At 64.9% G+C, this 113,764-nt stretch carries 104 protein-coding genes, 1 pseudogene and 1 riboswitch (1 of these 106 cut by a window edge); of the genes and pseudogenes, 66 read left to right on the top strand and 39 right to left on the bottom strand.

Annotated features, from left to right (window positions below; translation table 11 throughout):
- Nucleotides 1-133: 133 nt before the first annotated feature.
- The 8 genes from GGD61_RS11730 to gltX form a co-directional block, all read right to left on the bottom strand.
- Complete coding sequence (locus tag GGD61_RS11730) at nt 134-901, bottom strand: SDR family NAD(P)-dependent oxidoreductase (protein ID WP_092257182.1); 768 nt, start codon at nt 899-901, stop codon at nt 134-136.
- Nucleotides 898-2,007 (bottom strand): ABC transporter ATP-binding protein, encoded by a 1,110-nt coding sequence (locus tag GGD61_RS11735; protein WP_018320219.1) that lies wholly within the window; start codon nt 2,005-2,007, stop codon nt 898-900. The genes GGD61_RS11730 and GGD61_RS11735 overlap by 4 nt, the downstream gene beginning before the upstream one ends.
- 10 nt (nt 2,008-2,017) lie before the next feature.
- A complete protein-coding gene (locus GGD61_RS11740) occupies nt 2,018-2,875 on the bottom strand; it encodes a carbohydrate ABC transporter permease (RefSeq protein ID WP_177237139.1) in 858 nt (285 codons plus the stop codon).
- Nucleotides 2,868-3,716 carry a carbohydrate ABC transporter permease gene (locus tag GGD61_RS11745; protein ID WP_085964149.1) on the bottom strand — a complete coding sequence of 283 codons (849 nt, stop codon included), beginning with the start codon at nt 3,714-3,716 and terminating at the stop codon, nt 2,868-2,870. The genes GGD61_RS11740 and GGD61_RS11745 overlap by 8 nt, the downstream gene beginning before the upstream one ends.
- Before the next feature lie 71 nt (nt 3,717-3,787).
- On the bottom strand, nt 3,788-5,074 hold the full coding sequence (locus tag GGD61_RS11750) for an ABC transporter substrate-binding protein (protein WP_183230736.1): 1,287 nt from the start codon (nt 5,072-5,074) through the stop codon (nt 3,788-3,790).
- A 57-nt stretch (nt 5,075-5,131) separates the two neighbouring features.
- The gene (locus GGD61_RS11755; RefSeq protein WP_177237159.1) at nt 5,132-6,310 is read right to left on the bottom strand and encodes an ROK family transcriptional regulator; all 1,179 of its coding nucleotides are present in this window, start codon (nt 6,308-6,310) and stop codon (nt 5,132-5,134) included.
- Nucleotides 6,311-6,571: 261 nt separating this feature from the next.
- Entirely contained in the window at nt 6,572-7,876 is a 1,305-nt protein-coding gene (gltA, locus tag GGD61_RS11760; protein WP_018320224.1) for a citrate synthase, read from the bottom strand.
- Between the two features lie 147 nt (nt 7,877-8,023).
- Nucleotides 8,024-9,451: a glutamate--tRNA ligase gene (gene gltX, locus GGD61_RS11765; protein WP_092257170.1), complete on the bottom strand. Its 1,428-nt coding sequence runs from the start codon at nt 9,449-9,451 to the stop codon at nt 8,024-8,026.
- Nucleotides 9,452-9,618: 167 nt separating this feature from the next.
- Between gltX and GGD61_RS11770 the strand changes: the two genes are divergently transcribed.
- The 3 genes from GGD61_RS11770 (at nt 9,619) to GGD61_RS11780 (ending at nt 12,223) form a co-directional block, all read left to right on the top strand.
- A complete protein-coding gene (locus GGD61_RS11770) occupies nt 9,619-11,295 on the top strand; it encodes a glutamine--tRNA ligase/YqeY domain fusion protein (protein WP_092257167.1) in 1,677 nt (558 codons plus the stop codon).
- A gap of 7 nt (nt 11,296-11,302) precedes the next feature.
- Entirely contained in the window at nt 11,303-11,689 is a 387-nt protein-coding gene (locus tag GGD61_RS11775; RefSeq protein WP_092257165.1) for a nuclear transport factor 2 family protein, read from the top strand.
- Between the two features lie 171 nt (nt 11,690-11,860).
- A complete protein-coding gene (locus GGD61_RS11780; protein WP_018320230.1) occupies nt 11,861-12,223 on the top strand; it encodes an SPW repeat protein in 363 nt (120 codons plus the stop codon).
- 135 nt (nt 12,224-12,358) lie between these two features.
- Here GGD61_RS11780 and GGD61_RS11785 read toward each other — a convergent pair whose 3' ends face one another.
- Nucleotides 12,359-13,681, bottom strand: coding sequence for an MFS transporter (locus tag GGD61_RS11785; RefSeq protein WP_018320231.1), 1,323 nt, complete (start codon nt 13,679-13,681; stop codon nt 12,359-12,361).
- A 387-nt stretch (nt 13,682-14,068) separates the two neighbouring features.
- On the opposite strand from GGD61_RS11785, the gene GGD61_RS11790 reads away from it, so the two are divergent.
- Both GGD61_RS11790 and GGD61_RS11795 read left to right on the top strand, forming a co-directional pair.
- Nucleotides 14,069-14,302: a DUF2171 domain-containing protein gene (locus tag GGD61_RS11790; protein WP_024341296.1), complete on the top strand. Its 234-nt coding sequence runs from the start codon at nt 14,069-14,071 to the stop codon at nt 14,300-14,302.
- Nucleotides 14,303-14,397: 95 nt separating this feature from the next.
- Nucleotides 14,398-16,674 (top strand): ComEC/Rec2 family competence protein, encoded by a 2,277-nt coding sequence (locus GGD61_RS11795; protein ID WP_183230737.1) that lies wholly within the window; start codon nt 14,398-14,400, stop codon nt 16,672-16,674.
- Nucleotides 16,675-16,683: 9 nt separating this feature from the next.
- On the opposite strand, the gene GGD61_RS11800 is transcribed toward GGD61_RS11795, so the two are convergent.
- The 7 genes from GGD61_RS11800 to GGD61_RS11830 form a co-directional block, all read right to left on the bottom strand.
- Nucleotides 16,684-17,625 (bottom strand): GAF domain-containing protein, encoded by a 942-nt coding sequence (locus GGD61_RS11800; RefSeq protein WP_092257003.1) that lies wholly within the window; start codon nt 17,623-17,625, stop codon nt 16,684-16,686.
- Between the two features lie 218 nt (nt 17,626-17,843).
- Nucleotides 17,844-18,278 (bottom strand): hypothetical protein, encoded by a 435-nt coding sequence (locus tag GGD61_RS11805; protein ID WP_018320255.1) that lies wholly within the window; start codon nt 18,276-18,278, stop codon nt 17,844-17,846.
- Nucleotides 18,279-18,810: 532 nt separating this feature from the next.
- A complete protein-coding gene (gene lexA, locus GGD61_RS11810) occupies nt 18,811-19,512 on the bottom strand; it encodes a transcriptional repressor LexA (protein ID WP_026202323.1) in 702 nt (233 codons plus the stop codon).
- A gap of 175 nt (nt 19,513-19,687) precedes the next feature.
- Nucleotides 19,688-20,899, bottom strand: coding sequence for a gephyrin-like molybdotransferase Glp (glp, locus tag GGD61_RS11815; RefSeq protein WP_183230738.1), 1,212 nt, complete (start codon nt 20,897-20,899; stop codon nt 19,688-19,690).
- 228 nt (nt 20,900-21,127) lie between these two features.
- The gene (locus GGD61_RS11820) at nt 21,128-21,334 is read right to left on the bottom strand and encodes a hypothetical protein (protein WP_049814976.1); all 207 of its coding nucleotides are present in this window, start codon (nt 21,332-21,334) and stop codon (nt 21,128-21,130) included.
- Between the two features lie 169 nt (nt 21,335-21,503).
- Nucleotides 21,504-22,133 carry an HAD family phosphatase gene (locus GGD61_RS11825; protein WP_177237125.1) on the bottom strand — a complete coding sequence of 210 codons (630 nt, stop codon included), beginning with the start codon at nt 22,131-22,133 and terminating at the stop codon, nt 21,504-21,506.
- Nucleotides 22,134-22,141: 8 nt separating this feature from the next.
- Nucleotides 22,142-23,275, bottom strand: coding sequence for an alpha-hydroxy acid oxidase (locus GGD61_RS11830; RefSeq protein ID WP_092256994.1), 1,134 nt, complete (start codon nt 23,273-23,275; stop codon nt 22,142-22,144).
- Between the two features lie 354 nt (nt 23,276-23,629).
- On the opposite strand from GGD61_RS11830, the gene GGD61_RS11835 reads away from it, so the two are divergent.
- Entirely contained in the window at nt 23,630-24,967 is a 1,338-nt protein-coding gene (locus tag GGD61_RS11835) for a S41 family peptidase (protein WP_018320263.1), read from the top strand.
- A 91-nt stretch (nt 24,968-25,058) separates the two neighbouring features.
- Here GGD61_RS11835 and GGD61_RS11840 read toward each other — a convergent pair whose 3' ends face one another.
- Nucleotides 25,059-27,791, bottom strand: a complete 2,733-nt coding sequence (locus GGD61_RS11840; RefSeq protein WP_092256990.1) for an EAL domain-containing protein — start codon at nt 27,789-27,791, stop codon at nt 25,059-25,061.
- Between the two features lie 329 nt (nt 27,792-28,120).
- On the opposite strand from GGD61_RS11840, the gene GGD61_RS11845 reads away from it, so the two are divergent.
- Complete coding sequence (locus GGD61_RS11845; protein WP_092256988.1) at nt 28,121-28,285, top strand: Flp family type IVb pilin; 165 nt, start codon at nt 28,121-28,123, stop codon at nt 28,283-28,285.
- On the opposite strand, the gene GGD61_RS11850 is transcribed toward GGD61_RS11845, so the two are convergent.
- Nucleotides 28,266-29,522 carry an MFS transporter gene (locus tag GGD61_RS11850; RefSeq protein WP_092256987.1) on the bottom strand — a complete coding sequence of 419 codons (1,257 nt, stop codon included), beginning with the start codon at nt 29,520-29,522 and terminating at the stop codon, nt 28,266-28,268. The genes GGD61_RS11845 and GGD61_RS11850 overlap by 20 nt on opposite strands.
- On the bottom strand, nt 29,519-30,934 hold the full coding sequence (locus tag GGD61_RS11855) for an amidase (RefSeq protein WP_092257732.1): 1,416 nt from the start codon (nt 30,932-30,934) through the stop codon (nt 29,519-29,521). The genes GGD61_RS11850 and GGD61_RS11855 overlap by 4 nt, the downstream gene beginning before the upstream one ends.
- Before the next feature lie 139 nt (nt 30,935-31,073).
- On the opposite strand from GGD61_RS11855, the gene GGD61_RS11860 reads away from it, so the two are divergent.
- The gene (locus tag GGD61_RS11860) at nt 31,074-31,667 is read left to right on the top strand and encodes a CGNR zinc finger domain-containing protein (protein ID WP_092256985.1); all 594 of its coding nucleotides are present in this window, start codon (nt 31,074-31,076) and stop codon (nt 31,665-31,667) included.
- A gap of 14 nt (nt 31,668-31,681) precedes the next feature.
- On the opposite strand, the gene moaC is transcribed toward GGD61_RS11860, so the two are convergent.
- The 4 genes from moaC to GGD61_RS11880 are packed head-to-tail and all read right to left on the bottom strand — an operon-like array spanning nt 31,682 to nt 35,939.
- The gene (gene moaC, locus GGD61_RS11865; protein WP_018320268.1) at nt 31,682-32,182 is read right to left on the bottom strand and encodes a cyclic pyranopterin monophosphate synthase MoaC; all 501 of its coding nucleotides are present in this window, start codon (nt 32,180-32,182) and stop codon (nt 31,682-31,684) included.
- A gap of 1 nt (nt 32,183) precedes the next feature.
- Nucleotides 32,184-33,005, bottom strand: coding sequence for an indole-3-glycerol phosphate synthase TrpC (trpC, locus tag GGD61_RS11870; RefSeq protein WP_092256983.1), 822 nt, complete (start codon nt 33,003-33,005; stop codon nt 32,184-32,186).
- Between the two features lies 1 nt (nt 33,006).
- Nucleotides 33,007-34,026: an anthranilate phosphoribosyltransferase gene (gene trpD, locus GGD61_RS11875; protein ID WP_092256981.1), complete on the bottom strand. Its 1,020-nt coding sequence runs from the start codon at nt 34,024-34,026 to the stop codon at nt 33,007-33,009.
- 14 nt (nt 34,027-34,040) lie between these two features.
- Entirely contained in the window at nt 34,041-35,939 is a 1,899-nt protein-coding gene (locus GGD61_RS11880; protein ID WP_092256979.1) for a SurA N-terminal domain-containing protein, read from the bottom strand.
- 223 nt (nt 35,940-36,162) lie between these two features.
- Here GGD61_RS11880 and tpiA point away from each other — a divergent pair, with 223 nt between their 5' ends.
- The 6 genes from tpiA to GGD61_RS11910 all read left to right on the top strand — a co-directional run bounded on the left by tpiA (nt 36,163) and on the right by GGD61_RS11910 (nt 41,827).
- Nucleotides 36,163-36,918: a triose-phosphate isomerase gene (gene tpiA / locus GGD61_RS11885; RefSeq protein WP_018320273.1), complete on the top strand. Its 756-nt coding sequence runs from the start codon at nt 36,163-36,165 to the stop codon at nt 36,916-36,918.
- 141 nt (nt 36,919-37,059) lie between these two features.
- Nucleotides 37,060-37,446 (top strand): preprotein translocase subunit SecG, encoded by a 387-nt coding sequence (secG, locus tag GGD61_RS11890; protein WP_018320274.1) that lies wholly within the window; start codon nt 37,060-37,062, stop codon nt 37,444-37,446.
- 166 nt (nt 37,447-37,612) lie between these two features.
- Nucleotides 37,613-39,244, top strand: a complete 1,632-nt coding sequence (locus GGD61_RS11895; RefSeq protein WP_018320275.1) for a CTP synthase — start codon at nt 37,613-37,615, stop codon at nt 39,242-39,244.
- A gap of 79 nt (nt 39,245-39,323) precedes the next feature.
- A complete protein-coding gene (locus tag GGD61_RS11900; protein ID WP_018320276.1) occupies nt 39,324-39,650 on the top strand; it encodes an NIPSNAP family protein in 327 nt (108 codons plus the stop codon).
- Between the two features lie 123 nt (nt 39,651-39,773).
- Nucleotides 39,774-40,622: a 3-deoxy-8-phosphooctulonate synthase gene (gene kdsA / locus GGD61_RS11905; RefSeq protein ID WP_092256977.1), complete on the top strand. Its 849-nt coding sequence runs from the start codon at nt 39,774-39,776 to the stop codon at nt 40,620-40,622.
- Complete coding sequence (locus GGD61_RS11910) at nt 40,622-41,827, top strand: MFS transporter (protein ID WP_092256975.1); 1,206 nt, start codon at nt 40,622-40,624, stop codon at nt 41,825-41,827. Before kdsA ends, GGD61_RS11910 begins: the two co-directional genes overlap by 1 nt.
- 2 nt (nt 41,828-41,829) lie before the next feature.
- On the opposite strand, the gene queF is transcribed toward GGD61_RS11910, so the two are convergent.
- Nucleotides 41,830-42,282, bottom strand: a complete 453-nt coding sequence (gene queF / locus GGD61_RS11915; RefSeq protein ID WP_177237123.1) for a preQ(1) synthase — start codon at nt 42,280-42,282, stop codon at nt 41,830-41,832.
- 51 nt (nt 42,283-42,333) lie between these two features.
- Nucleotides 42,334-43,311: a lyase gene (locus GGD61_RS11920; RefSeq protein ID WP_092256971.1), complete on the bottom strand. Its 978-nt coding sequence runs from the start codon at nt 43,309-43,311 to the stop codon at nt 42,334-42,336.
- A gap of 175 nt (nt 43,312-43,486) precedes the next feature.
- On the opposite strand from GGD61_RS11920, the gene eno reads away from it, so the two are divergent.
- From eno to GGD61_RS12000, 16 genes are all read left to right on the top strand, one after another.
- Complete coding sequence (eno, locus tag GGD61_RS11925) at nt 43,487-44,770, top strand: phosphopyruvate hydratase (protein WP_092256969.1); 1,284 nt, start codon at nt 43,487-43,489, stop codon at nt 44,768-44,770.
- Nucleotides 44,771-44,814: 44 nt separating this feature from the next.
- Entirely contained in the window at nt 44,815-45,948 is a 1,134-nt protein-coding gene (locus GGD61_RS11930) for a zinc-binding dehydrogenase (protein WP_092256967.1), read from the top strand.
- Between the two features lie 120 nt (nt 45,949-46,068).
- Nucleotides 46,069-47,067: an MBL fold metallo-hydrolase gene (locus GGD61_RS11935; RefSeq protein ID WP_092256965.1), complete on the top strand. Its 999-nt coding sequence runs from the start codon at nt 46,069-46,071 to the stop codon at nt 47,065-47,067.
- A 291-nt stretch (nt 47,068-47,358) separates the two neighbouring features.
- Nucleotides 47,359-47,910: an NADPH-dependent FMN reductase gene (locus GGD61_RS11940; protein WP_018320285.1), complete on the top strand. Its 552-nt coding sequence runs from the start codon at nt 47,359-47,361 to the stop codon at nt 47,908-47,910.
- A gap of 192 nt (nt 47,911-48,102) precedes the next feature.
- Nucleotides 48,103-48,420 (top strand): septum formation initiator family protein, encoded by a 318-nt coding sequence (locus GGD61_RS11945; RefSeq protein WP_018320286.1) that lies wholly within the window; start codon nt 48,103-48,105, stop codon nt 48,418-48,420.
- 217 nt (nt 48,421-48,637) lie between these two features.
- Nucleotides 48,638-49,597 (top strand): GAF domain-containing protein, encoded by a 960-nt coding sequence (locus tag GGD61_RS11950; protein WP_177237122.1) that lies wholly within the window; start codon nt 48,638-48,640, stop codon nt 49,595-49,597.
- Nucleotides 49,598-49,942: 345 nt separating this feature from the next.
- Nucleotides 49,943-51,460: an aldehyde dehydrogenase gene (gene adh, locus GGD61_RS11955; RefSeq protein WP_018320288.1), complete on the top strand. Its 1,518-nt coding sequence runs from the start codon at nt 49,943-49,945 to the stop codon at nt 51,458-51,460.
- A 268-nt stretch (nt 51,461-51,728) separates the two neighbouring features.
- On the top strand, nt 51,729-52,751 hold the full coding sequence (gene pdhA / locus GGD61_RS11960) for a pyruvate dehydrogenase (acetyl-transferring) E1 component subunit alpha (RefSeq protein WP_092256959.1): 1,023 nt from the start codon (nt 51,729-51,731) through the stop codon (nt 52,749-52,751).
- 29 nt (nt 52,752-52,780) lie between these two features.
- Entirely contained in the window at nt 52,781-54,166 is a 1,386-nt protein-coding gene (locus GGD61_RS11965; protein WP_018320290.1) for a pyruvate dehydrogenase complex E1 component subunit beta, read from the top strand.
- A 3-nt stretch (nt 54,167-54,169) separates the two neighbouring features.
- Complete coding sequence (locus tag GGD61_RS11970; protein WP_018320291.1) at nt 54,170-54,472, top strand: DUF5076 domain-containing protein; 303 nt, start codon at nt 54,170-54,172, stop codon at nt 54,470-54,472.
- A gap of 2 nt (nt 54,473-54,474) precedes the next feature.
- Entirely contained in the window at nt 54,475-54,927 is a 453-nt protein-coding gene (locus GGD61_RS11975; protein ID WP_092256957.1) for a nucleoside deaminase, read from the top strand.
- A 62-nt stretch (nt 54,928-54,989) separates the two neighbouring features.
- A complete protein-coding gene (locus GGD61_RS11980; protein WP_092256954.1) occupies nt 54,990-56,339 on the top strand; it encodes a pyruvate dehydrogenase complex dihydrolipoamide acetyltransferase in 1,350 nt (449 codons plus the stop codon).
- A gap of 22 nt (nt 56,340-56,361) precedes the next feature.
- Complete coding sequence (locus GGD61_RS11985) at nt 56,362-56,595, top strand: hypothetical protein (protein WP_018320294.1); 234 nt, start codon at nt 56,362-56,364, stop codon at nt 56,593-56,595.
- 17 nt (nt 56,596-56,612) lie between these two features.
- Nucleotides 56,613-58,034: a dihydrolipoyl dehydrogenase gene (gene lpdA, locus GGD61_RS11990; protein WP_092256951.1), complete on the top strand. Its 1,422-nt coding sequence runs from the start codon at nt 56,613-56,615 to the stop codon at nt 58,032-58,034.
- A 201-nt stretch (nt 58,035-58,235) separates the two neighbouring features.
- Nucleotides 58,236-59,477: a threonine synthase gene (locus GGD61_RS11995; RefSeq protein WP_092256948.1), complete on the top strand. Its 1,242-nt coding sequence runs from the start codon at nt 58,236-58,238 to the stop codon at nt 59,475-59,477.
- Between the two features lie 181 nt (nt 59,478-59,658).
- Complete coding sequence (locus tag GGD61_RS12000; RefSeq protein WP_092257729.1) at nt 59,659-60,630, top strand: tripartite tricarboxylate transporter substrate binding protein BugD; 972 nt, start codon at nt 59,659-59,661, stop codon at nt 60,628-60,630.
- Nucleotides 60,631-60,684: 54 nt separating this feature from the next.
- Here the strand turns inward: GGD61_RS12000 and GGD61_RS12005 are convergent, their stop codons facing one another.
- The 3 genes from GGD61_RS12005 to GGD61_RS12015 form a co-directional block, all read right to left on the bottom strand.
- Nucleotides 60,685-61,071, bottom strand: coding sequence for a response regulator transcription factor (locus tag GGD61_RS12005; RefSeq protein WP_092256944.1), 387 nt, complete (start codon nt 61,069-61,071; stop codon nt 60,685-60,687).
- A gap of 87 nt (nt 61,072-61,158) precedes the next feature.
- Nucleotides 61,159-61,824, bottom strand: coding sequence for a response regulator transcription factor (locus tag GGD61_RS12010; protein ID WP_092256941.1), 666 nt, complete (start codon nt 61,822-61,824; stop codon nt 61,159-61,161).
- On the bottom strand, nt 61,821-64,244 hold the full coding sequence (locus GGD61_RS12015; protein ID WP_092256938.1) for a PAS domain S-box protein: 2,424 nt from the start codon (nt 64,242-64,244) through the stop codon (nt 61,821-61,823). The genes GGD61_RS12010 and GGD61_RS12015 overlap by 4 nt, the downstream gene beginning before the upstream one ends.
- Nucleotides 64,245-64,981: 737 nt before the next feature.
- Between GGD61_RS12015 and GGD61_RS12020 the strand changes: the two genes are divergently transcribed.
- The 3 genes from GGD61_RS12020 to GGD61_RS12030 are packed head-to-tail and all read left to right on the top strand — an operon-like array spanning nt 64,982 to nt 65,891.
- Nucleotides 64,982-65,353, top strand: coding sequence for a hypothetical protein (locus tag GGD61_RS12020; protein WP_246785923.1), 372 nt, complete (start codon nt 64,982-64,984; stop codon nt 65,351-65,353).
- Nucleotides 65,350-65,538 (top strand): hypothetical protein, encoded by a 189-nt coding sequence (locus GGD61_RS12025; protein WP_177237119.1) that lies wholly within the window; start codon nt 65,350-65,352, stop codon nt 65,536-65,538. Before GGD61_RS12020 ends, GGD61_RS12025 begins: the two co-directional genes overlap by 4 nt.
- A gap of 53 nt (nt 65,539-65,591) precedes the next feature.
- A complete protein-coding gene (locus GGD61_RS12030; protein WP_244550661.1) occupies nt 65,592-65,891 on the top strand; it encodes a hypothetical protein in 300 nt (99 codons plus the stop codon).
- Between the two features lie 79 nt (nt 65,892-65,970).
- On the opposite strand, the gene GGD61_RS12035 is transcribed toward GGD61_RS12030, so the two are convergent.
- A complete protein-coding gene (locus GGD61_RS12035) occupies nt 65,971-68,157 on the bottom strand; it encodes a transglycosylase SLT domain-containing protein (RefSeq protein WP_092256930.1) in 2,187 nt (728 codons plus the stop codon).
- Nucleotides 68,158-68,480: 323 nt separating this feature from the next.
- On the opposite strand from GGD61_RS12035, the gene GGD61_RS12040 reads away from it, so the two are divergent.
- The 8 genes from GGD61_RS12040 to GGD61_RS12075 all read left to right on the top strand — a co-directional run bounded on the left by GGD61_RS12040 (nt 68,481) and on the right by GGD61_RS12075 (nt 78,540).
- Nucleotides 68,481-70,217: an adenylate/guanylate cyclase domain-containing protein gene (locus GGD61_RS12040; protein WP_177237121.1), complete on the top strand. Its 1,737-nt coding sequence runs from the start codon at nt 68,481-68,483 to the stop codon at nt 70,215-70,217.
- Between the two features lie 124 nt (nt 70,218-70,341).
- Complete coding sequence (locus tag GGD61_RS12045) at nt 70,342-70,518, top strand: hypothetical protein (protein ID WP_018320305.1); 177 nt, start codon at nt 70,342-70,344, stop codon at nt 70,516-70,518.
- A gap of 138 nt (nt 70,519-70,656) precedes the next feature.
- Nucleotides 70,657-70,866, top strand: coding sequence for a hypothetical protein (locus tag GGD61_RS12050; protein ID WP_018320306.1), 210 nt, complete (start codon nt 70,657-70,659; stop codon nt 70,864-70,866).
- 111 nt (nt 70,867-70,977) lie between these two features.
- Nucleotides 70,978-71,229 (top strand): hypothetical protein, encoded by a 252-nt coding sequence (locus tag GGD61_RS12055; protein WP_245323774.1) that lies wholly within the window; start codon nt 70,978-70,980, stop codon nt 71,227-71,229.
- 43 nt (nt 71,230-71,272) lie between these two features.
- A riboswitch (cobalamin riboswitch) is annotated at nt 71,273-71,488 on the top strand.
- 113 nt (nt 71,489-71,601) lie between these two features.
- On the top strand, nt 71,602-73,839 hold the full coding sequence (locus GGD61_RS12060) for a TonB-dependent receptor domain-containing protein (protein WP_092256927.1): 2,238 nt from the start codon (nt 71,602-71,604) through the stop codon (nt 73,837-73,839).
- 53 nt (nt 73,840-73,892) lie between these two features.
- Nucleotides 73,893-74,474: a hypothetical protein gene (locus GGD61_RS12065; RefSeq protein WP_183230739.1), complete on the top strand. Its 582-nt coding sequence runs from the start codon at nt 73,893-73,895 to the stop codon at nt 74,472-74,474.
- 1,527 nt (nt 74,475-76,001) lie between these two features.
- Nucleotides 76,002-77,723, top strand: coding sequence for a dihydroxy-acid dehydratase (gene ilvD, locus GGD61_RS12070; RefSeq protein ID WP_092257810.1), 1,722 nt, complete (start codon nt 76,002-76,004; stop codon nt 77,721-77,723).
- Entirely contained in the window at nt 77,710-78,540 is an 831-nt protein-coding gene (locus GGD61_RS12075) for a tetratricopeptide repeat protein (RefSeq protein ID WP_026201921.1), read from the top strand. The genes ilvD and GGD61_RS12075 overlap by 14 nt, the downstream gene beginning before the upstream one ends.
- A 61-nt stretch (nt 78,541-78,601) precedes the next feature.
- Here GGD61_RS12075 and xth read toward each other — a convergent pair whose 3' ends face one another.
- Nucleotides 78,602-79,399, bottom strand: a complete 798-nt coding sequence (gene xth / locus GGD61_RS12080) for an exodeoxyribonuclease III (protein WP_018317865.1) — start codon at nt 79,397-79,399, stop codon at nt 78,602-78,604.
- A 134-nt stretch (nt 79,400-79,533) separates the two neighbouring features.
- Here xth and GGD61_RS12085 point away from each other — a divergent pair.
- Nucleotides 79,534-81,864: pseudogene (locus GGD61_RS12085) on the top strand (ATP-binding protein).
- Between the two features lie 85 nt (nt 81,865-81,949).
- Nucleotides 81,950-83,056, top strand: coding sequence for a dienelactone hydrolase family protein (locus GGD61_RS12090; protein WP_183230740.1), 1,107 nt, complete (start codon nt 81,950-81,952; stop codon nt 83,054-83,056).
- A 76-nt stretch (nt 83,057-83,132) separates the two neighbouring features.
- Here the strand turns inward: GGD61_RS12090 and erpA are convergent, their stop codons facing one another.
- Nucleotides 83,133-83,462, bottom strand: a complete 330-nt coding sequence (erpA, locus tag GGD61_RS12095; RefSeq protein WP_183230741.1) for an iron-sulfur cluster insertion protein ErpA — start codon at nt 83,460-83,462, stop codon at nt 83,133-83,135.
- A 135-nt stretch (nt 83,463-83,597) separates the two neighbouring features.
- On the opposite strand from erpA, the gene GGD61_RS12100 reads away from it, so the two are divergent.
- The 12 genes from GGD61_RS12100 to surE all read left to right on the top strand — a co-directional run bounded on the left by GGD61_RS12100 (nt 83,598) and on the right by surE (nt 95,735).
- Nucleotides 83,598-84,794 (top strand): deoxyguanosinetriphosphate triphosphohydrolase, encoded by a 1,197-nt coding sequence (locus GGD61_RS12100; RefSeq protein ID WP_049814859.1) that lies wholly within the window; start codon nt 83,598-83,600, stop codon nt 84,792-84,794.
- Between the two features lie 9 nt (nt 84,795-84,803).
- Nucleotides 84,804-86,594 carry an arginine--tRNA ligase gene (gene argS, locus GGD61_RS12105; protein WP_183230742.1) on the top strand — a complete coding sequence of 597 codons (1,791 nt, stop codon included), beginning with the start codon at nt 84,804-84,806 and terminating at the stop codon, nt 86,592-86,594.
- Nucleotides 86,595-86,735: 141 nt separating this feature from the next.
- Complete coding sequence (locus tag GGD61_RS12110; protein ID WP_183230743.1) at nt 86,736-88,319, top strand: SPOR domain-containing protein; 1,584 nt, start codon at nt 86,736-86,738, stop codon at nt 88,317-88,319.
- A 46-nt stretch (nt 88,320-88,365) separates the two neighbouring features.
- Nucleotides 88,366-89,394 (top strand): beta-N-acetylhexosaminidase, encoded by a 1,029-nt coding sequence (gene nagZ / locus GGD61_RS12115; RefSeq protein WP_183230744.1) that lies wholly within the window; start codon nt 88,366-88,368, stop codon nt 89,392-89,394.
- Nucleotides 89,391-90,230, top strand: a complete 840-nt coding sequence (locus tag GGD61_RS12120) for a ScpA family protein (RefSeq protein WP_018317872.1) — start codon at nt 89,391-89,393, stop codon at nt 90,228-90,230. Before nagZ ends, GGD61_RS12120 begins: the two co-directional genes overlap by 4 nt.
- 21 nt (nt 90,231-90,251) lie before the next feature.
- On the top strand, nt 90,252-91,016 hold the full coding sequence (scpB, locus tag GGD61_RS12125) for an SMC-Scp complex subunit ScpB (protein WP_177237162.1): 765 nt from the start codon (nt 90,252-90,254) through the stop codon (nt 91,014-91,016).
- Between the two features lie 167 nt (nt 91,017-91,183).
- Entirely contained in the window at nt 91,184-91,417 is a 234-nt protein-coding gene (locus GGD61_RS12130; protein ID WP_018317874.1) for a twin-arginine translocase TatA/TatE family subunit, read from the top strand.
- A gap of 90 nt (nt 91,418-91,507) precedes the next feature.
- A complete protein-coding gene (tatB, locus tag GGD61_RS12135) occupies nt 91,508-92,002 on the top strand; it encodes a Sec-independent protein translocase protein TatB (protein WP_018317875.1) in 495 nt (164 codons plus the stop codon).
- Nucleotides 91,999-92,817, top strand: a complete 819-nt coding sequence (tatC, locus tag GGD61_RS12140) for a twin-arginine translocase subunit TatC (RefSeq protein ID WP_018317876.1) — start codon at nt 91,999-92,001, stop codon at nt 92,815-92,817. Before tatB ends, tatC begins: the two co-directional genes overlap by 4 nt.
- A 211-nt stretch (nt 92,818-93,028) precedes the next feature.
- The gene (gene serS / locus GGD61_RS12145) at nt 93,029-94,360 is read left to right on the top strand and encodes a serine--tRNA ligase (protein WP_179736574.1); all 1,332 of its coding nucleotides are present in this window, start codon (nt 93,029-93,031) and stop codon (nt 94,358-94,360) included.
- Between the two features lie 149 nt (nt 94,361-94,509).
- Nucleotides 94,510-94,872 carry a hypothetical protein gene (locus GGD61_RS12150; protein ID WP_092257836.1) on the top strand — a complete coding sequence of 121 codons (363 nt, stop codon included), beginning with the start codon at nt 94,510-94,512 and terminating at the stop codon, nt 94,870-94,872.
- A 95-nt stretch (nt 94,873-94,967) separates the two neighbouring features.
- The gene (gene surE / locus GGD61_RS12155) at nt 94,968-95,735 is read left to right on the top strand and encodes a 5'/3'-nucleotidase SurE (protein ID WP_018317879.1); all 768 of its coding nucleotides are present in this window, start codon (nt 94,968-94,970) and stop codon (nt 95,733-95,735) included.
- A gap of 3 nt (nt 95,736-95,738) precedes the next feature.
- Here surE and GGD61_RS12160 read toward each other — a convergent pair whose 3' ends face one another.
- Nucleotides 95,739-96,110: a response regulator gene (locus GGD61_RS12160; RefSeq protein ID WP_008547195.1), complete on the bottom strand. Its 372-nt coding sequence runs from the start codon at nt 96,108-96,110 to the stop codon at nt 95,739-95,741.
- 228 nt (nt 96,111-96,338) lie between these two features.
- Here GGD61_RS12160 and GGD61_RS12165 point away from each other — a divergent pair, with 228 nt between their 5' ends.
- Complete coding sequence (locus tag GGD61_RS12165; RefSeq protein ID WP_018317880.1) at nt 96,339-96,989, top strand: protein-L-isoaspartate(D-aspartate) O-methyltransferase; 651 nt, start codon at nt 96,339-96,341, stop codon at nt 96,987-96,989.
- Between the two features lie 109 nt (nt 96,990-97,098).
- Nucleotides 97,099-98,499 (top strand): LysM peptidoglycan-binding domain-containing M23 family metallopeptidase, encoded by a 1,401-nt coding sequence (locus GGD61_RS12170; RefSeq protein WP_092257839.1) that lies wholly within the window; start codon nt 97,099-97,101, stop codon nt 98,497-98,499.
- A gap of 177 nt (nt 98,500-98,676) precedes the next feature.
- On the opposite strand, the gene GGD61_RS12175 is transcribed toward GGD61_RS12170, so the two are convergent.
- Nucleotides 98,677-99,669: an ATP-binding protein gene (locus GGD61_RS12175; protein ID WP_092258585.1), complete on the bottom strand. Its 993-nt coding sequence runs from the start codon at nt 99,667-99,669 to the stop codon at nt 98,677-98,679.
- 182 nt (nt 99,670-99,851) lie between these two features.
- On the opposite strand from GGD61_RS12175, the gene yajC reads away from it, so the two are divergent.
- From yajC to GGD61_RS12205, 6 genes are read left to right on the top strand one after another with little or no spacing between them, the layout of a single operon-like run.
- A complete protein-coding gene (gene yajC, locus GGD61_RS12180) occupies nt 99,852-100,217 on the top strand; it encodes a preprotein translocase subunit YajC (protein ID WP_092257842.1) in 366 nt (121 codons plus the stop codon).
- A gap of 45 nt (nt 100,218-100,262) precedes the next feature.
- Nucleotides 100,263-101,867: a protein translocase subunit SecD gene (gene secD, locus GGD61_RS12185; protein ID WP_092257844.1), complete on the top strand. Its 1,605-nt coding sequence runs from the start codon at nt 100,263-100,265 to the stop codon at nt 101,865-101,867.
- A 10-nt stretch (nt 101,868-101,877) separates the two neighbouring features.
- The gene (secF, locus tag GGD61_RS12190; protein ID WP_018317884.1) at nt 101,878-102,897 is read left to right on the top strand and encodes a protein translocase subunit SecF; all 1,020 of its coding nucleotides are present in this window, start codon (nt 101,878-101,880) and stop codon (nt 102,895-102,897) included.
- Nucleotides 102,898-102,957: 60 nt separating this feature from the next.
- The gene (locus tag GGD61_RS12195; protein ID WP_018317885.1) at nt 102,958-103,341 is read left to right on the top strand and encodes an Mth938-like domain-containing protein; all 384 of its coding nucleotides are present in this window, start codon (nt 102,958-102,960) and stop codon (nt 103,339-103,341) included.
- Nucleotides 103,342-103,348: 7 nt separating this feature from the next.
- Nucleotides 103,349-104,212 (top strand): phytoene/squalene synthase family protein, encoded by an 864-nt coding sequence (locus GGD61_RS12200; protein WP_092257847.1) that lies wholly within the window; start codon nt 103,349-103,351, stop codon nt 104,210-104,212.
- A 45-nt stretch (nt 104,213-104,257) separates the two neighbouring features.
- Nucleotides 104,258-105,502 carry a threonine ammonia-lyase gene (locus GGD61_RS12205; RefSeq protein ID WP_092257850.1) on the top strand — a complete coding sequence of 415 codons (1,245 nt, stop codon included), beginning with the start codon at nt 104,258-104,260 and terminating at the stop codon, nt 105,500-105,502.
- A 30-nt stretch (nt 105,503-105,532) separates the two neighbouring features.
- On the opposite strand, the gene GGD61_RS12210 is transcribed toward GGD61_RS12205, so the two are convergent.
- Nucleotides 105,533-107,086, bottom strand: a complete 1,554-nt coding sequence (locus tag GGD61_RS12210) for a winged helix-turn-helix domain-containing protein (RefSeq protein ID WP_177237198.1) — start codon at nt 107,084-107,086, stop codon at nt 105,533-105,535.
- Nucleotides 107,087-107,213: 127 nt separating this feature from the next.
- Between GGD61_RS12210 and GGD61_RS12215 the strand changes: the two genes are divergently transcribed.
- Entirely contained in the window at nt 107,214-107,675 is a 462-nt protein-coding gene (locus GGD61_RS12215) for a cupin domain-containing protein (protein WP_092258588.1), read from the top strand.
- 61 nt (nt 107,676-107,736) lie between these two features.
- Here GGD61_RS12215 and GGD61_RS12220 read toward each other — a convergent pair whose 3' ends face one another.
- Entirely contained in the window at nt 107,737-108,933 is a 1,197-nt protein-coding gene (locus tag GGD61_RS12220) for an aminotransferase class V-fold PLP-dependent enzyme (protein ID WP_244550678.1), read from the bottom strand.
- A gap of 119 nt (nt 108,934-109,052) precedes the next feature.
- Between GGD61_RS12220 and GGD61_RS12225 the strand changes: the two genes are divergently transcribed.
- Entirely contained in the window at nt 109,053-109,526 is a 474-nt protein-coding gene (locus GGD61_RS12225) for a VOC family protein (protein ID WP_018317891.1), read from the top strand.
- A gap of 12 nt (nt 109,527-109,538) precedes the next feature.
- Here the strand turns inward: GGD61_RS12225 and GGD61_RS12230 are convergent, their stop codons facing one another.
- The 4 genes from GGD61_RS12230 to GGD61_RS12245 form a co-directional block, all read right to left on the bottom strand.
- Nucleotides 109,539-110,093 (bottom strand): CAP domain-containing protein, encoded by a 555-nt coding sequence (locus GGD61_RS12230; protein ID WP_183230841.1) that lies wholly within the window; start codon nt 110,091-110,093, stop codon nt 109,539-109,541.
- Nucleotides 110,094-110,186: 93 nt separating this feature from the next.
- Nucleotides 110,187-111,281, bottom strand: a complete 1,095-nt coding sequence (locus GGD61_RS12235; RefSeq protein ID WP_183230745.1) for a serine/threonine protein kinase — start codon at nt 111,279-111,281, stop codon at nt 110,187-110,189.
- Between the two features lie 7 nt (nt 111,282-111,288).
- Nucleotides 111,289-112,716, bottom strand: a complete 1,428-nt coding sequence (gene trmFO / locus GGD61_RS12240) for a methylenetetrahydrofolate--tRNA-(uracil(54)-C(5))-methyltransferase (FADH(2)-oxidizing) TrmFO (protein WP_092257859.1) — start codon at nt 112,714-112,716, stop codon at nt 111,289-111,291.
- A gap of 129 nt (nt 112,717-112,845) precedes the next feature.
- Nucleotides 112,846-112,998, bottom strand: coding sequence for a DUF1127 domain-containing protein (locus GGD61_RS12245; protein WP_007590701.1), 153 nt, complete (start codon nt 112,996-112,998; stop codon nt 112,846-112,848).
- 530 nt (nt 112,999-113,528) lie between these two features.
- On the opposite strand from GGD61_RS12245, the gene GGD61_RS12250 reads away from it, so the two are divergent.
- Nucleotides 113,529-113,764, top strand: the 5' portion of a protein-coding gene (locus GGD61_RS12250; protein WP_246785924.1) for a hypothetical protein. The gene runs 157 nt beyond the window's last position; 236 of the gene's 393 nt are visible here — the first part of the coding sequence; its start codon is at nt 113,529-113,531; its stop codon lies off the right edge, out of view.

Here is a 113,764-nt window from a genome sequence, read left to right on the forward strand (position 1 = left end):
CCTGCGCCAGGAAGCTCCTCATTTACGCCAATACTGTCGTACAGCGCGGCACGCCATGGATCGAAAAAGAAGCCTAGCTCTTAATGGTTGCTACGAGACCGTGAACGTTGCGCCATTGTGGCCGGATCAAGTTCTACGCAAGTCCTGCATCCACCCGAAAACACTGGCTGGTGATGCGCTGGCTTTCGTCGGAGGCGAGGAACAGCGCCATATTGGCGACGTCCTCGGGCGTCACTGCGTCTGGTACGGCCTGCCGCGAGCGCATCTCGACGATGACCTGCTCGTCCGGATACCACAGCCGGCGCTGGCGCTCGGTGATCACCATGCCCGGTGCAATCGCATTGACGCGGATGCGGTCGGGGCCGACCAGCCGGGCGAGCGAGTTGGTGAAACCGACGATCGCCGCCTTTGCCCCGGCGTAGACCGGCAGCCCCGGCGCCCCGCGCATCCAGGCGATCGAGGACATGTTGATGATCGAGCCGCCGCCGCGCGCCTGCATCTGCGGCACCACCGCTTGCGCGGCAAAGAAGACGTGCTTGAGATTAACGCCGATCATCCAGTCGAACTCTGCCGGCGTCACTTCGGCCAGCACCTGGCGTTGATCATTAGCGGCGTTGTTGACGAGCACTGCGGCATCCCCGAGCGATCGCTGCACCTGTGCCATGCCGGCGCGCAAGGCCTCGATGTCCAGGAGGTCGCATGGCAAGAACAAGGGCGCGGTTTCGGACGCAGCGCTCACCTCCGCGACCAGCGCCCCGCCGGCTTCTTCATCCACATCGAGGAACGCAACGCGCGCCCCCTGCGCCACGAAGGCGCGCACGAAGGCGGCCCCGATGCCGCTGGCGCCGCCGGTGATCAGTACGACGCGGTCCGCAAGTCCGGCATAGCTCGTCTTTGTCATGCGATCAGTCGCTCCGTCTCGGGGTCGAACAGGCAAATGCGGCGCGTATCGAGCGCAAAGGGGGCCGCCGTCCCCGGCGGGGGGCGTATGTCCGGCGTGATGCGCGCCAGCGCGGACTCGCCGCCGAGCCGCAGCAGCACGATGGTTTCGGCGCCGGTGGGCTCGACCATCTCCACCGGCGCGTGGACGACGATGGGTGCACCGCCGGAGAACACGCGGTTGCCCTCCGCGATGCATTCCGGCCTGATCCCGAACACCACCTCGCGGCCGAGATAAGGTGCTGCGGCATCGTATCCCTGCAGACGAAGGCGAACTTCGTCCGGCCGCCCCGCGCCAATCACGACCACAGGACCACCGGCGTCAGCCTCGAGCCGCGCCGGCATGGTGTTCATCGGCGGCGAGCCCATGAAGCGTGCGACGAACAGATTGGCGGGATAGCGGTACACGGTATCGGGATCGGCAAACTGCTGCACCACGCCGCGATGCATCACGGCGATCCGGGTCGCCATCGTCATCGCCTCGATCTGGTCGTGGGTGACGTAGATGATGGTCGCGCCGATGCGCTGGTGCAGCCGCTTGATCTCCATCCGCATCTCGACGCGCAGTTTTGCGTCGAGATTGGACAGCGGCTCGTCGAACAGGAAGAGCAGGGGATCGCGCACCAGCGCACGGCCCATCGCCACCCGCTGACGCTGGCCGCCGGAGAGCTGCGATGGCTTGCGGCCGAGCAGTGCCTCGATCTGGAGCAGTTTCGCGACATTCGCGACCGCAGCGTCTTGCTCCGCTTTGGGTACGTGACGGCATTCCATGCCGAAGGTGATGTTCTGGCGTACCGTCATCGACGGGTAGAGCGCATAGGACTGGAACACCATGGCGATGTCCCGATCCTTGGGCGGGACGTCATTGACCACGCGTCCGCCGATCTCGACGGTCCCTGCGCTCGGATGATCGAGCCCGGCGACGATGTTGAGCAGCGTAGACTTGCCGCAGCCGGATGGCCCGACCAGCACCGTGAACTCGCCGCTTTCGATGTCGAGATCGACGCCCTTCAGCACCTCCAGATTGGCGTAGCGCTTCGACAGGGTTCGAATGCTCAGTGCTGCCATGACAACTCCATCATTTCACGGCCCCGGCAGTCAGGCCGCGGACGAAGTATTTGCCGCCGAGGAGATAGATCAACAGCGTCGGGAGCGCCGCGATGATCACCGCGGCGCTCTGCACGCCGTGCTGCGGGATGTCTGCGACTGCAGCGGACAGCGCGATGAGAGCGGCGGTGACAGGCTGCTGCTGGCCGCTCGTGAACGTCACGCCATAGAGGAACTCGTTCCAGATATGCGTGAACTGCCAGATTACGGTGACGATCAGGATCGGCGGCGAGAGCGGCAGGATGATGCGCCAGAAGATGCGGAAGAACCCGGCGCCGTCGATGCGCGCGGCCCTGATCAATTCATGGGGGATGGCGACATAATAATTGCGGCAGAACAGCGTGGTGAAGGAGAGCCCCTGGATCGTGTGAATCAGCACGAGGCCCGCCAGCGTGTTGATGAGACCGATGTCGCGCAGCACGATGGTCCAGGGCAGCAGGCGCATCTGCTGGGGAAGGAACAGGCCGAGGGTCACGATGCCGTAGATCCAGGTGTCGCCGCGAAAACGCCAGAGCGACACGGCGTAGCCGGCGACGGCACCGAGCATGGTCGAGAAGATCGTCGCAGGAATCGTGACGAGGGCGGAGTTCAGCATGTACGGCCGGATGCCGGCGCAGGTCTCGGCGACGCAGAAGCCGCTCCAGGCAGCCAGGTAGTTGCTCCAGGCCCAGTGCTGCGGCCAGCCGATCATCGAGCCCTGCGCGATTTCCTCGTTGCTGCGGAGCGAGTTCAGCACTACAACAGCCAATGGCGCGAGCCATGCCGCAGCGATCAGCAGGACGATGAGGTAGATCAAGATCCGGCTTGGTGCGAAGGTCCGCTCACGCATGGGCGGCCCGCCGTCGCTGAACATATCGCCACGCCGCATACGGCAGCAGCACCGCGAGAAGAATGAGCAGCATGAGAACCGCCGCCGCCGCGCCCCGGCCGAGCAGGCTGCGCTGGAACATCAGGTCGTAGACGACGAGTGCCGGCAGCTGGGTCGCGATTCCCGGCCCGCCATTGGTGAGCGCGCGGACGAGGTCGAACGTCGAAATCGCGAACTGCAACTGGATCACGACGACGGTGATGGTGATCGGCCAAAGCGACGGCAGAATGATGCGCCGGTAAATTCGGATCGGTCCCGCGCCGTCGATCTGCGCGGCCTTGATGATGTCGGTGTCGACGGAGCGAAGGCCGGCAAGGAACAGCGCCATGGCGAAGCCCGAGGATTGCCAGATCGCGGCGATCACGATGGTCCAGATCGCCATGTCGCGGTCGATCAGCCAGTCGAACTTGAAGGAGGTCCAGCCGAGGTCGTGGACGAGCTTCTGGATTCCAAGGCCAGGATTGAGCAGCCAGCTCCAGACCGTGCCGGTGACCACGAACGACACCGCAAGGGGATAGAGGAAGATGGATCGCAGCAGGTTCTCGCCGCGAATGCGCTGATCCAGCAGGATCGCAAGAGCGAGGCCGGTCACCAAGCTCAGCAGCACGAAAGCGCTGCCAAAAAGCAGCAGATTGTCGAAGGCGATCTGCCAATTCCGCGACGCCGCGACCGCCGAGTAGTTGCGCAGCCCCACCCAGCCCGAGACGGGGATCAGCGTCGATGGCGTGAACGAGATCCAGATCGTCCACAGCGAGAACGAGACGAGGTGCGCGGCGGACAGCAGCAGCGGCACCCAGATCATCAGATATTCGGGCAGCCGGCGCACCCATTCGGGAAGCGCCGGCCGGCCCGGTCTTATCGCGGCGGCATTGGTCAACGCGCGCCCTCGACGGCCTCGGCGAGGCGGGTGGCCGCCTGCTCGGGCTTGATCGTCTTGTTCTTCACGTACTCCGTGATCACGTCGATCATCGCCGCGGTCATCCCGTTCTCCTGCGCCATGTTGTGCGCAAGGCTCAGGACCGCCTGGTTGCTGGCGATGGCGTCCTTCAGGGCTGCCGCGGTCCGCCGTTGACCGTCCGACCAGCCTTCGCCGGACAAATCGACGTCGGTGCGCACGGGGATCGATCCCGTGATCTGCGAATACATGGTCTGGATCGCCGGATCCATGACGAGCTGGGCCATCAGGGTCTGGCCGGCCTGCAGGTCGGGCTCCTTGCGCTGCCAGAAGATGAAGGCATCGGCGTTCAACAGGAACACCGGCTTGCTATTGTCGCTCGGACCTGGCGCGATCATGAAGTCCTCGAACTTGAAGCCGGCATTGCGCAACACGCCCTGCGCCCAGCCGCCCATGATCATCATGCCCATGTCGCCGTCGATAAAGCGCTTGAGGTTGGTCGAGAAGTGCTGGGCGCCGACATTGGGGTCCATCCAGTCGGCGATCTTTCGCACCTGCGCGAACGCAGCCTTGATCTCGGGGCCCTCCAGGGCTTTCTTCTCGAGATTCATGATGGCGGCGCGGTATGCGAGGGGACTAATGCCGGCCAGGGCGGCCTCGAATTTTTGCCCGTCGTCGGGGCGGGTGCCGCCGTTGGCGACGGGATAGGGGACGCCGCCCCCTTTCATCTTGTCGGCGAGGTCGTTGAAGTCAGCCCAGGTGACGGGGACCTTGTCGGCCTTGGCCTTGTCCATCGCGCGTTTGGAGAGAAACAGCATGTTGGTGCTGTAGATCTGCAACGGCAGTGCGATCCATTTGCCGCCCGGCTTGTGCAATTTCGCAAGGTCCGGCGCGACAACTTTCTCATAGCCGGCGGCCGCGACCACGGCGTCGAGATCGACAGTCGGGGCAATCTTCGACCAGGCTGCGATCTCGGGACCCTTGAGCTGCGAGCAGGCCGGCGGATCGCCGGCCATGATCTGAGCGCGCAGCTTGTTCATCATCTCGGTGGTGAAACCGGGGACGGGCGAGTGCTGCCAGACGCCGCCTTTCTCCTCGAACTTCTTGCCGAGCGCGGTGATGGCCGCCCCGTCGCTGCCCGCGGACCATTGTGAGATCGCGGTCAGGCGCGGCTTGACCGCGCCTTGCGCGCGGGCAAAGGCGGGCAGTGCGAGCGCGGCAGCGGATCCAGCGAGCAGACGGCGCCTTGTTGTCGTGATCGGCATGGCAGTTCCTCCCGGTGTGAACTCTCTTGCGCGCGAGCCGCGCAGCTTCAGGCCATCTCAGGCGGCCTCCGTCGACGCGGCCGGCATGCCGCCGCGGCAGGCGAGGCAGAACGCGGCGAAGGACAGCGCGGCCCTGGGATCATTGCCGTTCGACGGCGGCACGAAAGCCAGCGACACCTGCGCATGCTTGCGGCCGCCGAGCAGGCAGGCATCGACGCCCTCGACCAGCGCTTTCCGATCGCCTTCCGCAAGGAGCGAAGGCCAGCCGGAGATGGCGACGCCGTGGCAGGGCTTGACGTTCAGCGTGTTGCCGATCGCGAGCCCAAGGCGATACAGGCGATGCCGCAGCTCCTGGCGCACGCGCGAGGAGATCGGGATCGCAGTCACCCAATCGCTGCCGAGCTGGAGCAACTCCGGCTCGGGCACGCCGAGAAGCTCGGCCAGCGCCGGAAGCGAGGTATAAGCCTCGACACAGCCGAGGTGGCCGCAGCGACAGCGCGGTCCGCCTTCGCCAAACACCATGTGACCGAGCTCGATCGGCTGGAGCGCGTCGGTCTCGGCGGGATCATCCATCCAGGCGCCCGCAACGCCATGGCTGACAAACACGAACAGGTGCGTGTCATTGAACGGATAGTTTTCCGTGCGACAGCGATGGAATGTGGCGTGCGCCACGACCGAATTGGTGAATTCGACGGGCACGTCGGCGAACGTCTCGCCGAACATGTCGCTGATGCGCCCGACGTCACAGGGAATGATGGGATTACCCGCGGCGCTGAGCCGGCCGAGGCCCGGAATGGAGACGCCGACCTGCGAAAGGACGACGTGGCGGCGCCGCGTCCAGTCGCGCAACAATGTCATCGCTTCGCGAAAGACCCGGCCGACGGTCTCGACGGTCGGCGTCTTCGGCAGCGGTACGCGCTCGGTGTAGTGCAGCTCGCCCGACAGGCCGCCGACGCCGACGCTGAGGTGCTGAGCGGTCAGCTCGAAGGCTGCGAGGGCGACCGCTCCATCCAGCGACACGAGGCCAGTCGGGCCGCCGACGTAAGGGGCAGGGCGCCGTACTTCCTCGATCAGGCCTTCGGCTTTCAGGTCAAGCAGGATGCGCGACAGGCTCGCTTCGGACAGGCGCACGGCCTTGGCCAGCGGCGGGCGAAACGAGCCGCCCGACTGGAGCAGATGGGTCAAAATGGCAGCGCGCGTCTGCCGCCGACTTCTCGGCTGCTCCGGCATTTCCATCCCTGTCGTCATTCTTACTTAGTGTAAGAATTTGCGCGCGGAGCGCTCTGACTGTCAAGGCGTTTGCAGCCGTAAGCGTGGACTTGTTGTTGTGCGCGGCAGCAAGAGTGTCACGGCCCGATTGGTCTCGTAGGGTGGGCAATGCGAAGCGTGCCCACGACTTCGTATCTGTTGCGCTTTGCCCACCTACGGCACCGCCCCAAAACAAAAACGGCGCCATCCTGCGATGGCGCCGCTTCGAAAGCCGTATCGGCTTGGAGCTTACTTGCGATCCTTGATCGCGACGTAGTCGCGGCGGGTGACGCCGGTGTAGAGCTGGCGCGGGCGGCCGATCTTCTGCTGCGGGTCCTCGATCATCTCGCTCCACTGGCTGATCCAGCCCACGGTGCGGGCGACCGCGAACAGCACGGTGAACATCGAGACCGGGAAGCCCATCGCCTTCAGTGTGATGCCCGAATAGAAGTCGACGTTCGGGTAGAGCTTGCGGTCGATGAAGTACTGGTCGCTGAGCGCGATCTTCTCGAGCTCGAGCGCCACCTTCAGCATCGGATCGTCGCCATGGCCGGTCTCCTTGAGCACGGCGTGACACATCTTCTGCATGATCTTGGCGCGCGGATCGTAGTTCTTGTAGACGCGATGACCGAAGCCCATCAGGCGCACTTCGGAGTTCTTGTCCTTCACCTTGGCGATGAATTCGGGAATCTTGTCCACGGAGCCGATCTCGGCGAGCATCGCGAGGGCTGCTTCGTTGGCGCCGCCATGCGCCGGCCCCCACAGGCACGCGATGCCGGCGGCGATGCAGGCGAACGGGTTGGCGCCGGACGAGCCGGCGATGCGCACCGTCGAGGTCGAGGCGTTCTGCTCGTGGTCGGCGTGCAGGATGAAGATCTTGTCCAGCGCGTCAGCCAGCACTGGGTTGATCTTGTAGTCCTCGCACGGCACGGCGAAGCACATGTGCAGGAAGTTCTCGGCGAACTTGAGCGAGTTCTTCGGGTACACGAAGGGCTGGCCGACCGTGTACTTGTAGGCCATCGCCGCCAGGGTCGGGATCTTGGCGATCATGCGCATGGAAGCGATCATGCGCTGCTTCGGATCGTTGATGTCGGTGGAGTCGTGATAGAACGCGGCGAGCGCGCCGACCGCAGCCACCATGATCGCCATTGGATGGGCGTCGCGACGGAAGCCTTGGAAGAAACGGGCCATCTGCTCGTGCACCATCGTGTGATGGGTCACGCGGTCGTCGAAATCCTTTTTCTGCGCGGCGGTCGGCAGATCCCCAAACAGCAGGAGATAGCAGGTCTCGAGGAAGTCACCGTTCTCGGCGAGCTGCTCGATCGGGTAGCCGCGGTATTCCAGCACGCCCGCGTCGCCGTCGATATAGGTGATCTTGGACTGGCAGCTCGCGGTGGAGGTGAAGCCGGGATCGTAGGTGAACAGGCCGGACTGACCGTAGAGCTTGCCGATATCGATGACATCAGGCCCGACGCTGCCGCTGTGGATCGGGAGATCGTAGTTCTTGTTTCCGACCGTCAGCGTAGCGGTCTTATTGCTCGGTTTTGCGTCCATCGTAGGTCCCCGATGAAATGTGAAGCGGGCCGGAGCCGGAGGCCCCCTTTGCGAGATGATGGGGCAGGCCGGATGTTCCAGAAGGTACGGGGGAGATGGGTATATTATTGCTGTGTGCGCTGCAAGATCGCCGCACGCATGCTCGACTTACGTCGTAGACTGATCTTTAAGCCGGCCGAGGCTTTCCTGGCGTCCCAGGACGTCCAAAACCTCAAATATACCAGGCGACGTCGTCCGTCCGGTCAGCGCGGCCCGCAAGGGTTGGGCGACCGCGCCGAGCTTGAGACTATTTTCCTCGGCAAAAGCGCGCAGCGCAGCTTCGGTGGTGGCGCCGCTCCACGTCTCGACTTTCTCCAGCGCGGAATGAAGCTGGCCGATCAGCTTGCGGTTCTCTGGCGTCAGCAGCGCTTGCGCCTTGGGATCGAGCTCCAGCGGCCGGTCGGCGAAGATGAAATAAGCGCTGTCGATCAGCTCGATCAGCGTCTTGGCGCGCTCCTTCAGGGCCGGCATGGCCTTGAGAAGCTGGGCGCGCGTAGTGTCGTTTAACTTGGCCTTGAGCTCGTCGCGTGCGGGCACGAGATGGTCGAGCACGTCCTCGAACATCTTCACGAGTGATTGATCGTCGGCGTGGCGGATGTAGTGGCCGTTGAGGTTTTCCAGCTTGGCGAAATCGAAGCGGGCGGCGGCACGGCCGACGCTGGCGAGGTCGAACGCCGCGATCATCTCCTCGGTCGAGAAGATCTCCTGGTCGCCATGGCTCCAGCCGAGCCGGACGAGGTAATTGCGTAGCGCGGCCGGCAAATATCCCATGGCGCGGTAGGCATCGACGCCGAGCGCGCCGTGGCGCTTGGAGAGCTTCGAGCCGTCCGGGCCGTGGATCAGCGGAATGTGGGACATGCTCGGCAGAGCCCATCCCATCGCATCGTAGATCTGCTTCTGGCGCGCGGCGTTGATCAGATGATCGTCGCCGCGGATCACATGGGTGACGCCCATGTCGTGGTCGTCGACCACCACAGCGAGCATGTAGGTCGGGTTGCCATCGCCGCGCAAAAGCACGAGGTCGTCGAGGTTCTCGTTCTGCCAGACGACGCGGCCCTGGACCTGGTCCTCGATCACGGTCTCGCCGGTCTGCGGCGCGCGCAGGCGGATCGTCGGCTTGACGTCGGACGGGGCTGTCGCGGGATCGCGGTCGCGCCACATCCCGTCATAGAGGCGGGTGCGCCCTTCCGCGCGCGCCTTCTCGCGCATGGCGGCGAGTTCCTCGGCGGTGGCGTAGCAGCGATAGGCCTTGCCGTCGGCGAGCAGCTGCTCGGCGACCTCGCGGTGGCGCGCGGCGCGGCTGAACTGGTAGATGACCTCGCCGTCCCAGCCGAGCTCCAGCCATTTCAGACCGTCGAGAATGGCGCCGATCGCAGCCTCCGTGGAACGCTCCCTGTCGGTGTCCTCGATCCGGAGCAGCATCTTGCCGCCGTGCTTCTTCGCGTACAGCCAGTTGAACAGCGCGGTGCGGGCACCCCCGATGTGGAGGAAGCCGGTCGGCGAGGGAGCGAAGCGCGTGACGACGGAATCGGTCATTCTTGGCAGGGCCTATGCTTTGGAGGCGGTGGTGTATAGCAGGAACGGGACATAAACAAAGCCCGCTGGCGGACCTGCCAGGCCCTGCTTGGTGCCTTGCTTAAGCTCTTGGCTCAGCCTCCCGAATTTGGCAGAAGAACCGCTGATTTCCCGACAGGATCTTCGTAATGACAGAACCGGTGGCAGCTGAGGTTGGGCGCGATTTCATTCGTGACATCATCCAGGCCGACCTCGATCAGGGCAAATACAGGGAGATCGTGACCCGGTTCCCGCCGGAGCCGAACGGCTATTTGCATATCGGCCATGCCAAGTCGATCGCGCTCAATTTCGGCATCGCCCAGGAGTTTCCGGGCCGCTGCCATCTGCGTTTCGACGACACCAACCCGGTCAAGGAAGAGCAGGAATATATCGATTCCATCCAGGCCGACGTGCGCTGGCTCGGCTTCGACTGGGGCAAGAACCTGTTCTTTGCCTCGGACTATTTCGAGCGCCTGTACGAATGGGCGGAGCAGCTGATCCGCGACGGGCTCGCCTATGTCGACGACCAGACCCAGGAGGAGATCCGCCTCGCGCGCGGCACGCTGACCGAGCCCGGCAAGAATTCGCCGTTCCGCGACCGCAGTGTGGACGAAAACCTCGACCTGTTCCGCCGCATGAAGGCCGGTGAATTCCCGAACGGCACGCGGGTGCTGCGGGCCAAGATCGACATGGCCGCGGGCAACATCAATCTGCGCGATCCGGTGCTGTACCGTATCCTGCATGCGCATCATCCGCGCACCGGCACCAAGTGGCACATCTATCCGAGCTACGATTACGCCCACGGCCAGTCGGACGCCATTGAAGGCATCACGCATTCGATCTGCACGCTGGAGTTCGAGGACCACCGGCCGCTCTACGACTGGTTCATCGAAAAACTGCCGGTGCCGTCGCAGCCGCACCAGTATGAATTCGCGCGGCTCAACCTGACCTATACGCTGCTGTCCAAGCGCGTGCTGACCCAGCTCGTCCGCGACGGCCATGTCGCAGGCTGGGACGATCCGCGCATGCCGACCATGGCGGGGATGCGCCGCCGCGGCGTGCCGCCGGCCGCGCTGCGTGAATTCGTCAAGCGCATCGGCGTTGCCAAGGCCAACAGCGTGGTCGACGTCGGCATGCTCGAGTTCTGCATCCGCGAGGAGCTGAACCGCACGTCGCAGCGACGCATGGGCGTGCTGCGCCCGCTCAAGGTGGTGATCGAGAACTATCCGGAAGGGCAGACCGAGGAGCTCGAGGCGATCAACCATCCGGACGATCCCTCGGCGGGCACGCGGAAAATCACGTTCGGCCGCGAGCTCTATATCGAGCAGGACGACTTCATGGAGAATCCGCCGAAGAAGTTCTTCCGCCTGTCGCCGGGCAACGAGGTGCGGCTGCGCTACGCCTATTTCGTCAAGTGCACGGGCGTGATCAAGAACGATAAGGGCGAGGTGGTGGAGCTGCGCTGCACCTACGATCCCGCGACCAAGGGCGGCAACGCGCCCGACGGCCGCAAGGTCAAGGCGACGATGCACTGGCTGCCGGCGGCGAATTCGGTGCCCGCGGAGATCCGCATCTACAACCAGCTGTTCGCCAATCCGAGCCCGGACGCCTCGAATTTCGCAGCGGATCTCAATCCGCAGTCGCTGGAGATCCTCGCGGACGCGCGGATCGAGGCATCGGTCGCACAGAGCAATTCGACCGAGCCGATGCAGTTCGAGCGCCAGGGCTATTTCGTGCGCGACAAGGACTCGACGCCCGGCAAGCCGGTTTTCTCACGCACCATCGGCCTGCGCGACACGTTCGCGAAGGAAGTCGCGAAAGGTTGAGGCGCACATGAGCAGCGAAGCCGACGCCATCGTTTCCGCCATCATCGCGAAATGGTGCGCCGGCTTCGCGACTCTCGATGCGGCCGCGCTGTCATCGCTCTATTCGAAGAGCGCGTTCTTCTTCGGCTCCAACCCAAGACTCTATCGGGGCAGGGACGGCGTTGCCGATTATTTCAACGGCCTGCCGCGCTGGCGCAAGCCAAGCGCTGTGTTTTCCGATGTGAACGCAGCGCAGGCCGGCCCTGATCTGATCAACATGGCCGCGACCATCACGTTCGATCTCGCGGGCGAGCGGGACGATCTCATCGTCAAGATGAGCTGGGTGATCGTCCGCGAGGACGGCGGTTGGAAGATCGTCAATCACCACGCCTCGTCGCGGACATCGCTGATCTAGCGGCAGCGGAACGTCCTGCGTCCTGACGCAAGGCGGTTGCTGGGGCCCTTTCCAGCGACATACGTGTCAGGATTGGCGCCCCGGATCAGCGCAGCGGCAACATAACGCAGGTTGGATGGATGCATTTTCATCGGTGCGCCCCATCTAATTGGAAGAGGGGAGGTGAGCATTATGCGCATCCAACATTGGCAAGATGCTGCCAGCCTGTTGGTCGGCGTATGGCTGGTCCTGTCGTCCTTCATCCTGGGCTTGTCCGGAGCGGCTGTCTGGATCACCATCGCGCTCGGGCTCGGCGTCGTGCTCTTTGCCGTAGAAGCGTTTGTCATCCCGTCATATCTGGAAGAGTGGGGAGAAATGCTGCTGGGTCTGGCTCTTGTGCTGGCGCCTTGGACCATTGGCTATGAGTCAGCGTCAGCCACGGTGAGCAGCGTATTGTCGGGCATATTGGTGATCTTGCTCGGCGGCTGGGAACTGATGACCGATCGTGACTTCACCGCCTGGTGGCACGATCGCTGGCATCATCCAGCCGGCTGACAAGAGCGGTTAGCCGAACTTCGCCGACCTCTATCCAATGACGGTCGGAGAGGGGGGATTTGGCTCCGGCATTCCGAAGGAAATGTGCGGTGCAGGGCCTCGCGGTCCTGCACCAGGTCATCCCATCACAAGCCATCACAATGCGGCTCTGGGCTCGATCGGTTGCCAGATGCTGATCTTGCGCGTCTCCGGCATCAGGAAGACAGCGAGCACGAAGCATACCGCGGGGACCACGATCGGGTAGATCAGTGCGTAGCCGATGCTGCCGGTCGCGGCGAATGCCGCCGAGGTGATGAACGGCACCAATCCGCCACCCCAGCCGTTGCCGATGTGGTACGGCACGGAGACCGATGTGTACCTGATCCTGGCGGGGAAGAATTCTGCCAGAAATGCGCCGACCGGGCCGTACACCATCCCGACGTAGCAAACGAGGATGAAGATGATGAAGATAGCGGTCGGATAGTTGATGTTTCCGGGCTGCGTGACCGATCCCAGCCACAGATACAGCGGATAGTACGTGATCGCGGCGAGCAGCATGCCTCCGAGGATCACCGGCTTGCGGCCGATCTGATCCGACAGCCAGCCAAAGAAAATCAGGCTCGGCGTTGCAATGAGCAATGCTGCTCCCACGATGTAGGCCGAGGTCAGCGGGTCCACCTTGGAGACCTGCTGCAGAAAGTATAGCGCCCAGAATTGACCACTGTACCAGACCACGCCCTGTCCGATCAGGACCACGATGGCGATCCCGATGTATTTGATGTTCGAACTGAGGAAGGCCTCCTTCCACGGATTCCTCGTCATCTGTCCGCGGGCTTTGATCTCCTGGAAGATCGGCGTCTCCTGGAGCTGGAGGCGAATATAAATCGCGATGGCCACCAGCAGGAAGGACACCAGGAACGGAATGCGCCACGCCCATTCATCGAAGGCCTGATTGCCGGCATAGGTTCGGGTCAGGATGATGACTGCCAGCGATACCACGATCCCGAGAGTCGGAGAGGTCTGTAGCCAGCCGGTGTAGTAGCCGCGCTTGTCGTCAGGCACATGCTCGGCAACATAGGTGATGGCGCCACCATATTCGCCGCCCAGGCACAGCCCCTGGATCATGCGCAAGCCGAAGAGAAGGATCGCAGCCGTCAGCCCGATCGACTGGTAGGTTGGGATCAATCCGATCGCTCCCGTGCCCAGTCCCATTCCGCTGAGCGTGACGAGAAACGTATATTTGCGGCCGACCCGGTCACCCATCCATCCGAACAGGAATGCTCCCACCGGACGGATCAGAAATCCTGCCGTGAACAGCGCGATCGTGCTGAGCAGGGCGGCGATGGGGTGCGACTGCTCAAAGAACTTGACCGATAGAACTGCGGCCAGGCTGCCAAAGATATAGAAATCATACCATTCGATGATGTTTCCTACCGACGCAGCGATGATCACGCGGCGAAAATCGCTCGGTACCTGCATGTGCGCCTCCTATGGTTTCAAAACGCCTCCTCGCTTGATTCAGCGTCGATCTTCTCGCGGAGAGCGTGATGCGCGGCGTTGCAGGCGCCAATTCAAAGAGTTGCGTCGGCAACGTCTGACCTCAGGCGCGTTTGGCGCCACCTGAGAAGAGCTCCGGCGGTCTTAGAGCCGCGAGCCACCACTGCCTGCCCGTCTGTCAGGGAGGCGGGGAACCGTAGTGTAATCCCACCACGGGCTGCCAACTTATGAGACTTTCGGCTCAATCGATCTGACACGGGGCGTTTTTGCGACAGAGATCGCAAGGACTCGAATTGTCCGCGACGTCTGGTAATCAGCGAACGGAAAGGCGTCTCAGGCGTTGTGAGGGAGCCGGAAAAGGAACCCACCATGCAGAACATCGCAGAGCATATGGAAGTCATCGGCGCCGACGGCGTCCACGTCGGCACGGTCGATCGCGTCGAAGGCAATCGCATCAAGTTGACCAAGAAGGACAGCGGTGAGGGTAGCCACAAGGGCCATCATCATTTCATCGACAAGGGTCTCGTTGCCGATGTCGAGGGTAACAAGGTGCGGCTCTCTGCCAAGGCGTCGGTCGCCGTGACCATGGAAGAGGAAAAGTAGGGGCGCCTTCTTGCGTTCCCGATCTGTACCGCTATTCGCGCGGTCGCACGTTCCGGTAGCCTCTGTGCCAGTCGCGTCGCGTTAGGTGCAGGGATATGGCGGAGCCGGGCCGGCCAATACGCTCCCAGGGAGTTGCCGGGACGTGGCCGGTCGGCCGTGCTGCACCGGCTGGCGGCTTTGCCCCCGCGGGCTTTGGAGCCTGGCCGGCAATCGTCGAGACGCTGCGTGAATGGGCCCGCGCCGAGGCCGGCGCGGGGCGACTGTTGCCGTGGGTGCCGGTCGCCTTTGGCGGCGGTATCGCCCTTTATTTTGCCGCCGATCATGAGCCAGTGCTGTGGGTCGTTGCCGCGACGGCGATCGCGCTCACGTTTGGCGCGATCCTGTTGCGGCGGAGCCGGCTCTTTGCGCCTGCGATCATGATTGCGGCGGTCGCTTCCGGCTTTGCCGTGGCGACCTGGAAGACGGCGCGCATCGCCCATCCCGTGCTGGCCAAGCCGCTCTATTCGGTGTCGCTGTCGGGTTTCGTCGAGGCCCGCGATATCCGCGAGCGCACCGATCGTTTCGTGCTGCGCGTCACCGCGATGGAGGCGCAGCGCAGCGAGGTCAAGCTGGAACGGGTCCGCCTGTCGGTGCGCAAGGGCACTGCGCCCGAGGTCGGTAGCTTCGTGCAGCTCAAGGCGCGGCTGATGCCGCCGCTCTCGCCGGTGCGCCCCGGCAGCTACGATTTCTCGCGCGACATGTTCTTTCAGGGCATCGGCGCTTCCGGCTTCGTGATGGGCGCGATCACGGCTTCAATCCCGCCCGATGCCGGTGGCCTGCGGCTGCGCTATGCCGCCTTCATGCAAGGCCTGCGCGATACGATCGATGCGCGCATCCGGGCCACGCTCGAGGGCGATAACCGCGCGATCGCGACAGCGCTACTCACCGGGCGGCGCGATGCGATTTCCACGCCGGTCAACGACGCGATGTTCATCTCGGGGCTCGGGCACGTGCTCTCGATCTCCGGCTATCACATGGCGGTCGTCGCCGGCGTGGTCTTCTTCGCGGTGCGCGCATTGCTGGCCTTGATCCCGGGACTTGCGGCCGGCTTTGCCATCAAGAAATGGTCGGCGGCCGCAGCGCTGGTCGCGGCTGCGTTTTATCTGCTGCTGTCGGGCGCGGAGGTCGCGACGCAGAGATCGTTCTTCATGACGGCGGTGGTGCTGATCGCAGTGATGGTCGATCGCCGCGCCATCACCTTCCGCACGCTCGCAGTGGCGGCACTGATCGTGCTCGCAGTCGCACCGGAGGCGCTGGTGCATCCGAGTTTTCAGATGTCGTTCGCCGCGACGCTCGGACTTGTTGCGCTGGTGCAGATCGGCATGCCGAACCTGTTTGCGTCCCCCGATCATTCGGCGACAGCGCGGATCGCGCTGTGGGGCGGCCGCGAGATCGCGATGCTGTTCCTGGCCTCGCTGATCGCAGGGCTTGCGACCACGCCCTACGCCGCCTTCCACTTCCACCGCGTCACGCCCTACGGCGTGCTCGCCAACCTCGGCGCGATGCCGGTGGTCTCTGCGCTGGTAATGCCGGCGGGGCTGTTGGGCCTGCTCGCAGCGCCGTTCGGGCTCGACGGCGTGTTCTGGTGGCTGATGGGGATCGGGATCGACTGGATGGTCGCGGTCTCGCGCTGGGTGGCGGCACTGCCGGGCGCGGTCGGCCGCATCCCGGCCTTCGGCATCGCGCCGCTGATCGCAGCGAGCCTGGGGGTCATCGTGATGGGCCTGTTGCGCACGCCCCTGCGCTGGGGCGGTGCCGTGGTGCTGCTGGTTTCCATCGGCTGGGGGCTTTCGGTGCGGCAGCCCGATATCCTGATCGCCGGGGACGGCGCGAGCGTCGCGGTGCGGGGCGCGGACGGGCGTTTGCATCTGATCAGGGCAGGCAAGGACAATTTCCTGCTGAAGGAGTGGTTGTCTGCCGACGCCGATCCGCGCGATGCCGGCAGTAGCGCGCTGGCGAGCGGCATATCGTGCGACGAGTCCGGCTGCGTGACACCGCTCGCCGACGGACGGCTGGTCGCGCTGGCCTCGCGCATCGACGCGTTGGCGGAGGATTGCAGCCGCGCCGCGCTGGTGGTGACGTCGCGGCCCGCGCCGCCGGATTGTGCCGCGATGGTGGTGGATCGGCAGCGCCTCGCTCGCCAGGGCGCGCTGGCATTGACGCAGCGCGGCGACGGCTTTTCGGTTCAGGCGGTGAGGGCGAGCGGCACGAACCGCCCGTGGTCACCGGCTGGTGTCGGCGAAGGTGATTTCGACGGCAGCCTTGTGCCGAAGGCGGCTCCCCGCAGCCGCGACGCAACGCCATCGGAGACCGACTTGCAGGCCGACGATTGACGCGATCGATTACAGATACCAGGCCAGCACGGCCTCGAGCCTTGCGTTGCCGATGACTGGCAGGGCCACCATCCGGTTCAGCCCGGCTGCGCAGGCCTCGGACCCGGCGATCGAGCCGTCATGGGTGAGATCGTCGTTGAGCGCGGGCATGCCGGTGGCCCAGGCGCCGCCGATGCTGCCTTCGCCTCGGGCGATGGATTTGTCCGCATAGCGTGCGGCAAGGTCGGTCTGCGCGCTGCAATCGCCGGCGCGAAAGACCAGTGCCGAACGGGCCTCGTTCGGGACCCAGATCTCGAAGCGTCGCGCAATCGGCGTTGCCTGCGCCGAGACGAATGTCAAAACCCAGGTCTGGTCGGTGCCGGTTCGGTAGGGTACGCCGACCCCCAGATTGATCCCGACCTTGGCGGCGTCCTCCCAGCGCAGGAAGCTCTTGGCGTCGTGCAGGTCCTTGATGATCAGCGGCAGGCCCGCCTTCCAGGTGCGTCCGAGCAGGCCGAAGCCGCGAGGAAACCTGGTGTGGCGGGAGTTGAATTCGAACATGTCCGCCGCGCCGTAATAGCCGTCGACGAGGCCCATCTCGTGGGAGAGATCAGGATCGTTGTGCCAGAGCTCGATCGCGCCGACATGCGCCTCGTCGTCGCCGCAGAACAGCACCATCACGGCTTGCAGGAATTCGCCTGCAAACAGCGGCACCGCCACGCCGCAGGTGAGGCCGGCCGCGACGGCCTGATCGGTTCGCTTGAAATAGGAGTTGGCGAATTTCGTGAGGATGACGGGATGGCCGCAGGCCCAGGCCTTGCCTGGAAGCCCCTCGTCATATCCGAAGTGCAGCTCTTCGCTGACGGCCTTGAACGCGGACAGCCCTTCATCGTAGAGGCCGCCGCCGAATTCCAGCCGCATGCGCGTCCGGTCAGGCACCCAGAGTTCAACGACGCGAATGAAGGTTTTCATCGAGCGTGTCCGCCGCCTCAAACCACGACAGCATCGGTCATTTGGCTGCGGAGCGGACGTTCAAAATTCAGGCAGCACGGCTCAAACTTCGTGCGGCGACGAGGCGAGGCGGCGGCGCTCGCCGATCGAATTTCATGAAACAAAAACCCACCGGGCTCGCCGGCCTCGGCCGGCGACGGCATTTCAATCCTTGCCCTCGGCCTATCGGGCGGAGGGCGTCAGCCGATCGGCAGTCGTGTGACCGTCGGGCGACTGTCGGCGATGATCTGCGGCTTGTGCTCGCGCTCGCCGATCGGCTGGGTCACCGGCAGTTGCAGCACGGTTGCGCGCTGGCCTTCGACCAGTTGCGTCACCAGCACGGATTTGCCGTCCGGGAATTCGATCGCGTCATGATGGCGATCGGGAATGTGCGGATCGATCTTGCCGAACTTGCCGACGCGGGAGTTGACGGTGCGCGTCCAGATCCAGCGGTTGTCGTAACGGACGTCGTCGGCGAAGGCGAGCTCCGTCCCCGGCAGCAGGCAGACCGCGACGGAGAGATCGGCTTCGGAGGCGAAGCCGCGCGTCGAGGTGCCGCGGAATGTTGTCGTAACGATCGTCTCGCCGACTTCTGCGGGGCGCGTCGCGACGGCATGCAGGCTGTAGTCACACATCGGGTGCTCCTCAATGCAGAGATAGCGACCCGCACCTCTTTCGGAGGCGCAGGCCCCTACCAGAGTGGAAGCACGTGACGGTCTGCTCGGTTGTAGGCAAATCTGCGGCTGGGATCCGCGAGCCCCGATCACATTATCTTTTCCATCTTTTCCGAATTTGTTAGGAACAAAGTCGGCTTCCGTGCATTTGGCAGCCGCGTCTCGACAACCGCGCCTGTCAACGACCGGCGGAGTGATGCGCTTGCGCAGCAACGGCTTGCGATGCTGATGTTGCGATCAGCGTTGCTGCGGTTGCACTCAAACGAGCTGCGCATTTGGGCCGTCCCCCTCGAACTCGAAAGGCCGCGAAGCGATGTTGCGTCGCGCGGCCTGCCGAGGATGTCGCGCAAGGAGGAGGGGCCGGACAATCTGTGCGATACCAGAAAGACTATCCAGCCGGAGCGGACCGTTATCCGCTCCAATCTCTGATCGGCGAGGCCGATCGAAGGCGCGCGCGAGGCGCTAAAGACTTCGGTATCGAGTACTTCCGGTATCAGTACTTGCGGTAAAGCCCGATCAGCTTGCCCTGAATCTTCACGCGGTTCGGCGGCAGGATGCGCACCTCATAAGCGGCATTGGCGGGCTCCAGCGCGATCGAGGCGCCGCGGCGGCGGAAGCGCTTGAGCGTGGCTTCCTCGTCGTCGATCAGTGCCACCACGATGTCGCCGGTATCGGCGCTCTCGTTGCGCTGGATCAGCGCCATGTCGCCGTCGAGGATGCCGGCCTCGACCATGGAATCACCGCGCACTTCGAGCGCGTAATGCTCGCCGGAGCCGAGCATGTCGGGCGGCACGCTGATCGTGTGGCTGCGGGTCTGCAAAGCCTCGATCGGAGTACCGGCCGCGATGCGGCCCATCACGGGCACCGCAACGGGTCGCTCGCCCTCGTCCGCGGACGGGCTGGAGCTCGCGCGTAGCTTGCCGAGATTGCCCTCGATGACGCTTGGCGTGAAGCCGCGTCGGTTGCCGGCGGCAGCCTGGAGCTCCGGCAGCTTGATCACTTCGATGGCCCGGGCGCGGTTGGGCAGGCGGCGGATGAAGCCGCGCTCCTCGAGCGCGGTGATCAGGCGGTGGATACCTGACTTCGAGCGTAGGTCGAGCGCATCCTTCATCTCGTCGAAGGACGGCGGCACGCCGCTTTCCTTCAAGCGCTCGCTGATGAACCGCAGAAGCTCGTATTGTTTGCGCGTTAACATCTCGAACAAAGTCCCCCGGTTGATGTCGTTCGATTCCGAGACGATGAGTTCAGCGATAAGCCGCTACATCTCGAAACAAATCATGAACGGACACTATATGTTCGATATGTGTTCCGCAACTGCTTAATTTACCGTGAACAGAACGAAACTCACGGAATGCGTGTGGCGGCGCAGTTCAGACGGGGAGCCGCAGCACCTCGCAGGGGCTGTCGGCCTCGGCCTTCGGCGCAAACGGTGCGCGCACGAGAAGTACCTGTGCTGCAGCAAGATTCGCAAGCAGAGAGGAGTCCTGATGGCTGACGGGAAGGGCAACGAGCGTGCCGTCGTCGCGCATTTCCAGGCGCGCGCGCAGATAATCCTCGCGCTGGTCGTTGGCGCCGAGATCGCGGCCCAGCACGACGCGCTCGCGATGATGATGAATCACCGAACGGCCTGACAGCGCGCGAATCAGCGGCAACATGAACAGGAAGGCGCAGACGTAGGACGACACGGGATTGCCGGGCAGGCCGATGACGCCCATTGCCCCTAACCGTCCGTGCATCATCGGCTTGCCGGGCCGCATCGCGATCTTCCAGAACGCCATCGCGATGCCTTCGTCCTTGAGCGCCTGCTGGACCAGATCGTGGTCGCCGACCGATGCGCCTCCGGTCGTGACCAGGATGTCGGCGCCGCTTTCGCGCGCGCGGCGGACGCCGGCGGTGGTGGCCTCCAGCGTATCGGCGGCGACACCGAGGTCGATGGTCTCGGCGCCTTCGCTGCGGGCGAGCGCGTGCAGGGCATAGCCGTTGGAATAGACGATCTGGCCGTGCCCGGGCGTTGAGCCCGGCATCACCAGTTCGTCGCCGGTGGCGAGAATCGCGACCTTCGGACGGCGGCAAACGGCGAGCTGCGGGTGGTTCATTCCGGCGGCGAGGGCGAGATCGCGCTCCGTCAGACGGGTTCCCTTGCGCAGGAGAACGTCGCCCTCGCGGAAATCGACGCCGGCGGGGCGGATGTGCCGACCCACGATCGCGGCTTCCTTGATCGTTATGTGCTTGCCTTCGGCGATCGTGTCCTCCTGGATCACGACCGCATCCGCGCCGTCCGGAACGACGCCGCCGGTGAAGATTCGCACGGCTTCGCCGGCGCCGACCTTTCCCGTGAACGGACGGCCCGCTGCGACCTCACCGATCATGGTCAGCCTGGAATCGATTGTTGCCGCGTCGGCTGCACGCACGGCATAGCCGTCCATCGCCGACATCGCCTGGGGCGGCTGGGTGCGCCGCGCAGCGACGTCCTGCGCGAGCACGCGATGGTAGGCTTCGTCGAGTGAAACCATCTCTGGGGGCAGCGGCTCTGCACCCGCCAGCACCGCAGCAAGGGCGTCGGAAACCGGCATCAAGGCCACGGGCGAAACTCCTGCTCGGCACGTTCGGATGAAATGTTCCGACAGTCTTCTAGCCGAGCGCGGGGGCAGAGGCAAAATGGCGGAGCGGGCAGGATTTATCCTGCCGCTTCCGGCCCAGAATGGAAGGCAGGCTCAGGCTTGGCGTGGCATGATCCAGAGAACGAGACCGATCGGCAGGAGGGTGGCCATGGCGAGGACGAGAATGACGAGCGCCACAGCCAGCATCGCTCAACTCCCGCTCGGCCGGTCCGGCCCGGCGTCCAGCGCGACGTCGGGAGCCTTCGGCCCTTGATCCTTGTCGGGCAGCGGATCGGCCTGGGATTTCAGGTCGGCGGCCTTGCTGATCAGCTTGGCGGAAAGGTCAGAATCCGAGGTGGTTCTTGCGAATTCAAGCAGGAGAGAGGCTTGCTTGGTGAGATAGGTTTTGCCCAGCACGTGCATAAGTCCGGTGTAGAAGTCCCAACGGACTCAAGAGTCCGTAAGGGGCCATTCCGTTCCCGGAACTCCGTACAAAAATGCACAAAGCGCTCTGGTTCCTCATTTTGGGCAAAATTGGTTCCGGAAGACTTGGGCGACGTTGGCGTCTCCCGCTGCGCGGAGATCGTCAGATGCCCAATGCCTTCAAGGCGTTCCCGACGTCGCGCGGCGACGTCACATGCACCGCTGTCAGCCCGCGCGACCGCGCGCCTTCAACATTCTCGGCGAGATCGTCGAAGAAAACGATACGTCTTGCGGGCACGCCGATGGCGGCGACGACATGGTCGAAGGCTTCCGCATCCGGTTTGCGCAGGCCGATGCTGGACGACAGATATAGCGCGCGGAAATGGCCGAGCAGTTCGCAGTATTCCTTCGAGAAATAGTCGACATGCGGCCGGTTGGTGTTGGAGAAGGCGTAGAGCGGCATCTGCTTCGCCGCGCGCGGCAGCAGCTCGGCGATGTCAGGCATCTCGCCGGCGAAGATCGCGTTCCAGCCTTCCAGGAACTGGGCGTCCGAAATGCCGATGCCGAGCGAAGCACGCAGCGAGGCGAAATAGTCCTCGTCGCTGATCCTGCCGACCTCGTGCAGCCGGTAAGCCTCGTCACGCACATAGCGCGCGACGATGGCCTCGGGCTGGCAGCCGGCATGTCCCGCCCAGCAGGCGATCGCCTTGGAGAAGTCGATGTCGAGCACCACGCGCCCGAGATCGAACAGCAGCGCATCCGCGCTGCCGGGAGAAAGCGAGTTCACTTGCATCCTTTCACTCAGTATCGATAGGGATCGTGGTCGAATAGCGGGAATGCGCTGAAGACGCTCGGCGCGTTGGTGGCGGTCGCCGGATGCAGGCAGGATTTGTCGACCTCGGCAAATGACGTGGCGCCCAAAAGGCCGAGGCAGCGCAGCACTTCGTCCTCCAGCAGCTCCAGCATCCGCGCGACGCCGGCCTCGCCAGCCGCCGCCAGCGCCCAGCATTGCAGCCGGCCGATCCCGACCATGTCCGCGCCCGCCGCGATCGCCTTGACGATGTCGGTGCCGCGACAGACACCGCCATCGACCATGATCTTGGCGCGGCCCTTCACGGCCTCGACGATCTCGGGCAGCACATGCATGGCGCCGCGGCCGTGGTCGAGCTGGCGGCCGCCATGGTTGGAGACGTAGATCCATTCGACGCCATGATCGACCGCGATCAGGGCGTCCTCGGCGGTGGCGATGCCCTTCAGGATCAGCGGAATCCTGAACTTGTCCTTGATCATCTTCACGGTCCGCCACTCAAGGCCCTTCTGGAAATCGCCGCCGGTGGCACGCAGGCGGCTTTCGCGAACGTAGCGCTTGGCGATGTCACGCTCACGACGGCTGTAATGGGCGGTATCGACGGTCAGGCAGAAGGCGGCATAGGCGCTCTTCTCGGCCCGGCTGACGACATCGGCGACAAAGGCGTCGTCGCCGCGGACATAGAGCTGATAGAGCCGCAGCGCATCGGGTGCGGCTTCGGCGGTCTGCTCCAGGCCGGGCTCGGACACCGAGCTCAGCATGTGCGCTGCACCGAAGGTGCCGGCAGCGCGCGCGACGCTCGCCGCGCCATCCGGATCGAAGATCTCGAGCGCACCGACGGGGGCGAGCACCACCGGCAGGCGCATCCTGCGGCCGAACTGCTGAACCGAGCCGTCGACCTTGCGGACGTCGCGCAGCACGCGCGGGCGGAAGGCGATCTCGTCCAGCGCCATGCGGTTGCGGCGCATCGTGGTTTCGGTCTCGGCGGCGCCCACGATGTAGTCCCAGGCGTTCTGGTTGAGGTTGGCCCGCGCTTTCCGAATGAATTCGTGCAGGTTCTGGAACGGCTCGTTGCTGGCGCCGAGCTCGACGTTCCGTTCCGGCCGGATCCGGGGTGCTTCGTTCATTGTTATCCTCCCGAGAATTTGAAGCCTTGTGTCATCGCCTAACCCGTCCAGCGCTCCAAAACCATCCTAAAATGGCATGGCTGCGCGGCGTGGACGGGCGCACCGATCGCCCCTTTAGGTACCTTTGGGGGCGGGCCAGTCCTGCAACGTTGCCAAAAGTTTAGGTCCGAACGAAGCGATTTCTGCGGTGTACCGGTCGGCGGTGCGTCCCGGCCTTGAAGAAACCAGAATGGTATTGTGAGAAGTGGACTGGATCGCCAATTGCATGGCGCCTCCCAAGTCTGCTTCCCAAGTCTCGAGAGACGAGCCCAAGCAAGCTCAAGCGAACCGCCAAGCAAAAAGGCAAGCCCATCCATGCGGAAAACCCTGCTGTTCCCTCTGGGCGCGCTCACCGGAGCGTGTCTCACCCTTCTGGTCGCCAGCCCGCACGGTGGTGTATGGGCGGCACGGGCGGCAGCGAGCGCGGACAATGCCTATTCCCAGCTCAACCTGTTCGGCACGGTGTTCGAGCGCGTCAAGGCGAGCTATGTCGAGAAGCCCGACAACGCCAAGATGATCGAAGGCGCGATCACGGGCATGGTGACCTCGCTCGACCCGCATTCGCGCTACATGAACGCTAAGGCCTGGACCGAGATGCAGGAGACCACCTCCGGCGAGTTCGGCGGCCTCGGCATCGAGGTCACGATGGAAGACGGCCTCGTCAAGGTCGTTTCGCCGATCGACGATACGCCCGCCTCGAAGGCAGGCCTGATGTCCGGCGACCTCATCAGCAAGATCGACGGCGAGGCCGTGCAGGGCATGACGCTCGAGCAGGCCGTCAACAAGATGAAGGGCCCGGTCGATACCAAGACCAAGCTCACCATCGTGCGCAAGGGCGCGGACGCGCCGCTCGACGTCGCGATCACGCGCGAGATCATCCATGTGCGCCCGGTGCGCTTCCACGTGGAGAACGGCGACATCGGTTATATCCGCGTCACCTCGTTCAACGAGCAGACCACCGACGGCCTGAAGAAGGCGATCGCCGCGATCTCCAAGCAGGTGCCGCAGGAGAAGCTCACCGGCTACGTGATGGACCTGCGCAACAATCCGGGTGGACTGCTCGACCAGGCCGTGTCGGTGTCGAGCGCCTTCCTCCAGCGCGGCGAGGTCGTCTCGACCCGCGGCCGCAGTCCGGAAGAGACCCAGCGCTTCACTGCGCATGGCGGCGACCTCACCAAGGGCAAGCCGCTGGTGGTTCTGGTCAATGGCGGCTCGGCCTCGGCTTCCGAAATCGTGGCCGGCGCGCTGCACGACCACAAGCGCGCGACCATCATCGGCACGCGCTCGTTCGGCAAGGGGTCGGTGCAGACGGTCATTCCGCTCGGTGCCGGCAATGGCGCGCTGGCGCTGACCACGGCGCGCTACTACACCCCGTCGGGCCGCTCGATCCAGGCCCAGGGCATCGCTCCCGACATAGAGATCCTGCAGGACGTGCCGCCGGAGCTGAAGGGCCGCATGGACACCATGGCGGAGTCCCAGATGCGCGGGCATCTCTCAGCCGGCGAGGGCGGCGAGCAGACCGGATCGCAGTCCTACGTTCCGCCGAAGGAGGAGGACGACAAGGCCCTGCATGCCGCGTACGACTTCCTGCACGGCGTGAGCGCGAATGCAGTAGCCGCAAAGCCCGCGTCGAAGGCGGCGGTGCCGAACTAGGCTTACGACGTCGAGACATCGATATCGCCCGGGAGTGGACGACCGCTCCCGGGCGATTTCGTTTGGGACCTTAGCGGTGTCTGCAGCGGACCTAACTCGCCTCGCGGCGGCGGGCTTTCGCGCCGCCGCGCTGGGCGAGCCGGCTGCGATGCAGCGCGAACAGCTCCAGCACCTTGTCGGCGGGCTTCGCGGCGCTGAACAGATAGCCTTGCATCTCGGAACAGCCGAGCGCGCGGAGCAGACGCTGCTGCTCCTCGGTCTCGACGCCCTCGGCCGTGGTGGTCATGCGGCGCGCGGCCGCGAGATTGACGACGGCCTGGACGATGCTGGCCGAGCCGTCGGGGCCGGCGATGTCGTCGACGAAGCAGCGGTCGATCTTGATCTTGTCGAACGGGAAACGGTGCAAATAGCTCAGCGACGAGTAGCCGGTGCCGAAATCGTCGAGCGCGATGCGCACGCCGATGGCGCGCAGCTGATGCAGGATCGCCAGCGCCGTGTCGTCGTCGCGGATCAGCACCGCCTCGGTGATCTCGAGCTCGAGCCGGCTCGCCGGCAGGTTGGAAGCAGCGAGCGCCGCCATGATCTTCAGTGCCAGCGTGCCGCTCTTGAACTGCACCGGCGAGACGTTGACGGCGAGGCGGATATCGTCGGGCCAGTTCGCAGCGTCCCGGCAGGCGGTCGCCAGCACCCATTCGCCGATCTCGTTGATCAGGCCGGTATCTTCGGCGATCGGGATGAACTCTGCCGGCGAGACCATGCCGCGCGCGGGATGGCGCCAGCGCACCAACGCCTCGCAGCCGGTGATGCGATCGTCCTTCAGGCTGAGGCAGGGCTGGTAATAGACCTCGAGGCCGCCGTCGCGCCCCCCTTGGGCGATGGCGTGGCGCAGGTCGCTCTCGAGCTGCCGGCGCTCGCGGACCTTGGCATCCATCTCCGGCTCGAAGAAGCGATAGGTGCGGCGTCCGGCGGACTTGGCGGCGTACATCGCCATGTCCGCGTTCTTGAGGACCTGGTCGAGCGCCGTGCCGTGTTCCGGCGCGAGCGCAATGCCAATGCTGGCGTCGGTGGTGAGATGGTGGCCCATGCAGTCGAACGGCGCGCGGATGGCGGCGAAGACCCGTGCGACGAGCTCGTTGACCTGGTCGAGCGATGCCACCGCGCTCTGGACGATGGCGAACTCGTCGCCGCCGAGCCGCGCCACGAAATCCGCCGGGCCGGCACAGCGGCGCAGGCTTGCGGCAATCGATTTCAGCAGCTCGTCGCCGACGAGATGGCCGAGCGCGTCGTTGACGCCCTTGAACTCGTCGATGTCGATGTAATGCACCGCGATCTGTTCGTCGTTGCCGACCGCGGCCAGCTCTTCGCGCAGATGCTCGTGGAACATGGTGCGGTTCGGCAGGTCGGTCAGCGCGTCGTAATGGGCGAGGTGGGTGATGCGCTCCTCGATCCGGCGGCGCTCGGTGATGTCCTCATGGGTTGCCACCCAGCCACCGTCCGTGAGCGGCTCGTTGAGGATGTGGATCGAGCGGCCGTCGGAGGTGTCGACCACCATGGAATTGCGCGTATGGACGCCCTTCAGCACGCGCACGACATAGTCGTTGACGTCGCCCGTGAACGAGCCGGTCGCCTTGCGATGGGCGATGATGTCGTGGAAGCTCGAGCCGGGCTTCACGATCTCGGCCGACAATCCGTACATTTCGAGATAGCGCTGGTTGCAGACCACCAGCCGCTGCTCGGCGTCGAACAGCAAGAGTCCCTGCGTCATGTTGTTGACGGCGCGATCGAGCCGCTGCTTTTCCAGCGTCAGCCGTTCCCGCGAGAGGCGGTGCTGCTCCAGCAGCTTGCGCACGATCGCGATCAGCAAGCCTGCGATGGCGAGTGCGGAAGAGGCGGCGATCGAGATCAGCATGCCGATCTGCTCGCGCCAGTCCGTCAGGGCGGAGGCGCGCGTCGTGGTGGCCATCATCAGGATCGGGAAATGGGGCAACGCGCGCGAGGAGATCAGCCGGTCTTCTCCGTCCACCGGGCTCGTGAAACGGCCGGCGAAGTGATCGAGGTCGAAAACCCTCTGATGCTGCACCGGACCAGACTTGAAATTCCGCCCCATCAATTCGCTGGAGTGGGGATAGCGGGCGAGCAGCGTCCCGTCGCGATGCAGCATCGAGATCGTCGCACCCTCACCGAGCGCGACGGATGCGAAGAATTTCTCGAAATTGGCGGGCTCGATGCCGCGTCCAACGGTGCCAAGGAACTCGCCGTTCGGCCCGACGATCTTGCGCACGATCAGGACGGTCCAGGCGCCGGAGATGCGACTGTGCAGCGGCTCGATCAGGACATCCGGCGAATTGGGATCATCCTTGAAGGTGCGAAAATAGGCGCGATCGGCAACGCTCACCTTCGGAGCCGGCCATGCCGACGACGAATTGATCAGATTGCCTTCGGCATCGATGATGTTGACGCCCCCGATGTAGGGCAGCGCCTCGATCTTCGAGCGCAGCATCCGGTGGATGTCCTGGCCCGAAAGGCGCTTGCGATAGTCCTCGACGGTCGTGATTCCGGTCGTGCGGACGTGGTCGACGAAATCCTTCTGGATGACCGCGAAGTCCTGCAATTGCTGATCGAAATGATGGGTGAGCAGCAGCACGGTGTTTTCCAGCTCGCGGCTGGAGTTGCGCAGCGCCCGCTCGCGGAAATTCTGCGCCATCAGGACAGAGCCGACGGCGATGGCCGCGATCAGCAGCGTGCCGCCCACGACCAGCCAGCGGATCGGTCCGCTGCGCACGAAGGCCTGGTCAAAGAGGCGGCTGCCGAATCTCGTCATCATGCTGGATCGTTGCCGTGCACACGTCAGGATCAATTCTTGGCCCCAAAAACATCCGTTGGTTTACGGGAACGGTGTGGAGGCGAAGTTAGGAAGCGCGGTTAACGCTGTGTGAACGGCCGCGCGCAAATGCAACCGAGGTCCGCGATTACAGCGGGCAGGAATTGCCGAAGGCATTGGAGGGCGCCGGTCAATTCCTGCCGGCCACGCCACAATCAACCACGCCCTAACCATCTAACGTGTTGGGGAGCCTCAAATCGGCGTTGGCACGTGATTTGCGACATGCCTGCTGACGACGACATGCCTGCTGACGACACAGAGAGGACGCAACGATGAAAAACACCCTGAAGAACTTCCTCGCCGACGAGCGTGGGGCAACCGCGATCGAGTACGGCCTGATCGCGGCCGGAATCGCGCTGGCCATCATCACCGTCGTGAACGGCATGGGCTCCAAGCTCAACAGCAAATTCACTGCGATCAGCTCTTCACTGCGCTGATCGCGTGGGCTCCGCTGCGTGCCAGTATCGCCACCACGATCAGTGCCGCGACGATGTTCGCGGCGGCACCGACCAGGATCGGCATCGTATAGCTGTGGTTGACGTCGTAGGCGAAGCCGGCTGCACTCGGGCCAATCAGCGTGCCGAACGCCACGCTGGTGTAGAGAATGCCGATGATTCCGCTGACATTGCGTCCGCCAAAATAGTCCATGACCACAGAGGGAAGCACCGCGACCCAGCCGCCGTAGAACGCGCCGTAGACGAAGGCAAAAGCGGCGAGGGTCCAGACCTCAGCGGCAATGGCCCAGATCGCCATCGCGAGCGCCATTCCGGTCAGGACCATGATCAGCGAGCGGTCGCGGCCCATCCGGTCGGCGAGTGCGCCGAGAAAGAAGCGGCCTGCGGTGCTGCCGGCCCCGATCACGCCGAGCAGCAGCACTGCAGAGGATGCCGCGACCCCGTGATCGCGCGCGTAGGGCACGAGATGGACGAACGGGACGAAGGCCCCGAACGAGCAGACCAGACACGACAGGTAGAGGGCGACAAACCGCGTCGACCGGATGGCCTCGCGCACGGATGCGCCGCCGGCGTTGTTGGCGCCCGCGGCATCGCGAGGCGGATCGCCATCGGGTCCGAGGCCCCGGTGCTTCGGATCGTTCTCGATGAGCAGCGACATCCCGCCGCCCAGCACCAGCGCAATCGCGCCCAGCACCAGATAGGCTCCGCGCCAGCCCACCGAAGCGATCAGCAATGAGGCGAGCGGCGGCATCGCCAGCGTACCGAGCCCGATGCCACTCACCGCGAGCCCGGAGGCAAAGCCGCGGCGCCTGACGAACCAGCGTTGCACGGCGCCGATGGCCGGAACATAGGCGCAGCCGACGCCGAGGCCGACGCCGAGCCCGTAGGCGAGATAGACCTCGACGACGGACCGGGCAGTGCTCGCAGCCGCGAGTCCGACCGCGACCAGGATCATGCCGGCGACGGCCAGCGGACGCGAGCCAAACCGGTCGGCGAGGGGACCGCTGACGAGGCCGAGCGCGAAGTACAGAAAGCCCGCGATCGAAAACACCAGCGAGATCGAACCGCGCGAGGCGCCGAAATCGCGCTGGAGCGGCTCGAGGAATGCGCTGAACGTGTAGGCGGAGCCGAAGCCGACGAACATGACGGCAAACGCCGCCGCGACGACGAACCAGCCATGGAAAATACCTCGCTGAGCGAGCGTGGATTGAATGGTCAATGCGGCCTCCGCGAGGTGAGGGAAGGATGGCGACGGTGCCAGGACGTGGCCCGCTGGAAGGCCGCGCCGGCGCGCACGAGCGTGGCCTCGTCCAGATGGGCGGCGACGAGTTGGAACGCGATCGGCAGCCCGTCCGTCGACGCACCGCCTGGCAGCGTGATGGTGGGATGACCGGTCATGTCGAACGGGCAGGTGTAGCGCTGCAGCTTCGCGATCAGATCCGGCTGTTCGCCGAGCGTCTGGATCATGGCAAGCGTCACTGGCGGGAACGGGTGCACCGGGATCAGCAGCAGGTCGATGGTCTCGAACAGCGCAGTCACCCGGCCGCGTAGCGCCAGCCGCCGCAGCAGGATCTTCTGATAGTCGAGAGCAGATAGAGCGCGGCCGGTTTCGAGCACGGAGGCGAGGATCGGACCATACTCATCCTTGCGAGCGGGATAGGTCGCCTCATGAGCGACCGCAGCTTCCACCGCACAGTTCGGCGTCCAGTCGGCGATCGCCTGCGTGACGTCGGGAAATCGGACATTGACGGTGTCGGCGCCAAGCGCGCGGAAGGCATCGATGGCGTCCGCCAGCACGCGCTGGGTCGCAACGTCCACGTCGTCGCTGTTCCAGGCGGGATCGACGCCGATCCGCAGGCCCCGCACGTCCTGTGCGGCGGCGGCCAGATAGTCGGGCACCGGATCGACCAGCGACGTCGGGTCGTTCGGATCGTGTCCGGCGATGACGCCGAGCAGCGCACCGACGTCGGCCGCGCTGCGGCCGATCGGTCCGACATGGTCGAGCGTCGCGGCAAGCTCGAAGGCGCCGTGGCGGCTGACGCGGCCCCAACTCGGCTTCAATCCGGTCAGGCCGTTGGCGGCGCAGGGCCAGCGGATCGAACCGCCGGTGTCGGAGCCGAGCGAGCCGAAGCAAAGTCCGGCAGCCGTCCCGACCGCCGAGCCGCTGGACGAGATACCCGGCCAGTAGCTCGCATTCCACGGATTCTTCGGCGGTTTCACCAGCGGATGGTGATCGGCATAGGCGCCCTCGGTGAGTTGCACCTTGCCGAGGATCACGGCGCCCGCGTTCTTGAGCCGGCGCACGACGGTTGCGTCTTCACTGGGACGAAAGTCGCGATGAAGCGTCGTGCCTGCCGCCGTCGGAACGCCCTCGGTCCAGAACAGGTCCTTGAGCGCAATCGGCACGCCATGCAGGGGCCCCCGATACCGGCCCTGCGCGATGTCGGCGTCCGCGGCTTCCGCCTCGGCCATGGCCGTTTCCGCCATCACGTGAACGTAGCTGCCGAGATCGCGGTCGATGGAGTCGATCCGGTCGAGTTGCGCGCGCGTCACCTCCAGCGCCGAGATTTCGCGCGCCTTGAGGTGTGCCGCGAGCGCGGTGAGTTCGAGATAGTGCAGGGCGTCGGCCACGGCTCGGTTCTCCATTCCGGTGATAGCAGAGGCGTTCGATCCCGAGGGATCGTTCGACACCAGTATAAGTAAGATACAGGTGTCGCTTGCTGTCAACCAGTAAATCTGTTTTACTGGTGTTCAAATCTTTGGTGTTCCGATGTCGAAAGTGTCGCGCAAATTCCAGGTTCCCGACGCGTTGGCAAACCTCTACGATTTCGCCAACACGCTCGATGTTCGCCACTTCACGCATTTCGGCGTGGAGCACCCGGAGAGCGATGAGCTCAGTGGCCCGAAGGACCTGGCGGACTGGATGCGGGAACGCGGCCTTGGCGCCAAGGGCGGCCATGTCACGCCGGCAATGTTCGAGACTGCGCTGAGGCTGCGCGGGGCGTTGCGTGCCTATCTGCAGTGTGAGCCGAGCGAGCGGCTCCGGAACAAGAGCGTTCTTGGCGCGCTCAATGACGCGCTGGCGCCGTTTCCGCTGCGGGTCGAGGCGCTCGCAGGCCGTGGCGCAACGCTGTCAGCGGCGCGCGAGGATGCGCTCGCCGGCCTGTCGGCCATCGCGATCGAGCTTCATGACGCAACCCTCGTGGGAACGCTGGACCGGCTGAAGATGTGCGCGTCGGAGGAATGCCGCCGGGTGTTCTTCGACCGGTCGAAACCATCGACGCGGCGGTGGTGCATGTCGACGCTATGCGGCAACCGGATGAAGACGCGCGCTTATCGCGAGCGGCAGCGCGAGGCGAAATAGAGCGGATTGCGCAGTCAGGCGCGGTAATGGCCGGACTTGCCGCCGAGCTTCTCGACCAGATGGATGCCCTCGATGCGCACGCCGCGCTCGACCGCCTTGATCATGTCGTAGATAGTGAGGCAGGCGACCGAGACGGCCGTGAGGGCCTCCATCTCGACGCCGGTCGGACCCGTCACCTTGACGCTGGCGCGGACGAGGCAGCCCGGCAATTTCGCGTCTGGCTCGATGTCGAGCGTCACCTTCGACAGCGCCAGCGGATGGCAGAGTGGGATCAGCTCCGAGGTGCGCTTGGCGGCCATGATGCCGGCGATGCGGGCGGTCCCGAGCACGTCGCCCTTCTTGGCGTTGCCGGATACGATCAGATCGAGCGTCGCCTTGGTCATGACGACACGGCCTTCCGCGACCGCAAGCCGCTCGGTCGCGGGCTTGTCCGAGACGTCGACCATCCGCGCCTCGCCGGAGGCGCCGATATGGGTGAGGGCCGGGACGGCTTTTTTCGCCGGCTTGCGCGCCATGTCAGCGCGTGCCCGTCGCGCGCGCCGCACTCTGGCGCGCGAGCAGCGTGCGCGTCGCGGCGGTGACGTCGGCCTGCCGCATCAGGCTCTCGCCGACCAGGAAGGTCGACATGCCGACGCGCTCGAGCCGGGCAAGATCGGCGGGCGTGAAGATGCCGCTCTCGCCGACCATCAGTCGATCCCCGGGGATCAGCGGCGCCAGCGTTTCGCTGGTCGCGAGCGTGGTCTCGAACGTGCGAAGATTGCGGTTGTTGACCCCGATCATCGGCGAGCGGAGCTTGAGCGCGCGGTCGAGCTCGGCGCGGTCGTGGATCTCGATCAGCACGTCCATGCCGTAGGCGAGCGCGGCGTCTTCGAGGTCTTTGGCGGTGGTATCATCGAGCGCGGCCATGATGATCAGGATGCAATCGGCGCCGCGCGCGCGCGCTTCCGCCACCTGGTAGGTGTCGAACATGAAATCCTTGCGCAGCACCGGCAGTGCCGTCGCTGCACGCGCCGCCACCATGAAGTCGAGATGGCCCTGGAACGAGGGCGTGTCGGTCAGCACGGACAGGCAGGCCGCGCCGCCGGCCTCATAGGCCTTGGCGAGCTGGGGCGGATCGAAATCGGCGCGGATCAGCCCCTTCGACGGCGAGGCCTTTTTCACCTCCGCGATCAGCGCGTAGTCGCCATTGGCGTGCTTGGCCTTGATCGCGCGCATGAAACCGCGCGGCGCAGCTTGCGTCTTGGCCTTCGCCTCGACCGCCGAGAGCGGCTCGGCGCGCTTGGCGGCGGCGATCTCTTCGCGCTTATAGGCTTCGATCTTGGTCAGGATGTCCGACATGTCAGGCTTGGCCGTTCGAGATCGCAATCAGGTGCTTCAGCTTCGCCTTGGCCGCGCCGCTGTCGATCGACTTGATGCCGATCGCGACGCCCTCCTTGAGGTCCTTGGCGCGTCCGGCCACCACCAGCGCGGCGGCGGCGTTCATCAGCGCGACGTCGCGGTAGGCGCTCGGCTTGCCGTCGAGCACGCTCTGCAGGGCGATTGCATTGGCGTCGGCGTCACCGCCTTTCAGCGCGCCGGCCTCGCAGCGCGGCAGGCCGGCGTCCTCCGGCGTCACCTCGAAATTGCGGATCTCGCCGTTGTGGAGCGCGGAGACGAAGGTCGGACCGGTGAGGGTGATCTCGTCGAGGCCGTCGGAGCCGTGCACCACCCAGGCGGATTCAGAGCCCAGGTTCTTCAGCACCTGCGCCAGCGGCTGCACCCATTGCCGCGAGAACACGCCGACCATCTGCCGCTTCACGCCCGCCGGGTTGGACAGGGGGCCGAGCAGATTGAAGATCGTGCGTGTCGCGAGCTCGACTCGCGTCGGGCCGACATTCTTCATGGCCGGGTGATGAGCGGGCGCGAACATGAAGCCGATGCCGCATTCGCGCACGCAATGGCCGACCTGCTCGGGCCTGAGGTCGATCTTCACCCCGAGCGAGGCCAGCACGTCGGCGGCGCCCGAGCGCGACGACAGCGCGCGGTTGCCGTGCTTGGCCACCGGCACGCCGGCGCCGGAGACGATGAAGGAGGCGCAGGTCGAGACGTTGACCGAGCCGGAGCCGTCGCCGCCGGTGCCGACGATGTCGACGGCTTCCGGCGGTGCCGTCACGCTCAGCATCTTGGAGCGCATCGCCGTAACGGCGCCGGTGATCTCGTCCACCGTTTCGCCGCGCACCCGCAGCGCCATCAACAGGCCGCCCATCTGCGAGGGCGTGGCTTCGCCCGACATCATGGCGTCGAAGGCGGAAGCCGCTTCCTCACGCGACAGGCTGGCGCCGGTCGCCACTTTTCCAATGATCGATTTCAGGTCGTCCATCGCGTGCTTTCAACTCACTGGTTCGCGCCGGTCACCTGCGCGAAGGCGGCCTGATTAATGGTGGTCCCGATGTCGGTTTCAAGCTTGTTGACGTAAGAGGCGACCTGCTCCTCGGTCTGGGCACGGTCGAGGGTTTCCTTCAGCTTCTTGATCGCGTCGGAGGCGGCGTCGACCGCGGGTTCGACGATGTCGGTGACGCGGAAGACGATCACCTCGGTCCCCCCCGTCACCGGCGTCTGTCCGACGCCGTCCTTGGCGGTGCGGAAGGCGGCCGATACGACGGCCGCGGGCACGCCGGCGGGCGTATCGTCGCGCTTGAAGCCGGTTGCTGTCTCGACCTTGGCGCCGATCGCTGCGGCTTCATCGGCGAGCTTGCCGCCTGCTTCGAGCTTCTGCACCATCTCGGTCGCCTTGGCCTTGAGCTTGGTGGCGATCTGGTCCTGGCGCCAGCGCGCCTCGACCTGATCGCGGACCTCGTCGAGATTGCGGTCGCGCGAAGGCGTGATGGCGAGCACGTCGTACCAGACATAGCCGCCCTTGAACGAGATCGAGTCGTTGTCGACGCCGACATCGGTGTTGAAGGCCTGCGACACCACGTCGAGGCCCTGCGGAATGTTGGCGACCGGCTGGCCGTTCGGGGCGCGGCCGGAGCGATCGACCGCGTCGATGGTCACGGCGGTGAGGCCGAGCTTCTGCGCAGCGTCGATCACGCTGGCGCCGCCGCCGCGCTCGTCTTCCATCTTGTCGCGGAGATCGGCGACCTTGACGCGCGCGCGCTCGGTGGCGATCTCGCGCTTGATGTCGCCGGCAAGGCTGGCGTAGTCCGCCTCCTTGCCCGGCTCGATCTTGTCGACCCTGACGATCGCGACGCCGAGCCCACCCTGGATCGGCTGGCTGATCTCGCCGACGGGAAGCGCGAAGGCGGCATCGCCGACGGCGGCAGCGAGCGAAGACTTGGTCACGAGGCCGAGGTCGACATCGGAGGCGCTCAGCCCGCGCTCCTTGCCGAGATCCTCGAACGACATTCCGCCGACGAGGCGCTCGCGTGCGGCCTGCGCGTCGGTCACGTTGGGAAACACGATCTGCTGGATCTGGCGCTTCTCCGGCGTGCCGAGCCGGTCCTTGCGCTGCTCGAACATCTTCTTGGCGTCCTCGTCGGAGACCTCGCTCCACTTGCCGATTTCTTCCGGCGAGACCACGACGAAGGAGATCTTGCGGTATTCGGGCGCGCGGAACTGAACCTTGTGATCCTCGAAATAGGCGGCGAGCGCCTCGGGCGAGGGCGCGTCGATCTGGCCGGCCTGGGCGGCGTCGAGCCTGACGAACTCGATGGCGCGCTGCTCGTTCTGGAAGCGCGTCAGCACGTCGATCATGGCTTTCGGCGGCTCGAGGCCGGCGCCGATCGTGCCGGTGATCTGCCGGCGCAGCGACACCTTGCGCTGCTCGGCGACGTAGCGCTGCTCGGTATAGCCGAAATTACGGATCACGGCCTGGAACCGGTTCGCATCGAAACTGCCGCCGACGCCCTTGAAGTTGGGGTCGTTCATGATGAGCTGGCGGATCTGGTCGTCGGACTGGCCGAGCCCGAGCCGGCGCGCCTCTTCGTCGAGGGCGGCTTCCGCGATCGTCTGCTGCAGCACCTGGCGGTCGAGGCCGAAGGCACGCGCCTGGTCGGGCGTCAGCGGACGGCCGAACTGGCGGCTGATCTGTTGCAGGCGGTCCGTGTAGATCTGGCGGAACTCGTTCAGCGAAATCTCGGTGCTGCCAACCTTGGCCACCGTGGACTGCCCGAAGCCCTTGAAGATGTCGGCGATTCCCCAAATGCCGAAACTGACGATCAACACGCCCATCACCACGGCCATAATCGTCTTGCCGAGCCAGTTTGATGAGGCCTTGCGCATTCCTCGAAGCATTTGGTCCAACTTGTTTGAGCAGGAGGGGAACGGGAGCGCGTCTTAATGCAGATTCAGCAAAAGCGCGTCACCAAATTGATCAATCATCATAAAGTGGTGGCTTTCCCCCCGCAACCTCGGGTCCGGCGACCGTTTGCGGCTGCGGTTAAAAGCCTCTGGTCTCTGGAACTGCAGCAGGTCCTCTGCTAGCGCATGCACAAACCTCATTTTGCTGGAAATTGACATGACCGACGCCATCCGCCCCCTGATCGCCGGAAATTGGAAAATGAACGGCCTGAAGGCCCAGGCTGCCGAGTTCGACGCCATGCTCAATGGTGCGGCCGAGGTGACCGGCAAGGCCGATCTGCTGGTCTGCCCGCCTGCGACCCTGATTGCGGCCTTCGCCGACAAGGCGCGCGGCAAGAAAGTCGCGGTAGGCGCCCAGGATTGCCACCCCAAGGCCTCCGGTGCCCATACCGGCGATATCGCCGCCGAAATGCTGGCTGATGCCGGGGCGACCGCCGTCATCGTCGGCCATTCCGAGCGCCGCGCCGACCACGGCGAGGGCGATGCCCTGATCCGGCAGAAGGCCGAGGCCGTCTGGCGCGCCGGTGCGACGGCGATCGTCTGCATCGGCGAGACGCAAGGCCAGCGCGACGCCGGCCAGACGCTGGACATCCTGCGCGGGCAGCTCGCCGGCTCCCTGCCTGATGGCTCGACGGCCGCGAATCTCATCGTGGCCTATGAGCCGGTCTGGGCGATCGGCACCGGGCTCACCCCCACGGCCAAGGATGTCGAGCAGATTCATGGGTTTATCCGGGAGGTCCTGACCTCCAGGTTCAAGACCGACGGGGGGAAGATGCGCATCCTCTACGGCGGCTCGGTCAAGCCCTCGAATGCGGCCGAGCTGATGGCGGTCAAGAACGTCAACGGCGCCCTGGTCGGCGGCGCCAGCCTGAAGGCGGCCGATTTCCTTGCGATCGCCAAGGGCTGCCCCTAGCTAACCTCAATGCGGCTGATCCGGACCCGATCGGGGGTGGCAATGCCCCCTCTGATCGTGTAACACCGCGCAACTTCAGGAAAACCCGCGAAGCGCGATCGGCCGCCGTCAGGCGCCGCCCGCTTGTGACGGAAGGATACTATGCAGACCGTTGTCATCGTCATCCACCTCATGATCGTCGCCGTCATGATCGGCGCCGTCCTGCTCCAGAAGTCGGAAGGCGGCGGCCTCGGCATGGGCGGCGGCGCAGGCTTCATGTCGAGCCGCGGCACCGCGAACCTCTTGACGCGGACCACCGCGATCCTCGCCGCCGGCTTCTTCCTCACCAGCATGTTCCTGTCCTGGCATGCGGGCTACAGCCGCGCGCCGTCGTCGATCATCGGCACCCCGGCCTCGCAGGGCCAGCCGGCCGGCGGATCGCCGATCGCGCCGCCGACGTCGGGCGGCATCCTGGATTCGCTGAAGAAGGCCGACGAGCAGCAGCAGGCGCCGGCTCCGAGCGGCCCGCAGGTGCCTCGTTCGCAATAAAGCAGGGGGGCCATGCAGGGCGGTGGCTACCGTCCTGCATCAACAATCCCCATCAAGGCACTGTCACTACTCTTAATTTTGGCTCACCCACAGGCCCGCAAAATCTTTGGGGCGGAATACGAATCGCTTTGGCGAATCGAATTCGAGGGATTAGAGGTTAAGTCCCATGGCGCGGTACATATTCATCACCGGCGGCGTGGTTTCTTCGCTCGGCAAGGGTCTGGCTTCAGCGGCACTCGGTGCGCTGTTGCAAGCCCGGGGCTACAAGGTCCGCCTCCGCAAGCTCGACCCCTATCTCAACCTCGATCCCGGAACGATGTCGCCGTATCAGCACGGCGAAGTGTTCGTGACCGATGACGGCGCGGAGACCGATCTCGATCTCGGTCACTACGAGCGCTTCACCGGCCGTCCTGCGACCAAGCAGGACAACATCACCACGGGGCGCATCTATCAGGACATCATCTCCAAGGAGCGCCGCGGCGATTATCTCGGCGCGACCATCCAGGTCGTTCCGCACGTCACCAACGCGATCAAGGAATTCGTCCTCTCCGGCAATGACGATTACGACTTCGTGCTGGTCGAGATCGGCGGCACCGTCGGCGACATCGAGGGCCTGCCGTTCTTCGAGGCGATCCGCCAGCTCAAGAACGAGCTGCCGCGCGATCACGCCATCTACATCCACCTCACGCTGCTGCCGTACATTCCGAGCGCCGGTGAGTTGAAGACCAAGCCGACGCAGCACTCGGTGAAGGAGCTGCGCTCGATCGGCATCCAGCCGGACATCCTGCTCTGCCGCACCGACCGCGAGATTCCGAAGGAAGAGCGGCGCAAGCTGGGGCTGTTCTGCAACGTGCGTGAAAGCGCCGTGATCGAGGCGCGCGACGCCGACAGCATCTACGCCGTGCCCGAAGCCTATCACGCGGCGGGCCTCGACGACGAAGTGCTTGCCGCCTTCGGCATCGAATCGCGCATCCCGCCGGTGCTCAAGAGCTGGCACCAGATCAACGAACGAATCCGCAATCCCGAGGGCGACGTCACCATCGCCATCGTCGGCAAATATACCGGCATGAAGGATGCGTATAAGTCGCTGATCGAGGCGCTCTCGCATGGCGGCATCGCCAACAAGGTCAAGGTCAACCTCGACTGGATCGAAAGCGAGATCTTCGAGAAGGAAGATCCCGCGCCGTTCCTCGAGCACGTCAACGGCATCCTGGTGCCCGGCGGATTCGGTCAGCGCGGTGCGGAAGGCAAGATCCGCGCGGCGCAGTTCGCGCGCGAACGCGACGTGCCGTATTTCGGCATCTGCTTCGGCATGCAGATGGCGGTGATCGAGGCCGCGCGAAATCTCGTCGGCATCGAGGACGCCAACTCCACCGAGTTCGGCCCGACCAAGGAGCCGCTGGTCGGCCTGATGACGGAGTGGCTGCGCGGCAACGAGCTCGAGAAGCGCTCGCAGGCCGGCGATCTCGGCGGCACGATGCGGCTTGGCGCCTATCCCGCCGCGCTCAACCGCGGCAGCCGCGTCTCGCAGGTCTATGGCGGCGCGACCGAGATTTCCGAGCGCCACCGCCATCGCTACGAGGTCAACACCGCCTACAAGGATCGCCTCGAGCAGCACGGGCTGAAATTCTCAGGCTTGTCTCCGGACGGCGTGCTGCCTGAAATCGTCGAGTACGAGGATCACCCCTGGTTCATCGGCGTCCAGTTCCATCCCGAGCTGAAGTCGCGGCCGTTCGAGCCGCATCCGCTGTTCGCGTCGTTCATTCGGGCGGCGATGGTGCAGAGCCGGCTGGTGTAGCGCACGCTCTCCCTTTGACGATTGCGCGTTTTGTTGCGACAAGCTCCCTGCAAGAACAACAATGCAGGAGTGAACTCCAATGATCTACGAAATGCGCGTCTATCGCTGTGTCCCCGGCCGGCTGCCCGCGCTGTTGAAGCGGTTCGAGACCGCAACGCTGAAGATCTGGGAGAAGCACGGCATCAAGCAGGCCGGGTTCTTTACGACCGTGATCGGTGAATCCAACCAGGATCTAACCTATTTCCTCGCCTGGGAGTCGCTTGCCGAGCGCGAGACGAAGTGGGGCAAGTTCATCGCCGATCCGGACTGGATGAAAGCGCGCACCGAGAGCGAAGCCGACGGCCAGATCGTCGCCAACATCGACAGCCAGATTCTGGCGCCGACCGCCTTCTCCTCGGTCAAGTAGCAGCTCCTGCAAGGGAGGCGCCGGGGAGCCCCGGCGCAACCCTGTTATTCAAGCAGCCCGGCCCGAATAGGGTTGATCCGACCCTCATCGCGGCTATGGTCGCGCCGAAACGAGGGATTGGCCTTGAGCTCTTCGAATTCAGCGGCGCCGGTCGTCGCAATCGGCACGGTCGAGTTCGGCAATGATCTGCCGATCTCGATCATTGCAGGACCCTGTCAGCTCGAAAGCCGCCAGCATGCGCTGGAGGTCGCCTCCGCGCTGAAGGAGATCGCTGCGCGGCTGAGCATCGGGCTCGTCTACAAGACCTCGTTCGACAAGGCCAACCGCACCAGCGCGTCGGCGGCGCGCGGCCTTGGGCTGGCGCAGTCGCTGCCGATCTTCGCCGAAATCCGCTCCTCGCTCGGCCTGCCTGTCCTGACCGACGTGCACGAGGCCACGCAATGCGCCGAGGTGGCGCAGGCCGTGGACATCCTCCAGATTCCCGCTTTCCTCTGCCGGCAGACCGATCTGTTGCTGGCTGCCGCCGCGACCGGCAAGGTCGTCAACGTCAAGAAGGGGCAATTCCTCGCGCCGTGGGACATGGCGAATGTCGTCACGAAGATCACCAGCGCGGATAATCCCAACGTGCTCGTCACCGAGCGCGGCGCTTCCTTCGGCTACAACACGCTGGTCTCCGACATGCGCGCGCTGCCGATCCTGGCGCGCACCACCGGCGCGCCCGTCATCTTCGACGCCACCCATTCGGTGCAGCAGCCGGGCGGGAAGGGGACCTCGTCGGGCGGCGAGCGCGAATTCGTGCCGGTGCTGGCGCGCGCGGCCGTGGCGGTCGGCGTCGCCGGCGTCTTCATCGAGACCCACCCGGATCCTGATCGTGCGCCCTCCGACGGCCCCAACATGGTGCCGCTGCGCGAGTTCGAGGCGCTGATCGCCAGGCTGATGGCGTTCGACGCGCTGGCAAAGAACCCGCGCTGATGCAGCAAGGCGAGGCGCGGCCGCACGATCACGGCCTGCCCACGGCGCTCTACGTCATATCAGGAGCGAGCTTCGCCGCGGCGCTTTCGGCGCGCGCACTCGATCCGGTGCTGCCACACGTCGCCGAGGATTTCGGCGTCAGCATTGCCACCGCCGCGGGCTTTGCCGCGGTGTTCGCCTTCACCTTCTCGATCATCCAGCCCATTGTCGGCGCCGCCGCCGATCTGTTCGGCAAGACGCGGCTGATGATCGGCTGCCTCGCGCTGCTCGGTCTTGCCAACATCTTGGGCGCGCTCTCGTCCTCGTTCTCGGTTCTGTTTGCGACCCGGATCCTCGCCGGCATCGGCTCCGGCGGCGTGTTTCCGGTGGCGCTGAGCCTGACCAGCGATCTCGTCGGGCCCGAGAAACGTCAGGTCGCGATCAGCCGCACGCTTGCCGGCGCCATGACCGGCAACCTGCTCGGTGCCTCGGCCTCCGGCCTAATCGGCGATTTCCTCGGCTGGCGCGGCGTGCTCGCGGTGCTCGGCGCGCTCGTGATCGTGGCGTCGATCGCGGTTGCCGCCGGCTTTCGCGGCGCCAAGGTCAAGCACCCGCCGAAGACGAGCCTGTCGGCGCTGAAGGCCGGCTATCGCACCATCTTCACCAATCCGAATGCCTATGTCTGCTATTCGGCGGTGTTCATCGAAGGCTGCTGCGTGCTCGGCCTGTTTCCCTACATCGCCTCGTTCCTGTTCGAGCTGGGGCAGACCTCGCTGTCGATCGCCGGCATGGTCATCGCCGGCTTTGCGGTCGGCGGCCTGTTCTACACGCTGACGGTGTCGCGTCTGCTGCCGTGGCTCGGCGTCAAGGGCATGATGATCGCAGGCATGACGCTGGTCGCCTCGCAACTCGTCGCCGTCGCGTTCGGTCCGCGCTGGGAAGTGCAGGCGCTGAATCTCATCGTGATGGGATGGGGCTTCTACATCGCCCATGGCTGTCTTCAGGTCTTCGCCAGCGAGCTCTCGGTCGAGGCGCGCGCCACCGCGCTGTCGCTGCATTCGTTCTTTTTCTTCATGGGGCAGACGGTGGGACCGCTCGCCTATGGCTTTGGGCTCCAGCATGCCGGCAAGATGCCGACCCTGTTCGCGAGCGCCGCGATCATGGTCGTGCTTGGCTTCGTCTGCGCTCAATTGCTCAAGGCGCGGGCACCGTCCGACGCGCGCTGAGGCTAGCCCCGCCCGCGATAGGGCGCGACGCCTTGCTCGGGCACCCACAGGCCCTTGGGTACGCGGCCGGTCTGCCAGAACACGTCGATCGGGATGCCGCCGCGCGGATACCAGTAGCCGCCGATGCGCAGCCATTTCGGCTTGATCTCGCCGGCGATGCGCTTGCCGATCATCACGGTGCAGTCCTCGTGGAAGGCGCCGTGATTGCGGAAGCTTGCGATGTAGAGTTTGAGCGATTTCGATTCCAGCAGCCACGCGTCGGGCGCGTAATCGATCATCAGATGCGCGAAATCCGGCTGGCCCGTGACCGGGCAGAGCGAGGTGAATTCCGGCACGGTGAAGCGCACCAGATAGTCGGTGCCCTTTTGCGGATTGGGCACGCGGTCGAGCTGGGCGTCTTCCGGTGTGTGCGGCCATTCGACCGCGCGGCCGAGCTGGAGGGATTTCTTCGCCATCGTCGTCACATCCTGTTTCGGATGCCGGGATGGACGCAAATGCAGCTGCCGTCAACCGGCCGCGATCGTCTGGATCATGACGATGCGATCGTTGCCGGATTCGCAGCCCCAGAGCTCGCCCGGTCGGCCGTCGAGCTGGCGCACATTGGCGTTGGCCCTGTCGCTGGCGAAGACGTTGAACGTCTCAGTGGCGGGATCGAAACGCACGATGGCGTTGGCAGAGAAATCGGTCAGCCAGACCTTGTCCTTGTGGTCGACGAAGACAGCGTAGGCGCGGGGACGCTCGCCCGGCAGCTTCCAGCTCTTCCAGGATCCGTCGGCGGGATCGTGCACCGAGACATGGCCGCTGTTCCATTCGCTGACCCAGATCCGGCTCTTCGAATCCGACCAGACGCGCCGCGATCCCTGGTTCGGCGTCGGTGGCGCGACCACAGCGGCATTGCCGCTTGCCGGGTCGATCTTCGCGATATAGCTGCCGGCAAGCGAGGCGTACCAGACCTCGCCCTTGGGCGTCACCGTGATGCCATAGGGGCCGACGCCCTTGGGCGCCTTGAACACATTCATTTCGCCAGACTTCGGCGCGAGGCGGCCGTAATAGCCGGACTGGCCGGTGAACCAGTAGGTGCCTTCCTTGTCGAACACGCCGGTGTTGAGATTGGCCGAGGCGAACTTTTCCGGCAGGCGGAACAGCGTGACCTTGAGATCGCCAGGATCGACCCGTGCGATCGCGTTCTGGCCGCCCTCGGTGATCCAGGGCGCGCCATCGGGGCCGACGGTCACGCCATGCGGCGCGGCGCCCTGACCGAGGCCGACCGTCTTGAAACTGCCATCCCGGGGATCGAGCCTGCCGAGCAAGCCCTTGCCCTGCGCCGTGAACCAGACCGAACCGTCAGGGGCAGGCGTCAGATCGTGCAGGCCGATACCGGCGCTGATCGGGAAGTATTTTGTCCGGAACGGGCCCTCCTGGGCAAAACTTGGGCGAGCCACGAACAGGGCGGTGCTGGAAGCAAGAAACTGGCGGCGATTCATGGCGTTACCCCGACTGCTTGGGATTGAGGATGCACGCACAGACCGATGCCCTCGACCTTAATCCTGGCGCCTTCACGCGTCAGTCGAAGTGCCACCCTCAAGCGTTCACATTTGCTTGCGGCCCGTGTAAGACCCGCGGCGAACCGATCAGCTCCAACGAACGGAAGTGCACATCATGACCGCCATCATTGACATCATCGGCCGCGAAATCCTCGATAGCCGGGGCAATCCCACCGTCGAGGTCGATGTCGTGCTGGAGGATGGCGCGCTCGGCCGCGCCGCGGTGCCGTCCGGCGCCTCCACCGGCGCCCATGAGGCGGTGGAGCTGCGCGACGGCGACAAGGCGCGCTATCTCGGCAAGGGTGTCAGCAAGGCGGTCGGTGCCGTCAACGGCGAGATCTTCGAGGCCTTGAGCGGTCTCGATGCCGAGCAGCAGGCCCAGATCGATCAGATCATGATCGACCTCGACGGCACCGCGAACAAGAGCCGGCTCGGCGCCAACGCCATCCTCGGCGTTTCGCTCGCCTGCGCCAAGGCGGCTGCGAATTCGCTCGACATGCCGCTCTACCGTTACGTCGGCGGCACCTCGGCACGCCTTCTGCCGGTGCCGATGATGAACATCATCAATGGCGGCGTGCACGCCGACAACCCGATCGACTTCCAGGAGTTCATGATCCTGCCCGTCGGCGCCTCGTCCTTCGCCGAAGGCCTGCGCTACGGCGCTGAGGTCTTCCACACGCTGAAGTCGGAGCTGAAGAAGGCCGGCCACAACACCAATGTCGGCGACGAGGGCGGCTTTGCCCCGAACCTGCCGTCGGCCGATGCCGCGCTCGAATTCGTCATGAACGCAATCGGCAAGGCCGGATTCAAGGCGGGAAGCGACATCGTACTCGGCCTCGACTGCGCCTCGACCGAGTTTTTCAAGGGGGGCAAGTACGTCTATGAAGGCGAGGGCAAGACCCGCTCGATCTCCGAGCAGGCCAGGTACCTCGGCGACCTCGTCTCGCGCTATCCGATCGTCACGATCGAGGATGGCATGTCGGAAGACGACATGGACGGCTGGAAGGAGCTGACCGACCTCATCGGCAAGAAGTGCCAGCTGGTTGGCGACGACCTCTTCGTCACCAACGTCAAGCGCCTCGCCGACGGCATCAAGACCGGCCGCGCCAACTCGATCCTGATCAAGGTCAACCAGATCGGCACGCTGACCGAGACGCTCGCCGCCGTCGAGATGGCGCACAAGGCCGGCTACACCTCGGTGATGTCGCACCGCTCCGGCGAGACCGAGGATTCCACCATCGCCGACCTCGCGGTCGCCACCAATTGCGGTCAGATCAAGACCGGCTCCCTTGCTCGTTCCGACCGCACCGCCAAATATAATCAGCTCCTGCGCATCGAGCAGCAGCTCGGCAAGCAGGCGCTGTATGGTGGCAAGGCCGCACTGAAAGCGCTGGCATAAGCCAGCGCTTCGACTCGAGAAAAGACGGACAGGGGAGGATCGACATGAGCGACGGCAAGACCGGACTGCAACTGCGTTCGCTGCTGAAGAAGAGCGGCGAGCTGGAATTGTCCCTCGTGAATGTCCCGACCCCGGAGCCGGCCGACGATGAGGTCGTGGTTCGCGTCGAGGCGACACCGATCAACCCGTCGGACCTTGGACTCCTGATCGGGCCCGCCGACATGTCGGCCGCCAAGGCCTCCGGCACGAAGGAGATGCCGGTCATCACCGCGACGATGCCGGAGGCTGCGATGCGGATGATGGGAGCCCGGCTCGATCAGTCGCTGCCGGTCGGCAACGAGGGCGCCGGCACGGTGATCGGGGCCGGATCGTCGGATGCTGCGAAGGCGCTGATGGGCAAGACCGTATCGATGATCGGCGGCGCGATGTACACGCAGTACCGCGTGCTGAAGGTCCGCGACGTCATGGAGCTGCCGGCGGGCACCACGGCCGCGGACGGCGCGTCCTGGTTCGTCAATCCGCTGACCGCGCTCGGCATGACCGAGACGATGCGGCGGGAGAACCACAAGGCGCTCGTGCACACCGCCGCCGCCTCCAATCTCGGCCAGATGCTCAACAAGATCTGCATCAAGGACGGCATCGGCCTCGTCAACATCGTCCGGAGCAAGGAGCAGGCCGATATCCTGTACAAGATCGGCGCCAAGCACGTCGTGGATTCCAGCGCACCGAGCTTTACTGACGATCTCACCAATGCGCTGGTCGAGACCGGCGCCACGATCGCCTTCGATGCCATCGGCGGCGGCAAGCTGGCCAGCCAGATTCTGACCGCCATGGAAGTTGCCGCCAACAAGACGGCGAAGGAATACAGCCGCTACGGCTCCAACGTGTACAAGCAGATCTACATTTACGGCAGCCTCGACAACCGTCCGACCGAATTGAGCCGGTCGTTCGGACTGACCTGGGGCGTCGGCGGCTGGCTGCTGACGCCGTTCCTCCAGAACATCGGTCCGGCCGAGATCGGTCGCCTGCGCCAGCGCGTCGCGTCCGAGCTCAAGACCACCTTCGCCAGTCACTACACCAAGGTGGTGTCGCTGACCGAGGTGCTCGATCCCGCCAATATCGCGGTGTACGCCAAACGCGCCACCGGCGAAAAATTCCTCATCAACCCAAATAAATAATCGTGATCTGCGACCGCAGGTCACCGAAGGAAGGTCTTGCCTTCTGAGCGAAGCCGGAGATTATTCCGCCGCCATTTGAACGCGGAAAAAACCGCGGGGCGCTCAGAAGGGGACCTCTCCATGACTGATCTCAATCGCCGTCATTTGCTCACGGGCGCCGCTGCCCTCGGTGCGGCTGCCGTATCCGGCTTCGGACCGACCGCGGCCAATGCCTCAGTGCCGCCGACCGGCACGCAAGCGCCAGGCTTCTATCGCTACAAGGTCGGCAGCTACGAGTGCACCTCGATCAATGACGGTGCGCGCACCTTCCCGATGCCGGATAAGTTCGTCGCCAACATACCGAAGGACGAGGCGCTGGCGGCGGGTGAGGCGGCTTACATGCCGAAGGGCATGGTCACGATTCCGTTCAACCCGCAGCTCATCAATACCGGCTCGAAGCTCGTCCTGATCGACACGGGAAACGGCATTGCCAATCTCGAGGCGAGCAAAGGCGCTGTCGGCCGCACATTGCAGAACCTCCAGGCTGCTGGCGTCGACCCCAAGAACGTCGACGTTGTGCTGCTGTCGCATATGCATGGCGACCACATCAACGGCATTCGCCTGGCCGACGGCGCGTTGGCCTTTCCGAATGCGGAGATCATGGTGCCCGGCAAGGAGTGGGAGTTCTGGGCCAGTGAGGAGAACGCTGCCAAGGCCGAGTCCAATCAGGCGCTGAAGAACAATTTCGCCAACGTGAAGAAGATCTTCGCTGGCCTCGAGTCCAAGGTGACGAAGTACGAGTGGGGCAAGGAGGTCGCGCCGGGCATCACCTCGATCGCAACTCCGGGTCACACGCCGGGCCACACCTCGTTCGCGGTCGCATCGGGCGATGCCAAGGTGCTGATCCAATCCGACGTCACTAACATCCCGGAATTCTTCCTGCGCAATCCCGACTGGCACGTGATTTTCGACATGGATGCAGCGATGGCGCAGGCGACGCGCCACAAGTTCTACGACATGGCGGCGGCGGAGAAAGCGACCGTGGTCGGCTTCCACTTCACGTTCCCGGCGGTCGGTCATGTCGTGAAGGATGGCGCCAAATACCGCCTGGTCCCGTCGGCGTGGAATCCGACGATCTGATCGGGGTTAGCCGTTCGTGCGAAAGATCGGGCCGCCGCTTGGCGGCCTGATTTGTTTGGAACGAATGTCGCGGATCAATCGTAGCCCGGATGGAGCGCAGCGTAATCCGGGACCAGCGTAGCTTGGGGCAGGTCCCTGGATTGCGCTGCGCTCCATCCAGGCTACGTCCCAAACATCTGCTTTCGCGAAACACAGCGTTTCCAAATCGGGCCGGTTCATGCACTTGCATTAAATGATCCGGATCGCTTAAGTGCCGCCCGGCACTCCAGCTCAAGCCCTCAAGGACAATCCATGGCCTACAACATCGTCACGATCGCCGGCAGCCTGCGCAAGGACAGCTTCTCGCTGAAGATCGCCAATGCGCTGGCCAAGCTTGCGCCAGCCTCGCTCAAGCTCGAAGTCGTCACGCCGGCCGGCATCTCGTTCTTCAACCAGGACCTCGAGGGCGCGCCGCCCGCGGACTGGCTGGCCTTCCGCGACAAGCTCCAGAAGTCGGACGGCGTCATCTTCGTCACCCCCGAATACAATCGCGCCATCCCGGGCGTGCTTAAGAATGCCATCGACGTTGCCTCGCGGCCCTATGGCAAGAGCTCGTTCAACGGCAAGCCGGTCGGCATCGTCTCGAACTCGCCGGGCCCGCTCGGCGGCGTCAGCGCCGCAAAGACTCTACAGAACATCCTGCCGGGCATTGCGGGCCCGATCATGCAGCAGCCGGAGATCTATCTGAACGCGGTCGGCGATGCCTTCGACGCCGGAGGTAACCTCACCAAGGACTCGCTGAAGCCCGTGCTCCAGGCCTATATCGACGCCTTCGCCGCGCATGTGACCAAGCACCACGGCTGAGGCGAAACACGCTCCGTCATGGCCGGGCTCGTCCCGGCCATCCACGTCTTTGCGGACACCAAGAACGTGGATGCTCGGGCGTTCGCAGCGCCGAAGCGGCTTCGGCCGCGCAGGCGGGGCAAAGCCCTGGCATGACGATCGTCGGCAGGGGCAATTAATGCCGCCTTAACCAACCTGTCCCATCTTCCCAAGATGGTCTCCCGCGCGCGCCTGAAATCGATCCTGACCGGTCTTGCCCTCTACGCGATGGCGGCCGCCATCGTCGGCTATTTCGGCGTCAACGCCTATACTGGCAAATACGGCCTCAACGCCCGCCAGGAGCTCGACCAGGAGATCATCGCGCTGACCAGCGAACTGGCCCAGCTCAAGCGTGAGCGCGCCAGGAGCGAGCAGCGGGTGTCGCTGCTGCGGTCCGAGAGGATCGACCCCGACATGCTGGACGAGCGGGCGCGCTTCCAGCTCGACTACGTCAATCCGCGCGATCTCGTCCGGATGATCCCGGCGCATTAGCGCTTTCCGCAGCTTTCGAAACCGACAACGAAAGCCGCTGCCGAAATCCGACCACAGTGCCTTTCCTCCTGCGAAGGTCGTAAGTCCGGAACCGGGCGGCCGCCTTGACGGCAGTGCCGCGGCGGGCCCATGGCTTCTGGTGGCACTCTTCCGAAGTTGACGCAGATCAAGCGGGCAGGGCCGGCACGTTCTAGTCTGTCATCCGGAGGAAACAGTGATGAATGGGTCAATGCCCCGGCATCACGCGGCCCGTGTCGAGGCCGCCATCGCGTCAGGCCAGGCGGCACGATCCGCGCTTGTGGCCTCTTGGCGCCGTTCGTCCAGATTGCATCATCTCGATCCCGGCGGCCGCACCTCGCCGATGCGGCTGACCGAAGCCGAATTGCATCAGGCGCGCGAGCGCATCGCGCCGCTGCTGGCGGCGGCGCAAGGCGCGATGGACCGGCTCTATCAGGCCGTCGGCGCGAGCGGCTGCTGCGTGCTGCTCGCCGACGGCGAGGGCGTGCCGGTCGATCGTCGCGGCACGGCGGCGGATGACGCCACGTTTCAATCCTGGGGGCTGTGGACCGGTGCGCTCTGGAGCGAGGAGCACGAAGGCACCAACGGCATCGGCACCTGCCTCGTCGAGCAGCGTCCGCTGACGATCGACCGCGACCAGCATTTCTTCACCCGCAACACGCTTTTGAGCTGCACCGCCGTTCCGATCTACGACCATGAAGCGGCGCTTGCGGGCGTGCTCGACGTCTCCTCCTGCCGCGCCGATCGCACCGACGCGTTTTCCAGTCTGATCGCGCTTGCGACGGGCGAGGCGGCCAAGCGTATCGAGGCCGATCTGTTCCGCAGTGCGTTCAGCCATGCCCGCATCGTCTTGACGCAAGCTGCGGACGGCCAATGCGGTGGCCTCATTGCGGTCGATGCGGACGATCTCGTGATCGGCGCAACCCGCTCCGCCCGGGCGGCGCTCGGAATCGCGCCGGGCCGGGCCTTGCAGCCGGTGCCCGCGGCCGATCTGCTCGGCGGCGATACCGCGCGCGATCATCTCGCCGGCGGGCAGCGCGCGGTGGTGCAGCGGGCGCTGCTTCGCGCCGGCGGCAATGTCTCGGCGGCCGCCAAGGCCCTCGGCGTCAGCCGTGCCACGCTGCACAGAAAGCTCAAGCGGTTCGAACTGAACCATTAGGCCGAGCTATTTCCCCTGAAACCCTGCGCTCGAAATTCCGGTCTCGCCCCGGACGCAGCGCAGCGCGTCGCACTTGCGACGTGGTGCGCTGCAGAGCCGGGGCCCATGTATCAGCATTCTCCCGTGTCGCCTGGATCCCGGCCCTGCGCAGCAACGCGAAGAGCGTTACAGCGCGTCCGGGACACGAGAATGCGCCGGGACACGAGTGTGTGTCGCAGAACTGCGACAGGTCGGCTCCGCCATCGCTCCCATCGGGGCTGACAGAAAACACCTCCCGCGACATCGTCCGCGCAAGTCGCGAGTCACGCGACGAATTGCGCAAACAGCAAACATCGGGAGTGATCAATGAACAAGGTGGAATTCCTCAGCGTCACCAAAGTTCCCTTTGCCGAACGCTATGACAACTTCATCGGCGGCAAATTCGTCGCGCCGATCTCCGGCAAATATTTCGACAATGCCTCGCCGGTGAACGGCCAGGTCGTCTGCAAGATCGCGCGCTCGGACGCGCAGGACGTCGAGCTGGCCCTCGACGCGGCGCATGCCGCCAAGGGCGCCTGGGGCCGTACCAGCGTCGCCGAGCGCGCCGCGGTCCTGAACCGGATCGCCGATCGCATGGAAGAAAATCTCGAGCGTCTCGCCATCGCCGAGACCTGGGACAACGGCAAGCCGATCCGCGAGACCCGCGCCGCCGACATCCCGCTCGCCATCGATCACTTCCGTTACTTCGCCGGCGTCGTTCGCGCCCAGGAAGGCTCGATCGGCGAGATCGACCACGACACCATCGCCTATCATTTCCACGAGCCGCTCGGTGTGGTTGGCCAGATCATCCCCTGGAACTTCCCGCTGCTGATGGCCTGCTGGAAGCTCGCCCCCGCGCTCGCCGCCGGCAATTGCGTCGTGCTCAAGCCCGCCGAGCAGACCCCGGCCTCGATCATGGTCTGGGCCGAGATCATCGCCGACATCCTGCCGCCAGGCGTCCTCAACATCGTCAACGGCTTTGGCCTCGAAGCCGGCAAGCCGCTGGCATCGAGCCCGCGCATCGCCAAGATCGCCTTCACCGGCGAGACCACGACGGGCCGGCTGATCATGCAATATGCCAGCCAGAACCTCATTCCGGTCACGCTGGAGCTCGGCGGCAAATCGCCGAACATCTTCTTCAACGACGTCACCGCCGAGGACGACGATTACTTCGACAAGGCGATCGAGGGCTTCGTCATGTTCGCGCTGAACCAGGGCGAGGTCTGCACCTGTCCGAGCCGCGCGCTGGTCCACGCCGACATCTATGACCGCTTCATGGAGCGGGCGCTGAAGCGCGTCGCCGCGATCAAGCAGGGCGACCCGCGCGATGCCGCCACCATGATCGGCGCGCAGGCATCCGGCGAGCAGCTCGCAAAAATCCTGTCCTACATCGACATCGGCAAGCAGGAGGGCGCCAAGGTGCTCGCCGGCGGCGGACGTGCCGAGCTCGGTGGCGATCTCGCCGGCGGCTTCTACGTCAAGCCGACCGTGTTCGAGGGCCACAACAAGATGCGAATCTTCCAGGAGGAGATCTTTGGCCCCGTGGTCTCGGTCACGACCTTCAAGAACGACGAGGAGGCGCTCGAGATCGCCAACGACACGCTCTACGGCCTCGGGGCCGGCGTCTGGAGCCGCGATGCCAACCGCTGCTACCGCTTCGGCCGGGCCATCCAGGCCGGCCGGGTCTGGACCAATTGCTACCACGCCTATCCCGCCCATGCGGCGTTCGGCGGCTACAAGCAGTCGGGCGTCGGTCGCGAGACCCACAAGATGATGCTCGATCATTATCAGCAGACCAAGAATCTCCTGGTCAGCTACAGCCCGAAGAAGCTCGGCTTCTTCTGATCGAGGTGCGGAGAGGGCGGCGCCATCTTGGCGCCGTCCGCTCCGAAGGCCCGGATCGGCATGGTCCATAGTTCTTGATCCGGCCACGAATCTGCACGCGCACGTGGCGCGCATAGATTTGTTGCCCGATCAGCGCCAAAGATTTTCCAATATTTCGGCCACGTTGCACTGCGGCATAATGAAAGTCGTGCCATGCCGCTGCGGTGCTTTCCAAGGGCGTTTGAGTTGGGTTAGAGAGGACGAAAGTTTTCTCTGACCCGGAATTCCCATGGCCGCACCCAAGAAAGCCGCCGCAAGCACTCCACAGGACAAGACCGACGGCGGTTCGCCCCCGGAATTCACGAAGGAGCAGGAGCTCAAGGCGCTCCGCGACATGCTCCTGATCCGGCGGTTCGAAGAAAAGGCCGGCCAGCTCTACGGCATGGGCGCGATCGGCGGCTTCTGCCACCTCTATATCGGCCAGGAGGCCGTGGTGGTCGGCATGCAGATGGCCCTGAAGCAGGGCGATCAGGTCATTACCGGCTATCGCGACCACGGCCACATGCTTGCCACCGGGATGGATGCCAACGGCGTCATGGCCGAGCTCACCGGCCGCCGCGGCGGCTATTCCAAGGGCAAGGGCGGCTCCATGCACATGTTCAGCAAGGAGAAGCACTTCTACGGCGGCCACGGCATCGTCGGCGCCCAGGTCTCGCTCGGCACCGGTCTCGCCTTCGCCAATCACTATCGCGGCAACGACAATGTCAGCGTCACCTATTTCGGCGACGGCGCGGCCAACCAGGGCCAGGTCTACGAGAGCTTCAACATGGCGGAGCTCTGGAAGCTGCCGGTGATCTTCGTCATCGAGAACAACCGCTACGCCATGGGCACCTCGGTCTCGCGCGCCTCGGCGCAGCAGGATTTCTCCAAGCGCGGCGCGTCCTTCAACATTCCCGGCAAGCAGGTCGACGGCATGGACGTCCGCGCCGTCAAGGCCGCCGGCGACGAAGCCGCCGCCTGGTGCCGCGCCGGCAAGGGTCCCTTCATCCTGGAGATGCAGACCTATCGCTATCGCGGCCACTCGATGTCCGATCCTGCAAAATATCGCACACGCGAGGAGGTCGAGAAGGTCCGCCACGACCAGGACCCGATCGAGCAGGTGCGCAACCGCCTCCTGGCCGCCAAGGTCAGCGAGGCCGATCTCAAGGCGATCGACGCCGAGGTGCGCGACATCGTCAACGCGTCCGCCGATTTCGCCCAACATGATCCCGAGCCGGATGCCGCCGAGCTCTGGACCGACGTTTACCGCTGAACGCGCGCAAGCTTTCTTTTGGAGTCGATATGCCAATTCAAGTGCTGATGCCCGCGTTGTCGCCCACGATGGAGAAGGGCAACCTCGCCAAATGGCTGAAGAAAGAGGGCGAGACGATCAAGTCCGGCGATGTCATCGCCGAGATCGAGACCGATAAGGCGACCATGGAGGTCGAAGCGACCGACGAGGGGACGCTTGGCAAGATCCTGATCCCCGAGGGCACCGCCGACGTCGCGGTGAATACGCCGATCGCGACCATTCTCGCCGACGGCGAAAGCGCCGCCGATCTTGCCAAAGCGCCTGCACCGGCCGCGCAGAAGGCTGCCGAGTCCGCACCGCCCGCCGCGGCGAAGGCCGAGGCTCCCGCACCCAAGGCCGCTCCTGCGCCGCAGGCCGTCGCCGAGCCGGATCCGGAAGTGCCCGCGGGCACCGAGATGGTGACACAGACCATCCGCGAAGCCTTGCGCGATGCCATGGCCGAAGAGATGCGCCGCGACGCCGACGTCTTCGTGATGGGCGAAGAGGTCGCCGAATATCAGGGCGCCTACAAGGTCACGCAGGGCCTGCTCCAGGAGTTCGGCGCCAAGCGCGTCATCGACACCCCGATCACCGAGCACGGCTTTGCCGGCGTCGGCGTCGGCGCCGCGATGACGGGCCTTAAGCCGATCGTCGAGTTCATGACCTTCAACTTCGCCATGCAGGCGATCGACCAGATCATCAACTCCGCGGCCAAGACGCTCTATATGTCCGGCGGACAGATGGGCTGCTCGATCGTATTCCGCGGACCGAACGGTGCGGCTGCGCGCGTCGCCGCCCAGCACAGCCAGGATTATTCGGCCTGGTATTCGAACGTCCCGGGCCTCAAGGTCGTCGCACCGTTCTCGGCCGCCGACTACAAGGGCCTGCTCAAGGCCGCGATCCGCGATCCCAATCCGGTGATCTTCCTCGAGAACGAGGTGCTCTACGGCCACACCGGCGAGGTGCCGAAGCTCGACGATTTCGTGATCCCGATTGGCAAGGCCCGCATCGTGCGTTCCGGCAGCCATGTCTCGATCATCTCCTGGTCGAACGGCATGACCTATGCGCTGAAGGCGGCCGACGAGCTCGCCAAGGAGGGCATCGAGGCCGAGGTGATCGACCTGCGCACGCTGCGTCCAATGGACACCGAGACCATCATCAACTCGGTGAAGAAAACGGGGCGCGCCGTCACGGTGGAAGAGGGTTGGGCCCAGAGTGGCGTCGGCGCCGAGATTGCCGCGCGCATCATGGAGAACGCCTTCGATTATCTGGACGCGCCGGTCGCGCGCGTCTCCGGCAAGGACGTGCCGATGCCCTATGCCGCCAATCTGGAGAAGCTCGCGCTGCCTTCGGCGGCAGAAGTCGTCGAGGCCGCTAAAGCCGTCTGCTACAGGTAGACCATGGCGGGCCCGAAGGAGCAGCCACTTCCGCCCGACGTCATGACCCGCGACGACGCGGTCGAGATCCTGCGCGTGTTCGTGCTGGACGGCGGGCTGTCGATGGCGTTCCAGCGCGCCTTTGAGGAGCCCGACATGTGGGGCTTGCTGCTCGTCGATCTCGCCCGCCACGCCGCGCGCGCCTATGCGCGCGAGAGCGAATATACCGAAGAGGACGCGCTGAACCGGATCCTGGAGATGTTCCAGGCCGAGATCGAGCGTCCTACCGACACCGGCACCACGACGCCGCGCGGCAAGGGACACTGACCGTGGCGATCGAATCCCATCATTTCGATTTCATGCTGGAGGCGATCCGCGAGGCGGAGGCCTCGATCGCGCAGGGCGGCCTGCCGATCGGCGCGGTGCTGACGCGCGACAACAAGATCATCGCCCGCGGCCACAACAACCGCGTGCAGGAGAACAATCCGATCCTGCACGGCGAGATGAGCTGCCTGCGCGAAGCCGGCGCGATCTCGTTCCACGACACGGTGATGTACACCACGCTGTCGCCATGCTCGATGTGCGCCGGCGCGCTGGGGCTGTTCAAGGTCAAGCTCGTGGTGATCGGGGAATCCGTCACCTTCGAGGGATCCAAGGACATCCTCGACAAGTTCGGCGTCCCCTGGATCGACCTTGCCGACGATCGCTCCATCACCATGATGAAGAATTGGCGTTCCATCCCTGCCAATGAACGCCTGTGGCAGGGCGACATCGGCAACTAAACCTGGTCTGTTCGTCTCCGCTGTCGGAGGCGACATTTTGCAAAGTTCTTCTTGAGGTCAGCATGCCCATCAACATCCTGATGCCCGCTCTCTCGCCAACGATGGAGAAGGGCAACCTCGCCAAGTGGCTGAAGAAGGAAGGCGACAAGGTCAAATCCGGCGATGTCATCGCCGAGATCGAGACCGACAAGGCGACCATGGAGGTCGAGGCCATCGACGAGGGCACGATCGCCAAGATCCTGGTGCCCGAGGGCACGCAGGACGTCCCGGTCAACGACGTGATCGCGGTGCTCGCCGGCGAAGGTGAGGACGTGAAGGCTGCGGGTGCCGCCAAGCCCAGTGCTTCGGCCGCACCTCCGAAAGCTGCGGAGGCTCCCGCTGTGGCGCCGGCGCCTGCGCCCGCCGCGCCCAAGGCTGCACCGCCGCCCGCAGCGGCTCCCGCGCCGCAGGCCGCCGCACCGGCCGCGCAGAGCAACGGCCAAGGTGGTCGCGTGTTCTCCTCGCCGCTGGCGCGGCGTCTCGCCAAGGACGCCGGCATCGACGTGGCGATGGTATCAGGCACCGGCCCGCACGGCCGCGTCGTCGCGCGCGACGTCGAGCAGGCCAAGTCGGGCAAGGGCCTCAAGGCGCCTGCCGCGGCACCGTCCGATGCGCCCTCGATCGCGCCCACCATGTCGGACAAGCAGATCCTGTCGCTGTTCGAGCCCGGCTCCTACGACATCGTCCCGCATGACGGCATGCGTCGCACCATTGCCCAGCGCCTGACCGCATCGATCCAGAACGTCCCGCACTTCTACCTGACCATCGACTGCGACATCGGCAAGCTGCTCGCTGCGCGCGAGGAGATCAACGCTGCCGCGCCGAAGGACAAGGAGAAGAAGCCGCTCTACAAGATCTCGGTCAACGACTTCGTCATCAAGGCGATGGCGGTGGCGCTGCAGAAGATCCCGAACTGCAACGTGAGCTGGACCGAAAGCGGCATGGTCAAGCACCACCATTCCGACGTCGGCGTCGCTGTGGCGATGCCGGGCGGCCTGATCACGCCGATCATCCGCAAGGCCGAGACCAAGACGCTGTCCACCATCTCGAACGAGATGAAGGATTTCGCCGCGCGCGCCCGTTCGCGCAAGCTGAAGCCCGAGGAGTACCAGGGCGGCACCACGGCGGTCTCCAACCTCGGCATGTACGGCATCAGCCACTTCACCGCCGTGATCAACCCGCCGCATGCGACCATCCTCGCGGTCGGCACCAGCGAGGAGCGGCCCGTCGTGCGCGGCGGCAAGATCGAGATCGCGCACATGATGAGCGTGACCTTGTCCTGCGACCACCGCGCCATCGACGGCGCGCTCGGCGCCGAGCTGATCGGCGCGTTCAAGCAGCTGATCGAAAACCCCGTCATGATGATGGTCTGACGCGGCGGCAGAGGGCGCAATTTTGCATGTCCGTACCCGCTGGCCATGGATATCGCTGCTGCTCGGAGCCGTCGTCGCGCTCAACCCGATCGGGCTCGATTTTCTGCACTCTGCGTTCTTTGCCGGCGAGCAGCTGGCACGGAACATCGCCCAGCCCATCGTGCTCATTGCTCTGGCCGTCATGGTCCTGGCGCTGATGCTCGAATGGCTGGTGAGGTCTTTTCTGGTCAAGCGCCGCGCCCGCGGCGCCTCTTGAGTTGAACGGGAGCCGCCATGGCCGACACATCCTTCGACATCATCATCATCGGCTCCGGTCCCGGCGGCTATGTCACCGCGATCCGCGCCGCTCAGCTCGGTTTCAAGGTCGCGATCGTCGAGAAGTCGTATCTCGGCGGCATCTGCCTGAACTGGGGCTGCATCCCGACCAAGGCGCTCTTACGCTCCGCCGAGATCTATCACTACATGCAGCACGCCAAGGACTACGGCCTCTCGGCGGAGAAGGTCTCGTTCGACCCGAAGGCCGTCGTGCAGCGCTCGCGCGGCGTCTCCAAGCGGCTGAACGACGGCGTCGGCTTCCTGATGAAGAAGAACAAGGTGAGCGTGATCTGGGGCGCGGCTTCGATCGACGCGCCCGGCAAGGTCACTGTGAAGAAGTCCGATGTCGAGGCGCCGAAGGGCACGCTGGGCGAGGGGAGCTATCAGGCCAAGCACATCATCGTCGCGACCGGCGCGCGGCCGCGCGTGCTGCCCGGGCTCGAGCCCGACAAGAAGCTGATCTGGACCTATTTCGAGGCCATGGTGCCGGAGAAGATGCCGAAATCGCTGCTCGTGGTCGGCTCCGGCGCGATCGGCATCGAGTTCGCCTCGTTCTTCCACACCATGGGCTCGGACGTGACGGTGGTCGAGGTGCTGCCGCAGATCCTCCCCGTCGAGGACGCCGAGATCGCAGGCCTTGCGCGCAAGCGGCTGGAGAAGCAGGGCATCAAGATCATGTCCTCGACCAAGGTGACCAAGCTGGAGAAGAAGGCCGACAGCGTCGTCGCCACCATCGACGATGGCAAGGGCAAGCCTGTCACGACCGAGTTCGAGCGCGTGATCTCGGCGGTCGGCGTCGTCGGCAATATCGAGAATCTCGGCCTGGAAAAAATCGGCGTGAAGACCGACCGCGGCGTCATCGTGATCGACGGCTACGGCAAGACCAACGTCCCCGGCATCTATGCGATCGGCGACGTCGCGGGGCCCCCGATGCTCGCCCACAAGGCCGAGCATGAGGGCGTGATCTGCGTCGAGGCGATCAAGGGCCTGCATCCGCATCCCATGGACAAGAACCTGATCCCGGGCTGCACCTATTGCCAGCCGCAGGTCGCCTCCGTCGGCCTGACCGAAGCCAAGGCCAAAGAGAGCGGCCGCGAGATCCGTGTCGGCCGCTTCCCCTTCGTCGGCAACGGCAAGGCGATCGCGCTCGGCGAGGACCAGGGCCTGGTCAAGGTCATCTTCGACAAGAAGACCGGCCAGTTGCTCGGCGCCCACATGGTCGGTGCTGAAGTGACCGAGCTGATCCAGGGCTACGTCGTCGCCATGAACCTGGAGACCACGGAAGAAGAGCTGATGCACACAGTGTTCCCGCATCCGACCCTGTCGGAGATGATGAAGGAAGCCGTGCTGGATGCGTATGGGCGGGTGTTGAATATCTGATGGATGAGCCAGCGGGCTGTGGGACCCGTCATCCTGAGGTGCGAGGCCAGCGGTGCATAGCACGGCTGGCCGAGCTCGAAGGATGAAGGGCCGAGCTGCAGCAGCCGGGCTCGTCGCCCTTCGAGGCCTCCGCTTCGTTCCGGCGCCTCAGGGTGACGGGTTTGATAGAGAAATACGAAAACAAGAAGAGGGAATGAACCCATGCACGACAACGACAACCTCACCATCGAACGCCCGACCTTCGTCACCCATCTCGAATGCGCGATGGAAGGCGATCACTACGCGGCCGACCAGATCCACAACCTCTCCAAGGCGGGCAAGCCGCTGCTCGTCCGCTACGACCTCGCGGGCGTGAAGAAGGCGCTGACCAAGGACGCGCTGGCGCAGCGGCCCGGCGACATGTGGCGCTACCGCGAGCTGTTGCCGGTGCGCAAATGCAAGGACATCGTCTCGCTCGGCGAAGTCACCACGCCCCTGATCCGGCTGCCGAAGCTCGGCAAGAAGCTCGGCGGCGGCGAGATCATCGTCAAGGACGAGGGACGGCTGCCGACCGGTTCGTTCAAGGCGCGCGGTCTCGTGATGGCCGTGTCGATGGGCAAGGCGCTCGGCATCAAGCACATGGCGATGCCGACCAACGGCAATGCCGGCGCGGCGCTCGCGGCCTATGCGACGTCCTGCGGCATCAAGACCACGATCTTCTGCCCGGCCGATACGCCGGAGGTGAACGTCAGCGAGATCGAGCTGCAGGGCGCGACCGTCTACCGCGTCAACGGCTATATCGATGATTGCGGCAAGATCGTCGGCGAGGGCAAGGCAAAAGTCGGCTGGTTCGACACCTCGACCTTGAAGGAGCCGTACCGCATCGAGGGCAAGAAGACGATGGGCCTCGAGCTCGCCGAGCAGCTCGGTTGGGACGTGCCCGACGTGATCTTCTATCCGACCGGCGGCGGCACCGGCCTGATCGGCATGTGGAAGGCGTTCGACGAGCTCGAGAAGATCGGCTTCATCGGCTCAAAACGCCCGCGCATGGTCGCGGTGCAGGCCTCCGGTTGCGCGCCGATGGTGCGGGCCTATGACGCCGGCACCGAGCATGCGACGCGCTGGGAGGACGCTCACACCATCGCGTCCGGCATCCGCGTGCCGCAGGCGATCGGCGATTTCCTGATCCTGCGCGCGGTGCGCGAGAGCAAGGGCTTTGCCATCGCGGTCGACGATGACAAGATTTCGTCGGCGCTGAACGAGGTCGCGCGCGAGGAGGGGCTGCTGCTCTGCCCCGAGGGCGCCGCCACCTACGCCGCCTACAAGGACAGCCTCGCCGACGGCCGCGTCTCGAAGGATGACCGCGTCATGCTGTTCAATTGCGCGACCGGCCTGAAATACCCGCTGCCGCCCGTCACCCGCACGCTCGACCGTCACAAGCCGATCGACTACACGCAGTTCTAGCTTGCTTCTCCCTCGCCCCGCTTGCGGGGAGAGGGTTGGGGTGAGGGGGAGTCTCCGCGGGGGCGGTGACAGCTGAATTTGCGGAGACTCCCCCTCACCCGAATTGTTTCGCAATTCGATCTCTCCCCGCAAGCGGGGCGAGATGAAGAAAAACAAGAACGACATCGCTGGGGAGAAGACAATGACGAAGGCCGTCTGGGCTGCGCTGTTTGCTATTCTCGCTGTGACCGGCGCCGCGCGCGCCGATGACTATCCCTCCCGTCCCATCACCATCATCGTGCCCTTCTCGGCCGGCGGCCCGTCGGATGCGATGGCGCGTGTGCTCGCCGAGCGGATGCGAACTGCGCTCGGCCAGCCCCTCGTGGTCGAGAACGTCACCGGCGCGGGCGGCTCGATCGGCGTCGGCCGTGCCGTGCAATCGCCGCCGGACGGCTACACCATCTCCTTCGGCCATCTCGGCACCCACGTCGCCAATGGCGCCGTCTACAAGCTCAAATACGACCTCGTGGCCGACCTCGAGCCGGTGGTGCTGCTGCCGAGCAATCCGATGATCGTCGTCAGCAAGAACGCGGTGCCCGCGACCTCGCTGAAAGAGCTGATCGAATGGCTGAAGTCGCGGCCGTCGGCGCCGACAGCGGGCACCGCCGGCGCGGGCTCCGGCAGCCATATCGCCGGCGTCTATTTCGAGAGCGTCTCCGGCATCAAGCTGCAATACGTGCCGTATCGCGGCACCGCGCCCGCGTTGAACGATCTCATCGCTGGTCAGATCGACGTCATCGTCGACCAGACGTCCAACTCGATCGCGCAGGTCCGCGCCGGCACCATCCGCGCCTACGCCATCACCGACAGCAAGCGCCTGTCCTCGGCGCCCGAGATCCCAACCGCGGAGGAGGCGGGTCTGAAGGGCTTCAACATGACGCTGTGGTCGGGCATGTGGGTGCCGAAGGGAACGCCCAAGGAAATCGTTGCCAAACTCAATGCTGCGGCGGTGGAGGCGCTGAACGATCCCGCCGTGAAGAAGCAGCTCGAAAGCCAGGGGCTGGAGATGACGCCCAAGGATCAGCTCACGCCCGAAGCGCTCGGCACCCGCCAGAAGGCCGAGATCGCCAAATGGTGGCCGATGATCAAGGCGGCGAACATCAAGGTGGATTGAGCACGTCGCATGGCCGCAGGTCTGTCCTGGCCGTGGAATTCCGGCGCCGCCGCATCACATCGTGGCGTCACCGGGGTCCGACAGTGCGGTCTCCAGGCACTGCATCAGGGCCGGCGTCGAAAATGGCTTGGCGAGAAAGCAGATCGCGCCGGCCCTGAGTGCGCGGTCGCGTACGGACTCGTCCGGAAAAGCCGTCATGAAGATGAAAGGCGTGACGTGCCCGAGACCGCGCATATGCGTCAACAGCTCGACGCCGCTCATGACCGACATCTGCACGTCCGTGATCACGCAGCAGGTCGTCTCAAGTTCGGCGGATTGGAGAAATTCGTGAGCCGAGCCAAAGGTGTGGACCGTATACCCGCGCGACGTCAGGAGGTTGTTCGTCGCAAGACGAACGGAGGGATCATCATCAATGACGGAAATGATCGAAGACGCTGACAATATGATCGCTCCTGCACGGGGAGCCGCCGGCCGCGATTCAGCCGCTCGAGGCAAGGTGGGCCACCGGAGCGAGATTGGAAAGCATACTTAGGTTTGCAGATGACCCCTGTTGCGCGGGATTCCGAGCGCGTCGGTCATTCTGACGAGGTCCGCCAACGACTTCGCTGCCATTTTCCGCATGATCTGGCCGCGATAGATCTTCACGGTGATTTCAGCCAATCCCAGCTCGGCGGCGACTTGCTTGTTCATCAGGCCGGATGCAACCAGGGCGAGCACGTCGCGTTCGCGCGCCGTCAGCCCCTCGTAACGGGATCGCACGCCCGAGATCGACTGCTCGGCATCGCGCCGCTTGCGATCGCGTTCGATCGCAGCCTGCACCGCATCCAGCATGTCCTGGTCGCGCACCGGCTTGGTCAGAAAATCGACGGCACCGCTCTTCATGGCTCTTACGGTCATGGGAATATCGCCGTGACCGGTGATGAAGATAATGGGGGTGTGAATATTGGCTTTGGCAAGGTCCGCCTGGAGGTCGAGGCCACTCAAGCCTGGCAGGCGGATGTCGAGCACGAGGCAACTGGGGACCGCAGGCGGTTTGGCTTCCATGATCTCCGCCGCCGAACTGAAGGCTTCGACCTTGAGACCGACCGATTGAAAGAGATTGGTGAGCGCACGGCGCATCGACGGATCATCATCGACGATCAGGACGATCGGATCAGCGGCGCTCGCCTGGGCCTGCTTGGCATGATCAGTCACGACGTGTCCTTGTGTGGCAAGGGCAGGGCGATCTGGAATGTTGCACCACTCCCTTCATTTTGAATGGCCGAAAGCCGGCCCGCATGAGCCTCGATGATCGATCGGCAGATCGAGAGTCCCATTCCGAGACCGCCCGATTTCGTCGTGAAGAAGGGGTTGAAGATGCGTTCCTTGACGTCTTTGCCAAGGCCGACACCGCGGTCCGTCACGGTGAGGAGCAGGCGGTCGTCGTCCGTCCGGCTCGAGCGGATCGCCAGCTCGCGCGGGCGGTCGACATTGGCATGCATGGCTTCGATGCCGTTCACCACCAGGTTGATCAGGACCTGCTGCAGCTGGATCCGGTCGCCGCAAATCCTGGGCAGGTCGGACGCCAACTCCATTCGCACCGACACCGCATGGATCGCGAGCTCGCGCCGAACCAGCGCCACGGCCTCCCTGACGACCTGGTTGATGTCGAGTGGAACCATTTCGATCTCGGTCTTCTTCGCAAGCGCTCTGATCCGGCGGATCACCTCGCTTGCCCGGTTGGCGTCCTCGACAATCCATTCTGCGGAACGGCGCGCGGCCTTCAGGTTGGCGGGGTCGCGGTCAAGCCAAGCGATGCAAGCGTCCGCGTTGGAGATCACCGCGGCAATGGGCTGGGTGATTTCGTGGGCAATCGAGGTGGTCAGTTCGCCGAGCGTCGTGACGCGGGTGACGTGGGCGAGCTCGCCTTGCGCCTTGCGCAGCGCCTCTTCCGCCTGCTCGACGCGGATTGCCGCCGTGACGTCGCTGCTGACGCCGCGATAGCCGAGAAAATTGCCTGCCGCATCATGGAACGGCTTGCCGCTGGTCCGAACGTAGATTGGAGATCCGTTGCCATCCCTGCTGCGGTAGATCAGATCGCGGAACGCAACGTGGGCATCGAGCGCCGCGCGATGCTGCTCCCATTTCTCCGGCTCGAACTCGGCGTCGGGCGGAATGTCCCAGCGGGTCAGGCCGATCAGGCCCTTCGGCGCCGCGCTGGAGGTTTCGGCATGCTCCGATATCCTGGTGATGCGGTGGTCCGGACCGGTCTCCCAGAACCAGTCGGATGCGGTTTCGGCATAGTCGCGGAACCGCTGTTCGGATGTCTTGAGCTCGTCGAACGCCTTATGCAGCGCATCTTTCGCCGCGAACTGCTCGGTGACGTCCACGTGCGTGCCGATGATTTCCATCACCTCGCCGTCGCGGCCGATCACAGGATGTCCCTCGCTGTGGACGCGTCTGATCGAGCCGTCGGGGCGCACAATCCGGAAGTCGATCTGGAAGGGCTGCTTTTGCCTGACAGCTTCACGTTCCACCTCGACAATCCGCCGAAAGTCCTCCGGCAGGATACGTTGCTGAAAAGCCCGGGCCGGGACATCGGTCTGGTCCGGCTCAAACCCGAACAGTCGGTACAGTTCAGTCGAGCGGTAGGCGAACTCCTGACGATGAACGTCCCAGGCCCAGCTGCTCGTATGGCTGAGGCGTTGGGCTTCGGCCAAATAGGCTTCGCTGCGACGCAGCCTCTGTTCCGCTTCCTTCGCAATCGTGACATCGGTCACCGCTCCGACGAACTCGATGCGCCCGGATGGGTGCCGCACGGCGCGCGCCACGGAATGGAGATATTTGATCGATCCGTCGGGCATCAGCAGGCGGTATTCGTGGTCGAAATCCTCCGCCAGCCGGTAGGCCCGATCAAGGGTGCTGCGGACTGTGTCGCGATCTTCCGGATGGATGCGCTGAAAGGCGAAGTTCAGGGTCGGCTTCGTCGCAGGGTCGCATTGGAAGATGCGGAAAGTCTCCCTCGACCAGACCGCCTCGCCGGTGGCGAGGTTCAAGCCGAAGCTGCCGGTGTGGCTCAATTCCTGGGCCTGGGCGAGGTAGGCCTCGCTCTGTCGCAGCGCATCCTCGGTCTCCTTGCGCTGGGTGATGTTCTCGCACGCGACCAGCAGGATCGGCGTGCCGTCGCCGCGCAGCATCGCCTTGGCGTTCTCGCGGACCCAGAGCACCGACCCGTCCTTCCGGAACTTGCGAATCTCCCAGGTATGCGACTGGTCCACGGTCGTGAGGCACAAAGCGACGCATTGACGAACGAAGTCGTGGTCTTCCTCGAAGAAGACGTTCAGCACGGATTGGCCGATCAGCTCGGCCGTCGTGTAGCCCAGTTGTGCGGCGCCAAACGTATTCACGTTGAGCACCGTTCCGGCCGGATCGACCATGAAGTACATGACCGGGTTGTGCTCGAACACCTCGCGCCATTGCTTCATGGCGTCACGCAGATCGGCGTTCTGCCGCGAGGCCTCAGCGACCGCGGACCGGTCCTTCTCGCCGTTGCCGAATGATCGAAGCGCCGCAAGGCCGCCGAGCAGGAATTGTGCGGCCGAAGTCCCGATTTTCGTGATCTGGCCAGGCATCATCGCAAGCGTCCCGGCGCGCCAGCGTCAAGGCGAGTAGAGCACTTTGCCCGAACAGGGGCAATTGGCTCCGACCAAAGTCGGATTGCCGGCAAAACTCCCGGTTGCCGTGCAGCTTGCGGGCGTTGCTCCGTCTCGTTGCGCGGGCGGGCAGAGGTCCGCAAAACTACGGCCCAAACCTACGTATAGCTCGCACAACCCTAGTTCTAGCGCGCATTTACCTCCGTACAATTGAGCGATGCGTTGCAGCCGGCCTAGTTTGGCAGCCAATCGAGAGGAGACGATTGCGGAGCACAAATTGCTGAAAGGCTCCGGGGGTGTTGCCCCCAAAAGAGCCAGGCTCTGCGTCCGCCCCCTGACTTGCCGATGAATTGGCAGTCACGATTGAGAAGCCGCATTTTCCGTGACGACCGTGGCGACCCGTGCTTGCGCACAAGGAAGCCGGGACCCCTAAGAGGTCAAGAGGAGAGGATGATGTGCGATAGCCCCGACTACTCCGAGCGCCGTCCCGAGTCCAAAGGCTGTGCTGTCTGCGCGGCGAAGTTTGGCCTGATCCGATACTATTCCTGGCGGACGCCGGTCTGCTCGAGGAAATGCCTCGACCGGTTCAGGGCGCGCCGTGAGCGCGACCGTCGCTGGTTGTTCCGATATCAGGCGGCCTGAGGACCAGCCGCCGCGTCTGCCACCTCAGGCAATTTCTTCGTCGGGAGGCTGCGTTGAACCGTACCTGCAAGCTCCTGTTGGCGATCGCGCTGCCACTTTCGCTGGTGACGGGCGTGGAGGCCGACGAAGCCGGACCGGATGGTTCACATCGTCACCATCCGCCTCAGGATCAACTGCTGCACGAGAAGTTCTATTCGAGCTGGCACATGCCGGATAATCCGGTTCTGAGCTGCTGCAACAACGCCGATTGCTACCCGACCGAGATTCGCTACGTCGACGGCAGGATCTACGCGCGGCGCCGGGAAGACGGCAAATACATCCTGATCCCGTCGCAGAAGGTCGAGCGCAACAGAGACAATCCCGACGGCCGCAACCATATCTGCGCGCCACCGCCGTCCGCCTCTCTGGTCGACCTGGTCTACTGTTTCGCGTTGGGAGGTGCCACGTGAGATTCATATTGGTGAACGGCAGAACCCCGTTCCGCAAGACGTCGTGCCTTTGGTGCTGCGAGGAGATCGATGGTGGTTATCTGCGCGACGCCAGGACGCTGCTGCGCTACTGCGGCTACGACTGCTACGCACTTCATCACGAGTCCGCGCCGTTGATCGAGGGACGTACGCGCGCGGCATCTTGAGTAGTCGGGCTGGCAGGACGCATTCGGCAGGAGAGGACACGGCATTGAGATTCATGCTCGTCAATCAGGAACATCCCTGCCACGGCGGCGTCTGCCGCGCATGCGCCCGGCCGCTGGGTACGAGTTACGTCCGTCATGTGTCCAAGCAAGAGCGGTATTGCGACTACGGTTGCTACCGTCAGCAGACGGCCATGGACATGCTGTGGCCCGGCAGCTCGCTCGAGACGATCGCGGCGCTGGCGGCGATCTCGAGCTGGAGCTGGATGATTCAGATCGGCGCGCTGTCGCGCGCATTGGCCGAGGCATATCTGCGCGAGTACGACCTTCTGACGACGGAAGGAGGTGACGGCTAGCTCGATGACGGCCGCGCAGAAAAGTCGGCCGCAGTCCCGCGTCCAGCCCGCGCCGCGTCCAGCCCCGGCGGCGGCGAGGCTAGGGTGAGGGGGCTGCGGCCGATCCCGTTGGTGCCGCGCTCACTTCCTGCGTCGTGACGCGCTGGTCGGACTTGCCGGCGACCATGCTGCTGCCCTCGAACCGTGCGCGGTACACCAGCACGTTCTCCATCACGCGCTGGACGTAGTTGCGCGTCTCCGACAGCGGGATGCGCTCGACCCAGTCGACCGGATCGACGTTGGGATCCCTGGGGTCGCCGCGGGCCTGCACCCATTCGCGCACGCGGCCGCGGCCGGCATTGTAGCCGGCAAACGTCATGATCTGGTTGCCGCGATATTCCGACAGGAGCGCGCTGAGCTCGGCCGCGCCCATTTGCGTGTTGTAGACGGGATCGGAGACCATCTTGTCCCAGTCGTAGGTCAGGCCAAAGCGCTTGGCGGTGTCGCGGCCGGCTTCAGGTGTCACCTGCATCAGCCCGACCGCATTGGCCGGCGACTTGTCGCGCTGGTCGAACGAGCTTTCGGTGCGCGCCACCGAATAGATCACGCTGGTCTCGATCGCGGGCGCGACCTGCTGGTGCTCGGGGATGCCGATGGTCGGAAAAGCGTAATGGTCGAGCGCGAGCCCGCGCGCCAGCGCCGACTTGCCGACCTCCAGCATCACGCGCGCATCGCGGCGCTGTCCGGCGAGTTCGCCGAGGCCCTCGAGGGCCGCGACGTCGGTGCTCTCCTTCGCGAAATCCTCGGCGTAATAGAACACCGTGTCGCGCTCGCCGATGCCGTAGAGCATGTCGGCGGCGCGCACGCGCTCGTCTGCGGGCGGAGTGTCGAGCGCGGCCAGCACGGGCGAGGGCGGTCGCAGCTCGATGCGATCGAGGCCGAGCTTGGCGCGCGCAAGCTGGCCGTAATAGGCGGTCGGATAGCGCGCGGCCGCCCGGTAGCTCATGCGAGCATCGGCCACAGCACCCATCGCCTCGGCGGCACGGCCGCGCCAGTAATGGGCACGCGACAGCGCGATCGGATTGGCCGAGCCCGCATCGATGGCGGCGAAGTGCACCATGGCCGCCTGGGGATCATTCAGGAAGCGCAGAGCGATCCAGCCGCACATGAAATGATAGTCGACGCGGTAGACTTCCTTCTCGGGCACCGCGGCGGTGCGCACCACGTCATACGCCGTTTTGAACTTGCCCTGGTCGAGCAGCTTGCGCGCGAGCATGCGACGCTCGCGCCACCAGGCGTCGGTGTCCTGCGCGGCCATGGTGTCGGGCGCGGCGGCCAGGATTACCTCGGCGGCGTCGTCGATGCGGTCCTTCTGGAGGTGCCATTGGGCGCGGCACAGCACATAGCCGAGATCGCGGCGCGCTTCAGTCGGTACGTCCTCGAGATAATCCTTGGCCTTGCTGGCCTTGCCGGTCACGGCGGCGCAGGCCTTGACGATCGCGAGCTCATCCTCGCCGAGTCGTTTCGCGGCGCGCCGCGCAGCCGCATAGTCCTTGGCGCCGAGCCGCTTGTCCATGCGCGCGCGATGATCCTCGGAGCTGAGCAGATCGCGGAACGCCTCGTAGGAATCCTCCTCGCTCCGCTCGGACAATTCGTCGGTGCGCCAGGCCTCGCGCACGAGCCGCGCGGCCCTGTCGGCGTCGCCTTCAGCGAGCAGCACGCGGGCGAGGGCGAACTTGCCCTTGGCGCTGGTCGGGCGGTCCATGGTGAATTTGTGCACGGTGGCCGCGTCCGCCTTCTCCTGCCACAGCCGCGCCTCGGCTCGGCGGCGAAGCAGGGCGCTGCTCGGCCAACCCGGATTGGCGGCGAGGAAGGCGGCATAACGCTTGAAATTGGCGGTGCTCTCGGAATGGCGCAGCATGAACCAGTCGGCGAGCTTCTGTCCGGCGGGATCAGCGATGCGGTCGCGCGCCGCGCTCGCATCATCCGTCTTGCCCTTGCGCGCGAGGTCGATCGCATCCTTCAGCGCGGCGAGGTCCCCGGTGAGCGGCGGGGCGGCCGGCTTCTCGGACGGCTCGCCGCCGGTCTTCTTCGACTTGCGCTTGGCCTCGGCATGCTTGCCATGGCGCGATTTCACCGCGGCATGACGCTGCTTGCCGGCTTTCGCCTCATGCGACTTCTTCGGCGCGGACGATTTGTGGCTGCTCTTGGCCGCCAGCTCGGTCGGAAGGAGGGCCATTGCGGCCACGGCAACGAGACACGCGAGCGAGCGTAGGCACTGGTTCATCCCATGGTCCCCCTGCGAAACCACTACAAACCAAGGTCCGCGACGACATGCGGCTTGAGAATCAACGACATCGAGAACGATGCCACGGCATCGTTTCGCATTCCTCACGCTGTCGCAACAATGCGGCGAAATACGGATGTGACCAGGGAACTTCGGCTGGGGAGCAAAGGTCAGCTTCTTTAACCTTTGTTAACGATAGGCCTGCGCGATGGCCGCGCCTGGTTCAGGGCGTCAGGAGGAACCAGATTGCGCGTGTTCCCGCAGCCCGATCCGGTGTATGGAGTTCCCTTGCTCCTTCCCTTTTGGCCTTTGTCCTTGCAGCTATGCCGATTTTCAACCAGTCGATCAGGCGCAAGATCGTCGGTATCGCCCTCGGATTGATCGTCCTGATGCTGGTCACCTCGATCCTGTCGATGGTGATGTCGAGCCAGGTCGGCGTCCTGCTCGACGAGCTGACCAACCGCTACATCCCCGCCTACAGCCATCTGGCCCGCGCCAACATCCGCTCGCTGGAGCGGGGGCTGGCGCTACGGCGGATGGTCATGACCAAAATGGAGTCACCGTCGGACGAAGAGGCCTATGCGGCGCGCCTTCGCGAGTTCGAGACATCCGATCGCAAGATCGAGGAGGAGGCCGAGGCCGCGCGTTCGCTTGTCAACGCGATCATCGACGACCCCAGGACGTATTCCGACAATGCCGCGCTGGGACGGATCGATATTCGCATCGAGACCGCCGTCACCGAGCTGCGGCGCGATCTGAACGAGGACCATGCAAAGCTGCTCAAGCAGGTCGACGCCAGGCAGATGGCCGAGGCCCGCGGCACGCTGGAACACATCGACGTGCTACGCGATCAGTTCAACCGCAAGGTCGATGCGATCCGCGCCGACATGCTGACGCAGGTGTTCTTCTCGACGTCGCAGGTGATCAGCCGCCAGCATCAGGCGATCGTCGTTTCGGGTGTCGTGACCCTGCTCGCGGCGATCGTCGGCTTTGCCTTTGCGCTCCTGGTGTCCAGCGGCATCACGCGCCCGGTGCGGCTGCTGCTCGCCGGCACCCGCGAGGTCGAGGCCGGCCGCTTCGACAAGACCATCACCGTCTCCACGCAGGACGAGATCGGCGAGCTCGCCGCGGCCTTCAACCGCATGACCGAGCAGCTCAGGCACAACGAGCGCATCCGCGAGACCTTTGGCCGTTACATCGATCCCAAGGTGGTGCAGGGGCTGATCGACCGGCCCGAGGTTGCGATCGACGGCGAGCGCCGGGTCATGACCATCATGTTCTGCGACATGAGCGGCTTCACCTCGATGAGCGAGGGCATGACCCCGCGTGGCCTCGTCAGGGTGATGAACCACTATTTCACGGTGATGTCCGGACCGATCAGGAGCAATCGCGGCATCATCGACAAATATATCGGCGACGCCATCATGTCCTATTGGGGCCCGCCCTTCATCGAGGAGGACGAGCAGGCGCTCCTGGCCGGCATCGCCGCAACCGAGATGGTCGACCAGGTGCCCGCGCTGCAGAAGCAGCTGCCCGACCTGCTCGGCATCCGCGCCATGCCGGCGCCGTGTGACCTGCGGATCGGCATCGCCACCGGCGAGGTCCTGACCGGCAGCATCGGCTCCGAGCTGATGATGAGCTTCACCGTGATGGGCGACGCCGTGAACCTGGCCTCGCGGCTGGAGGCCGTCAACAAGGTCTACGGCACCCGCATCCTGATCTCGCTGGCCACGGCTGATGCGATCGGAGCGCGGCTCGAATTGCGCGAGATCGATCGTCTGGCGGTCGCCGGCCAGAGCGCGCCGCAGCCGATCTTCGAGGTGATGGCGCAGGCGGGCGCGCTCACCGCCGCGCAGGACAGCCTGCGCACGCATTATGCCGAAGCGCTCGCCGCCTATCGGGCCCGCCGCTTCGACGAGGCGCGCGCCGCCTTCAACGCCGCGCTCGAAGCCGTCCCCGGCGACGGCCCCTCGCGCACGATGCTCGGCCGCATCGCGCAATTCGAGGCCAAGCCGCCGGAAGAGGGGTGGGACGGCGCCTGGCGGCTGGAGCAGAAATAGCCGTTTTTGTTGGGCCGGCCCGCCCTGTCCGGAAAAAACGTTTCTACTCGATAACGATGTTCGCCGTGACCTATTTCCCGGGCTTAGGTTGGATGTCCTTGAGGCGTTTGACGGGGACACGCCGATGACGGAACTTCAGGACAGGCTGGAACGGTTCGAGACGCTCACCGCCGAATGCGAGCTGATCGCCAAGCTCGCCACCGACAGCACCAAGCGCGAGTTCTATCTGAAACTCTCGGAACAGTACCGTCAGCTGGCGGTGGACATGCGGCAGGCGATCGCGACCAAGGCTGCGGCGTGACGCCGGCTGCAATCCGTTCTTAAGGTTTGGCGCGCATCCTTGACGTCGCGAGCGATCGCTCGTGATGGAAAGGCCGGGGTTCGCTGCATTGCAGCGCACCCCGCGAGTGTCATTTGCCATGCTTGACAGGGCAATCACATGCGCCTCGTTGCCGTGATCATAGTCGCGCTCATGACGGCGGCCTGCGACCAGGAGCAGGATATCACCGGCTCGACGCCGACCTGCCCGATGCGGAACTACAGCTACAATCCCCGCGACATGAACCAGTGCGTCAGTGCGTGCAAATCGTGCGATCGCGGCACCACGGTCACCTGCACCACCTCCTGCACCCTCAAGGGCGCGCGCTGAGGCTACCGCTTTCTCCGGCGCACCCAGCGGCGGTGCTGGGGCACCGGAACGATTCACTTGGGTTAATCATTGAAGCAGGTGGGCAGGACGCGGAGTCCGATGGAAATGGGTATGCTCGATCCCGGTCGATTTCTGGTGTCGTGCTCGCATTGTGATGCCTGGCCGATGGCGGCCAATGTGAAGCGGTCGAGCTGGTCGGCGTCCCCGCACGAGGTCCGCTTTGTCTGCACGCGCTGTCGTCGCGAGGAGACCGCGATCGTCTCGGCCTCCGGCGAATTGACCCCGATCAAGCGCGTCGATGTTCCGCCGCGCGACGTCGCTGTCGCCTGGGCCCAGGCGCAACGTGTGCGAGGGCGGACCTGAGCGCCCGGCACCCATCGGTCGATTGACTCCCGGGGCCAACGGCTCGTAAATGATCGGCGACGGTTCTCCTCAGGGAGATCAAAAGGGAATGTGGTGCGGGATTGTCCCAACGCAGGGATCTGTCTCAACGCCACGGCTGCCCCCGCAACTGTAAGCGGTGAATCTTTCGTCTCATGCCACTGGGAAACTCGGTCCTGGGAAGGCGACGCGAGGTCACGACCCGCGAGCCAGGAGACCTGCCGTCAGCCGTGGTCACACGCGAAGATGTCGGTCGGGGAGTACAGACATTAGCTTCACCGGAGCAATCCATCGCTCTGCCGTGAAACCTCGTTCGCTGTGACGTGCCACTGACGTCATACCGAGGTTACAATTGTGTCCCGTCTCGTCTCTGCCGCCAGGCGCCTTGCCGTCGGCCTGCTCGTATCCGTTTCCTTCCATTCGCTCGATCTGTCCTCCGCCTTCGCCCAGCACGCGCTTGCCGAGCAATTGCCGCCGATCGAAGTGACGCAGCCCGACGATCACAACCGCACGCGGGCGAGGGCGATCGGTGACGGCGAGGCGACGCGGCAGCGGGCGAGGACGAATGTCGCGCCGGCAGGCAATGGAGCCGGCTCATCTGGCTCCGGCGGTAAGGCTGCCGTCGGCAACGGCGCCATCGTCGGGGCCGCCACGACCGTCATCACGGCCGCGGATATCGCGCATTCGCCATCGCAGACGCTTGCCGAGATCATCGCGACGCAGACGCCGGGGGCCCAGATCACGACGCTCTATGGCGGCCAGATCGGCGCCAAGACCAGCGTGGACCTGCGTGGCTTCGGCGCCTTTGCCACCGCCAACACGCTGGTGCTGGTCAACGGACGACGGTTGAACGACGTCGACATGGCGCAGGTGGACCTCTCCACCATCCCGCTCAATTCGATCGAACGCATCGAGGTCACGCGGGGAAATTCCGGCGCGGTGCTCTACGGCGACAACGCGGTCGGCGGTGTGATCAACATCGTTACAAGAAATGGCGTTGGCGGACCGCCCGTGACCGCGCGCATCGAGGCCGGTTTCGGCTCGTTCAACACCAGGCTCGGCAATGTCTCGACCTCGCTCAATTCCGGCCCGTGGTCGACCTCGTTCTACGGCAATACGGTCAGGACCGATGGCTACCGCGACAACAATCGCTATTCGCAGCAGAACGGCGTCGGCAATCTCAATTACACGACGCCGAGCCTGAGTGCTTTTCTCACCGTCACCGGCGACAATCAGGAGCTGCGGCTGCCGGGCGGCCGCACCGTCGATCCCTCCATCGGCCTCGACGAGCTCAGGGCCAACCGGCGAGGGACCAGCACGCCGTTCAACTACGCCAACCAGGAGGGTTTTGGCGCGACTGCGGGCTTCACCAAGACCCTGGTCAACGGCGTCGATCTCATCGTCGACGGCGGCGTGCGCGACAAGAAGCAGCAGAGTGCGTTCTTTTCCACCCCGACGCCGGTTCCGGCGTTCTTCACGTCGACCTATGTCGGTTCCCATCTGACGAATTGGTCGATCACGCCGCGGCTCAGCGTGAAGAGCCTGCTGCTCGGCATGCCGTCGCAGCTCCTGACCGGCATCGACTATTACGATGCGAGCTTTGAGCAGAATCGCGGCGCCGGGCAGGGGCTCTCCCCATGGCACAATTACGACCTCAGGCAGCAGTCGGTTGCGGGCTATTTCCAGCACACATTGGGAATCGCGCCCACGACCGACATCTCCTACGGCGCGCGGGTGCAGAACGTCAGACTTGCGGCACGCGACAATTTCGACCCGGCAGCTCCCTTCAACGCCGACATCGGCGCGCTGCCGCTGACGAGCAACGAGACCCAATATGCGCTGCATCTCGGCGCCGAGCATCGCCTCAACGACCAGGTCTCGCTGTTCGGCCGCGTTGCGCGCGCTTTCCGCACGCCTGATGTCGACGAGCGCCTGTCCTCGGGGCCTTCCTTCGATCCCTTGACCTTCGCTGCGATCCCGCAAACGTTCGAGCTCAAGACCCAGACCTCTTGGGATATCGAGGGCGGTTTTCGCATCAAGGGAGGCGGATTGCAGCTGCAGAGTAGTCTCTATCTGATGGATCTCACCAACGAGGTCCATTTCAATCCGGTCCTGTTCTACAACACCAATCTCGATCCGACCCGCCGCTACGGCTCGGAGACCAGCCTGTCCTATCGCGTCAACGATGCCCTGCTGCTGCGCTCCGGCGTGGCCTACACCCGCGCGGTCTTCCGCGAAGGCATCTGGGCCGGCAACGACGTGCCGCTGGTGTCGCGCTACACGGCGAGTGCGGGCGTCACCTGGAACATCTGGCAGAATTACGTGGTGCTCGATGCCACCGCGCGCTTCTGGAGCGAGCGACGCATGGACAACGACCAGGCGGGCACCCAGAAGCCGATTCCCGCCAACGGCACGATCGATCTCAAGCTCAGCGGCCAGGTTGAGCGCTACTTCTGGTCCGTCAGCATCAACAATGTGCTGAACGCGCTCTACTACGACTACGCCATCGCGAGCACCTTCACGGACGGCCGCTTCAGCGCCTATCCGCTGCCCGGCCGCACCTATCTGCTCAAGGCCGGCGCAACGTTCTGATTTTCGTCACGCGCCCCTAAATGGACTAGAATTCGAAAGAAGGAGATTCAACCATGGCTCTCAGCATCCTGCCGTCTGGTGGCGATCGCTTCCGGCTTCACCCGGTCGCGCCGCGCCTCGCGCCGATGTTCTGCTTTGCGCTGCTGACGGCGTCATGCGTGCTCGCAAGTTTTGCGTTCGCCTGCGCCACGCCGTTCGCGGCCTTCGCCGTCATTGCCGCGGCGATGCTGCCGCAGCGTCAGGCGCTGCTCGTCGTCACCGGCGCCTGGCTCGTCAACCAGACCATCGGTTTCGGCGTGCTGCATTATCCCGTTGACGCCAACACGATTGCCTGGGGCTTCCTGATCGGCGCGGCTGCGCTTCTGGCGACCGCGGCCTCGTCGACGGTGCTCGGCCTGCTGCCGCAGCGCCGCACGCCACTGATGCTGGCGATCACGCTCGTCGCCGCCTACGGGATCTACGAGCTCGCACTGCTCGCCGCGACGCCGTTCCTCGGCGGCGAGGGCGCCTTCACCGCCGCGATCGTGACGCGCATTGGACTGACCAGCGCCGTCTGGCTCGCCGGCCTCGTCGCCATCTGTGAGATCGTGCGCCTGGTCGATCCGGCCGGACGCAAGCGAGCGATGTCGGCCTGAGCGGCCGATCGTGGCCGTAGCCCGGATGGAGCAAAGCGCAATCCGGGGCCGCTCGCCCCGGCATCTAGCACCGTCCCGGATTACGCTGGCGCTCCATCCGGGCTACGGCGCCGAGAGCCTGTGTCGCCCTCTGTCAATCCACGTCGCTAAAAATATTCCACTTTACCGAAATTCGGTTTCGGCGTATGTGTCGTCCATCCCGGCTCACCCAAGAGGGGCGACTATGTGGTCGTCACTGTCGCGAGCCGGGCTTGCGGTGGACGCGGCAGCGTCGGCACGAGAGGCGCGGGCAGGGCGGGTAGTCCCTGTGAGCCCGAGGCTTCGTGCGGATGAGCGGCGCTGTTCAGTTCGTCTCGCCCCATTCTTTCGGCAACGTCGACAAGGCCGGGAGATAATGTGGTGACCAGCGAACGCGCGTACGGCAAAACCGTGTGGTCCTGGCCGTCGTTGCTACGGTCAAGCCTTTCGCGGAGATGCGAGCGAGCCCAACCGGGCAGACTGCATCATCCAAATTCGCGGGGCGAGGGAGGCCAGAAGGAATGGTCGGCTCCCGGGAGATCACGGCATAAGCCGTCCAGCCACTGCGCAGGGAAGGCCGAGTGATCGGCACCACCTGTATGCTGCTGTGCGGTTCTTTCTGCGCGTGCTTTTCGCGCAGCGGACCGCGGGTGCGAGCCAGCACCCGGCCTTCCCTGCGCCCTCTTGGATGAGAGGGTCGCGAGACCAAGCAAAGCTCGGGCGAATTGCGCCGCGAGGACGCGAAGGCATGTCCGTGAGCTGAGCTGCGTGCCACAATCTCGATCTCGTAGGGTGGGCAAAGCGCAGCGTGCCCACGCCTTGTTGCTTATGGACAGAGATCGTGGGCACGGCGCGATGCGCCTTTGCCCACCCTACGGCACTGCAGCTGGGATATGCATTGGAGCATCGCGATGGTGCCTCCTGCTCCGTCATTGCGAGGAGCGCTTGCGACGAAGCAATCCAGAATCCCTCCGCGGAAAGACTCTGGAGTGCTTCCGCCTTCGCCGAGGCTTCGGCGGACAAGTCGCTTCGCTCGCAATGACGGCGTGGAGAAAGCGTGCGTCATAACTCCGCTGGTGCCCCGGACGGAGCGCAGCGCTCCTTCAACGGTGCGGCTTGTCCGGGACACGAGGGAAGAATCGTTGACGAGCGGCGCGCCCCGACTCACCCGCGCGGTCACCGCCTCGTGGAGCAAATGCGGAAGTGTTGTTGCCGATACAAAATCTGAAGTTGTGGGATCATCCTTCCCGCGAGGGTATTGAAGTAGTCCACCCCGTGTCTTCCCGGTAACGATTGTGCTGTCTACGCAACACTCGGTTCCGATTTAACCGTCATCACTGGTGGTTCGCATCACCGCCGCTTTTTGGCCACACCCAAACATGAATAAAATCGCTCTAATGTTCTAGGGCAGCGGCGGTCTTCGAAGGCGACGAGAAATCCCAAGGTCGATTCAAATCTTGGCTCTGATTTTTCGGGTCTGAAAGGGTTGACCGAGGAAACTGGTTTGCGATGAGCGCGAAGATTGACAAGCAGAGGCTGCCGAGCCGTCACGTGACGGAAGGCCCTGCGCGCGCGCCGCATCGGTCCTATTTCTACGCCATGGGTCTGACCACCCAGCAGATCCACCAGCCTTTCGTCGGCGTCGCCTCGTGCTGGAATGAGGCCGCTCCCTGCAACATCGCCCTGATGCGCCAGGCGCAGGCGGTGAAGAAGGGCGTGGCGTCGGCCGGCGGCACCCCGCGCGAGTTCTGCACCATCACCGTGACCGACGGCATCGCGATGGGCCATGACGGCATGCGCTCCTCGCTGCCGTCGCGCGAATGCATCGCCGACTCCGTCGAGCTGACCGTCCGCGGCCATGCCTATGACGCCCTGGTCGGGCTCGCCGGCTGCGACAAGTCGCTGCCGGGCATGATGATGGCGATGGTCCGTCTCAACGTGCCCTCGATCTTCATCTATGGCGGCTCGATCCTGCCCGGCACGTTCCGCGGGCAGCAGGTCACCGTGCAGGACATGTTCGAGGCCGTCGGCAAGCACTCGGTCGGGGCCATGTCGGACGAGGACCTCGACGAGATCGAGCGCGTGGCGTGCCCCTCGGCGGGTGCCTGCGGCGCGCAGTTCACCGCCAACACCATGGCGACCGTGTCCGAGGCGATCGGCCTTGCACTGCCTTACTCGGCCGGTGCTCCGGCACCCTATGAAATCCGCGACGCCTTCTGCATGACCGCGGGCGAGAAGGTGATGGACCTGATCGCCGAAAACATCCGGCCGCGCGACATCGTCACCCGCAAGGCGCTGGAGAATGCCGCCGCCGTGGTCGCCGCCTCGGGCGGCTCGACCAATGCTGCGCTGCACCTGCCGGCGATCGCGCATGAGTGCGGCATCAAGTTCGACCTGTTCGACGTTGCCGAAATCTTCAAAAAGACACCATATGTCGCGGATTTGAAGCCGGGCGGCCGTTATGTCGCCAAAGACATGTTTGAAGTAGGTGGCATACCGCTTCTGATGAAGACGCTGCTCGACAACGGCTTCCTGCACGGTGATTGCCTCACCGTCACGGGCCGCACGATCGCCGAAAACCTCAAGAGCGTGAAGTGGAATCCGCACCAGGACGTGGTGCACCCGGCAGACAAGCCCATCACCGTGACAGGCGGTGTGGTCGGTCTGAAGGGAAATTTGGCGCCAGAAGGTGCGATCGTGAAAGTCGCGGGAATGTCCAACCTCAGGTTTACCGGTCCGGCCAGGTGCTTCGACCGTGAGGAGGATGCTTTCGAGGCGGTCCAGAAGCGCACCTACCGCGAAGGCGAAGTCATCGTGATCCGCTACGAGGGGCCGAAGGGCGGCCCCGGCATGCGGGAAATGCTCCAGACCACCGCGGCGCTGACCGGCCAGGGCATGGGCGGCAAGATCGCGCTCATCACCGACGGCCGCTTCTCCGGCGCCACCCGCGGCTTCTGCATCGGCCATGTCGGGCCGGAAGCGGCCATTGGCGGCCCGATCGGGCTGCTCGAGGACGGCGACATCATCGAGATCGACGCGGTCGCCGGTACCCTTAACGTAAAATTGAGCGATGCCGAGCTGGCCCAGCGCAAGACCAAATGGACCGCTCGCGCGACTAACCACACGTCAGGTGCGCTCTGGAAGTATGCTCAACAGGTTGGACCAGCGGTCGGGGGGGCAGTGACCCATCCGGGCGGCGCGCACGAGAAACAGTGCTATGCGGACATCTAGGCGTGCCATAGTTGCGTTTGTGTTGGGGGCCGGTGCGCTGGCCGCCCCGGCGCTTGCCTTCGACGGGGCTCCGGTCAACCCGAAGGACGCGACCATCCCGGTCGTGACCACCTTGCCGGGGACCGCGGTGACCGCGCGCGGTAAGGTCGCGCCGGCGGCTGTGCCTCAGGAGACCTCGCTCAGTGCGCTGCAGTATGCCGCCGAGGGTGGCCACCCCATCGCGCAGTGGAAGCTCGGCCGCATGTACGCCAATGGCGACGGCGTCGCCCAGGACGATCTGCGCGCCTTCGAATATTTCAGCCGGATCGCCAATGCGCATGCCGAGGACAGCCCGTCGGCACCGCAGGCGCAGATCGTGGCCAACGCCTTTGTCGCGCTCGGCCGCTACTATCTGAGCGGCATCCCGAACTCGAAGGTCAAGTCGGATCCGGAGCGGGCGCGGGAGATGTTCTCCTATGCGGCGTCCTATTTCGGCAATGCCGACGCTCAATACGATCTCGCCCGGCTCTACCTGAAGACGCCGGACGCCTCGCGCGAGGATTTCCGCTATGGCGCGCGCTGGCTCGGCCTCGCCGCGCAGAAGGGCCAGCACGAGGCGCAGGCGCTGCTCGGCCAGATGCTGTTCAACGGCGACCGCCTGCCGCGGCAGGCCGCGCGCGGCCTGATGTGGCTGACGCTGGCGCGTGACAGCGCCGGCGCCGAAGAGACCTGGATCAAGGAAAGCTACAGCCGCGCCTTCGCCAAGGCCTCCGACGACGACCGCGCCATGTGCCTGCAAATGCTGGAACAGTGGGTGCAGGGCGGCCGCCGGCAGTAGCTCGGCAATCTCGGTCTCGTAGGGTGGGCAAAGCGCAGCGTGCCCCCCAATTCTGCGTAGCCTACGCCGCCTCCAGATCCAGATCCGCCCACACCGGCACGTGGTCCGAGGGCTTCTCCCAGCCGCGCACATAGCTGTCGATCCCGACATTGGCGAGCCGGTCGCTGGCCTGGGGCGACAGCAGCAGGTGATCGATCCGCAGGCCCTGGTTCTTCTGCCAGGCCCCGGCCTGGTAGTCCCAGAAGGTGTAAAGCCCGGGCTCATCCGTGACAGCCCGCAGGGCATCGGTCAGGCCGAGGCCGAGCAGGGACTGAAAGCTCTCCCGCGTCTCCGGCTTGAACAGCGCGTCCTCGGTCCAGGCGGCGGGATTATGGACGTCACGGGCGTGCGGGATGACGTTGAAGTCGCCGGCGAGGATCAGCGGCTCCTCGGTCTTGAGGCGCTCTTTCGAATAATCAAGAAGCCGCGACATCCATTTGAGCTTGTAGGGATATTTCTCGGTCCCGACCGGATTGCCGTTGGGCAGATAGAGACAGGCGATGCGCATCACGCCTGACTTCAGCGTCACCACGCCCTCGATGAAGCGGGCATGGGCGTCCTCGTCGTCGCCGGCGAGCCCCGACTTGGTCTCGTCGAACCGGAGCTTGGAGAGCAACGCGACGCCGTTGAACGTCTTCTGCCCGTGGGTGACCACGTTGTAGCCGAGCGCCTCAATCTCCAGCCGCGGAAAGGCCTCGTCGACGCATTTGATCTCCTGGAGGCAGACGATGTCCGGCTGGCACTCCCTCAGCCAGGTCAGCAGGAGGTCGATCCGCTGCCGGACCGAGTTCACGTTCCAGGTGGCAACTCTGATGGTCATGTCGGCGGGCTCCGGGCAGGGGCCATGGTTAGAACAAACTGCAAACGCGCCCGTCAAGGACGCCGCAAAATCTCCCACAAAATTAACCCGGCTTAAGCAGGCGGCAGGCCATTGATCGTCAAAAGGTTCCGCGAATGGGATGGCCGGACAAGTCGATGAAGCAAACTGAGCCGCGTGACGGCCTGATCGGCGCGTTCCTGTATTGGCTCGGCGGCTTCGAGATCGAGGACGGCCTGACCGCCGATCTCAGCGAGCGCGAGATCCGCCGCATCCGCGCCAAGCAGATCGACGCCGTGACGCGGCTGATCCCCGTGACGATGGCGGTGACGATGCTGAACGTCGCCATCGTGCTGATCCTGTTCTGGGGCAGGGGCTGGAACGACTTCCTGGCGATCTGGGGCCTGACGCTCGCCGCCACCGCCTCGCTCGCGGTGCGCGCCTGGCGGCGGTCGCACCAGAACCCGCCGCAGGAGGCCTCGCCTCGCGCCGCGCGGCAAATGCTGCGGCAGGCGGTCTTGCTCGCCGCGATCCGGGGCGCGCTGCCGCTCGCTCTGTTCAGCCGCATCGAGCCGACCAGCCAGCTGATCCTGGCCTGCCTGATGGTCGGCATGATGTCGGGCGGTGCCTTCACGCTGTCGACCTTCCCGCGCGCCGGCCTCGTCTATCTCGCCACCATGACGACCGCCTGCGCCGGTGCGATGCTGCTCTGCGGCGCCGGGCCGTATCTGGTGACGGCGGTGTTCCTGCTGCTGTTCGCATTTTTCATGGCGCGCAGTATCGTCTCGCAGGGCAATCTGTTCCTCGGCAATCTCAAGGCCCAGCTCGAGCTCGAACGCCAGACCGAGATCATCTCGCTGCTGCTGAAAGACTTTCAGGAGAACGCCAGCGACTGGCTATGGCAGACCGATGCCGAAGGGCATCTGGTCGACGTGCCCGAGCGTTTCGCGGACGTCGCTCAGTTGCCGCTGCCGCTGTTGAAGGGATCGCATTTCGCCGACGTGCTCGACATGCTGTGCCCGGAGGACAAGAGCGCGGCCTACAACGTCGTCGGCCTGATGGAGCAGAACGAGCCGCTGCACGAGATGAACCTCAAGGTCGTCGCCGGCGGCGAGGCGCGACTGTGGTCGCTGACGGCCAAGCCGGCCTATGACCGCGAGGGCTAGTTCCTCGGCTATCGCGGCTTCGGGCGCGACGTGACCGAACGCTGGCGCGCGGAAAAGGCGGAGGCCGAGAGTCGCGCCAAGTCGGACTTCCTCGCGGTGATGAGCCACGAGATCCGCACGCCCATGAACGGCGTGCTCGGGCTTGCCAGCATGCTGCTCGAGACCAGGCTCGATCCGGAGCAGCGCGAGGCGGTCACCACGATCCGCGAGTCCGGCGACAATCTCCAGCGCATCCTCAACGACATCCTCGACCTGTCTAAGCTCGAGGCCGGGCGCTTCACCTTCGAGGTGATCGACTTCGCCCCGCAGGCGCTGGTGGAGGCGGTTGCGACCGTGGTGCGCGCGAGCGCCAAGGCCAAGGGGCTGACGGTCAAGCTGGCACTCGACCCGAACCTGCCGCCGACGCTGCGCGGCGACGTCGCGCGCATCCGCCAGGTGCTGCTCAACCTCGCGTCCAATGCAGTGAAGTTCACCGATGAAGGCGAGGTGACAATCTCGGCGACCTGCCAGGCGCGCCGCGACTTGCTGGCGACCGTCGAATGGACGGTGACCGACAGCGGCATCGGTATCGCTCCCGAAAAGCTCGGCCAGCTCTTCAGCGACTTCGCGCAGGCGGACGCCTCGATCAGCCGCCGCTTCGGCGGCACTGGCCTCGGCCTTGCGATCTCTCGGCGCATCATCGAGCAGATGGGCGGCACCATCGGCGTCACCTCGACGCCGGGCGAGGGCTCGACCTTCCGTTTCACGCTGGTGCTGCCCTGGAGCCAGGCGCAGGCCTCCGAGCAGACGGCCGGCCACGACGAGGCCGACGAGCTCAAGGCCCGTATCGCCGGTCTCGATCGGCCGCTGGAGGTGCTGGTCGCGGAGGACGATGCGGTCAACCGCATGGTCGTGAGCAAGATGTTGGGGGCCTTCGACGTCGAGCTGCGCGTCGTCACCGACGGCGCTGAGGCCGTCGCGGCAGCATCCGAAGGCAATTACGACGTGGTGCTGATGGACGTGCGCATGCCCGACATGGACGGGCTTGCCGCCACCCGCGCCATCCGCGCGCAAGGCGGACGCTGCGAAGCTTTGCCGATCGTCGCGCTGACCGCCAATGCCTTCCCCGAGGACGTCAGGATCTGCCGCGAGGCCGGCATGTCGGACTTCCTCGCCAAGCCGCTGCGCAAGCCGGCGCTGGTCGCGGCCTTGCTGCGCGCGCTCGGCGGCTACACGATGTCAGAGGACGCGCCGCTGCAGCCGGAGCTGATGCCGGCCGAGATGGAGTGGACGGACGAGGAGAAGCAGATAACTGGCGCGTAGGCGCTAACCACGTGCATGAATATGTGTTTCGCACCGGTTGGCCGGACGCTGGCAATTCGGATGCGCGCTGTTACCTTGCTGCGCCATGCGCATTGTTGTCCTGCTTCTCATCTTGTTCACGGCCTCCGCCCGCGCCGGCGACGGGCCGCTGATGAGCGCGCACATGATGTTGCCTGTCGTGATCTCCGGCAACAAAGTGTCGCTGGAAAGCTTCGTCATTCGTCCTGATCGTCCCGGCAAATTTCCTCTCGTCGTGATCACTCACGGAATGCCTAGCGGCGGCGAGGAATTCTTCACTGAAATCCTCAACCGTTCTCCAGTCGGCTACAGCAAGGCGGCCGTCGCCTTCGCGCAGCGCGGATATGCAGTGGTCTCAATCATGCGTCGTGGCTATGGACGATCTGGGGGAGGGTTCTCCGAGTCTGCGCGGCAGACCTGCGACTATCTTCCGGCCACGCGCGCTGCCAGCGACGATGTCATTGCGGCGGTCGCTTCACTGCGTCATGAGCCCTGGGTCGACGCTGAGCATGTCGTCTTGCTCGGTCATTCCGTTGGGGGGCTCACGGTGATGGCCGTCGCCGCACAGAACATACCGGGAGTCGTTGGCGCCGTGAATTTTGACGGCGGTCGGCATAGCTTCTCCGCACCCAACCAACCTTGCTCGCCTGATAATCTGGTCGATACATCAGCCGCATTGGGGCGCACGGCCCGTGTCCCCATGCTTTGGCTCTATGCTGAGAACGATCAATTCTACGGTCCAGACTTGGCACAGCGTATGTTCGCGGCCTACAGCGCCGGCGGTGCGCCAGCGCAGTTGCATGTGCTGCCTCCGTTCCGACCGAACGGCCACAATACTGTCATGCTCACGCCGGCAGACACCTGGTTTCCATCCGTTGAACCCTTCCTCGAAAAGCTGGGTCTTCCGACCAAGACCGTCATGGAGGCGCCGTTGTTCGCTGAGCTGCCAATCCCGCCGGGGGCTGTCGCCGCTTGTCAGGAGGCGTTCGCGGACTATCTCGCCAATCCCGATGATGCCAAGGCCTTCGCGGTGAGCACGGGCGGCCACTGCGGTATTGGAGTTGGCCGCACAGCTTCGGAGGCACGCGAACCTGCTTTGATGAAATGCAAGATCAATTCGCGCGGCGAAGATTGCAGGCTTTACGCGGTCGGACAGAAACTTGCGGGGGATTGAACCGCAGTCCGCGCGATAGCGGCACTCCCATTGCAATTTGCCGGAATGATCCAGGCATGACCCGTCAAAAGTCGGGCTAGACCGAGAAGCTGGTCCCGCAGCCGCAGGACGCCGTGGCGTTGGGATTGTTGACGCGGAACGAGGCACCGATCAGATCGTCGACGAAATCGACCTGCGATCCCGCCAGGAACGGCTGCGAGGCGGAATCGACCAGCACCACTGCATTTTCCTGCTCGATCACGAGATCGTCGTCGGTTCGCGCACGGTCGATGTCGAACTTGTACTGGAAACCCGAGCAGCCGCCGCCCTCGACCGAGATGCGCAGCATCGCGCCAGAGCCTTCGCCCTTGAGGATCTCTCCAATCCGGCGTGCGGCGCGGTCACTGATGGTCACGTCGGTCGTCATGGCTCGTCTCCGATAGTCGCGCGGTCATACCAGGTTCACTTGCCCAATTCATTTGGTATCCCGCGTCCGGCATAGTTAAGTGCAAGGATACGCAGAATCAAATGGATAGGGACTAAATTCGTCGTGTCCGTCGGAATGGCTGCCCCCCATGCGCCCTATGCCTGCGATCCCGACCGCAGCCGCGGCCGGCTGGTCGCGGAGCCGCCGAGCCGGACCCGCAGCCCGTTCCGGCGGGATTGCGACCGGGTGATCCATTCCACCGCGTTCCGCCGCCTGAAGTACAAGACCCAGGTGTTCGTGTTCCACGAGGGCGACCATTACCGCACCCGGCTGACCCATTCGCTGGAGGTGGCGCAGATCGCCCGGGCGCTGGCTCGGCAGCTCGGGCTGGACGAGGATCTCACCGAAACCCTGGCGCTGGCCCATGATCTCGGTCATCCCCCGTTCGGCCATGCCGGCGAGCGGGCGCTCGACGCCTGCCTGAAGGAATTTGGTGGCTTCGACCACAACGCCCAGACGCTCCGCGTCGTCGCTTCGCTGGAGCATCGCTACCCTGATTTCGACGGGCTCAACCTGACCTGGGAGTCGCTGGAGGGCATCGTCAAGCACAACGGTCCGCTGACCGACCGCGGCGGCGCGCCGGTGGGGCGCTATCGCGAGCAGGGCATTCCCGTCGGAATCGCCGACTACATCAAGACTTACGACCTCGAATTGTGGAGCTTCGCCTCGCTGGAGGCGCAGGTCGCCGCCATCGCCGACGACATCGCCTATGATGCCCACGATATCGACGATGGCCTGCGCGCCGGCCTGTTCCATCTCGACGATCTCAAGGTGATGCCGCTCACGGCTGAGATCATCGCCGAGACCTCAGCGCATTATCCCGATCTCGAAGACCTCAGGCGTGGTGCCGAGCTGGTGCGCGAGCTGATCTCGCACCTGATCGGCGCGGTGTTCGCGCAGGCGCAGAAGAACCTCGCCGCGGTGAAGCCCCAATCGGCCCAGGATGTCCGCCAGCAGAGCCGGGCGCTGGTCGCATTTCCGGCCGAGGTCGCCGAGGAAGAGGCCGCCATCAAGACCTTCCTCTATCAGCACATGTACCGTCACAAGCGGGTGATGCGGGTGATGGGGGAGGCGGAGCAAATCCTGTTCGACCTGTTCGCGAAATACCTGAAAGCCCCTAGCGAGTTGCCGCCGGAATGGCTGCTGGGGGCGGAGGCGGACAATGAGGGTGACCGGGCCCGCCGGATCGGCAATTTCATTGCCGGAATGACCGACCGTTTCGCCCTGACCGAGCACCAGCGGCTTTTTGACTCGACCCCGGATTTGCGTTAGGCGGCGGCCATGCCCGACACATCCTCAGCACTGCATTTGTTCGCCGACGTGCTTGCACGCGTGCACGCCGCCTGCCGTACGCTGGCGGCGGAAGCCAACTGGCCCGAGGGCATCGATTTCGCGCGCGTGGTGGTCGAGCCGCCGCGCGATCCCTCCCATGGCGACATGGCGACCAACGCCGCCATGGTGCTGGCGAAAGAGGCCAAGGCAAAGCCCCGCGACCTCGCCGAGCGGATCGCAGAGCGGCTGCGCGCGGACGCGCTGATCGCCAAGGTCGACGTCGCCGGTCCCGGCTTCATCAATCTGACCTTGAGGCCGGCCGCCTGGGCCGAGGCGTTACGGACAGTGCTGCGCGAGGGCGCCGATTACGGCCGCGTCCGCGGTGGGTCCAAGGTCAATGTCGAGTACGTCTCGGCCAATCCGACCGGTCCGATGCATGTCGGCCATTGCCGCGGCGCCGTGTTTGGCGACGCGCTGTCGAGCCTGCTCCAGTTCGCAGGCCATGACGTCGCGCGCGAATATTACATCAACGACGCGGGCGCCCAGGTCGACGTGCTCGCGCGCTCCGCGTTCCTCAGGTACCGCGAGGCGCTCGGCGAGGACATCGGTGCGATCCCGGAGGGGCTCTATCCGGGCGACTACCTGAAGCCGGTCGGCGCGGCGCTGGCGAAAGAGCACGGCGACAAGCTCCTCGCGATGAACGAGGCCGGTTGGCTGCCCACGGTGCGCGCCAAGGCGATCGCGATGATGATGGACGAGATCAAGGACGATCTCGCCGCCCTCAACATCCGCCACGACGTGTTTTTCTCCGAGCGCTCGCTGATCGAGAGCGGCAACAACAGGGTTGCCGAGACCATCGATTTCCTGAAGGCCAAGGGCGATGTCTACGAAGGCCGCCTGCCGCCGCCGAAGGGCGCGCCGGTCGAGGATTGGGAAGACCGCGAGCAGCTGCTGTTCAAGGCGACGGCGTACGGCGACGACGTCGATCGTCCGCTGATCAAGTCGGACAATTCCTACACCTACTTCGCCGCCGACATCGCCTACCACAAGAACAAGTTCGACCGCGGTTTTGCGGAGATGATCGACGTCTGGGGCGCCGACCATGGCGGCTATATCAAGCGCATGCAGGCGGCGGTGAAGGCGACGACCTCTGGTAAGGGTTCGCTCGACGTCAAGATCGTCCAGCTCGTCAAGCTGCTGCGCAACGGCGAGCCGGTGAAAATGTCCAAGCGGAGCGGGGACTTCGTCACCTTGCGTGAGGTGGTGGATGAGGTCGGCCAGGATGCCGTCCGCTTCATGATGCTCTACCGCAAGAACGACGCGGTGCTCGACTTCGACCTCGCCAAGGTCATGGAACAGTCGCGCGATAACCCGGTGTTCTACGTCCAGTACGGCCACGCCCGCGGCCACTCGATCTTCCGCAACGCGAGAGCGGAGGTGTTCCCGGAACTGCCGGAGGATGCCGGCGAGCGGATCGCCTGGCTCGCTGAGTCGGCGGTGGAACGGCTGTCAGACCCCGTCGAGCTCGACCTGCTCAAGCGGCTCGCAATATTTCCGCGCATGCTGGAAGCTGCCGCCGCGGCCCACGAGCCGCACCGAATTGCCTTTTATCTCTATGATTTAGCCAGCGAATTTCATGCACTTTGGACGAAGGGGCGCGATTTGCCCTATTTACGCTTCATTATCAATAATGATGCAGATCTTACAAAGGCGCGACTGGCCATGGTCCAGGGCGTCGTCTCGGTTCTGGCATCGGGCCTCGCCATCCTCGGCGTCCATGCTCCGAACGAGATGCGGTAGTTTGGGGCGAACTACTTAAGGGGAATATCGGGGGTAACCGGCAGAAGCCGGATCGCTTAGACTTGGTTGAAAGCCTTGTGGGTCGAAAGCCGTGCCTTGGTCGAGGGGCGCGCGGCTTTCCCGAAGGGACGCATCATCACGATGGCCGAACGATATCAGGACAGACCGTTTCCCTCCGATGACTATGGTCGCGGTGGCGCCCAGCATGGCAAGGCGGAAAGCGATCCCTTGGCCGAGCTCGCCCGCCTGATCGGACAGACCGATCCGTTCGCAGCTCAGGGGCGGCCCGGCGCACATCCGCCGGCAGTCCCTGCGCCCGCACAGAGCTATCAGGACGACGACTATCGGCAAGCGGATCGGCAAGACGATTATCAGCAGGACTATGCCGAGCAGGCCCCGCCGGCGCAGCCCGGGCCGCCCTCATGGATGCGGCGCGCCAACGTGCAGCCGCAGCCGGCGCCAGCTCCCGAGCCCGACTATCCCGTGTCCGTGAACCCGGTCCATCCGTTGCACCGCTATTCAGCCCAGCCCGCCGCGCCCGAGCCTGAACTTCATCAGCCGCAGGCTTATCAGGATCACGCCTATCCGGCGCAGTCCTACCAGGATCAGGCCTACCAGCAGGATCAGGCTTACCAGCAACACGCCTATCAGGAGCCGCATCAGCAGCCCGATCCGGCGCGTTATGACGATGCGCTCTATGGCCGGCTGGAGGCAGGCGAGCAGGACTATCAGCGCGATCCGGCCTATCCCGACGATCCCTACGCGTATCAGAGCGACTATCCGGAGGCGGAGCCCGAAGAGCCCAAGAAGCAGCGCGGCGGCATGATGACGGTCGCAGCGATCCTGGCGCTTGCCGTGGTCGGCACCGGCGCCGCCTTCGCCTACAAGACCTATGTCGGCTCGCCCCGCAGCGGTGAGCCGCCGATCATCAAGGCCGACAACACTCCGACCAAGATCGTACCCGCGCCGTCGGATTCCTCGGCCAAGGTGCCGGATCGCATGGTGAGCGGCGATGGCACCGAGAAGATCGTGCCGCGCGAAGAAGCGCCGGTCGACGTCAACGCCAAGGCGGGTGGTCCTCGCGTGGTGTTCCCGCCGCTGAACCAGAACGCGAACCCGCCCTCGGTGGCGAGCGTGTCGCCGTCTGCGGTACCGCCGCCGAGCACGGGCGCGGGCAACGGCACGATGTCGAACAGTTCGCCGCGCCCGATCAGGACTGTCGCCGTGAAGGGCGATCAGACCGATAGCGCCGCGCCGCAATCGGCCGCCGCCGCCAAGCCGACGGCTGCGCCGAAGCCTGTTGCCGCGCCCGTGGTGCCGCCGGCACCGCGCAATCCGCCGACTTCGGCCAATGCCAGCGCCAACCAGCCGATGTCGCTGGCGCCGCAATCGGTCCCGGCGGCCGAACCGCCGCAGCGGATGGCTGCGACCACCCCGACGCAAATCGCGCCCGCCAGCAGCGGCGGTGGAGGCTACATCGTGCAGGTCTCCTCGCAGCAGAGCGAGGATAGCGCGGCCGCGTCGTACCGCGTGCTTCAGAGCAAATATGGCAGCGTGCTCGGCTCCCGTTCGCCGGTGATCAAGCGCGTCGACCTCACCGACAAGGGCAAGGGCGTCGTCTACCGCGCCTTCGCCGGTCCCTATGGTTCGGCCGAGGAGGCGACGCACGCCTGCAACAGCCTGAAGTCTGCAGGCTTGTCCGCCTGCTTCGTCCAGAGGAATTAACGGCCGTTTCCTTGACCCCCTCGCGGGTCAGGGTTAATCGGCCGTTATGAGCACGCGGGCCTTCATTACCGGTGTATCCGGAACGGAACTGACCGCCGTCGAGCGGGAGTTTATCCGCGACCAGCGCCCATGGGGCTTCATCCTCTTCAAGCGCAATGTCGCAACCCCAGCTCAAGTCGCTGCACTGGTTGCGGAATTGCGAACGGCGGCGAGTGCCGCCGACGCGCCTGTCCTGATCGATCAGGAGGGCGGACGGGTGCAGCGCCTGGGTCCGCCGCACTGGCCGGTCTATCCGCCGGGCGCCGTTTTCTCGACCTTGTACGACACTGATTCGGCACTCGGGCTCACCGCGGCGCGGTTGTCCGCCCGTCTGATCGCAGCCGATCTTGCCGATCTCGGCATCACCGTGGATTGCCTGCCGCTCGCTGACGTGCCGGTCGAGGGCGCCGATGCGGTCATCGGGAACAGGGCTTATGGCACCGAGCCCGGCAAGGTCGCAGCGATTGCCCGCGCGGTCACCGAGGGCCTGGAGCAGGGCGGCGTGTTGCCGGTCCTCAAGCACATTCCCGGCCATGGCCGGGCCACTGCCGACACCCATTTCAAGCTGCCGACGGTCGATACGCCGAGGGGAGAGCTGGAACGGACCGACTTCGCCGCGTTCAAGCCGCTTTCGGACCTGCCGATGGCCATGACTGCACATGTTGTGTTTAGCGCGGTCGACCCCGCCCATCCGGCGACGACATCTGCGACAATGATTGCTGACGTGATTCGCGGCGCAATCGGGTTCCAGGGTTTGTTAATGAGTGATGACGTGTCGATGAACGCGCTGTCGGGGAATATCGCCGAGCGGACCCGCGCCATCTTCGCGGCCGGCTGCGACATGGCCCTGCATTGCAACGGCAATATCGAGGAGATGCGCGAGGTCGCCGGCCAGACACCTGAGCTGTCGGGCCGGGCGCTGGAGCGGGCGAACGCCGCGCTCGCCGCGCGCAAGACGCCGCAACCGCTCGACCGCGTCGCCGCACGCACTGAGCTGGACGCATTGATCGCACGGGCAAACACGGCTTCCGCATGACCGCAGAAATTCTATCTTTCGAAACCGGGCGGCCCGCAGAGCTCGCCGAGGGTGAGCCGGCGTTGGTGGTGGACGTCGAGGGCTATGAGGGCCCGCTCGATCTGCTGCTCGCGCTGGCGCGGCAGCAGAAGGTCGACCTCGCCAAGATCTCGATCCTGGCGCTGGCCGACCAGTATCTCCACTTCATCGAAGCCGCACGAAAGATCCGGCTCGAGCTTGCCGCCGACTACCTCGTCATGGCGGCATGGCTCGCCTTCCTGAAGTCGCGCCTCTTGCTGCCCGAGCCGCCGAGCGCTGAGGGCCCGAGCGCCGAGCAGATGGCGACCGCGCTCGCCAATCGCCTGCGCCGGCTGGAGGCCATCCGCGAAGCCGCCAACCGGCTGATGAACAGGCAGCAATTGCTGCGCGACATCTTCCCGCGCGGCGAGCCCGAGCAGATCGCCGAGATCAAGCACCCGAAATACACGGCGACGCTGTACGATTTGCTCACCGCCTACGCCTCGCAGCGCCAGTCGCGCGTGCTGGCGAGCGTGCATCTGGCCAAGCGCACGGTCTGGTCGCTCGCCGAGGCGCGCGCCACGCTGGAGCGGCTGGTCGGCAGCATCAGCGAGCAGGACGATTGGGGCGTGCTCGACGATTTCCTGGTCCGGCATGTCGCCGATCCGACGCAGCGCGCGACGGTGTTCGCGTCGAGCTTCGCCGCCGCGCTGGAACTGGTTCGCGAAGGTCAGCTCGAGCTGAACCAGAAAGAGGCGTTTGCGCCCATCTATTTCCGGAAGGGGCGCCCCAAACCGGTGCCGGACGCAGCTCCTGCGCCTGATGCGCCGGTCGGTTAAGTGCAAGAAGGAGAATCTGCCATGGCAAGCCTGGCTGAAGTGCGGATAGAAGAGGCCGAGCCGATGGAGAACGAATCCCAGGCACGTCCCGAGGAATTGCGGCTGCTGGAAGCGCTGCTGTTCGCTTCGAGTGAACCGCTGGATACCGCGACGCTGGCCAAGCGCATGCCCGAGGGCGTCGACGTCAAGGCCGCGCTCGAGCAATTGCAGGCCGACTATTCCTTGCGCGGGGTGAATCTCGTTCGCATCGCCAACAAATGGTCCTTCCGCACGGCGGGCGATCTCGCCTGGCTGATGACGCGGGAGAGCACCGAGACCCGCCGCCTGTCGCGCGCGGCGATCGAGGTGCTGGCGATCATCGCCTATCACCAGCCGGTGACGCGCGCCGAGATCGAGGAGATCCGCGGCGTGGTCACCTCGAAGGGCACGCTCGACGTGCTGCTGGAGACCGGCTGGATCAAGCCGCGCGGCCGCCGCAAGACGCCCGGCCGTCCGCTGACCTTCGGAACCACCGAGGACTTCCTGTCGCAGTTCACCCTGGAACAGCTCGGCGATCTGCCGGGCCTCGAGGAGCTGAAGGGCACGGGCCTGCTGGATTCGCGCCTGCCGACCGGATTCAGCGTGCCGACGCCGTCGGACGACCCGCAGCTCCGCGAAGACGAGGATCCCTTGGAACCGGGCGAGGACCTCGATCTGGCGCTGGCGCCTGCGGTCGAGCCCGAGACCCCGGAAGAGGCGCCGCAGGGCGGCAATGAGGGGGGCGGTGAAGGCGGCACCGAAGAGTGAGGCCTTTGCGTTTTACCGGTGCCCTGCGACCGGTTAACACTAGCAAGATTACGTAGTGCCAACAGCGAATTGGCGCTGCCTAGGTCCTTGTTTTTGAGACCTGCCAAGCCTAGGTTTCGGTGAAGATCGGCCGGGTCCCCGGCCATGCGCGTTTGGAGGGTTGCAGGATGGGTTCACTCAGCATTTGGCACTGGATCCTGGTGATCGCAGTGGTCCTGCTGCTGTTCGGCCGCGGCAAGATTTCGGATCTGATGGGCGACGTGGCGCAGGGCATCAAGGCGTTCAAGAAGGGCATGCAGGACGACGACAAGCCCGCCGAGAAGCCCGAGCCGGCCAAGTCCATCGAGCACAATGGTGCGCCGACCGCGGCGCGGTCCGACGTCGGCAGCAAGGCCGTCTGAGCCGGAAGAAGCACGCGAGACGCGGGGTGCGGCCCGATCCTGCGCGCAAGGGATTGGGCCGGCTGCGGCTTCGCGTGAACGGAAGACCTCATGTTCGACATCGGGTGGAGTGAACTGGTCCTGATCGGGGTCGTGGCCCTGATCGCCATCGGCCCGAAAGAGCTGCCGGGCGTGCTGCGCATGGTCGGCCAGTGGATGGGCAAGGCCCGCAAGATGGCCGCCGAATTCCAGGGCCAGTTCCAGGAAGCGATGCGCGAGGCCGAAATGGCCGACCTCAAGAAGAGCTTCGACGAGGTCAAGGAAGCCGCGACCAGCTTCAATCCGCTGACCTCGCTGCAGAAGGACGTCAGCGACGCGCTCCGTGTCGATGCGCTGGACAAGCCGGCAGAGACGTCGACCACAACGGCGGTCGAACCGCCGGTAACACCAACCACCCCGGAAGCGCCGACGCCTGCGACCTTCATTGAAGCCGAGGCGCATGCGGCCGCCAACGAGCCGCTCGCGATCACCCGTGAGGTCGAGCAGGCACCGGTTGCGCAGGACACCGCGCCATCCGAAGCGATCAAGGACGCCAAAGCGTCATGACCGACGCCGATATCGAGGCCAGCAAAGCCCCGCTGATGGACCATCTGATCGAGCTGCGCTCGCGGCTGATCAAGGCGCTGCTCGGCTTTGGCATTGCGTTCATCTTCTGCTTCTTCTTCGCCAAGCAGATATTCAACGTGTTGGTATGGCCTTACGTCCTGGCCGTCGGCGATCCCGCAAACGCCAAGCTCATTTACACTGCGTTCCTTGAATATTTCCTGACCCAGCTGAAGCTGGCGATGTTTGGCGCGGCCTTCATCTCGTTCCCGATCGTGGCGGGGCAGGTCTACATGTTCGTGGCGCCCGGGCTCTACAAGCACGAGAAGCAGGCCTTCCTGCCGTATCTGGTCGCGACGCCGTTCTTTTTCGTGCTGGGTGCGGCGCTGGTCTATTTCGTTGTGTTCCCGATGCTGGCGCGCTTCTCGCTTGGCATGCAGCAACTCGGCAGCGACGAGACCGCAAAGATCGAGCTGTTGCCGAAGGTCGGCGAATATCTGTCGCTGATGATGTCGCTGATCTTTGCCTTCGGCATTGCCTTCCAGCTTCCGGTGATCCTGACGCTGCTTGGCCGCATCGGCATCATCACCTCGAAGATGCTGCGCGAGAAGCGGCGCTATTTCATCGTCATCGCCTTCGTCATCGCGGCCGTGCTGACGCCGCCCGACGTGATCAGCCAGTGCTCGCTGGCGATTCCGCTGATGGCGCTCTATGAGGGCTCGATCATCGCGGTGGCGATGGTGGAGAAGAAGGCTGCCGCCGCGGCGCAGGCCGCCACCGGCACCGACGTGTCGACGCCGGCTAATCCGGCGGAGTAGGGCGGCCCCACGCTCCGGTGTCATTCCCCGCCTGGTGCGCAATTGCGCACTGGTGCGGGGAATCCAGTACGCCGCGGCCCCTCGGAGAATCACCACCGTCTCTGGAATACTGGATCATCCGCTTTCGCGGATGATGGCAGCTGTGCTAGGGGACGCGCTGACGTACAACGTTTGCCGTTGTCTGTTTACGCGCCGATCCAGGACCACAGCCATGCACGACATCAAATCGATCCGCGACAATCCGCAAGCCTTCGACGCCGGCCTCGCCCGGCGCGGCCTGAAGCCGTTGTCGGCCTCGCTGCTCGCGATCGACGAGACGCGGCGCGCGGCGATCCTGGCGTCCGAGCAGGCGCAGGCGCGGCGCAACGCGGCGTCCAAGGAGATCGGCGATGCCAAGAAGGCCAAGGACGAGGCGCGCGCGGCCAAGCTGATGGCCGAAGTCGCCGAGCTCAAGACTACGATGCCGCAGCTCGAGGCCGCCGCCAAAGCCGCCGATGAGGAGCTGACCAAAGAGCTGTCCGCGATCCCGAACATTCCGTTCGACGAAGTGCCCGATGGTGTCGACGAGCACGGCAACGTCCAGCACCACGTGTTCGGCAACAAGCGCAACTACAGCTTTGCGCCGAAGCTGCATGACGACCTCGGCACGGCGCTGGGCTACATGGATTTCGAGGCGGCGGCAAAACTCTCCGGCGCGCGGTTCGTCGTGCTGAAGAAGGCGCTGGCGCGGCTCGAGCGCGCGCTCGGACAATTCATGCTGAATCTGCACGTCGACGAGCACGGCTATACCGAGATCAATCCGCCGCTGCTGGTGCGCAACGAGATCATGTTCGGCACCGGCCAATTGCCGAAGTTCGAGGACGATCAGTTCTGGGCGATCAAGGGCGAGCTGCTTGCCTCGCCCGACCAGGAGCGGCTGAGGACTGAGCGCCTCGGCCTGATTCCGACCGCGGAAGTCTCGCTCACCAACCTCGCGCGCGAATCCATTCTTGACGAGAAGCAACTGCCGATGCGGCTCACTGCGCTGACGCCGTGCTTCCGCGCCGAGGCGGGCGCTGCCGGGCGTGACACGCGCGGCATGATCCGCCAGCACCAGTTCACCAAGGTCGAGCTGGTCTCGATCACGACGCCGGAGGTGAGCAAGGACGAGCTGGAGCGGATGCTGTCCTGCGCCGAGCAGGTGCTGCAGCGGCTCGGCCTGCATTATCGCGTGATGACGCTTTGCGCAGGAGATATGGGTTTCTCGTCGCAAAAAACCTATGACATCGAGGTCTGGATGCCGGGGCAGGGCGAGGGCGGGGCATTCCGCGAGATCTCGAGCTGCTCGGTCTGCGGCGACTTCCAGGCACGGCGCATGGATGCGCGCTCGCGCGGTCCCGACGGCAAGCCGCGTTTCGTCCACACGCTGAACGGTTCGGGCACCGCGCTCGGCCGCGCGCTGATCGCCGTGATGGAGACCTATCAGCAGGAGGACGGCTCGATCGCAGTCCCCGACGTGCTGCAGCCCTATATGGGCGGCGTGAAGGTGATCGGGCGCGACTAAAGCGTTTTCGGGCGAAGTGGGTACGGTTCGCGCCAAGAAAACGCGTCAAGACGAGAATCGCATTGCTCGCCTGTAACGGCGGAAACGATCGGTTGCGAAGATCTGGCGGCCGGCTATCCTGCCGGCCCCGCAACGCGAACCCACCGTTCATGGCCTTGCACCGCGACATCTTCTGGGTCGGCCGACAATGGGCGGTGACGGGGGCGGGCATCCAGGCCGTCGATCAGCGCCTGCGCGGCGTGCTCGACATCGAGATCGCGCGGCTCTGGGACGAGGATCTCGTGCAGAGCCGGCGGGCCAAGCCCGGTGTGAATGCTGCCGACTTCGACAACGCGCTGACGGTGGCGCGCGAACGCTTTCCGCAGACGCCGGAGCCGGATGCGTTCGTTGCGCAGTTGGAGGCGCTCGGCGTGATCGAGGCGCCGATCGTCAGTCCGGCGGTACCCGCGATGAGTCTGCGTGCCGAGGGGCGGCTGGCGCGCTTCCTGCCGCAATGGCGCATCCGCCGGTAGGACGTGGCCGGGAACCTCCGATCAGCCGGTTTGCCTGATCGGCCGGAGCCGGATAAGACCGCTCAGACCCCGTTTTTTTGGAATCGACCCTTCGCATGCGCATTCTCTGTACCAATGACGACGGCATCCACGCCCCCGGCCTCAAGGTCGTGGAGGAGATCGCGCGCGCATTGTCCGACGACGTCTGGGTGGTGGCGCCCGAGCTCGACCAGTCCGGCGTGTCGCATTCGCTGTCGCTGAACGATCCCTTGCGCCTGCGCGAAGTCGGTCCGCGGCACTTTGCCGTGCGCGGCACGCCGACCGACTGCGTCATCATGGGCGCGCGCCATATCCTCGGGGCTAAGCTGCCCGACGTCGTGCTGTCCGGGGTCAACAAGGGCCGCAACGTCGCCGAGGATGTGGTCTATTCCGGCACCATCGCCGGCGCGCTGGAAGGCACCATCCTGGGCTTGCCCTCATTCGCGCTGTCGCAGGAGTTCAGCGTCGAGACCCGCGAGCGCCCGCCGTGGGACACCGCCCGCAAGTTCGGGCCCGACATCCTGCGCAAGGTGATTGCCGCGGGCATTCCGAAGGACACCGTCATCAACGTCAACTTCCCGTCCTGCGCGCCCGAGGATGTGCTGGGCATCCGCGTCACGCGCCAGGGCAAGCGCAATCTCGGTTTCCTCAGGATCGACGAGCGCCAGGACGGCCGCGGCAATCCCTATTTCTGGATCGGCTTCGAGCGCGCCGCGATGATGGACACCCCGGCGGACGGCACCGATCTGGCTGCGCTTCGCGAGCGCTACGTCTCGGTCACGCCGCTCAGGCTCGACCGTACCAACGAAGCGTTTTCGGAAGAGCTCAGCGCGACGCTGAAATAGCGGCTAGCCGCCGCGAAGTGCGGCTTCGATGGTCTTGCCGAGTGCGTCGAGCTGAAACGGCTTTTGAAGCGCCGGCCGGTCGCGGTACTGCTCGGGCAGGCCGGAGGAGCCGTAACCGGTGGCGAAGATGAACGGGCAGCCTTTCGCCTTGATCACATCGGCGACCGGCGAGATCACCTTGCCGTTGACGTTGACGTCGAGAATGGCGATGTCGAACTCGGTCGCCTGGGCGAGCCGCATGGCCTCGGTGATGTCGCCGGCCTCAGCTGCGACCTTGTAGCCGAGCTCTTCGAGCATGTCCGCGACCATCATCCTGATCATCACCTCGTCCTCGACGAGAAATACAGAGCGGCCGGAAAGCCCTGTCGCGGTCATAATTGAGTCCCTTGCCCATTGCCAAAAACGTTCGCAGATAACACGAATTGACGCAATGCGCGTTTCGACGAACGGATACCTGAAAATGGTCATCGCGGCTCGCCCGTGGCAAGCCAATTTGTGGTCAAATGCTCCAGGCGAAGGTTATCATGGGTTCCTGAGCAGGAACACGATTCTTGCGCCCGGGTTTAACGTCCACTGGCCCCGGCAAGACAGCACAAGCAGGCAATGACCTCCCATCAGCATCCGCCGGAAAAGATGATGTTTCAGCTCACGCTGAGGCGTCGGGGCATCAGCGATCAGGCGGTGCTGCGAACCATGGAGGAGGTGCCGCGCGAGCTTTTCGTCGACGAGGCCGATCGCGACGGGGCCTATCGTGACAGCGCGCTGCCGATCGCCTGCGGGCAGACCATCAGCCAGCCCTTCGTCGTGGCCTACATGACCGAGCAGCTCCAGCTCCAGAAGCGGCACCGCGTGCTCGAGATCGGGGCAGGTTCCGGCTATCAGGCTGCCGTGCTGTCGCGGCTCGCCGGCCAGGTCCTGACAGTCGAGCGCTACCGCAAGCTTGCCGACACGGCACGCGCCAGGCTCGAAAAGCTCGATTGTCACAATGTCGAGGTGATGCTCGGCGACGGGCTCAATCTGCCGCCTAATATCGGTCCGTTCGACCGCATCATCGTCACCGCCGCGGTCGAGCAGCTTCCGGACAATTTGGTCGAGCGGCTCGAGGTCGGCGGCATCCTGATCGCGCCGGTCGGCCCGCATCAGGGTGTGCAGACGCTGGTCCGCCTGACCCGCACCGAAGCCGGGATCGAGCGCAAGGAACTCGTCGAGGTCCGCTTCGTGCCGGCACTGCCCGGGGTGGCGCGGGAGCTGTAGATTTCCGGATCGGCTGCGCCGCCAACATCTTATTGGGAGGGTTAAGCCGTTATTTACTCGGCGCGTGTTTACTTAAAACACCAGTTCTGTTGCGTACGAGTGAGTAACCATGTCCGTCGTCGCCGAGTTGCTTTACTCGCGCCGCGTACCGCAGGTCGCGGTGCTGGCGCTGATCTCCTTCAGTTTCGCAGGATGCAGCGCCGACATGTCGTCGCGGCTGTCCCAGTCGAACTTCTCCAACCCCTTCTCCTCTGACCAGACCGGTTCGGTGCAGCAGGCCCCGCCGCCGCAGCAGCGCGAGCTGCCGCAATATTCGCGGCCGCAGACGCAGCCCGGCTATTATCAGTCTCAGCCCTTGCCGCCGCCGGCGGTGTCCTCACCGCAATCCTATCCCGTCACGGGTGGTGGTGGCGTGTCCGGAGGCGGGCGCGGCGTCAGCTCCTACGCGCCCCCGACGCAGCCGCATCTTGAGACCACGGCCACCGTGCCGCCGCGTTCCGTTGCCGCGGCTCAGCCGGCCGGAGGCACCAAGATCATCGTCGGCACCAGCGATACGCTCGACGTCCTCGCCAAGCGTTATCGTGTCACGCCGCAGGCGATCCTTGCCGCCAACGGCTACAAGGGGCCGCGTTCGCTCTCGCCCGGCCAGCAGCTGATCATCCCGCATCCGGCCACGGCCGCTGCACCTGCGCCCGCGTTGGCTCCCGTCGCTGCGGCTCCTGCGATGGCGCCTGCAGCCAAGCCGGTTGCGGCCATTGCGGCGCCGCCGAGCACCCACTTCGTCAACCACGGCGACACGCTCGCCAGCATTGCCCGCAAGAACCATATTACGTCGGCCGAGCTCGCCCGTGCCAACGGCCTCGATCCGTCGGCCAAGCTCAAGCTCGGCACCAGGTTGACCGTGCCCGGTGCCAAGACCGCTGCCCTCGCGGCGCCGGTTGCGGCGGCTCCTGTCGGGGCTGCTCCGGTCGTCGGCACGCTCCAGCCGGTTGCTGCCGCTCCCGCGCCCGCCACCAAGATGGCGGCTGTCGCCGCGCCGGTGCAGAGCGCTCGCCTGGCCCAGGCCACGACCAACGTCGAAGAGAAGCCCGCCGAGACCCCGGCGAAAGCTGCGGAGACCACCAGCGCGCTGCCGACCTTCCGCTGGCCGGTGCGCGGCAAGGTGGTCACGAGCTACGGCGCCAAGACCAATGGCAAGTCCAATGACGGCATCAATCTCGCGGTGCCCGAGGGGACGCCGGTGAAGGCGGCGGAAGACGGCGTCGTCGCCTATTCCGGCAACGAGCTGAAGGGTTACGGCAATCTTGTCCTGGTTCGGCACTCCAACGGCTACGTCACCGCATATGCCCATGCGAGTGAGCTGATGGTGAAGCGCGGCGATACCATCAAGCGCGGTCAGGTCATTGCCAAGTCGGGTCAATCCGGGGAGGTGGCGTCGCCGCAGCTCCACTTCGAGATCCGCAAAGGATCGAGCCCGGTTGACCCGCTTCAGTTCCTGAACGGGGCGTGAGGCGCCGCCAGCCCCTCACCACACGAACGGTGTCATCGCCCGCGAAAGCGGGCGATCCAGTATTCAAGAGATAGTTGTGGTTGAGCCGACAGGCTGCGGCGAACTGGATTCCCCGCTCCAGTGCGCAATTGCGCACAAGGCGGGGAATGACAGTTGTGAGTGGGGTGAAAGCCAGCCTTACTTCGCCGACAGCTTCACGCCCAGTCGGCCCGCCAGCTCCTGCACGAACTGCCAGGCGACGCGGCCCGAGCGGGAGCCGCGGGTGGTCGACCATTCCAGCGCCTCGCGCTCCAGCGCCTCATCGTCGACCTTAACGCCGAAATGGCTGCAATAGCCGCGCACCATGGCGAGGTATTCGTCCTGGCTGCAGCGGTGGAAGCCGAGCCACAGGCCGAAGCGATCCGACAGCGAGACCTTCTCTTCGACCGCTTCGCCGGGATTGATCGCGGTCGAGCGCTCGTTCTCGATCATGTCGCGCGCCAGCAGATGGCGGCGGTTGGAGGTGGCGTAGAGGATGACGTTCTCGGGCCGGCCCTCGATGCCGCCTTCGAGCACGGCCTTCAGCGATTTGTAGGACGCGTCGTTGCCGTCGAAGGAGAGGTCGTCGATGAACACGATGAAGTGGAAGCTGGCGTCCCGGAGCTTCTCCATCAGCATCGGCAGCGTTTCGATGTCCTCGCGGTGGATCTCGATCAGCTTCAGCCTGTCCGCCGGCTTTCGCTCCGCGTTGATGCTGGCATGCGCCGCCTTGACCAGCGACGACTTGCCCATGCCGCGCGCGCCCCAGAGCAGCGCGTTGTTGGCGGGCAGGCCGTTGGCGAAGCGCTCGGTGTTCTCAATCAGGATGTCGCGCATGCGGTCGACGCCCTTGAGCAGGAACAGCTCGACGCGGCTGACCCGCGGCACGGCGGCGAGGCGGCCGTCGGGGTGCCAGACATAGGCATCGGCCTGCTTGAACGACTCGCGTTCGAGGGCCGGCTTGCCCTGGGCGGAGAGGTGCGCCGCAATGGTCTCCAGCGCGCGGACCATGCGCTCCTGGGAGAGGTTTGGGGCCGCCTCGAGGGCTGCCTTGACGGCCCCCTTGGGGCGTTTTGCCGCGACGGGGGCGGGCTTGCGGGCAGGGGTGCGGGGGCCTTTGCCGGCCGGGCTTTTGCTAAGGTTTTTGGGCATGTCCGAAGTTCCTGAGAACGCAGCCTTATCGGGCCTGACGGCGCGCTGCAAGGTGGGTCAAAAGGGCAGTCTGGCAGCGTTGCAATTGGGGCAATGGCCGCTATAGTCCGCGCGAATTTGACCGAACCGGTCGCCTTTGAGGGCCTGACCGGCTTTCCCCCGTTCTCACGAGGATCGTCCGAATGCTGATTACCCCTGCGTATGCCCAGGCCGCGGGCGCCGGCGACACCAACAGCATGTTGATGTCGCTGCTGCCGTTCGCCCTGATCTTCGTGATCATGTACTTCCTGATTCTGCGTCCGCAGCAGAAGAAGGTCCGTGACCACGCCGACCTTGTGAAGAATATCCGCCGCGGCGACACCGTGGTGACCTCGGGCGGCCTTGTCGGCAAGGTCACCAAGGTCGTCGACGACGATCAGATCGAGTTCGAGATTTCCGACGGCGTACGCGTGCGGCAGATGCGCCAGATGATCTCGGGCGTGCGCGCCAAGGGCGAGCCGGCCAAGGAAAGCAAGGAAGCCGCCAAGGACGACGCCGCCTCGAAGTGAGCGCGTCCGCGAGCATCTCAAGTCTCCTGATCTGAGGTCCAGTCGATGTTGTATTTCACGCGGTGGAAGGCGCTCGGGATCATCCTGACGGCGCTGATCGTGTGCCTCTGCGCGGTCCCGAACTTCTTCCCCGAGTCGCAGGTCAAGACCTGGCCGGCCTGGGCGCAGCGCCGGCTCGTGCTCGGCCTCGACCTCCAGGGCGGCTCCTACCTGCTGCTCGAGGTCGATTCCAACTACGTGAAGAAGGAACGGCTCGACCAGATCCGCGACGACGTTCGCCGCACGCTGCGCGATGCCAAGATCGGCTTCACCGGCGGCGTGACCGTGCGCAACGACGCGGTCGAGGTTCGCATCACCAAGGAATCAGACGCTCAGGCTGCGCTCGCCAAGCTGCGCGAACTGTCTCAGCCGCTGGGCGGCCTGATGGGATCCAGCGGTCAGCGCGACCTCGAGGTGACCGATGCCGGCGGCGGGGTGATCCGCCTGAGCGTCCCGCAGGCTGCGATCCTCGATCGCCTGCGCAAGACCATCGAGCAGTCGATCCAGATCGTCGAACGCCGCGTCAACGAGCTCGGCACCGTCGAGCCCGTGATCCAGCGCCAGGGCAATGACCGCATCCTGGTGCAGGTCCCCGGCCTTCAGGACCCGACCCGCCTGAAGGAGCTGCTGGGCAGGACCGCGAAGATGGAATTCCGGATGGTCGATACCTCCGTGCCGCCGGATCAGGCGCAAGCGGGCAGATTGCCGCCGGAATCCGAACTGCTGATGAGCGCCTCGCCGCCGCCCACGCCCTATGTGGTCAAGAAGCAGGTGCTGGTCGCGGGTGGCGATTTGACCGACGCTCAGGCGAGCTTCGACCAGCGCACGGGCGAGCCGGTCGTCAGTTTCAAGTTCAACACCTCGGGTGCGCGCAAGTTCTCGCAGGCCACGCAGGAGAACGTTGGGCTGCCGTTCGCGATCGTTCTGGACAACAAGGTGATCTCGGCGCCCGTGATCCGCGAGCCCATCACCGGCGGCCAGGGCCAGATCTCCGGCAGCTTCACCGTGCAGTCGGCCAACGATCTGGCGATCCTGCTGCGCGCCGGCGCGCTGCCGGCGCCGCTGACGGTGGTCGAGGAGCGCACCGTCGGTCCGGGCCTCGGCCAGGACTCGATCGAGAAGGGCGAGCTCGCGGCCTATGTCGGCTCGATCCTCGTCATCATCTTCATGCTGCTGACCTACCGGCTGTTCGGGGTGTTCGCCAACATCGCCGTGGCCATCAACGTCGCCATGATCTTCGGCCTGTTGTCGCTGCTCAACGCAACGCTGACGCTGCCCGGCATCGCCGGCATCGTGCTCACCGTCGGTATCGCCGTGGACTCCAACGTGCTGATCTACGAGCGCATCCGTGAGGAGCTGCGCGGCGGCCGCAACGCGATCTCGGCGATCGACGCCGGCTTCAAGCGGGCGCTCGCGACCATCCTCGATTCCAACATCACCACCTTCATTGCCGCCGCGGTGCTGTTCTACATCGGCACCGGCCCGGTGCGCGGCTTCGCCGTGACGCTCGGTATCGGCATCATCACCACGGTGTTCACCGCCTTCACCATGACCCGGCTGATCGTGGCCTGGTGGGTGCGGTGGAAGCGGCCGCAGAGCGTGCCGATCTAGGAGCCTGATCGTGACTCACACCGTTCTCATCGGGCTCGGCGTCCTCATCGCCATTCTCACTGTGGTCGCAGCCCTCGGCCTGTTGCCGTCGTTGCGGATCGTCCCGGACAACACGCATTTCGACTTCACGCGTTTCCGCCGGATCAGCTTCCCGATTTCGGCGGTGCTGTCGATCGTAGCGATTACGCTGTTCTTCACCCATGGGCTAAATCTGGGCATCGACTTCAAGGGCGGCACGCTGCTCGAGGTCAAGGCAAAGTCCGGCACCGCTGACATCGCGGCGATGCGCACCAAGCTCGACGCGCTGGGACTGGGCGAAGTCCAGTTGCAGGAGTTCGGCGGCCCTGAGAACGTCCTGATCCGCGTTGCGGAACAGCCGGGCGGCGACGCCGCCCAGCAGGCTGCGCTGCAAAAGCTTCGTGGCGCGCTCGGCGACAGCGTCGACATTCAGCGTACCGAGGTGCTTGGCCCGCGCGTCGCCGGCGAGCTGCTCGCCTACGGCATGCTCGGCCTGATGCTCGCGATCATCTCGATCCTGATCTATCTGTGGTTCCGGTTCGAATGGCAGTTCGCGCTTGGCGCCATGATCGCCAACGTGCACGACATCGTGCTCACGATCGGCTTCATGTCGATCAGCCAGGTCGATTTCGACCTGACCAGCATCGCCGCGCTGCTGACCATTCTGGGCTATTCGCTCAACGACACCGTCGTCATCTACGACCGCATCCGTGAAATGCTGCGTCGCTACAAGAAGATGCCGATGCCGCAGCTGCTCAACGAGTCCATCAACTCGACGCTGTCGCGCTCGATCATCACCCACTTCACGGTGACGCTGGCGCTGTTGGCGCTGCTCCTGTTCGGCGGTCACGCCATCCACAGCTTCACCGCGGTGATGATGTTCGGCGTTGTGCTGGTCGGCACCTATACCTCGATCTTCATCGCGGCGCCGATCCTGATCTATCTCGGCGTCGGCGAGCATCGCGAGGATGCGCCCGATACGGCTACGCCGGCGAAGAAAAGCAAGGCATGATCCGAACCGCATGCCCTCGCAGGCGTTTGCGAGGGCAGTAAGCCCATTCGGACGAAGCTCATGGCCGGCGATCCCAACGCACCGCATTTCCCGCGCTCGGCGCCGATCGAGGCCTATGGCAAGGGCGGCTTCGCCTTCGCAGGCATGTCGCATCGGGGCTCGCTGTTGTGCCTGCCCGACGCGATCTGGGCCTGGGACGTGACGGATCCCGCGAGGATCGACCGCTATTCGCTGGACCGGGTCTTCACGGCCGCCAACAGCATCGACACCCTGCTGATCGGTACCGGAACCGGGGTCTGGCTGCCGCCGCCGGCGCTGCGGCAGGCGCTCAAGGCGGTGAGGGTGGTGCTGGACACGATGCAGACCGGTCCCGCCGTGCGCACCTACAACATCATGATCGGCGAACGGCGGCGGGTTGCCGCTGCGCTGATCGCGGTGCCATGAACAGCACATGAGCAGCGCCGCGCCGCCGCCAGATTCCGCCACTTTCTGCGCCGATCTCGTGCGCAGCCATGACTTTCCGCGCTATGCCGCGACGCTGTTTGCGCCCGCCTCCGAGCGCCGCGCGCTGCTGGCGCTCTATGCCTTCAATGTCGAGATCGTCCGCGTCCGCGACCAGGTGAGCCAGCCCTTGCCCGGCGAAATCCGCTTTCAATGGTGGACCGACATGCTCTCAGGCCATGTCCATGGCAGCGCCGAGGGCAATCCGGTCGCGGCGGAGCTGCTGCGCGCGATCCGTGAGTTCGACTTGCCGGTCGAGCCGCTGTCGCTGCTCGTCGACGAGCACCAGTTCGACCTCTACAACGATCCGATGCCGACCATGGCGGCGCTGGAGGGCTATCTGGCCGCGACCTCGTCGGCGTTATTTGGTCTGGCGGCGCAGGTCCTGGGGCCGCCGTCGGGGGCGGCCGAACATCTCGCCCGTCATGCGGGATTGGCGCAGGGCATCGTGCAAATCATCGCGAACCTGCCGCGCGATGCGTCGCGCCGGCAGCTATTCCTGCCGCAACAGGTGCTGGCGAGCCATGGCTGCCAGATGGAGGACGTGTTCGCTGGCAAGGAGACGGCGAGCCTCCGCGCCGTACTGGAGCAGCTTGCTGGCGAGGCGCAGCAGCATTTGACCACGGCCTTGTCGCTGCTGGCGGACGTTCCGGTGCAGGCGCGTCCGGCGTTTCTGCCGCTGAGCCAGGTCAGGGCCGATCTCAAGCGCCTGTCGCAGCCCGGCCGCAATCCGTTCGCGCCGCAGCCGACGTCGCGGCTGCGTACGCTCTGGACATTGTGGCGGGCTTCACGTTCCCGGGAATTTACCAAATAGCGGCTGGCTTATCGCCTCGAGCCGCCGGATGCTCTATGCTGTCCCATGGCTGAGTTGTCCCAAACCACATCGTCCGACCTCGGCGGCTTTCCGGTCGCTCCTGACGACATTCAAGCTGCCGCCGAGACGATCAGGGGCGCCGTCGTCGAGACGCCCTGCAGCTACAGCCGCACGCTGAGCAGCATCTGCGGCTGCGAGATCTGGCTCAAATTCGAGAACCTCCAGTTCACCTCCTCGTTCAAGGAGCGAGGTGCGCTCAACCGCCTCACCGCGCTAACGCCGGAGGAGCGCGCGCGGGGCGTGATCGCGATGTCGGCTGGCAACCACGCGCAGGGCGTGGCCTATCACGCCAAACGACTCGGCATTCCCGCCACCATCGTCATGCCGGTCGGCACGCCCATGGTGAAGGTCGAGAACACCAGGCATCACGGCGCGGAGGTGGTCGTCACGGGCGCGACGCTGGAGGAGGCGGCCGCGTTCGCGCGCAGCCACGGCGAAGCCAGAGGCATGATCTTCGTCCACCCCTACGACGATCCGCTGGTGATCGCGGGGCAGGGCACGGTCGGGCTGGAGATGATGAGGGCCGTGCCGGAGCTCGACACGCTGGTCGTGCCGATCGGCGGCGGCGGCCTGATCAGCGGCATCGGCATCGCGGCGAAATCGATCAAGCCGTCGCTGCGAATCCTGGGCGTCGAGGCCTGGCTCTATCCCTCGATGTACAACGCCATCCATGCCGGCAATCTGCCGGCGCGGGGCGATACGCTGGCCGAAGGCATCGCGGTGAAATCGCCCGGCAAGATCACCACCGAGATCGTCCGCCGCCTCGTCGACGACATCGCGCTCGTCAACGAAGCCGAGCTCGAGCGCGCGGTCGCGACCCTGATCTCGATCGAGAAGACGGTCGTCGAGGGCGCCGGCGCCGCCGGTCTTGCCGCGCTGATGTCCGATCCGACCCGCTTTGCCGGCCAGAAGGTCGGTCTCGTCCTGAGCGGCGGCAATATCGACACGCGGCTGATCGCATCCGTCCTCACCCGCGAGCTGGCGCGCGAGGGGCGTTTGACCCAGCTCTCGCTCGACATTCCTGACAGACCCGGGCAATTGGCCGCCGTCGCGGCCCTCCTGGCCGAAGCCGGCGCCAACATCATCGAGGTTTCGCACCAGCGGACCTTCTCCGACCTGCCGGCCAAGGCCACGCTCCTGCAACTCGTCATCGAGACCCGCGACAGCGCCCATCTCGACGAGGTGATGGCGAAGCTCAGTGCATCCGGACTGAGCGCGCGCTGCACGTAGGGCACGTTGAGACGCCAAGCCGGCTGGGCGCTACTCCGGAAGGCCTGCGATGCGGAGGGCATCGCCGAGGGAGGAAGCGAGCGCTGGCGCGCAGTTGACGCCCTGAAATTGACGGCCATAGCGGAACGTCGGGTGCAGCTCCAGCACCCGCGTGGCCGCCGCCTTCGCCTCCTGCAATCGTCCAAGCTTTGCCAGCGCCGCGGCCAATTGCACATGGGTGATGCTGTGGCGAGGATTGGCCTGAACCGAGCGGTAAGCGGCGCGACACGCTTCCTCATATCGGCCGCGATGGAAGTGCCCAAGAGCCTGGGCGTCGAACGCGGCGAAAGCCCAGGAATCGAACGGACTGAGCCGCAGGCCTTGTTCGCTCCATTCGATAGCGCGGTCGGCATCTCCGCCCCAGCCGAGCATGACGCTGCCGAGGATGTAGGTCAGCGCCGATGATGGGCTGATGGCGAGCGCGGCCTCGAACGCGATGAACGCTGCGGAGCGATCGTGCCCGTCCATGCCGATCGAAAAGCCCGCGAGCGTGAGAGCAAGCGCATCATCCTGGCCGTGAGCGATGGCCGAGCGCGCGTGGCGGATCGAGGCCTGGCGATTGGCCTCCTGCAAACCGGCTCGAAGAAACAGGCAGTGATGGCACATCGCTGCATTGCCGTGCGCAAGCGCGTACGCAGGCTCGAGCGCGATCGCACGTTCGAGCAGCACGAGCGCCTGGGTGACCTGGGCCGGCATGCCGGAATCGACGTCCGGCTGGGCGCGCAGGACGAGATCATAGGCATCCAGGCTGTCCGGCCGCTTGCGCCTGACCCTATTGATCTCGGCGCGCCGCAGGCTGGGCGCGATCGCACCGACGGTCAACGATGCGATGTCGTCCTGGAGGGCGAAGACGTCTTCGGACCGGCGGTCAAATCGCTCGGCCCAGACGTGCATGCCAGTCGACGCATCGATCAACTGGCCGGTGATGCGGACCAGCGTGCCGGTCTTGCGGACACTGCCTTCCAACACGTAGCGTACGCCAAGTTCGCGGCCGACCTGCTTCACGTCCACCGCGCGGCCCTTGTAGGCGAATGTAGAATTCCGCGCGATCACGAACAGCCAGTTGATGCGCGAGAGGCCGGTGATGATGTCGTCGACCATCCCGTCGGCAAAATAGTCCTGCGCCGCATCGCCGCTCAAGTTCGTGAAAGGCAACACTGCGATCGACGGCCTGTCGGGCAATGACAGCAACGGCGCTTGCGGTGTTGCTCGTGCGGGACCCGGATCGGACTTCGTCACGGTCGGGCCGACATAGCGATAGCCGCGGCGCGGCAGCGTTTCGATCCAACGCGCCTCGCCGGAGATGTCCGCCAGCGTGCGCCGCACCGCCGCGATCTGGACGGTCAGGTTGCTGTCCTCGACGGCCTGGGCGGGCCAGGCCGCCTCGATCAAGGCATCCTTTGAAACCGGCACACCAGCCTGCCGGACGAGGAGCGCCAGGAGCAATACTGCGCGCTGGCCGAGAGCGGTCGGCTCAGCACCGTGGAACAGGATCCCCGCATCGCCATCGAGGCGAAAGGGACCAAATTCAAGGATCGTGGCCATCATCGAAGAAGGCCACATTTCGCAGCTTTTTTGCAACGTTTTCCGAACGGCTTTGCGACTTTCCGGCTGGACTGGACCACCATCGCGCGAGCCGTGAGGAACGCTGCAACAAGCGATGGAGGTGTACATGACCGCGAAACACGTCATCCGCAGGCCCGGCGAGACCGAGGGGGTCACGCTGCGCGGCCAACCAATGGCCTTCCTGGTGACGGGCGAAGACACTGGGCATACGAGCATGTTCGATTGGACAATTCCGGCAGGATTCGCCACCGGCCGGCACGTTCATCGTGTTCAGGAAGAGACCTTCTACATGCTCGACGGCGAGTGTGAATGGTTCGTCGGGGATGAGATTGTCCGGGCGACCCCAGGGACCTTCCTCTTCATTCCTCCCGGTGTTCCCCACAACATCACCAACGCGAGCGAGAAGCCCGCGCGCGTGCTCATGACCGTATCCCCGCCGGGACACGAGCATTACTTCGAGGAGCTGGCGAAGCTGACGGCAAGTGGTCCCCCGGATGCAAAAGCCATCAGCGAGCTACGCGGCCGCTTCGATACCGACCAGCTCTCGGCGCTGACGACGAGAGCTTGAAGCCCAGACGGCGCGAGGCTGGACCGACTTCAAGGTCGGCCCGGCCGCGCCGGCCTTTTTGCTACCGTGTCGCCAGATCCGCCAGATGAGCGATCAGCCGATCGATCTCGGCTTCCGTGTTGTAGTAATGCGGCGATGCCCGCACGACATGCGGCAAGGCGCGAAGTTCGGCATCGATACGCGTGCTCGACGGATCTGAAGCGCCGATGGTGATGCCTGCTGTAGCGGCGCTGGCGACAACGGCGTCCGCCTCGTGCCCGTCCAGCGTGAAGCTGACGATGGCACCCGGCGCGCGTCCGAGGTCGCGAATGGTGATGCCGGGAAGGGCGGCAAGGCCGCCGCGAAGACGGCCGGCAAGCATGCGGCAGCGTTGTTCGATCGGAGCGATGCCGATCTCCAGGGCGTAATCGACGGCGGCGCCGAGGCCCAGCCGGGCCGCGTAATTGTTCTCCCAGGTCTCGAAGCGGCGTGCATCGTCGCGAAGCCGATATTCATCGCGCGAGACCCAGGGCGCGGCGAAGTGATCGATCATCGGCGGCTCTAGTCGTTGCAGCAGCGCCTGGCGGACGTAAAGGAAGCCGGTGCCGCGCGGGCCGCGCAGGAACTTTCGACCCGTGGCCGACAGCATGTCGCAGCCGATGGCCTCGACGTCCACCGTCATCTGGCCGACCGCCTGGCAGGCGTCGAGCAGATAGGGAATGCCGTGCGCTCGCGCGATCTTGCCGACAGCTGCCGCCGGATTGACCAGCCCGCCATTGGTCGGGACCCAGGTGATCGCGATGAGCTTTACGCGCTCATCGATCATCCGTTCGAGCGCGTTTACGTCGAGCTCGCCGCTCGCATCGCTGGGCACCACGTCGATGACCGCGCCGGTTCGTTTGGCGACCTGGAGAAAGGCGACATAGTTGGCGGCGTATTCCGCTTCGGCGGTCAGGATTCGGTCGCCCTTGCGAAACGGAAGCGAATAGAACGCCATCTGCCAGGCGACCGTCGCATTCTCCACCAGCGCGATCTCATCGGGCGCGGCATTCAAGAGACGCGCCACCGAGCCGTAGACCGCGTTGAGCCGGTCGGCCTCGCGATCGGCGGCAGCGTAGCCCCCGATCTCGGTCTCCAGATCGATGTGTCCCTTCATCGCCGCTACGACCGGCGCCGGCATCAGGCCAGCGCCTGCGTTGTGGAGATATGCGAGCCGGGAGGCGGCGGGTGTGTCGGCGCGAATTCGGGCGATGTCGATCAAGTCAGAAGCCTCTGCCATCGGGTTCCCTCAGCTAGACACAATGACGCAACGAGCAAGATCGGGCAAACTGGAGCATCCGGATCCCGATGCCTATGCTGATTGAAAGCAAAATTTGATGGGGAATTGAAAGGACGCACATGGCGAAGAACACGATTTGCCTCTGGTACGACAGGGATGCCGAGGCGGCTGCCCGCTTCTATGCCGAGACGTTCCCCGACAGCGCCGTGAGCGCCGTCCACCGCGCGCCCAGCGATTACCCGTCCGGAAAGGCGGGGGATGTGCTCACCGTCGAATTCACCGTCGCCGGCGTTGCCTGTCTCGGCCTCAACGGTGGTCCGATTTTCACGCACAACGAATCGTTTTCGTTCCAGATCGCAACCGATGACCAGGAGGAGACGGACCGCTATTGGAACGCCATCGTCGGCAATGGCGGACAGGAGAGTGCGTGCGGCTGGTGCAAGGACAGATGGGGCGTCTCCTGGCAGATCACCCCGCGCGTGCTGACCGAGGCGCTGGCGGCCGGCGGCGCTGAAGCCAAGCGTGCCTTCGATGCGATGATGGGGATGAGGAAAATCGACGTCGCTGCGATCGAGGCGGCACGACGCGGCTGACGTTGGCTTGCCTCAGATACAGAGGCTGAGCAGCTTGATGTGACAGCTGCTGGGCTTGGGCTTGCTCGCGGGTGCGGCCTCGCGTTTCACGGCGACGAGGGGCTCCTTGTCCTCCTTCTTGCCCTTGCCCTTCGGCTCGTAATCGCCCGCGATCACCATGGCCCAATAGGTGCGCTTGCCGCTGGCATTCCTGGCGCTGGCGATGCCGACGCGGGAGGCGTTGTGCAGCAACAGGTTCTTGCGGTGCCCGGACGAGTCGATCCACTGTCCCAGGGTCTTCTCGAAATTGTCGTAGCCGTAGGCGATGTTCTCGGCGGCGCGGCCGGCGCCGGCGGGCGCGACACGGCGATTGAAGGGGCCGACCGCGTCGTGACTGAGGTCGTCCTTCGCCGCCATCGCGCGGGCCTGGTCCATGGCGATGCGGTCGAGGGTGGAATCGCGGACGACGCGAACCTCACCGTGCTTGAGGCGGAAGCTGGAGATCAGCTCGGCCGGGGTCTCGGCCATTGCGGGCGCGGCCGCCAGCAGCAGAAGGCCGGCAATCAGGCCGCCAACCACGCGATGCATCATCGTCCCCCGAGTGCCCATGACCCCGCCGAGCCTGACTTGTCCGACCGCTTCTCTATCGCCAATGTGGACGCTTCAAGGCGAGACTGCCCGTCAGTTCGCTGGCAGGTTCGCCTCGAAATTGAAGCGGTCGCGCAGGTTTTTTCGCTGTTCCAGGATGTCCTTGAGGAAAGCGCGGTCCTGGTCGTTCTTCATCATCGGCTCGATCAAATCGAGCTGGTTCATGGCGACCAGTTGCAGGATCTCGGTTCGCGGCTTGCCGCTGGCGTCGCGCGGTAGCGCGTGAACCACCTGGATGTGCTCCGGCGGTTTCGGCCCCTTGGCGGCCGAAAGCTCATTCCGCAACTGGCCCTCGAGCGTGGCCTGATCGGCTTCGACGAAGGCATAGAGCCCGACGCCGGAGCGGCGGTCCGCGAAAGCCACGATGGCGGTGTCGCGCACGGCCGGGTTCTTGCGGATCAGCTCGGTCAGCACCGGCGCATCATTGACCAGCCTGCGGCCGCCGCCCTCGCGGTCGGTGAAGTTGAACAAGCCGCGCGTGATCGCGCGATAGACTTTCTTGCCGGTGACAAGCCACAGGCTGGCGGCGAATGACTTCTTCGCAAGGATCTTTCGCTCGCGCGGCGTCAGCGCCTCAGGTGCGTAGGAGCGCTTGTGCTTGAGCAGATGCCGGAGGTCTTCATAGGCGAGGATGCGATAGAGCCGGCCGCGCCGTGCAAAGCAGGCGGCGAGCTGGAAGTCGGTGACATAGGCGAGGCCGTCGCGGCCGACCAGCCAGTTCTGTTCCTTGGCAAGATCGTTGTGGCAAATACCGGCGCGGCGCAGCCGGCGCAGGGCCACCTTGGCCGAACGGAAATAGGCGAGGTCGCCATGCGGCTTGGCCAGATGCAAGGCGACGCCGTCGACGAAGCCGCGCACCAGCGCGCGGCGTCCGGCCCACAGCAGCTCCGGTCCAACGTTGAGGCCTTTGGCGAGCGCCAGCGCGTGCTTCTCGCGAGCGAACAGATGGCGCGCCAGCAGGAATGACCACCACGGCACCTCGTCGAGCCGGCGCAGCACGGTATCGACTTCGCCGCTCTCGCCGCGGAAGCGCCCGCGCTCGACGGTCGAGAACACGTCGCGCTTGAGCAGCACGCCCTCGGTCCAGCGCGCCGAGAGCGTCGCGGCGTCGTCTTTGGGGAGGCTCATCTTGAACTCACGCGGCTGCGGCAATGCGCAAATGATCGGCGATCCAGCGATCGAGATCGGCGAGTGCCAGTGCGCTCATCGCCTGCTTCTTGGCCACCGTCTTCTCGTTGCCGCGCAGGCGCGTGCCGTCGGGCTTTTTTGTCGGCGCGGTCGCAAGCGGTGGGAATAGACCGAAATTGATGTTCATCGGCTGGAACGAGCGTGTGCCGGGCTCGATGGTCTCGATATGGCCGCCGGTGATGTGGCCGAGCAGCGATCCGAGCGCGGTCGTGCCGGGCGGGCTGACAAGCGTCTCGCCGCGCGCGTCCGCGGCTGCATAGAGACCGGCGATCAGGCCGACGCTGGCCGATTCCACATAGCCCTCGCAACCCGTCATCTGGCCGGCAAAGCGCAGACGCGGCTGTGCGCGCAGGCGCAGCTGACTGTCGAGAAGCTTTGGCGAGTTCAGGAAGGTGTTGCGATGCAGGCCGCCGAGGCGGGCGAACTCCGCCTTCTCCAGCCCGGGAATAGTGCGGAAGATGCGCTGCTGCTCGCCGTATTTCAGTTTCGTCTGGAATCCGACGATGTTGTAGAGCGTGCCGAGCTTGTTGTCCTGGCGCAGCTGCACGATCGCGTAGGCTTTCGTCGTGGGATCGTGCGGATTGGTGAGACCGACCGGTTTCATCGGGCCGTGGCGCAAGGTCTCGGGGCCGCGCTCCGCCATCACTTCGATCGGCAGGCAGCCGTCGAAATAGGGCGTGTTGGTCTCCCACTCCTTGAACTCGGTCTTTTCGCCAGCGATGAGCGCGGCGACGAAGCCGTCATACTGCTCCTTGGTCATCGGGCAGTTGATGTAGTCCGCGCCGGTGCCGCCGGGGCCGACCTTGTCGTAGCGCGACTGAAACCAGGCCACCGACATGTCGATGGATTCGCGGTGCACGATCGGCGCGATTGCGTCGAAGAAAGCGAGCGCGTTCTCGTCGGTCAACTCGCGGATGGCATGGGCGAGCGGTGCGGAGGTGAGGGGGCCGGTGGCAACGATGACGTTGCTCCAGTCGGCCGGCGGCAGGCCTGCAACCTCGCCACGGGCGATCTGAATCAGGGGATGGTCGTTCAGCGCCTTGGTGACGGCCGCGGAGAAGCCGTCGCGGTCGACGGCGAGCGCGCCGCCGGCGGGCACCTGGTTGGCGTCGGCTGCGCGCATGACCAGCGAATCGAGCCGGCGCATCTCGGCATGCAGCAGGCCGACGGCGTTGTTGGCGGCGTCGTCCGAGCGGAACGAATTGGAGCAGACGAGCTCGGCGAGCCCGTCGGTGCGGTGCGCTTCGGTCATGCGGGTCGGCCGCATCTCGTGCAGCACCACGGGCACGCCGGCCTTGGCCACCTGCCAGGCGGCTTCAGAGCCGGCAAGGCCGGCGCCGATCACGTGCACGATGTTGGATTGAGGTCCTGTCATGGGGCGGACAGGTAGCGCTTTTCGGCGTGGAGTGGAATCGCCGAGATCGAGTTTTCTGCCGCTAGATACGACAACGCCCGCACGAGGCGGGCGCTATCGGTCCGTTCCGGTGGAAGGGCTGAAACGATATCAGCCCTGATACTGACCGGCGGCAACGCGCGGGATGTCCGAGCGATCGAGGCCGATATCGGCCAGTTCGCGATCGCTGAGCTGGGACAGCTCGGCAACATTGCGCTGATAGTCCCGGAAGGCCTGGATCATGCGGATGAGCGAGAGCAGCATTGGTAGTCTCCTGTAGTTCGATTCAACCCTTGCCCGGGCTGCATCGTTGAAATGAATATAGGTGAGAGTGGTGCAGTGCGAAAGTTCCGATGTTGCGATGCAGCTAAGCGAGTAACGCATACCGCGAGTAAGGGAGGCTTAACCTCTCGCCAGTCCCGCCCAAGGCTTGAACTGTATGGACCGAATCTGACGACAAACTTCCGTGAAATCACGGGTTTAAGGGCTGTCGACTGATCTCGATCATAGCCGAAATAGGTTGCGTGCCTGTCACCAGCAAGTCGGGTCGTCAGCTTCTACACCCAAGTCGGGCATGCGCGATTCGCATGAGACGAAAATCGTTATTTTGAATATAGATTCATTATTTGTGGGATGGACTTTAGGCGCGAAAGGGTCCCACAGGCTTTTTCGCGGCAGGATGCGTCGGAACGGCCCATTCGCACCCACGATAGCGCAGCGCACACACGCCGAGCGTGTGACGATGATTACCGGGATGTAATGAAAATCAGAAATTTCGCATGCGGCTCTGCGTGATGCGCAACATCACGCAATTCTCGCGGGGAATTTATTGCGGCAAGTTGCCGCGTCCGGGGGAAAGTCATGTTGCAGAGGCCGGCAATGTCGCGGGTCCTGTCTCAAGAACAACAGAAGGAAGTAACATCATGACGAAGTTACTCGGGGTTATCGCAATTGCCGCCGTCGCGTTCGCCGTCGCGCCGGCCCAGGCCGCCAAGTACGCCACGGGCGGTTGCAGCTCCGCCAACCTGGA

This window comes from Bradyrhizobium sp. SBR1B (assembly GCF_014198205.1).
In the GTDB taxonomy this organism is placed as follows: domain Bacteria; phylum Pseudomonadota; class Alphaproteobacteria; order Rhizobiales; family Xanthobacteraceae; genus Bradyrhizobium.

Bases quoted from the DNA above. Each gene is read 5' to 3' on its own strand.
- GGD61_RS11730 (WP_092257182.1), bottom strand. From the start codon at position 901: ATGACAAAGACGAGCTATGCCGGACTTGCGGACCGCGTCGTACTGATC.
- GGD61_RS11735 (WP_018320219.1), bottom strand. From the start codon at position 2,007: ATGGCAGCACTGAGCATTCGAACCCTGTCGAAGCGCTACGCCAATCTG.
- GGD61_RS11740 (WP_177237139.1), bottom strand. From the start codon at position 2,875: ATGCGTGAGCGGACCTTCGCACCAAGCCGGATCTTGATCTACCTCATC.
- GGD61_RS11745 (WP_085964149.1), bottom strand. From the start codon at position 3,716: ATGATCTGGGTGCCGCTGCTGCTGTCCGCCGCGCACCTCGTCTCGTTC.
- GGD61_RS11750 (WP_183230736.1), bottom strand. From the start codon at position 5,074: ATGCCGATCACGACAACAAGGCGCCGTCTGCTCGCTGGATCCGCTGCC.
- GGD61_RS11755 (WP_177237159.1), bottom strand. From the start codon at position 6,310: ATGGAAATGCCGGAGCAGCCGAGAAGTCGGCGGCAGACGCGCGCTGCC.
- gltA (WP_018320224.1), bottom strand. From the start codon at position 7,876: ATGGACGCAAAACCGAGCAATAAGACCGCTACGCTGACGGTCGGAAAC.
- gltX (WP_092257170.1), bottom strand. From the start codon at position 9,451: ATGACCGATTCCGTCGTCACGCGCTTCGCTCCCTCGCCGACCGGCTTC.
- GGD61_RS11770 (WP_092257167.1), top strand. From the start codon at position 9,619: ATGACAGAACCGGTGGCAGCTGAGGTTGGGCGCGATTTCATTCGTGAC.
- GGD61_RS11775 (WP_092257165.1), top strand. From the start codon at position 11,303: ATGAGCAGCGAAGCCGACGCCATCGTTTCCGCCATCATCGCGAAATGG.
- GGD61_RS11780 (WP_018320230.1), top strand. From the start codon at position 11,861: ATGCGCATCCAACATTGGCAAGATGCTGCCAGCCTGTTGGTCGGCGTA.
- GGD61_RS11785 (WP_018320231.1), bottom strand. From the start codon at position 13,681: ATGCAGGTACCGAGCGATTTTCGCCGCGTGATCATCGCTGCGTCGGTA.
- GGD61_RS11790 (WP_024341296.1), top strand. From the start codon at position 14,069: ATGCAGAACATCGCAGAGCATATGGAAGTCATCGGCGCCGACGGCGTC.
- GGD61_RS11795 (WP_183230737.1), top strand. From the start codon at position 14,398: ATGGCGGAGCCGGGCCGGCCAATACGCTCCCAGGGAGTTGCCGGGACG.
- GGD61_RS11800 (WP_092257003.1), bottom strand. From the start codon at position 17,625: ATGAAAACCTTCATTCGCGTCGTTGAACTCTGGGTGCCTGACCGGACG.
- GGD61_RS11805 (WP_018320255.1), bottom strand. From the start codon at position 18,278: ATGTGTGACTACAGCCTGCATGCCGTCGCGACGCGCCCCGCAGAAGTC.
- lexA (WP_026202323.1), bottom strand. From the start codon at position 19,512: ATGTTAACGCGCAAACAATACGAGCTTCTGCGGTTCATCAGCGAGCGC.
- GGD61_RS11825 (WP_177237125.1), bottom strand. From the start codon at position 22,133: ATGCAAGTGAACTCGCTTTCTCCCGGCAGCGCGGATGCGCTGCTGTTC.
- GGD61_RS11830 (WP_092256994.1), bottom strand. From the start codon at position 23,275: ATGAACGAAGCACCCCGGATCCGGCCGGAACGGAACGTCGAGCTCGGC.
- GGD61_RS11835 (WP_018320263.1), top strand. From the start codon at position 23,630: ATGCGGAAAACCCTGCTGTTCCCTCTGGGCGCGCTCACCGGAGCGTGT.
- GGD61_RS11840 (WP_092256990.1), bottom strand. From the start codon at position 27,791: ATGATGACGAGATTCGGCAGCCGCCTCTTTGACCAGGCCTTCGTGCGC.
- GGD61_RS11845 (WP_092256988.1), top strand. From the start codon at position 28,121: ATGAAAAACACCCTGAAGAACTTCCTCGCCGACGAGCGTGGGGCAACC.
- GGD61_RS11860 (WP_092256985.1), top strand. From the start codon at position 31,074: ATGTCGAAAGTGTCGCGCAAATTCCAGGTTCCCGACGCGTTGGCAAAC.
- moaC (WP_018320268.1), bottom strand. From the start codon at position 32,182: ATGGCGCGCAAGCCGGCGAAAAAAGCCGTCCCGGCCCTCACCCATATC.
- trpC (WP_092256983.1), bottom strand. From the start codon at position 33,005: ATGTCGGACATCCTGACCAAGATCGAAGCCTATAAGCGCGAAGAGATC.
- trpD (WP_092256981.1), bottom strand. From the start codon at position 34,026: ATGGACGACCTGAAATCGATCATTGGAAAAGTGGCGACCGGCGCCAGC.
- GGD61_RS11880 (WP_092256979.1), bottom strand. From the start codon at position 35,939: ATGCTTCGAGGAATGCGCAAGGCCTCATCAAACTGGCTCGGCAAGACG.
- tpiA (WP_018320273.1), top strand. From the start codon at position 36,163: ATGACCGACGCCATCCGCCCCCTGATCGCCGGAAATTGGAAAATGAAC.
- secG (WP_018320274.1), top strand. From the start codon at position 37,060: ATGCAGACCGTTGTCATCGTCATCCACCTCATGATCGTCGCCGTCATG.
- GGD61_RS11895 (WP_018320275.1), top strand. From the start codon at position 37,613: ATGGCGCGGTACATATTCATCACCGGCGGCGTGGTTTCTTCGCTCGGC.
- GGD61_RS11900 (WP_018320276.1), top strand. From the start codon at position 39,324: ATGATCTACGAAATGCGCGTCTATCGCTGTGTCCCCGGCCGGCTGCCC.
- GGD61_RS11910 (WP_092256975.1), top strand. From the start codon at position 40,622: ATGCAGCAAGGCGAGGCGCGGCCGCACGATCACGGCCTGCCCACGGCG.
- queF (WP_177237123.1), bottom strand. From the start codon at position 42,282: ATGGCGAAGAAATCCCTCCAGCTCGGCCGCGCGGTCGAATGGCCGCAC.
- GGD61_RS11920 (WP_092256971.1), bottom strand. From the start codon at position 43,311: ATGAATCGCCGCCAGTTTCTTGCTTCCAGCACCGCCCTGTTCGTGGCT.
- eno (WP_092256969.1), top strand. From the start codon at position 43,487: ATGACCGCCATCATTGACATCATCGGCCGCGAAATCCTCGATAGCCGG.
- GGD61_RS11930 (WP_092256967.1), top strand. From the start codon at position 44,815: ATGAGCGACGGCAAGACCGGACTGCAACTGCGTTCGCTGCTGAAGAAG.
- GGD61_RS11935 (WP_092256965.1), top strand. From the start codon at position 46,069: ATGACTGATCTCAATCGCCGTCATTTGCTCACGGGCGCCGCTGCCCTC.
- GGD61_RS11940 (WP_018320285.1), top strand. From the start codon at position 47,359: ATGGCCTACAACATCGTCACGATCGCCGGCAGCCTGCGCAAGGACAGC.
- GGD61_RS11945 (WP_018320286.1), top strand. From the start codon at position 48,103: ATGGTCTCCCGCGCGCGCCTGAAATCGATCCTGACCGGTCTTGCCCTC.
- GGD61_RS11950 (WP_177237122.1), top strand. From the start codon at position 48,638: ATGAATGGGTCAATGCCCCGGCATCACGCGGCCCGTGTCGAGGCCGCC.
- adh (WP_018320288.1), top strand. From the start codon at position 49,943: ATGAACAAGGTGGAATTCCTCAGCGTCACCAAAGTTCCCTTTGCCGAA.
- pdhA (WP_092256959.1), top strand. From the start codon at position 51,729: ATGGCCGCACCCAAGAAAGCCGCCGCAAGCACTCCACAGGACAAGACC.
- GGD61_RS11965 (WP_018320290.1), top strand. From the start codon at position 52,781: ATGCCAATTCAAGTGCTGATGCCCGCGTTGTCGCCCACGATGGAGAAG.
- GGD61_RS11970 (WP_018320291.1), top strand. From the start codon at position 54,170: ATGGCGGGCCCGAAGGAGCAGCCACTTCCGCCCGACGTCATGACCCGC.
- GGD61_RS11980 (WP_092256954.1), top strand. From the start codon at position 54,990: ATGCCCATCAACATCCTGATGCCCGCTCTCTCGCCAACGATGGAGAAG.
- lpdA (WP_092256951.1), top strand. From the start codon at position 56,613: ATGGCCGACACATCCTTCGACATCATCATCATCGGCTCCGGTCCCGGC.
- GGD61_RS11995 (WP_092256948.1), top strand. From the start codon at position 58,236: ATGCACGACAACGACAACCTCACCATCGAACGCCCGACCTTCGTCACC.
- GGD61_RS12000 (WP_092257729.1), top strand. From the start codon at position 59,659: ATGACGAAGGCCGTCTGGGCTGCGCTGTTTGCTATTCTCGCTGTGACC.
- GGD61_RS12015 (WP_092256938.1), bottom strand. From the start codon at position 64,244: ATGATGCCTGGCCAGATCACGAAAATCGGGACTTCGGCCGCACAATTC.
- GGD61_RS12030 (WP_244550661.1), top strand. From the start codon at position 65,592: ATGCTCGTCAATCAGGAACATCCCTGCCACGGCGGCGTCTGCCGCGCA.
- GGD61_RS12035 (WP_092256930.1), bottom strand. From the start codon at position 68,157: ATGAACCAGTGCCTACGCTCGCTCGCGTGTCTCGTTGCCGTGGCCGCA.
- GGD61_RS12040 (WP_177237121.1), top strand. From the start codon at position 68,481: ATGCCGATTTTCAACCAGTCGATCAGGCGCAAGATCGTCGGTATCGCC.
- GGD61_RS12045 (WP_018320305.1), top strand. From the start codon at position 70,342: ATGACGGAACTTCAGGACAGGCTGGAACGGTTCGAGACGCTCACCGCC.
- GGD61_RS12050 (WP_018320306.1), top strand. From the start codon at position 70,657: ATGCGCCTCGTTGCCGTGATCATAGTCGCGCTCATGACGGCGGCCTGC.
- GGD61_RS12055 (WP_245323774.1), top strand. From the start codon at position 70,978: ATGCTCGATCCCGGTCGATTTCTGGTGTCGTGCTCGCATTGTGATGCC.
- GGD61_RS12065 (WP_183230739.1), top strand. From the start codon at position 73,893: ATGGCTCTCAGCATCCTGCCGTCTGGTGGCGATCGCTTCCGGCTTCAC.
- ilvD (WP_092257810.1), top strand. From the start codon at position 76,002: ATGAGCGCGAAGATTGACAAGCAGAGGCTGCCGAGCCGTCACGTGACG.
- GGD61_RS12075 (WP_026201921.1), top strand. From the start codon at position 77,710: ATGCGGACATCTAGGCGTGCCATAGTTGCGTTTGTGTTGGGGGCCGGT.
- xth (WP_018317865.1), bottom strand. From the start codon at position 79,399: ATGACCATCAGAGTTGCCACCTGGAACGTGAACTCGGTCCGGCAGCGG.
- GGD61_RS12090 (WP_183230740.1), top strand. From the start codon at position 81,950: ATGCGCATTGTTGTCCTGCTTCTCATCTTGTTCACGGCCTCCGCCCGC.
- erpA (WP_183230741.1), bottom strand. From the start codon at position 83,462: ATGACGACCGACGTGACCATCAGTGACCGCGCCGCACGCCGGATTGGA.
- GGD61_RS12100 (WP_049814859.1), top strand. From the start codon at position 83,598: ATGGCTGCCCCCCATGCGCCCTATGCCTGCGATCCCGACCGCAGCCGC.
- argS (WP_183230742.1), top strand. From the start codon at position 84,804: ATGCCCGACACATCCTCAGCACTGCATTTGTTCGCCGACGTGCTTGCA.
- GGD61_RS12110 (WP_183230743.1), top strand. From the start codon at position 86,736: ATGGCCGAACGATATCAGGACAGACCGTTTCCCTCCGATGACTATGGT.
- nagZ (WP_183230744.1), top strand. From the start codon at position 88,366: ATGAGCACGCGGGCCTTCATTACCGGTGTATCCGGAACGGAACTGACC.
- GGD61_RS12120 (WP_018317872.1), top strand. From the start codon at position 89,391: ATGACCGCAGAAATTCTATCTTTCGAAACCGGGCGGCCCGCAGAGCTC.
- scpB (WP_177237162.1), top strand. From the start codon at position 90,252: ATGGCAAGCCTGGCTGAAGTGCGGATAGAAGAGGCCGAGCCGATGGAG.
- GGD61_RS12130 (WP_018317874.1), top strand. From the start codon at position 91,184: ATGGGTTCACTCAGCATTTGGCACTGGATCCTGGTGATCGCAGTGGTC.
- tatB (WP_018317875.1), top strand. From the start codon at position 91,508: ATGTTCGACATCGGGTGGAGTGAACTGGTCCTGATCGGGGTCGTGGCC.
- tatC (WP_018317876.1), top strand. From the start codon at position 91,999: ATGACCGACGCCGATATCGAGGCCAGCAAAGCCCCGCTGATGGACCAT.
- serS (WP_179736574.1), top strand. From the start codon at position 93,029: ATGCACGACATCAAATCGATCCGCGACAATCCGCAAGCCTTCGACGCC.
- GGD61_RS12150 (WP_092257836.1), top strand. From the start codon at position 94,510: ATGGCCTTGCACCGCGACATCTTCTGGGTCGGCCGACAATGGGCGGTG.
- surE (WP_018317879.1), top strand. From the start codon at position 94,968: ATGCGCATTCTCTGTACCAATGACGACGGCATCCACGCCCCCGGCCTC.
- GGD61_RS12160 (WP_008547195.1), bottom strand. From the start codon at position 96,110: ATGACCGCGACAGGGCTTTCCGGCCGCTCTGTATTTCTCGTCGAGGAC.
- GGD61_RS12165 (WP_018317880.1), top strand. From the start codon at position 96,339: ATGACCTCCCATCAGCATCCGCCGGAAAAGATGATGTTTCAGCTCACG.
- GGD61_RS12170 (WP_092257839.1), top strand. From the start codon at position 97,099: ATGTCCGTCGTCGCCGAGTTGCTTTACTCGCGCCGCGTACCGCAGGTC.
- GGD61_RS12175 (WP_092258585.1), bottom strand. From the start codon at position 99,669: ATGCCCAAAAACCTTAGCAAAAGCCCGGCCGGCAAAGGCCCCCGCACC.
- yajC (WP_092257842.1), top strand. From the start codon at position 99,852: ATGCTGATTACCCCTGCGTATGCCCAGGCCGCGGGCGCCGGCGACACC.
- secD (WP_092257844.1), top strand. From the start codon at position 100,263: ATGTTGTATTTCACGCGGTGGAAGGCGCTCGGGATCATCCTGACGGCG.
- GGD61_RS12195 (WP_018317885.1), top strand. From the start codon at position 102,958: ATGGCCGGCGATCCCAACGCACCGCATTTCCCGCGCTCGGCGCCGATC.
- GGD61_RS12200 (WP_092257847.1), top strand. From the start codon at position 103,349: ATGAGCAGCGCCGCGCCGCCGCCAGATTCCGCCACTTTCTGCGCCGAT.
- GGD61_RS12205 (WP_092257850.1), top strand. From the start codon at position 104,258: ATGGCTGAGTTGTCCCAAACCACATCGTCCGACCTCGGCGGCTTTCCG.
- GGD61_RS12210 (WP_177237198.1), bottom strand. From the start codon at position 107,086: ATGGCCACGATCCTTGAATTTGGTCCCTTTCGCCTCGATGGCGATGCG.
- GGD61_RS12215 (WP_092258588.1), top strand. From the start codon at position 107,214: ATGACCGCGAAACACGTCATCCGCAGGCCCGGCGAGACCGAGGGGGTC.
- GGD61_RS12220 (WP_244550678.1), bottom strand. From the start codon at position 108,933: ATGGCAGAGGCTTCTGACTTGATCGACATCGCCCGAATTCGCGCCGAC.
- GGD61_RS12225 (WP_018317891.1), top strand. From the start codon at position 109,053: ATGGCGAAGAACACGATTTGCCTCTGGTACGACAGGGATGCCGAGGCG.
- GGD61_RS12230 (WP_183230841.1), bottom strand. From the start codon at position 110,093: ATGCATCGCGTGGTTGGCGGCCTGATTGCCGGCCTTCTGCTGCTGGCG.
- GGD61_RS12235 (WP_183230745.1), bottom strand. From the start codon at position 111,281: ATGAGCCTCCCCAAAGACGACGCCGCGACGCTCTCGGCGCGCTGGACC.
- trmFO (WP_092257859.1), bottom strand. From the start codon at position 112,716: ATGACAGGACCTCAATCCAACATCGTGCACGTGATCGGCGCCGGCCTT.
- GGD61_RS12245 (WP_007590701.1), bottom strand. From the start codon at position 112,998: ATGCTGCTCTCGCTCATCCGCATGATCCAGGCCTTCCGGGACTATCAG.